The sequence below is a fragment of the Streptomyces sp. ERV7 genome, assembly GCF_001653515.1.
Classification (GTDB): domain Bacteria; phylum Actinomycetota; class Actinomycetes; order Streptomycetales; family Streptomycetaceae; genus Streptomyces.
The window spans coordinates 738,412-848,694 of record NZ_LYOY01000040.1 but is presented as its reverse complement, the minus strand read 5'-3'; the positions used below and the strand labels follow the sequence as shown (position 1 = coordinate 848,694).

Sequence of the window (110,283 nt, the reverse complement as noted above, 5' to 3'; positions counted from 1 at the left end):
GATCTCCGTCCACCGGAGGATGCTGGGGAGCATGCTCGGCTTCGCCCTGGACCAGCGCATGTGGACCCACGCCCAGACCGTCGCCCAACCACTGGACGAATACTGGCACTTGCGCGGCCTGGAAGAAGAGGCCGGAAGTTGGGCCCTGCGCATGCAGCTGGCCACGGAGGGTCCGGACGGCGTCCCACCCGGCCTGGACACTCCGGCAGGCGTCCTCTGGGCGTACGCCACCTGGGAACAGGCCAACCGGGAATTGGCGGCGGGACAGCTCGACCAGGCCGAAAGCACCTACCACTCCCATATCCAGGCCATGTTGGCCAGTCCCGAAAGCCCCACGCAGAGCAAGCGCATCGCCATCGGATACCACCAGCTCGGCATGCTCGCTCAGCAACGCGGACGGCTGGGAGAGGCTGAGGAGTGGTACCGCAAGTCCCTCACCATCAAGGAAGAACTCGGCGAACGGTCGGGGATGGCCATCGGATACCACGGACTGGGCATGGTCGCCCAGTACCGCGGGCGCCACGAGGAGGCCGTAGCGCTGTACCGCAAGTCTCTCGCCATCAGGGAGGAGCTCGGCAACCGACCCGGGATGGCAAGCGTGTACCACGAACTCGGCATCGCCCGCCAACTGCAGGGCCGGCTCACCGAAGCCGAGGAGTGGTACCACAAGTCCCTCGCCATCGAGAAGGAGCTGGGCGACCGGGGAGGGATGGCGAGCGGTTACCACCAGCTCGGTGCCCTCAGCCAACTGCAAGGCCGGCTCACCGAGGCTGAGGAGTGGTACCACAAGGCCCTCGCCATCAAGGAGGACCTCGGCGACCGTACGGGCACCGCCGCCGGGTATCAGCAGCTCGGCGCAGTCCATCACATGAAGGGCCAGCTGGCCGAGGCCGAGGAGTGGTACCACAAGTCCCTCGCCATCAAGGAGGTCCTCGGCTTCCGGGTCGGCATGGCCAACAGCTACCACGGACTGGGGATGGTCGCCCAGGAACTCGGACGGCTGACCGAGGCCGAGGAGTGGTACGGCAAGGCCCTCGCCATCAGGGAGGAGCTCGAGGACCGGGCGGGCACCGCATTCACGTGCGCGGAGCTCTGCTCGCTCGCCACGGAGCAGAACCGGCCGGACAAGGCCCTGGCATGGGCCGTCAGATGTGTGTCGCAGTTCGAGGAGATCCCGCACCCCGAGACCGGGGACAGCCCGGGGAACCTGCGGCTGCTGACCCAGTCCCTCGGCATCGCCGCCCTCGAACAGACCTGGCACTCCGTCACCGGCAACCCCCTCCCCACAGCTGTACGCCAGTACGTCCTCACACCCGAACCCGGCACCGACACCGGCACCGGCACCGACTGACCCCAGGAGGGCATCCGCACATGGCCGACCCCACCACTTCCACCCCCGTCGAACTCGGCGCCCGAGCCGCCGCCCGGCGCCTCGCCGACCGCCTCCACCCCGGGCTCCCCGACGAGGTGGAGGCCGCGCTGTACGCGCGCGGTGCCGTCGCGCGGCCCGGGCAGTACGCCGACCTCGACTCCCTCGCCACGCTCGTCGTGAGCGTCGCCACGCTGGCCTGGACCGTCTACAACGACCTGAGGACCAGGGCGGGGGCGCCCCGGCGCGAGGTGGCCGTGCGGCATGTGGAGGACCGGCTCGTCCGGGGCGACGCGCTGCCGCCGTCGCTCGCGCCCGCCGACCGGGACCGGATCATCGGCGTCACCGTCGACGAGGTCCTCGACGCGGCGGCCCGGCAGGAGGAGCAGGAGGAGGAGCAGGAGGAGAGGGAGTAGCCGGCGGCGTCTGCGGTGGCCTGATGGGCATGGCCCGCAGGGATCAGGCCACGTACACTCGGCCGCATGACCCCGCCCCCGGCCCCACTCCACCGCATCGTCGTGCTGGCGCTCGACGGCCTGCTCCCCTTCGAGCTCGGTATTCCGCAGCGGATCTTCGGGCGGGCCCGGAGCGCGGGTGAGGGGCGGGAGGCGCTGTACTCCGTCACCACCTGCTCGGTCCGGGCGCCCGGACCCGTGCAGACCGACGCCGACTTCGCCGTGCTCGTGGAGCACGGGCCCGAGGCGCTGGCCCTCGCGGACACCGTGGTCGTGCCCGCCTCGCACGAGCTGGGGCCGGTGTACGAGGAGGGGGTGCTCACGGACGAGCTCGCCCGGGCCCTCGCGTACGTACGGCCCGGTACGCGCATGGTCTCCATCTGCACCGGCAGCTATGTGCTGGCCGCCGCCGGGTACCTCGACGGGCGCCCCGCCACCACCCACTGGTGGCACGCCGAGCACTTCCAGCGGCTCTTCCCGGCCGTCGCCGTCGACCCGGACGTACTGTTCGTCGACGACGGGGACGTACTGACCTCGGCCGGGGTCGCCGCCGGGATCGACCTCTGTCTGCACCTGGTGCGGCGCGACCACGGGGCCGCGGTCGCCAACGACGTGGCCCGGCGGACGGTCGTACCGCCACACCGGGAGGGCGGGCAGGCCCAGTACATCGAACGGCCCCTGCCGCAGCCCCAGGTGGCGACCACCACCGGCGCCCGCGCCTGGGCCCTCGGCCGCCTCGACGAGCCGATCCAGCTGCGGGACATGGCGGAGCAGGAAGCCATGTCCGTACGGACGTTCACGCGCCGGTTCCGCGAGGAGACCGGGATGAGCCCCGGGCAGTGGCTCACCCAGCAGCGCGTCGAGCGGGCCCGGCACCTGCTGGAGTCGAGCGACCTGTCCGTGGACCAGATCGCCCGCGCCGCCGGATTCGGTACGGGTACCTCGCTGCGCCAGCACCTGCAGGCCGCGCTCGGGGTCCCGCCGACCGTCTACCGGCGCACCTTCCGCGCGGCCGGAGGCCACCGCGTCGGCGGCTGAGCCCGCACCCCGGTCGGGGACCGGCTCCCGCGGCACCCCGATCACCGTCAACCACCGATCACCGTCGACCACCGATCACCGTCGACCACCGGCCACCGGCCACCGCTCAGAACGTCAGCACCCCGCGTGCCACCCTCCCCTGCCGCGCGTCCTCCACCGCCTTGGCGAAGTCCTCGACCGGGTACGTCTCCGTCACCAGCTCGTCGAGGATCACCGTCGACCACCGGCCACCGGCCACCGCTCAGAACGTCAGCACCCCGCGTGCCACCCTCCCCTGCCGCGCGTCCTCCACCGCCTTGGCGAAGTCCTCGACCGGGTACGTCTCCGTCACCAGCTCGTCGAGGAGCAGGGCGCCGGTGCGGTACAGCCCGGCGTAGCGCGGGATGTCGTGCTGGGGCCGTGAACTCCCGTAGCGGCACCCCAGGATGGACTTGTCCAGGAACATCGCGGCGGGCGCGAACGTCGCCTCCGCCGTGGGCGCGGGCATCCCGAGCAGGATCGCCTGGCCGTGCCGGTCGAGCAGGTCGACGGCCTGCCGGACGAGCCCGACGTGGCCGACGCACTCGAAGACGTGGTCGGCGCCGGTCGCCAGGACCTCCCGTACGCCGTCCGCCGACGTCAGGAAGTGGGTGGCGCCGAACTGCCGGGCGGCGGCCTCCTTCGCCGGGTTGCTGTCGACGGCGACGATCGTCCGGGCACCCGCGATCCGGGCCCCTTGCAGCACATTGAGGCCGATGCCGCCGGTGCCGATGACGACGACGGTGTCGCCCCGGTCGACGCGGGCCCGGTTCAGTACGGCACCGACACCGGTCAGGACCGCGCAGCCGATGAGGGCGGCGGAGGCGAGCGGGAGGTCGGACGGGATCCGCACCGCCTGGACGGCCTTGACCACCGTGCGTTCGGCGAAGGCGGAGTTGGCGGCGAACTGGTGGACGGGCACGCCGCCGCGCGAGAACGGCCGGCCCGGCCGTCCGATCGCCTTGCGGCACATGGTGGGGCGCCCCCGGTCGCAGTCGGCGCACGCCCCGCAGTTGGCGAGGGTGGAGAGCGCCACATGGTCGCCGGGGGCGACATGGGTGACCCCCGTCCCGACGGCCTCGACGACGCCCGCGCCCTCGTGGCCGAGCACCACGGGTACGGGGAAGGGGATCGTCCCGTCGATGACGGAGAGATCGGAGTGGCAGAGCCCGGCGGCGGCGATCGCGACCCGGACCTCGCCGGGCCCCGGGTCGCGTATCTCCAGGTCGTCGACCACCTGTGCGTGCGTACCGTCGAACAGGACACCTCTCACTGGCCCCGGGCCTCCCTAGGCAGGCCGAGCACGCGCTCGGCGATGATGGTGCGCTGGATCTCGTCCGAGCCGCCGTAGACGGTGTCGGCGCGGGAGAAGAGGAACAGGCGCTGGAACGCGTCGAGCCGGTACGGCTTCTCCTCGCTCCAGTCGTCCGGGCCGACCGCGCCGGACGCGCCCCGTACGGCCATGGCGAGCTCGCCGAGGCGCTGGTGCCAGCCGCCCCAGAGGAGTTTGGCGACGCTGGGGGCGGCGGGGTCGGAGCCGCCGAGGGTGCGCAGCGCGTTCCAGCGCATGGTGCGCAGCTCGGCCCACTGACGGATGAGCCGCTCGCGGAGGAGCGGGTCCGCGTCCCCCGCCAGCCGCACGACCTCCTCCAACTCCCTCTCGAAACCGATCTGTTGGGCGAGCGTGGAGACGCCGCGCTCGGCGGCGAGCAGGTCCATGGCGACGCGCCAGCCGTTGCCCTCGCCGCCGACGAGGTGGTCGGGGTGGGCGCGGGCGCCGTCGAAGAAGACCTCGTTGAACTCGCTGGTCCCGGTGAGCTGCCGGATCGGCCGCACCTCGACGCTGCCGTCCGCCTGGTCCATGGGGACGAGGAGAAGGGAGAGGCCGTGGTGGCGGTGCGAGCCGGGTTCGGTACGGGCGAGCACGAAGCACCAGTCGGCCTCGTGGGCGTGCGAGGTCCAGATCTTCTGTCCGGTGACGCGGTACGCGCCGGTGGGATCGCCGGGGTCGCGGGTGGCGGCGGTGCGGACGGCCGCGAGGTCGGAGCCGGCGCCGGGTTCGCTGTAGCCCTGGCACCAGATGGCCTCGCCCCGGGCGACGGGGGGCAGGAAGCGGTCCTTCTGGGCGGGGGTGCCGGCCCCTACGCCGAGCGGCTGCTCGCACAGTGGGGCGAGCCGCACCGCAAGTACCACACCACCCGCCACCTCACCGCCGTGCTGCGGCACATCGACACCCTCGCCGACCACGCCGACGCCCCCGAACTCGTACGCCTCGCCGCCTGGTTCCACGACGCCGTCTACCGCCCGGACCGCTCCGAGAACGAGGAGCGCAGCGCGGCGCAGGCCGAACGCGCGCTCCCCGAGGCCGGGTTGAGCCAGGAGGCGACGGCCGAGGTCGCCCGGCTCGTACGCCTCACCGTCACCCACGACCCCCACGAGGGGGACACCAACGGCGAGGTCCTGTGCGACGCGGACCTGGCGGTGCTGGCCGGGGACCCGGAGGCGTACGCCGCGTACGCCGCCGCCGTCCGCGAGGAGTACGCCTTCGTCCCCGACGAGGCCTTCCGCACCGGCCGCGCCCAGGTCCTGCGCCAGCTCCTCGCCCTGCCCAGGCTGTTCCGCACCCCGTACGGCGGCAAGGAGTGGGAGGCCCGCGCCCGCGAGAACCTGACGACGGAACTGGAGCTGCTCACCGGCTGAGTCGTCACCGCACTGACCGGAGGGCTACGCCGGCCGCCCCTTCGGCCGTCGCAGCCCCGCGCCCGTGAGGCGCCGCACCAGTTCCTTGGAGCCGATCTCCACCGCCCCGGCCCGCACCGCGTCCGCGTACCGCGCCTCGGGCACGTCGTAGTGGTCGCGCTCGAACGCCCGCGGCGGGCAGCCGATGGCGGCCGCGAAGACGTGCAGCTCCTCGTACGAGACGTCGCTCACCAGGTGCGACCACAGACGGCCGTGGCCCGGCCAGGTCGGCGGGTCTATGTAGACCGTCATGCGAGCGGGCCCGCGTCCAGGCCGCCGACCGGGGCCACCGTCACGCCCGCCTTGCCGCACACCCAGTGCGGATCGGGGCCGAGCTCGGGCTCCACGTCCAGCGCGTGCGGGTCCCCCGCGTCGCAGACCGGGCAGATGGGCCAGCGGCCGTACTTCTCCAGGAGCGCGTCCTGTACGTCCTGCGCGACCAGACCGGCGACGTACTCCACGCCGTCCGGCCACTGCTCCACCCACCAGCGGCGATGCGTCACCGCGTCCTCGACCAGCGAGACCACATCGGCCTGGGCCACGTCGCGCGCGGCCAGATCCGCCAGCACCAGGGCGCGTGCGGCGTGCAGGGACTGCTCCAGGGGGTCGACGTCGTCCATGCAGCCATTGTCACCCCATCCGTCACTCGCCCCCGTCCGGGGCCAAGGGGTTGACCCGGTCCCAGCTGCGAAAATATCTTTCAGGGGTGACCCATGACGTGAAGGGAATTTTCACCGGCGACACGGCTCCCCCCGCCCCCGCCGCCCTCGCGGCCAAGGTGCGCACGCTGGCACCCTCCATGACCCGCTCGATGCAGCGCGTCGCCGAGGCCGTCGCCGGGGACCCGGCCGGCTGCGCCGCACTCACCGTCACCGGCCTCGCCGAGCTCACCGGCACCAGCGAGGCCACCGTGGTCCGCACCGCCCGCCTTCTCGGCTACCCCGGCTACCGCGACCTGCGCCTCGCGCTCGCCGGGCTCGCCGCCCAGCAGCAGTCGGGACGCGCCCCGGCCGTCACCGCCGACATCGCCGTGGACGACCCGATCGCCGATGTCGTCGCCAAGCTCGCCTACGACGAGCAGCAGACGCTGGCCGACACCGCCGCGGCCCTCGACACCGTCCAGCTCGGCGCCGCCGTCGCCGCCCTCGCCCAGGCCCGCCGCATCGACGTCTACGGCGTCGGCGCCTCCTCGCTCGTCGGCCAGGACCTCGCCCAGAAGCTGCTCAGGATCGGCCTGATCGCGCACGCCCACACCGACCCGCACCTCGCCGTCACCAACGCCGTGCAGCTGCGGTCGGGGGACGCCGCCGTCGCCATCACCCACTCCGGCGCGACCGGCGACGTCATCGAGCCGCTGCGCGTCGCCTTCGACCGGGGCGCCACCACCATCGCCGTCACCGGCCGCCCCGACGGCCCCGTCTCCCAGTACGCCGACCACATACTGACCACCTCGACGGCCCGCGAGAGCGAGCTGCGCCCGGCCGCGATGTCGTCCCGGACCAGCCAACTCCTCGTCGTGGACTGCCTGTTCATCGGGGTGGCCCAGCGCACGTACGAGACGGCCGCCCCCGCGCTCGCCGCCTCCTACGAGGCACTCGCCCACCGCCACAGCCCGCGCACCCGCTGACCCCGGGTGCCCTCGCACACGTACGGAAAGAGCAGCGCTGCCATGACTTCCACGTACGGGGAACTCCGCGCCCAGCTGGCCGCACTGACCACCGAGGCGTTCCGGCCCGAGCTCGCCGACATCGACCGGCTGCCGACCGCCGAGATCGCCCGGATCATGAACGGCGAGGACGCCACCGTCCCGGCCGCCGTCGCCGCGCAGCTGCCGCGGATCGCCGCCGCCATCGACGCCACCGCCGAGCGGATGGGCCGGGGCGGGCGGCTGGTGTACGCGGGCGCGGGCACCGCCGGGCGGCTCGGCATCCTGGACGCCAGCGAGTGCCCGCCGACCTTCAACACCGACCCCGCCCAGGTCGTCGGGCTGATCGCGGGCGGCCCGACGGCCATCGCCACCTCCGTCGAGGACGCCGAGGACTCCAAGGAGCTGGCGGCCGCCGCTCTGGACGGGCTCGGGCTGACCGCGCTCGACACCGTCGTCGGCATCTCCGCCTCCGGCCGCACCCCGTACGCGGTGGGCGCCGTGGAACACGCCCGTGCGCGCGGGGCGTTGACGATCGGCCTGGCCTGCAACACCGGCTCGCCGCTCGCCGCCGCCGCCGAGCACGGCATCGAGGTGGTGGTGGGCCCGGAGCTGCTGACCGGCTCGACCCGGCTGAAGTCGGGCACCGCCCAGAAGCTCGTCCTCAACATGATCTCGACGATCACGATGATCCGGCTGGGCAAGACGTACGGAAATCTCATGGTCGACGTCCAGGCCTCCAACGAGAAGCTGCGCGCCCGCTCCCGCCGGATCGTGGCGCTGGCCACGGACGCGGGCGACGACGCCGTCGAGGCGGCCCTCACCGCCGCCGGCGGCGAGGTGAAGACGGCGATCCTGATGCTCCTGGCGGACGTGGACGCGGCCACGGCGACGCGCCGGCTTGAGCGGGCCCGCGGCCGGCTGCGCGCGGCGCTGGCGTAGCCCTCCGTCCGCACCCGCACGCACGCCGAAGGGCGGCACCCCGAGTGGGGTGCCGCCCTCCGTACGTAACCGGGCTACCGATCCTCGGAAGAGGATCAGAAGTCCATGTCACCGCCCGGCATGCCGCCCGGAGCGGCCGCGGCGGCCTTCTCCGGCTTGTCGGCGATGACGGCCTCGGTGGTGAGGAACAGCGCGGCGATCGACGCGGCGTTCTGCAGCGCGGAGCGCGTGACCTTCGCCGGGTCGATGATGCCCTCGGCGATCATGTCGACGTACTCGCCGGTCGCGGCGTTCAGACCGTGGCCGACGGCCAGGTTGCGCACCTTCTCGACGACGACGCCACCCTCGAGACCACCGTTGACGGCGATCTGCTTCAGCGGGGCCTCCAGGGCGAGCTTCACGGCGTTGGCGCCGGTCGCCTCGTCACCCGACAGGTCCAGCTTCTCGAAGACCGAGGAGGCCTGGAGCAGGGCCACGCCACCGCCGGCGACGATGCCCTCCTCGACGGCCGCCTTCGCGTTGCGAACGGCGTCCTCGATGCGGTGCTTGCGCTCCTTGAGCTCCACCTCGGTGGCGGCGCCGGCCTTGATGACGGCCACGCCGCCGGCCAGCTTCGCCAGACGCTCCTGGAGCTTCTCGCGGTCGTAGTCCGAGTCCGAGTTCTCGATCTCGGCGCGGATCTGGTTCACGCGACCGGCGACCTGCTCGCTGTCACCGGCACCGTCGACGATGGTGGTCTCGTCCTTGGTGATGACGACCTTGCGGGCGCGGCCCAGCAGGTCGAGGCCCGCGTTCTCCAGCTTGAGGCCGACCTCCTCGGAGATGACCGTGCCGCCGGTGAGGATGGCGATGTCGTTCAGCATCGCCTTGCGGCGGTCGCCGAAGCCCGGGGCCTTGACGGCGACGGACTTGAAGGTGCCGCGGATCTTGTTCACGACCAGGGTCGACAGGGCCTCGCCCTCGACGTCCTCGGCGATGATCAGGAGCGGCTTGCCCGACTGCATGACCTTCTCGAGGAGCGGCAGCAGGTCCTTGACCGAGCCGATCTTCGAGTTGACGATCAGGATGTACGGGTCGTCGAGCGCGGCTTCCATGCGCTCCATGTCGGTCGCGAAGTACGCCGAGATGTAGCCCTTGTCGAAGCGCATGCCCTCGGTGAGCTCAAGCTCCAGACCGAAGGTCTGCGACTCCTCGACCGTGATGACGCCTTCCTTGCCGACCTTGTCCATCGCCTCGGCGATGAGCTCGCCGATCTGGGTGTCGGCGGCGGAGATGGAGGCCGTCGAAGCGATCTGCTCCTTGGTCTCGACATCCTTCGCCTGCTCCAGGAGCGCACCGGAGACGGCCTCGACGGCCTTCTCGATGCCGCGCTTCAGAGCCATCGGGTTGGCGCCGGCGGCGACGTTGCGCAGACCCTCGCGGACGAGCGCCTGGGCGAGGACGGTCGCGGTGGTCGTACCGTCACCGGCGACGTCGTCCGTCTTCTTGGCGACTTCCTTGACCAGCTCGGCGCCGATCTTCTCGTACGGGTCCTCGAGCTCGATCTCCTTGGCGATGGAAACACCATCGTTGGTGATCGTGGGGGCGCCCCACTTCTTCTCGAGGACGACGTTGCGGCCCTTGGGGCCAAGGGTGACCTTGACGGCGTCGGCGAGCTGGTTCATCCCGCGCTCGAGACCGCGCCGTGCCTCCTCGTCGAACGCGATGATCTTGGCCATGTGAAGTGGTCCTCCCGGACAGGGGTGGCGTTCTTCGTGGACCGTGACGGTGCCCGCGACGGACGGCCTGCAGCCCTTGTGGTTCCTTGCCCCACCCGGTCTGCGGGCCTCACTGACCCGATCCAAGTTCTGTCACTCTCACTGGGAGAGTGCTAAGCCCAATGATTAGCACTCGACCCAGGAGAGTGCAAGGCCGTCCCATCGTCCCGGCCGGGTCCCGGACACGTCCGCGCCGGCCCCCGGGGGCCCGGACACACACGTGGGGCCCGCATCCATTTACAGAGGATGCGGGCCCCACGGGCCTGTATGCGTCGGTGGCCGATCGCGCCGAGATCAGACGGCGAGCTTGACCATGTCCGCCTGCGGACCCTTCTGGCCCTGCGAGATCTCGAACTCGACTCGCTGACCTTCTTCAAGGGTGCGGTAGCCGTCCATCTGGATCGCGCTGTAGTGGACGAAAACATCCGCACCACCGTCGACCGCGATGAAGCCGTACCCCTTCTCCGCGTTGAACCACTTGACGGTGCCCTGAGCCATGCCTAACTCCCCTATTACTGGCCCTTGCACGGGACCGCACTTCGCGGACCCGGGTCAGACCTCCACCCTCCGACAGGAGAGGGTGTGCGCCGTAACGCGTCGACCGCGGCTGAATGTATCTGCCCAACTGCCCTCTGCAACAGGTCAATCGGACGAGAATTCCGGGCAGGGGTGAAGAGCGGAATGCCGCGAAATTCAGCATTCCGGGGCAAGTCGGGCCGGGCAAAGCGCACTTAAGGAGCAATATGCTCGAACACTTTGACTGCTTCTCGACGCCGGTTCGTCGCGTTCTCATATGCACGTGGCACGCGCAACGAAGGGGACTTCCCCACTGTACCGCGCTCAACCACACTGAATTGCCCCCTCCGCTTAGCTTGCGGAGGGGGCAATTCAGGTAACTGTGCGTGTGACGCGCCTATGTTCAGCAACCGCCCGCGACGGCCGGAATGATCGAGACGCCCGCGCCGTCCGGCGTCGCCGTCTCCAGGCCCTGCTCGAAGCGGACGTCGTCGTCGTTGACGTACACGTTGACGAAACGGCGCAGCTTGCCCTGGTCGTCCAGGACCCGGGCGGCGATCCCGGTGTGGTTCTTCTCCAGGTCGGCGATGACCTCGGCGAGGGTGGTGCCCTCGGCCGCGACCTCGGCCTTGCCGCCGGTGTACGTACGGAGGATGGTGGGGATGCGGACGTTGACGCTCATGGGGCTTCCTGCCTTCCGTCGTGCCTAAGCGAGGTGGGTCAGCCGGCCAGGCCGGCGGCGCGGAACGCGTCCAGGCTCGGGCGGATGGTCGCGGTCGGTCCAGTGGTCGGCGCCACCGCGTCCAGGGTCTTGAGGCCGTCACCCGTGTTGAGGACGACAGTAGTCAGGGTCGGGTCCAGGAGCCCGTTCTCGATGAGCTTCCGTGTGACGCCGACCGTCACGCCGCCCGCCGTCTCGGCGAAGATGCCCTCGGTCCGGGCCAGCAGCTTGATCGCGTCGACGACCTGCTCGTCGTTCACGTCCTCCACCGCGCCGCCGGTGCGCCGGGCGATGTCCAGGACGTACGGGCCGTCCGCCGGGTTGCCGATGGCCAGCGACTTGGCGATGGTGTCCGGCTTCTGCGGGCGTACGACGTCGTGGCCCGCCTTGAAGGCGGTCGAGACCGGCGAGCAGCCCTCGGCCTGAGCACCGAAGATCTTGTACGGCTTGTCCTCGACGAGGCCCAGCTTGATGAGCTCCTGGAGACCCTTGTCGATCTTCGTGAGCTGCGATCCCGACGCGATCGGGATGACGATCTGGTCGGGCAGCCGCCAGCCGAGCTGCTCGCAGATCTCGTACGCCAGCGTCTTGGAGCCCTCGCCGTAGTACGGGCGCAGGTTCACGTTCACGAAGCCCCAGCCCTCGCCGAGCGGGTCGCCGATGAGCTCCGAGCAGAAGCGGTTGACGTCGTCGTAGTTGCCCTCGATGCCGACCAGCTCGCCGCCGTACACCGCGGCCATGACGACCTTGCCCTGCTCCAGGTCGTGACGTCGTCGTAGTTGCCCTCGATGCCGACCAGCTCGCCGCCGTACACCGCGGCCATGACGACCTTGCCCTGCTCCAGGTCGTGCGGGATGAACACACAGGAGCGGAAACCGGCCCGGGCCGCGGCCGCGCCGACCGCGCCTGCGAGGTTGCCGGTGGAGGAGCAGGAGAGCGTGCTGAAGCCGAAGGCGCGGGCGGCCTCGACGGCGATCGCGACGACGCGGTCCTTGAAGGAGTGCGTCGGGTTGCCGGAGTCGTCCTTCACGTACAGACCGCCGGTGACGCCCAGCTCACGGGCGAGATTTTCGGCCTTGACGAGCTTGGTGAATCCGGGATTCAGGTTGGGCTTTTCAGCCACATTGGCCGGAACAGGCAGCAGGGGCGCATAGCGCCAGATGTTGTCGGGCCCCGCTTCGATCTGCTTGCGGAGCGCCTCGGGGTCACCCGTCGGAAGGTCGTACGCGACTTCGAGCGGACCGAAACACAGGGCGCAGGCGAAGATCGGGCCGAGGTCGAACCGCTCGCCGCATTCCCGGCAGGAAAGCGCGACGGCGGGACCGAGGTTCACAGTGGTGGCGGCATTGGCGGCGTTGGCGGTGTTGTCAGCGTTCGCGGTGTTCGCGGTGTTCTCAACGGGATGCACAGCCATGATGGCGAGGCCCTTTCTCCTCATCTTCCCCATGGCGCATTTCGCCATGAGACGGAATTGGCACCTTCCCCACCGTGACCTCGCGGTCGGCAGGGGGGTTGCCGGGACTTCAACGGGCCGTTCCCTCAGTCCCTCTGGATGAGCGCTGTGGCACTGGGTCCAGGACCCAGGCATTTGTCCGCGCGGCGACCCCGACATGCGATGGCCATCCGCGTTGTTCAAGACTGTAACCGAAGGCCCGGACGGTTGAGATAGTCGTCCGAACCGCGAGATGGATCACACGCGGCGCCCGCGCCGTCACTCACATCGTCACTCACAGAGGGGTCACCGATCGTGCTGGAAGAGGTGGAACGCTGGCTGAGCAGGCGTTCCTGGTCGGCGGCCGACCGCCCGCTGGACGCGATCACGGCCGCCAAGCGCCGCACCGGAACCACCGTGAGCGTGGTCCTGCCGGCGCTGAACGAGGAGGCCACGGTCGGCCAGATCGTCGCCGCGGTCCGGCGCGAGCTGATGACCGCCGCCGTGCCGCTGGTGGACGAGCTGGTGGTGGTCGACTCCGGCTCCACCGACCGTACGGCCGAGGTCGCGGCCGCCGCGGGCGCCCGGGTGGTGCACCGGGACGCGATCCTGCCCCGGATAGCCGCGCTGCCCGGCAAGGGCGAGGTCCTCTGGCGCTCTCTGCTGGTCACCACGGGTGACGTCGTCTGCTTCATCGACGCGGACCTGAAGGACTTCGACCCCGGCTTCGTCTCCGGGATCGTCGGCCCGCTCCTGACCGATCCGGACGTGGAGTTCGTCAAGGCGATGTACGACCGGCCGTTCGGCGACTCCCCAGGTCAGGGCGGTCGCGTCACCGAGCTCGTGGCCCGGCCGCTGCTCAATCTGCACTGGCCGCAGCTGGCCGGCTTCGTCCAGCCGCTGGGCGGCGAGTACGCGGCCCGGCGCTCGCTCCTGGAGCGGCTGCCGTTCCCCGTCGGTTACGGAGTGGAGCTGGGGCTGCTCGTCGACGCGCTGCACACGGTGGGCCTGGACGCGCTCGCCCAGGTCGACGTGGGCGTACGCAAGCACCGCCATCAGGACGGGCAGGCGCTCGGCCGGATGGCGGCGGCGATCTACCGCACCGCCCAACTACGGCTCTCCCGGGCCCACTTGGTGCGCCCGTCCCTGACGCAGTTCGAGCGGGGCGAGGACGGCTTCGTCCCGCGTACGTACGCGGTGGACACCGAGGAGCGGCCGCCGATGAGGGAAATCTCGGAGTACGCGGTGCACCGGGCGGCGTAACGGCGGGCGACGGCCCGGGGGACGGGCCCCCGCCAGCACCTCCCGAAGCCCCCGGCGCACCCCGCGCCGGGGGCTTCGGCGCGCCCACGGCCAAGTGCACGGCCAACCCGGCGCCCCAACCCGCGACCGACCCCACGGCCGAACCCGAATCACCGCCCGCCCGCACCCGTGGACGACCCCCGCCCAAAGGGCGCCCCGCATCGCTTACCGGACACCCCGCACCCCCTGACGGACACATTCCAGTCAAATACTTGTCGGTACCCTGTCAAAAAGTAGTCATCGGCTGGCACGCTCCCCCCACGCACCACACGCAGATGCGCCCCACGCACCTGCACCCCAACTCCTGTACGGGCACGGCTCGAACAGGCATCACCCGTACGGGCACCACCCACTCGCACCACCCCCCACCGCGCACCCCCACCGCGCAACGGATCGAGTGAAGGAGACCCCTCAGTGAGAAATTCCCTGCGTGCCGCCGCTCTTGCCGCCTCCGCCGCCATGGTCGTCGTAGGCGTCCAGTCGGGCACCAGTGCCGGCGCCGCCGACCGCGAGGCGGGCGCGAGCGCCCGCGTGCTCGGTGTGGCCGAGCGCGCCGACGCCCTCCAGGCCGCCCAGGCCTCCGCGCCCGCCGCCGCCCGGCAGATCGGGCTCGGCACCAAGGAGGCGCTCGTCGTACGCGACGTCATCAAGGACGTGGACGGCACCGTCCACACCCGCTACGAGCGCACCTACGACGGCCTGCCCGTCCTCGGCGGCGACCTCGTCGTCCACGCCAAGAAGGACGGCAGCCTCCAGGGGGTCAGCAAGAGCACCGACGCCCGTATATCCGTCGCCACTTCGGGCGTCTCGCTCAAGGCCGCCCCCGCCCACGCCCGCAAGGTCGTCTGGGCCGCGAGCGGCAAGCCCGTCCTCGCGTACGAGGCCGTCCTCACCGGGACCCAGCGCGACGGCACCCCCAGCGAGCGTCACGTCATCACCGACGCCGCGACCGGGGCCGAGCTCTACTCGTACGAGGCCATCGACACCGGGACCGGCACCAGCGAGTACTCGGGCAAGGTGACCCTCGGCACGACCAAGTCCGGCTCCACGTACAGCCTCACGGACGGCGGGCGCGGCGGCCACAAGACGTACGACCTCAAGCACGGCTCCTCGGGCACCGGCACGCTCTTCACCAAGGCCACCGACGTCTGGGGCGACGGCACCCCGCAGAACCGCGAGACCGCCGGCGTCGACGCGCACTACGGCGCCGCCGTGACCTGGGACTTCTACAAGGCCGAGCTCAACCGCAACGGCATCGCGGGCAACGGCAAGGCCGCGTACTCCCGGGTCCACTACGGCAACGCGTACGTCAACGCCTTCTGGGACGACAGCTGCTTCTGCATGACGTACGGCGACGGCGCGAACAACCTCAAGCCGCTCACCGCGCTCGACGTCGCGGGCCACGAGATGAGCCACGGCCTCACCGCCGCCACCGCCAAGCTCAACTACAGCAAGGAGTCCGGCGGTCTGAACGAGGGCACCAGCGACATCTTCGGCACGTCGGTGGAGTTCTTCGCGAACAACGCCAACGACGTCGGTGACTACCTCATCGGCGAGAAGATCGACATCCGGGGCAACGGCACGCCGCTGCGCTACATGGACAAGCCGAGCAAGGACGGCCAGTCGGCCGACTACTGGTCGAGCACGGTCGGCAACAAGGACGTGCACTACTCGTCCGGCGTCGCCAACCACTTCTTCTACCTGCTGTCCGAGGGCAGCGGCGCGAAGGTCATCAACGGTGTCAGCTACAACTCCCCGACCTCCGACGGCTCCAAGGTCACCGGCATCGGGCGGAGCAAGGCCTACAAGATCTGGTACAAGGCCCTGTCCACGTACATGACGTCGACGACCAACTACGCGAAGGCGCGCACCACGACCCTCCAGGCCGCGTCCGCCCTTTACGGGGCGAGCAGCACCGAGTACAAGACGGTGGCGGCCGCCTGGACCGCCGTCAACGTGAAGTAACCCAGGAGGGAACGACAGAACAACTCGCCTGGCTCTACGGGGACTTGGGCTTGCCGTCTCCGTAGAGCCAGGTGTCCCACAGGTCCGTCAGGTCCTTGCCGGAGCGCTCCTCCACGAACCGGGTGAAGTCCTCGGTGGAGGCGTTCGCGTGCCGGTACTCCTTCGTCCAGCCCCGCACGATGTCGTAGAACGCGTCGTCCCCGACGGCCTTGCGGATCCGATGGACCACCATCGCACCGCGCTGGTACACCGGCTCGGCCGAGATCTGCGCCGCGGACGGCGGCTCGGCGGGCGGGAAGGCCCACACATCGTCGTCGGCCCCCTTCGCGTACTGCTCGTCGAAGTGCGCCTGGGCCGGCTTCCCGCCGTGGTCCTCGCTCCAGAGCCACTCCGCGTACGTCGCGAAGCCCTCGTTGAGCCACATGTCCTTCCACCGCTTCGGCGTGACCGAGTCGCCGAACCACTGGTGGGCGAGCTCGTGGACGAGGGTCTCGGTGTCGAACTGGTCGGCGGGGACGACCGGCCGGTTCTGGGTCTCCAGGGCGTACTCGGCCGAGCCCTCGGGAGCGACGATCACCCCGGTGGAGGAGAAGGGGTACGGCCCGAAGTTCTCCTTCCCCCACTCGACGATCGCCGGGAGCTCGCCGACCACGTCGGCGGCCTCCTTGTCCGCCCCCGCCGTCTTGTCAACTGCCGTGTAGACAGGCATTCCTGACGAAGTCCTGGATTCCTTCACGTCGTACGCGCCGATCGCCACCGTCGCCACATAGCTCGCCATCGGCTCGCCGGTGTGCCAGGTGAAGGTGGTCCGCCCGCCCGCCGTGACCGTCGACTTCAGCTCGCCGTTGGAGACCGCCGTCAGCCCCTTGGGCACGGTGACCTTCACGTCGTACGTGGCCTTGTCGGCGGGGTGGTTGTTGGAGGGGAACCACGTCATCGACCCGGTGGGCTCGCCGAGCGCGAGCGCGCCGTCGTCCGTGCGCAGCCAGCCCTCGTGCGAGTCGTCCTGGTCGGTGAGGGTCTTCGGAGTCCCGGAGTAGGCCACGCTCGTACGGAACCGCTCGCCCTTGTCGATCTCGTCCGCCGGGCGCAGGGTCAGCTCGGAGCCCGCGCGGTTGGCGTCCGCGCGCTCGCCGTCTACGGTCGCGGACTTCACGTCCAGCCCCGCGAAGTCGAGGTTGAAGGCGCTCAGGTCGCGGGTGGCGCGGGCGGTGAGGGTGACGCTGCCGGTGAGGTGGTTGCGGGCCGGGTCGTAGTCGAGGGCGACGCTGTAGTGCTCCACGTCGTAGCCGCCGTTGCCCAGCTTGGGGAAGAGCCCGTCCCGCAGCCCCGCGGCACCCGGCTTGCCCTCCACCCCGCCGGTGCAGCCGCCGAGGGCGAGCAGGACGGCGCCGGGGAGGGCGAGTCGGCGTATCGCGCTGCGATGATCCACAGGGCGATCCTACGGGTAGGGCGTGCGGGGAACTCGGGGTGGCGGGCGCGCGGACGGTTTCGCGCCAGGCCCGCGCGCTGGGTCTGTCCACCGGGTCTGTCGACCGGGTCCGCGCGCGGGCCCTTCGCGCCGGGGGCGGCTACTTGGTCAGCGCGGCCACGCCCGCCTGGGCGAACTTCTCGTCGAGGTCGCCGCTCGGGGCGCCGGCGACGCCGATGCCCGCGATCGGGGCGCCCTGGGCCTGCACGGGCGCGCCGCCCGCGAGGAAGAGGGTGCCGGGGATGTCCTTGAGGTTGGGTGCCTGGGCGAGGCGGCCGGCCAGCACCGAGGTGGTGGCGTTCCAGGAGACGGCGGTGTACGCCTTGCGCTCGGCCGACTCGTACGACTGCGGGCCCGCGCCGTCGCCGCGCAGGGTGACCACGGTGTTGCCGTTGCGGTCCACGACGGCCACCGAGACGCGCTGGTTCTCCTTGGCGGCGGCGTCCAGGGCGGCGGTGGCGGCCTTGGTCGCGGCGGCGACGGTGAGGTGGGTGGAGTGGGTGAGGTTGCGGTCGGTGGCGTCCGCACGCGTGGCGGCGGGCGTCTTGGCGGCGGGGGCGGCCGCGTTGGCGCCGACCGCGCCGAAGGTGCCGGCGGCGAGGGCGGCCGCGGCGACGGCGCCGACGACGATCTTCTTGGTGCGACGGGTGGCCTGCGGGCGACGGGTGCTCGTGTTCGTGTCCATGCTTCGATCGTGGGCCCGGGCGGGCCGCCGCACGGTCGGCGCACCGGCTGCTCCCCGCTCGCGGACCGGTGGACCCGGCCGTCATCCGATCGGCTGATGCGGGGGTGGCCGTACCGGGTGAGGATGAGTACGGATACGAACGTACGCGCAGGTCAGGAGCCCGACAGTGGAGGCAGGGGCAGAGCGGCCCGCCGATCGGCCGGACGATCGGCCCAGGACCGACGAGCGGTGGCTGCCCGCCGTGATGCACGCCGCCTTCTTCCTGCTGCTCGGCGCCTCGCTCGCGCGGTTCCTGATCCGCCACCCCGGCGACGGCCGCACCCCGTGGATCGTCGCGCTCTCGGCCGCCCTCGCCGCGCTGTACGTCCTCGGCCCCGCCCTGGGATCCCGGCCCACGCCCCGGCGGCTCGGCTGGCTCTCCGTGGTGGTGGCGGTGTGGATGGTGCTGGTGCTGCTCGCGCCGAGCTTCGCTTGGTGCGCGGTGCCGCTGTTCTACACCGGGCTGCGGACACTGCCGACGCGGGCCGCGCTGGTGCTGGTGGCCCTGCTGACCGCGTTCGTGGTGGCCGCGCAGCTGATGCTGGCCGAGGGGGTCGACCCGAACCTGGTGGTCGCGCCACCCGCCGTCGCGGCCGTCGCCACCGCCGTGTTCGTCCATATGCAGCGCCAGGGCGACCGGCAGCGGCAGCTCATCGAAGACCTGATCCGCACCCGGCGCGAACTGGCCGCCACCGAGCGGCGCGAGGGCACGCTCGCGGAGCGCCAGCGCCTCTCCATGGAGATCCACGACACGCTCGCCCAGGGCCTGTCCAGCCAGCAGATGCTGCTCCAGGCGTCCGAGCGGGTGTGGGAGTCCGACCCGGCGGCGGCCCGCCGCCACGTCCGTACGGCCGAGTCGATCGCCGAGCGCAATCTGGCCGAGGCCCGCCGCTTCGTCCACGACCTCGCGCCCGCCGAGCTGGCGGCGGGCGGCAGCCTGCCGGGGGCGCTGCGGGGAACCCGGCGGTGGGGGCGAGGGCGGCCGTCAGGAGATTCCGGCGTCCTTGAGGACCTTCGCGAAGGCGGCCGCGTCGAGGATGGCCGAGCCGTCGCCCGCCGGGCGCTCGCCGTCGATCAGGACGGTCGGGCTGGAGTTCACACCGGACTTCTCGAAGGCCTTCTCGGCGGAGGCGACCCAGCTCTTGTACGTGTTCTCGCGCACCGCCTTGTCGAAGGCGGCGCCGCGCAGGCCCGGCACCTTGTCGGCGATCTTGAGGAGGTTGTCGGCGGTGTAGCCGTCGTCGGCCTCGTCCTCGGGCTGGCTGGCGAAGAGCGCCGCGTGGTACTCGGCGAATCCGCCCGCGTCCACCGACGCCCGCAGCGCGCCCGCCGCCCGCGCCGAACCGCCGCCGCCGAGGTTGCGGTCCAGGAAGGAGGCGAGGGTGTAGCGGATCTTGACCTTGCCCTGGGCGGCGAGCTCGGCGAGCGGCACCGCGCCGGACGCCTCGAACTTGGCGCAGTACGGGCAGCGCGGGTCCTCGTACACGGTCACGGTGTGCGCGGCCGACGGGCTGCCCACGACGATTTCCGCACCCTCCGCCTTCGCCGGGAGCTTGGCGAGGGTCGAGGCGTGCGGGGCGGCCCTGACGACCAGGTCCGCCGGTTCGGAGGAGCTCGAAGCGGACCCCGAGGAGCACGCGGCCACCGAGACGCCGAGCGCCCCGGCCAGCGCGAGTGCCACCGCCGCGCGGCGGGCCTTGCGTGCGGACGTACGTCCCGTCATACGAGTCAGCTCTCCCAAGATGTCACATCAATTCTGCTCATACTGACGCTAATTGCCCCGCCGGGCGGACCGGCCCGCCGAAGGTCCCCTCCCGCAGGGACGAAGGTCCCGTGCGGCCCGCCGCGGATTCCGTAGCTGCGGATTCCGCATCTGGACAGGCCCGACCGGGCGGTGTACCAACAAGCCCCATGAGTACGAGGACGATCAACGGCGGTATCTCCTTCTGGTACGCGCAGGACGGCATACCCGTCCCCCGCGAGCCCCTGACCGGCGACGCGACGGCGGACGTCGTCATCGTGGGCGGTGGCTACACGGGGCTGTGGACGGCGTACTACCTCAAGAAGGCCGTCCCCTTCCTCAACATCACCGTCCTGGAGGCCCGCTTCTGCGGCTACGGCGCCTCCGGCCGCAACGGCGGATGGCTCTACAACGGCATCGCGGGCCGCGACCGGTACGCGAAGCTGCACGGGCACGAGGCCGCCGTACGCCTCCAGCGGGCCATGAACGACACGGTCGGGGAGGTCGTACGCGTCGCCGCCGAGGAGTCGATCGACGCCGACGTCCATCAGGGCGGGGTGCTCGAAGTGGCGTACACACCCGCCCAGTTGGGCCGTCTCAAGGCCTTCCACGAGGCGGAGCTCGCCTTCGGTGAGAAGGACCGGCTGCTGCTGGGGGCCCGTGAGAGTGCCGAGCGGATCCGGGTCGCCGGGGCCGTCGGCTCCGCCTGGACCCCGCACGGCGCCCGCATCCACCCCGTCAAGCTGGTCAAGGGCCTGGCGGCGGCCGTGGAGGCGCTGGGGGTGACCGTCCACGAGTCGACCCCGGTGACGGAGATCCGCCCCAAGCACGCGGTCACTCCGTACGGCACGGTCCGCGCCCCGTACATCCTGCGCTGCACCGAGGGGTTCACCGCGTCGCTGAAGGGCCAGCGCCGGACCTGGCTGCCGATGAACTCGTCCATGATCGCCACCGAGCCGCTGCCGGACGGGCTGTGGGAGACGATCGGCTGGGAGGGCCGCGAGACCCTGGGCGACATGGCGCACGCGTACATGTACGCGCAGCGCACCGCCGACGGCCGGATCGCGCTCGGCGGGCGCGGGGTGCCGTACCGCTTCGGCTCCCGCACCGACAACGACGGCCGTACGCAGCCGGAGACGATCGAGGCCCTGCGCGACATCCTGCTGCGCTTCTTCCCCCAGCTCGCCGGGGTCGACGTCACGCACGCCTGGTCGGGGGTGCTCGGGGTGCCGCGCGACTGGTGCGCCACCGTCACCCTCGACCGCTCTACGGGTCTGGGCTGGGCGGGCGGCTATGTCGGCTCCGGCGTGGCCACCGCCAACCTCGCCGCCCGCACCCTGCGCGACCTGGTCCAGCAGGACTCCGGCCAGGGCGGCCCCACCGAACTGACCGCCCTGCCCTGGGTCGGCCACAAGGTCCGCCGCTGGGAGCCGGAGCCCTTCCGGTGGCTGGGTGTGCAGGGCATGTACGCGGCGTACCGGGAGGCGGACCGCCGTGAGCTGTCCGCCCACTCGGCGGCCACGCACCGGATCGCGGCGCTGGCGGACCGGGTTTCCGGGCGGGGCTGAGGAGTGCGCCCCTTTTGGGCCCGGACTTCGCCTGCGGGCCGGTGGGTGGCTGGTCGCGCAGTTCCCCGCGCCCCTGGCCCCGTGTTTGCCCGCAGGCCGGTGAGGGGCTTGTCGCGCAGTTCCCCGCGCCCCTGAAGGGGCCGTCTTTTGTCTGCGGATCGTGGGTGGTTCTCGCGCAGTTCCCCGCGCCCCTGAAAGCCTGTGGCTGAGCTGGGTTCTCCGGGCGCCGGTCACCCCCTAGGGGCGCGGGGAACTGCGCGGCCAGCCCCCGCCGGGCCGCAGACGAGGAACCCGCATCCCCGGAGGGGCCCGCATCCCCGGAGGGGCCCGCATCCCCGGAGGGGCGGGGCGGAGCCCTGCGCAGCCGTGGGACCATCGACGCGTGCTCGACATCGGCTACTCCCTCTCCAACCGCTTCCCCGACCCCCCGCAGACCGACTACCGCCGCGCGGACGTCCACGCCCTGCGCCACGACCTCTTCTGCGGAGACGTCTACCTCGCCGACACCAAGGCGGACCGCGAAGTGTCCACAGCCTGGGGATGGGTGCCGGTGCTCGACTTCGCGTGGGCGCTCTGCGACACCGTGGAGGCGCTCGACCGCGACCCCCGCGGCAGCCGCTCCTCCCGGAGCCAGTACGCCGAGATCGACTTCACCGAGTCCCCCGACCGTATGCTCTTCGAGCGCCGCTTCGGCTGGGTGGACGTCGAGGCCGACTGGATGTCCGGCGACGAGCCTCCGATCACCTTCAGCCACCGGCTGCTGCGCCGCGAGGCCCGCGACTTCCTGCACGACCTGATCGCCGACCTCAGCGACATGCACGACGAGCTCGCCGAGAACCCCGTCATCTGGACCCTCCAGTCCCGCTTTCCCCGGATCACCGACTAGGCCCTGCGCCGCCCTACGCCACCACCCGCACCCCCACCTGCGCCGCGAACGCCGGTGCCAGGTCCACCAGCTGGGACGGCGTGATCACCGCGCCCGCCAGGCGGTCCACGCCCCGGGCGATGTCCAGGAGCGCGGCGCCCCGCAGGTCGACGTCCTTCATCCGGGCCCCCGTGAAGTCGGCGCCCCGCAGCTCGCAGCCCGCGAAGTCCACCCGGTCGAGCCGGGCCATCGCGAAGTCCGGCTCGGCCAGGACGCAGTTCTCGAAGACCACGTCCCGCAGGTCCGTGTCGCGCAGATTCAGGTAGTCGATCTTGCCGCCGCGGATCAGGACCCGCTCAAGCACCGAGCCCTGGAACTGCACGCCGCCCATCCGCACGTCGTGGATCTCCACGTCGCGCAGGGACGCGCGCGACAGGTCCGTCCCCACGCCCCGTACGTCCGAGAGCACCGTGTCGATGAAACGGGCGCCGGGCAGCCGGGTCTCGTCGAGCGCGCAGCCGAACACCCCGCAGTCCATGAACCGGGCGCCGGTGCCCTCCTGCCCCGACAGATCCAGGTTCCGGAACTCCAGGCCGTCGTAGTCGCCCTCCGGTTCCAGTTCCGCCGGTCCGTGTGGTGCCAGCGGGGGCAGCCGCACCTCCGGACGCCGCACCGCCGTCACTTCCCTCGCCCTCTTCGCCATGACTCCATGCTGGACCACGCCACTGACAACCGCCCCACCCCTACCTGTCACATTCCACCCTCCCTCCTCCGTCTCTAACGATGAGTGCCCGTACAGCGACAGGAGAGCAGCATGGACCGGATCACCGTCATCGGCGGCGGCCTCGCCGGGCTCACCGCGGCCATCACCGCCGCCGAGTCCGGCGCCCGGGTGAACCTGTACGAGTCGCACCACACCCTGGGCGGACGCGCGCGTACCGCCGAGGGCCCGTATCTCACCAACGACGGTCCGCACGTCCTCTACAACGGCGGCCCGCACTGGGCCTGGCTCAAACGCCGGGGGCTGCTGGGGCCGGTCGCGTCCGCGGCGCCGCTGGAAGCCGCCAGGTTCCGCTTCCACTGGGACGGCTCGCTGCGCCACACTCCGCCTCTGGCCCTGCTGAAGCTGGCCCGGCAGAGTCCGGAAACCGCCCCCGTGGACAGTGACTTCGCCTCCTGGGCCGCCGGAGTCGTCGGCGCCAAGGCGGCCCGCGCCGCCGCCAACTACGCGGCCGTCGCGCTCTTCCACCACGACCCCGGCTCGCTCTCGGCCGCGTTCGTCCAGGAGCGGCTGCACCGCGCCCTCGCGCTGCCGCCCGAGGCGCGCTATCCGGTGGGCGGCTGGGGCACGCTGGTCGACCGGATGGCCACGCGCGCGTGGGAGCTGGGGGTGCACGTGGAGACCACCGCGCGCGTGGACGCGCTCCCCGACGACCACGGTCCTGTCGTCGTCGCCACCTCCCTGGACGCCGCCCGCAGGCTGCTCGGCGACGACTCGCTGCGCTGGACCAGCGGCCGCACCGCCCTGCTCGACCTGGGCCTGACCACCCGCCGGGGCGACCCGTTCGTCGTCTCCGACCTGGAGACCCCGGGCTGGATCGAACGCTTCACCGCCGCCGGCCGCACCCTCGCCCCGGCCGGCCACCAGCTGCTCCAGGCCCAGTTCCCCCTCGCCCCGCACGAGTCGAAGGCGGACGGCGTGGCGCGCGGCGAGCGGCTCCTGGACGCCGCGTTCGCGGGCTGGCGCCGACGCCTCACCTGGCGCCGCGACGCGCTGGCGGCCGGGCGTACGGGCGCGGTGGACCTGCCCGGCACCACCTGGCGCGACCGCCCGGCGATCGACCGCGGCCACGGCGTGTTCCTCGCGGGCGACCAGGTGGCGGCCCCGGGCGTCCTGTCGGAGGTCGCGTTCACCAGCGGGATCGAGGCGGCGTCGCTGGCGGTCCGGAGCCTGCGGCTGGCGGCGGCGTGAGGGGGCGGACGGCCCGCGCGGCGGTGGACCTCCCGGCCGCCCGGTGATGCTGTCCCGGGCGGCCGGTCCCGACCCGCCGCGCACCGGGCGCTGGAGACCCGGGGGACTGCGGGGAAGGCGGTACTGGTGCCGTGAACCTTCCCGGGGCTCCGCCCCCGTCCCCTTCTCCGGGGCTGCGCCCCGGGCCCCTTCGTCCGTCCGCAGGTCAATGAGGAGCTCGGGGCTCGGGGCGCAGCCCCGAAGGGGGGCCGGGGTGACCCCGGGAAGGGTCACGACAACAGGCGGCGTTCCCACCAGCGTCCCCGAGGGCCCCCGCTGCCCCGGCACCGCACCCTCCGGCCGGCCCGGCCGCTCTCCCAGCCTGCCCCGCAGCCCGCACGCGTGCAGCAGGTCCACCAGTTCCGCCCCGGACACCAGGGTCAGCGGCTTGCCCTGGGCGAAGGCGTACGAGCCGGGGCCGAAGCCCGAGGTCGTCACCAGGACGCCCTTGTTGGCCCCGGCGCCCTGGACCGTGCCGTACAGGTCCCGGACGGCCGTCGGCGGGACCGTGTTGCGGTAGCGCTTGACCTGGACGATGATCCGGCCGCCGCTGATCGGGTCGGGGTCCACCGCCTCCACGTCCACCCCGCCGTCGTTGGAACGCTGGGTGGTCACCGCGTCCATCCCCCGCGCCCGGAACAACTCCGCCACCAGGGACTCGAATTCGATCGGGTCCATCAGGAAGAGGTCCGGTTCGGTGGACGAGTCCGCGCCGTGGGTGATCACGCCGGTGCCCACCTCGGTCGGGCGGCGCACCGGGCGTACCGCCGCCCGCTGGTCGGGGCGGGCCGACAGCTGGCCCCGTACCGCCTCCACCAGGCAGTCCACCGCGCTCACTTGCCGAAGATCCAGGCGCTGGAAGGAGGGACGGTCCACCATCACCGAGGCCAGGACGATCTCCGCCCGGCGGCCCGTCGCCGGGTCGACGTCGTCCACGAAGCCGTTGAGCGCCACCGACTCCAGTACGCCGAACTCGTCCGCCGCGAACAGGTCCCGCACCACGAGCAGCACGCTCTGCGCCAGCGCGTCCCGGTACAGCGCGCGCCGCTGGGACACCGGGCGGGCCGACTCGCGCTCCTCGTCCGTACTGGCCACGTACCGTACGGACTTGGCCGCCGGGACCACGTCGAAGGCGGGCAGCTCCCAGTCGAGCACCAGTTGCCGGGCGCCCCGGTCGTACGCGCAGGACAGCCGGCGGGGGAAGCCCTCGGGCCACGCGGAGGCCGCGTACAGGGCCGCCGAGAAGTACTCGACGACCGCGTCGGGCTCGCCCGCCCGCAGGCCGCTCACCAGGTCGGACACGCCCGCGTTGTGCCCCCTGGCCGCCGCGAGCCGCTCCTGCGCCCAGCTCTCGTACCGCGCCCGGTAGTCGGCCAGTTGGCGGCGGCGCGCGGTCTCCGCGAGCTGCGCCGCGTCCCAGTCCCGCTGGTAGGCGGCCTGCGCCTCCTGCTGGGCGCGGCGGCCCGCCGTCCAGCCGTCCTGGGCCTGGTAGCGCGCCGGGTCCGGCATCGCCACCGGCCGCGCCAGCTCCCCCGGCGCGAACGGCTCGACGCTCTCCTCGCGCAGCAGCCCCGCCGTACGGAACGCGGGCTCCGCGCACCCCGCCGCCAGCAGCCCGGTCAGCACCTCCACGCGCGCGTCCAGCTCCTGCGAGCGCTGCCGGGCGTCCGCCTCGCGGCTCTGCCGGTAGGCGGCCTGCTGTTCGCGGTGGACCCGGGCGGCGTCCCGCTCGTACTCCCGCTGCTGCCGCTCGCGCTGGCGCTGCTGCTGGAGGGCCGCCCGGTGCTGGGCCTCCTGCTGGCGCTGCTGCTGCCGCTGCGCCTCCGCCCACACCCCGACCAGCCCGCTGGAACGACGACTCATACGGCTCCCCGGCCCCTTTCCCACACCCCTTGAGGCACACCCCTTGAAACACAATTGTCCCGGACCAGGAAGGTCCGGGACACGGTGTTACGCGGTGTTTCGGTGGAGCCGCCTGTCGGAATCGAACCGACGACCTCAAGATTACAAGTCAAGCGCTCTAGCCAACTGAGCTAAGGCGGCAGCGCGTGCGATCAGCACCCGCACGCGAGGGCGCCCTCCACTTCCCCGAGGGCTCCCTCACTCTACACAGAGCACGATCGGGGGCTCCAGGAAGTTCCCCTCTCCCACCTGCTGACAGATCGGACATCGCCGGGTAGCGTCTCGTGCAGCCCACCCAGGTGGACTACACCACTTCTCCCTCTACTCGGATCGTCCGGCACGTTCCTGCCGGTGAAGGGACAGGTCTCCCATGGCCACTGTCACGTTCGACAAGGCGACCCGGATCTACCCGGGCTCCACCAAGCCCGCGGTCGACGGGCTCGAGATCGAGATCGAGGACGGCGAGTTCCTCGTCCTCGTCGGCCCCTCGGGCTGCGGCAAGTCCACCTCCCTGCGGATGCTCGCGGGCCTGGAGGACGTCAACGGCGGCGCCATCCGCATCGGTGACCGCGACGTCACCCACCTCCCGCCGAAGGACCGGGACATCGCCATGGTGTTCCAGAACTACGCGCTGTACCCGCACATGACCGTCGCCGACAACATGGGCTTCGCCCTGAAGATCGCCGGGGTCAACAAGGCGGAGATCCGCAAGAAGGTCGAGGAGGCGGCGAAGATCCTCGACCTCACCGAGTACCTGGACCGCAAGCCCAAGGCGCTCTCCGGCGGTCAGCGCCAGCGAGTGGCGATGGGCCGCGCGATCGTCCGCGAGCCGCAGGTCTTCCTCATGGACGAGCCGCTCTCCAACCTCGACGCCAAGCTCCGCGTCTCCACCCGTACGCAGATCGCCTCGCTCCAGCGCCGCCTGGGCATCACCACGGTGTACGTCACCCACGACCAGGTCGAGGCCATGACGATGGGCGACCGCGTGGCGGTCCTCAAGGACGGTCTGCTCCAGCAGGTCGACTCGCCGCGCAACATGTACGACCGCCCGGCCAACCTCTTCGTCGCCGGCTTCATCGGCTCCCCCGCCATGAACCTCGTCGAGGTCCCGATCACCGACGGCGGTGTGAAGTTCGGCAACAGCGTGGTCCCGGTGAGCCGTGAGGCACTGTCCGCGGCCGCCGACCGGGGCGACCGCACGGTGACGGTCGGCGTGCGCCCCGAGCACTTCGACATCGTCGAGCACAACGGCGGCGCGGCGAAGTCCCTCTCCAAGGACAGCGACGCCGAGCCCGCGGGCCTCGCCGTCACGGTCAACGTGGTGGAGGAGCTCGGCGCCGACGGCTACGTGTACGGCACGGCCGAGGTCGGCGGCGAGCAGAAGGACCTCGTGGTCCGCGTGAACGGCCGCTCGGTCCCGGAGAAGGGCACCCAGCTCCACGTGGTCCCGCGGCCCGGCGAGACGCATGTCTTCTCGACCTCGACGGGCGAGCGCCTCAGCGACTGACGTACGGCGGCACGTCAGCCGGCCCCGCACCCCCCTACCGGGGTGCGGGGCTCTCCCTTTTTGGGGCGCTCCGTTTCCGAAGGGTCGAGGCGCTCCGTTTCCGAAGGCCGAGGAGCCCACCGACAAATACCCCGGCAGACCGGCCATTTCGAACTGCGTTCGTCAACACGGGATTCGAAACGCCGCCTCGAACCATCCCCCGACCGGGTGACTAAATGTCGCCAAATCATTACCCCCCGCTACGCTCGCCTCCGTGACGCACACAGCCCGCCGAATCGGCCGCACCCTAGCTCTCGTCCTGCCCGTCGTCCTCGTCCTCTCCGGGACGCTCGCGGTCACCCGGGTCAACTGGGCCGGGACCAGCGACTCGCAGCTGCTGACGGCCTCCTCCGAGGACGTCTCCGTACGCGCGAAGCCGCGCACTCCGCAGGACCTCCTGCGCGACGCGCTCCTGGCCGAGCTCCAGGAGAAGGACCCCGGGACCGCCCTCACCCACCTCCAGCGCGAGGTCGAGCGGCGCCCCTCGCTCGCCAAGCACTGCATGACGATCGCGCGGGCGCTGGGCCAGGCCGCCGTGAAGCAGTACGGTCCGGCGAAGGCCCAGTCGTTCTCGCGCCCCGTCTGCGACACGTCCTTCGCGTCGGGCGTGGCCCAGGAGTCCTGAACCCGGCAGCCGGGGCCGTCCCGCACACGGTCCACGGCATAGGGTTCACCGCATGACTGCGAGCACGACTTCGACCTTCCCGACGCAGGCCGTGGTCCTGGCGGGCGGCCAGGGCTCACGACTGCGTCCGTACACCGACGACCGCCCCAAGCCGATGGTCGAGATCCCCGGGACCGGGACCCCGATCATCGGCCATCAGCTCGCCTGGCTGGCCGCGGAGGGCGTCACCGACGCCGTGATCTCCTGCGGCCATCTCGCCGGTGTGCTCCAGGAGTGGCTGGACTCGGCGGATCTGCCGCTGCGCGTCACGACGGTCGGTGCCCCGTCGTCCCCTGGGACGTCTGGCTCGGGACACCCCCGACCGTCCCGGACTCCCGCACCGCCTTGGACGGCCGCTTGGACACCTTCGCGGACGGCTTGGCCGAACCGCTCACGGACGGCTTCGGGGAGCCGGGGCGGCGCACCACCGGCGCGTGCGGCGCGGGCGCCAGCGGCGTGCCCGGCAGGTAGTTGGTGGGGTCGGAGTTCGGCCCGGGGACCGTCACCATCTCGGTGGACCGGACGGCGCCGCCGAGGAGCGAGCCGATCAGCAGCGTCAGACCGACCACCACCGTCGCCATCACCGAGCCCCGCCGCAGCACCCGCCGCCGCAGCTCCCACAGCGTGGAGCGCGGGCCGAGACGGCGCCAGGCCTCGCCGGAGAGGCGGGCGTCCAGCGAGTACACCGGGCCTGATGGGGGAGGAGCAGGGCGAAGGAGGACGCCGCGAGCTGGATGCGCGGGAGGCCGCGGGCGGTGCCGAGGCGGCGGGTCGACGACGAGCAGCAGCATTCGCTTTGGCCTCATGACGACCGCGTCCGGCGCCGACCGGCTCGGGGGACGCGGTCCTGCACCGCGCCGCCTCCTTCCTGCCCGCCTCCTTCCTGCCCGGCTGCATGGTGCCCTCGGCCGTCGTCCGCGGGGTTGCTCAGACGTCGGCGCCGAACGCCGCCGACTCCGCGAGCGAGGCCTGCCACTGCGGGCTGTCGAAGTAGTGGTTGTCGTACGTCAGCGAGCTGTCCCGGATGTCCTGCACGGTGGCCTCACCCCGGTACACGCGTTCCAGCAGCCGGTAGTAGTCGAAGCGGTGCAGGCCCGGCGTGAACACGACGAGCAGCTCGGCCGTGCTGCCCGGCGCGGGCGCGAAGGCGTGCGGCACCGTGGGCGGCACGCTGAGGAAGTCGCCCTTGCCCAGGGTGTGCACCTCGTCCTGGACGAGGATGCGCATCGTGCCGTCGAGCACGAAGAACAGCTCCGTGGCCTTGGTGTGGAAGTGCGCGGGGGCGCCCGGCGACCCCTTCTCGAACGTGGCGCGGTTGGCGGTGAGCGCACCGCCCGTGTCACCCGCGTCGGCCAGCAGGGTGATCAGGCTGGTGGCGCCGTCCTGCAGGGACTCGGCCTGCTCGGCGCGGACCAGGACGGGACGCTGCGGCTGGGGGTTGGCGGTCATCAGGGTTCTCCTCGTGGTGCGGGTGTGGTGCGGGCGTGGTGCGGCCGTGACGCGTAACTGCCGCGAGGCGAGGCGAGCCGAGGGGTCGGCGGCAGCGGCCCATTTAGTTGCTGTGCGGAATATCCTCGCGGCAGACAACTTTCTACAAGCAAGATCGTCCGCACGTCAACTATCCGCACGGCAAATACTTACGGCTAGGATCACGGCATGGATGATCACGGCATGGATGATGGGGACCCGGACGCCGGTCTCTTCGGCGACACCCGTCTGACCGCGACCGGCCTGTTCTTCGAGGCCCACGACGGACTGGTCGCGAAGCTCGCGCCGACCATGGACAGAGCGGGACTCTCCCCCCTGGACTTCGGCGCGCTGATGCGACTGACCCGTTCACCCGGAGGGCGGTTGCGGATGACCGATCTGGCGGCTCAACTGTTCCTGTCCACCAGCGGCGTCACACGGGTCGTCGACCGTCTGCAACGCGGCGGCCTGGTGCGCCGTGAATCGAGCGCCGACGACCGGCGCAGCACGTACGCCGTCCTCACCGCCGACGGCACGGACCGGCTGCGCGGGGTACTGGCCGACCACCTCGACGACATCGAGCGCTGGTTCACGGGCCTCTACACCGCACAGGACCTAGGCGACCTGATCACCGCCCTGCGGACGCTCCGCGACGCCGTCCACCCGAACGCGGCGAAGAACACCGCTCCGCCGTCGACCGCCTCGGAGAGTGCCGTCGAACCCTCCGGCCCCACCGGCACGTGACCACTCGGGACTCGGCCCGGCGGCCCGCGGTGCGCTCTCGACGCCGGTGGCGACGAGTGGGGTTCCACGGTCCGGCGGACCGCTGGTCTCACTGACCGGGGTTCACCGGCCGGGCATCGGCGTGGGCTGGTGTGCCGCGGCCGCCGGGCCGCCTTCGCCCAGGTCCTCCTCGGCGGGCCGCGCCCTCCGCCGTACGGGGGAGAAGGCCTGCCGCGACGGACGATGTGAGGCCGGCACGTCCCTGGCCAGGATGTACGTCATGACGACAGCGACCGCCCCGCTCCACGCTCCTGCCCCCGCGCCCGTCTGGGCCCGCCGTGCCGCCCACGCCATCGCCCTGTGCGCCGTCCCGTCCGGCCTGTGGCGCATCGCCATGGCGTCCGGCGTCTACGTCGGCTACAGCGACCAGGTCCTGCGCGACGCCTTCGGCATCCCGGGGTGGGGCATCGCGTACGTCGTCGGGCTCTCCGTCATCACCGAACTGGCCGCCCTGTTCCCGCTGTTGCTCGTCAGCGACCGCTGGCGGCCACTGCGCCCCCGAACCCTCGCCGCGCTGGCCTGGAGCGCCTCGGCGGTCCTGGTCCTCGTGGCGCTGTGGCAACTCGTGGTCGCCTTCACCGTCGAGAGCCGGACATACATGTCAAGCAGCACGGCACACACCGTCTGGGCCTTCACCTTCGCCCCGCTGTCCGCCATCCCGGCCCTGATGACCGCGGTGACCTGGTCGTACACCCAGCGGCAACGGCAACGGGGCCGGGTGTGACCCCTGGCTAGGTGGACCAGAGGATCCATGGAGTGTCAGGGCGGCGGGGCGGATGTCTTGTTCACGTACGCGCCGGGGTCTTGGCCGACCAGAAGTCGTCGTGGAGGTAGGGGCGGGGGAAAAACTTGCCGCCCTCGTAGGCCGGAGTGTTGGTGTCCACGTTGGAGGGGGTGGTCGGCCGCTGGACGGGGGAGTCGGTGAGGCAGGGGGTGGTGACGGAGAAGCGGAACTGGCCTTCGCCGCCGACGGCCACATGTACCTGGAAATTCTCGGGCGTGAAGGCCGTGATGGACGGGAGTTCCTTACTCGCGTTCACCCGGGTGATCTTGTATCCGCTCGCCTTCCAGTTGCGTTCGACGACTCCGAGCAGAGCACCCCGTCGCTCGGGGGAGACGATCGTCATGACCATGACTCCGCGAATGACCGAACTCGTGCCGGTGCCTGCGTTCTTCCAGTCCGAGCAGCTGATGTCCTCCGAAGAATCATGGACCCAGCGGAGCCCCGGGGTGATGCCGGCAAGGGTCTTCTGGAGGATGACATCGGCCTTCTCGGCACCTTGCTGCATGTTCATGGTCGGGTGGTTCCTTCCAGCGGTACCTGAGCCAGGGAGGGAGCCGCAGCCGGCGACCGTCGTGAGGAGCAGGAGGGAGACGGCATGGCGGAGGGCTTTCATCGGGGCTCCTGGGTGCTGATTTGGCTGGCTCGCCCTGTCACGATCATGGCGATGTTGTCGGCGGAGTCCGTGTCCTTTTCGGGGTCGAAGTAGTTCGAGTGGGCCCCGAGGTCACCGAAGGAGAGATGCTCGGCGTCCACGACCGGTGGGCCGTCGGCCACGGCGAAGCGCTTGGCGCCGAATTCCGCGCTGGCGGGGTCGGTGCCGAAGTAGATCTGGCTCTCGTCCGTGACGGCGTCGCCGACTTCGTGGCCGGTGAAGGCTCCGAGCAGGCCCGAGGCCAGGCCGGGGACGATCCCCTGGGCGGACCCGGACCGGAAACCGGCCTTGAAGCCTTCCATGGCGGTGGCGCCTTCGACCTGGTTCGGCAGCTTGGTGACGATGTCGTTCTTGGCCGCGCCGACGTAGACGTGGTCCTTGCCGACGCCCAGTTGGTCGGCGGTGTGGGCCCCGGTGCCCGGGCTGCCGACGAGGATGATGTCATCGGCGCCCGGGATGCCACCCGTCCGCTGGGCCGCCTGGCCGACGGTGAGGGAGCCGTAGGAGTGGCCGATGGCGGTGATGTGGGGGTCGGCGTTCTCGTTCGTCGCCGCGATGCCCGCCATGAACTGGTTGTAGGCGGGGGCACCCACGACCGCGTCCCGCGGGGACATCACGCCGAGGTTGTCGGCGATCCGCTCCGCCGGGAGCTGAGGCGCGTCGTAGCCGAGCCACACGATCGAGGCACTGGACTTGTCGTAGAACCCCGCCCCCTTGGCGGTCATACGGGCCCGCTTGATGTCACCGCGGGCGAAGTCCGCGTCGAGTGAGGTGCCCAGGCCCGGGACGTAGGCGGAGACGTTGCGGGAGGTGTCCGGGTCGCCGAAGGAGACGATGGCCCGGCCGTTTCCCTGGTCGCCGATGCCGAGCAGGTACATCGGCGGTACGTTCGGTTCCGGATCGGCCCGCAGCTGCTGCTGGATGGACAGGAGGCCGCCCAGTTTCGCCTGTGCCGGAGCGCTGTCGTCGCCCGACAGCCTGCCGATGAGCAACTGGAGGTTTTCCCGGTTCGCTTCGTCCCTGACCAGGGACGGAATGCCGTCCAGATTGCCGATGACGTCCGGGTAGGTGGTGAGGAACTCCTCGCGCTGCTCCTGGGTGAGGTATGTCCACCATGCCTTGCGCTGGGCCGGGGACTTGTCCAGCGGAATGTCGTTTTTCAGGTACTCGCGGGCGACCTCACGGACCGCCGCCGCGTCGGCCGCCGCGTCCTCCCAGGTGGAAGTGCCCATGCTCAGGCCGTCCGGCGCCTTCAGCTTCTCCAGCGTGGTGCTGAAGCGTGCGTCGATCTCGCGCGCGTCGCGTACCGCCGCCAGGATCTGATCCGCGATCGCCTGCGCCTTGGCGTGGTTCGGGTTGGCAGTGGTCAGGCCGGGCTGGAGCCCGGTCAGGGACGGCGGACGGGCGAGCAGCGCGGAGCCGCCGGTCGCGCTGCCGCCGGGAACCGGCTGCTTCGAGATCAGGTTCTCGCCACCGGCGGGGTAGCTCACGGAGCCGTCCTCGCCCACGGTGAAACGCAGAGCTGCCGCGTCATCGAGCGCGTCCTTGAGCTTTCTCTGCGGACCGGCGAGCTCGTACGCGAGAGAATTCACCGTCGTACGGACCAGGCCGCACTCGGTGTGGAGGTAGTCGTAGTTGCGGTCGAGGCGCTTGAGGCGGTCGGCCGCCGAGCCTGCCGCCTCGCCCTTCTGCGTCTTCTCGATGGCGTTGACCATCTCGTTGCTGATCCGGTCCCGTGCGGCGTCGGCGAGGTTGCTGACGGCCCCCCAGCCGTCGGCGGCCTCCTGGAGCTCGGCCAGCTTGAGGTCGCGCAGCTGCCGCCAGGTGAGCACCCCCGTCACCGGCCCTTGCCGGCCGGCGCGGAGTACTGGGCCAGCGCCGACTTCACGCCCGCGTCCACCTCGCCCTGTGCCCACGCCGTCTCGCGCAGGGCCGGTTCCAGGGACCCGCACTCGGTGTGAACGGCCGTCAGGCGCTTGTCCCACGAGGCGAGTACGGACTTGAGTGCGGCCATGCTCGCGAGTCCGGCCGTGCCCGCCTCGGCGCCGGCGTGGGCCGTGGTCAGGGTGCCTTTCACCTTGGCGGTGTCCGTCCCGAGCGCGTGGGCCGTGCCCGCCGCGTCCGACCACGGCTTGGCGCTGTGCTTCAGCTCGCCGGAGGGCCCGGAGTTCGCCGGTCCCGCCGACGCCGGCGACATCGCCCCCGGCTGCCCCGCCTGGTCCAGCAGCCGCTGCCAGCTCTGCGCGTACACGTACTCCACCGTGATCCCTGTAGTCCCGTGCGACCCTTCCGTCGCCCCGAAACGACGTTAAAGGCGCAGGTGGGGGCAGGCGCAAGCGCCCACAGGAGGGTGGCCGGAAAAAGCCGGAAAAAGATCGTCCGCGCATAACACCCTGGTTGGGGCGCGCGCAAGAGTGATCGCGCTCAGGCGGCCCGAGCCCGCGCCGTCAACTTCCGTGGCGCGGCGTCTGAGTGCTCACCGGACGCCCGCGCCGCACGGCGAATCGCCCTCGCGCAGCCAGTCCGGCGCGAGGGCGAGGGCGAGGGAGACGGCGAGGAAGGAGGCCGTCCCGGCCGGGCGACCCCTCGCCGGGCCCTCAGCGCGTCCTCAGTGCGTCCTCAGTGCGTCCGCCCCGCGCTCCGGCGGATCGCGTCGAGCAGCGCGGCCTGCTCCAGTACGGTCTCGTCGGACGGGGCGCCGCCCTGGCGTACGGCGGTCGCGAACGCGGTGACCGCGGCCGCCACCTGGTCCTCGGGTGCGAGGGCGATCTCCTCGACGCGGGACCCGCGTTCCACCCGCAGTACGGGGCGGTGGTCGGCCGGGGGAGTGAAGGCCCGGTCCACGGTGATCCGGCCCTCGGTGCCCCGCAGTTCGTACTCCGAGCGGTAGGCGTGGCCGATCCCGAACGTCAGCTGGGCCACGGTGCCCGCCCCGTCGCGCAGGAGCGCGGCACCCGACGTGTCGACCTCGCGGCCGGCGTCGGCCGTCAGGACCGCCCCGAGGACCGTGAGGCCGGAGCCGAGCAGGTGCAGGGCCGCCCGTACCGGATAGACGCCGACGTCCCACAGGGCGCCGCCGCCCAGCGCGGCCCGGTAGCGGATGTCCTCGTCGGGCCGGGCCGGGACGGCGAACGCGGCGTGCAGCGAGCGCGGCTCGCCGATCGCGCCGTCCCTCAGCAGCGCGCGCACCGCGGCGTGCTGTCCGTGGTGGACGAACAGGACGTTCTCCACGAGCGCGAGTCCGCGTGCCCGCGCGAGTCGGAGCAGCTCCGCCGTACGCTCCTGACGGGTCGTCAACGGCTTCTCCGCGAGCACGTGCTTGCCCGCCCGCAGGGCCGCCTCCACCCATACGTCGTGGAGCGCGGCGGGCAGCGGCACGTACACGGCGTCCACGTCCTCGCGTGCCAGCAACGCCTCGTATCCGTGCACGGCCGCGCACCCGAAGCGCCGCGCGGTCCCCTCCGCCCTGGCGGCGTCCCGGCTGGCGACGGCGACCAGTTCCACGTCCGCGCAGGCCGCCATGGCGGGGAGCATCCTGCGCACCGCGATGTCCGCGCAGCCGAGGACGGCGACCCGTACGGGGGAGTTCACGGGCATGCGTGCCTTTCTTCTTGGCCTTACCAGCCTTCTCGGACTGGCTTTCCCGGCCTTCTCGGAGGGGAGGGTGGCCGGTCGTCAGCCGCGGTTCGCGATGAACTCCTTCACCGTGGAGACGACGTAGTCGATCATCTCGTCGGTGAGGGCGGGGTAGACGCCGATCCAGAAGGTCTGGTCGGTGATGATGTCGCTGTTGGTCAGGTCCCCGACGACGCGGTGGTTCTGGTCCTGGTAGGCCGGGTGGCGGGTCAGGTTGCCGGCGAACAGCCGCCGGGTGCCGATCTTGCTCGCCTCCAGGTGGTCGACGAACTCGGCGCGGCTGAACGGCGCCTCGCGGTCGACGGTGATGGCGAAGCCGAACCAGCTCGGGTCGCTGCGGTCGGTGGCCTCGGGGAGCAGCAGGTGCGGAACGCCGTCCAGGCCCTCCCGCAGCCGGCGCCAGTTGCGGCGTCGCGCACTGCAGAAGTCGTCCAGCTTGGCCAGCTGGGTCAGGCCCAGCGCCGCCTGGATGTCGGTCGCCTTCAGGTTGTAGCCGACGTGGGAGAAGATGTACTTGTGGTCGTAGCCCTCGGGCAGGCTGCCCATCTGGTACTTGAAGCGCTTGAGGCACTTGTCGTTCTCGCCCGGCTCGCACCAGCAGTCCCGGCCCCAGTCGCGCAGCGACTCCACGATCCGGGCCAGCGCCAGGTTCGAGGTGAGGACACAGCCGCCCTCGCCCATCGTGAGGTGGTGCGCGGGGTAGAAGCTGACCGTGGTCAGGTCGCCGAAGGTGCCGGTCAGCTGGCCGTCGTACGTCGAGCCGACCGCGTCGCAGTTGTCCTCGATGAGGAACAGCCCGTGGTCGGCGGCCAGCTGGGCTATCTCGGCGACCTCGAAGGGGTTGCCGAGCGCGTGCGCGATGATGATGGCCCGGGTCCGCGGGCCGATCGCCTGCTCCACCCGTGCCGCGGTGGTGTTGTACGTGCCGAGCTCGACGTCGACGAAGACCGGGACCAGGCCGTTCTGCAGGATCGGGTTGACGGTGGTGGGGAAGCCGGCGGCGACCGTGATGACCTCGTCGCCGGGCCGCAGCCGTTCGTCCTCCAGCACGTGCGACGTCAGCGCGGACACCGCCAGCAGGTTCGCCGAGGACCCCGAGTTCGTCAGATGTGCCTTGCGGCGCTTGAGCTTGCGGGCGAAGGCCGACTCGAACTTGCGGGAGCTCACCCCCGCGGCGATCCGCATCTCCAGCGCCGCCTCGACCAGCGCTACCCGGTCCTCCTCCTCCAGGACCGCGCCGGACGGCCAGATCTCGGTCACGCCGGGAACGAAGCCGCCCTGCGGCTGGCTGTCCTGGTGGAACTTGCGGACCTCGTCGAGGACGAGGTTCTTGTGAGCGCTCACGTGCGCGTCCTTTCTTGCTCCGGCAGCCGAACGGCCGTGAGCAGATCTGCCAGTGATGTGTCCAGGTCCACGGCGGGCCGCCAGCCGAGCAGGCGCCGCGCACGCGAGATGTCCAGTTGCTGCCACTCCAGGTCCGCGCGCAGCACGCGGGCGTCCGGGCCCGGCCCGGTCGGGACGGGAGCCGGCAGCGGTTCGTGCTCGGTCAGCCGTACGGGCCGGTCCGCGAGGGCGATGAGCCGTTCGACCACCCGGCGCACCGCAACGGCCTCGCCCCGGGCGATGTTGATGACGCGGCCGGTGACCTCGTGGGCCGGGGCGGTCGCCGCGAGCACGGCGGCGGCCGCCACGTCCCGGGTCCAGATCGGGGTCGGTGTCGGCGAGTGCCGCCAGTTCGTCGTAGGGATTGCGGGGACGGGGCGGCATGCGTGTGGGAGGTCGCATCACCTCATCCCATCACACCTGCAATCTCCGTACGTATGTGAGATCGGCGATACGGACATCCCGGCGGCGTAAAGCCGTGCGGGGGCGGCCAGTTGCCCGGCCGCCCCCGCACGTACGCCTACCTGCTCACTTCCAGTGGATGCCCTCACCCATGGTGAACGGGTCGCCCCAGTACTCCGCCGACGCGACCTTCGTCGTGGCCGAGGGGGCGAGGGCGATGGCGCAGCCCTTCTGGGTCTTGCCGTTGGTGAAGTCCTTGGGCAGGGACTCGTTGGGGCACTTGTCGAAGCTGCCGATGATCATCAGGTTCTGCGCCTCGGTGCCGTCGCCGAGGTGGCCCTTCATATGGCTGACGGAGGCGTACGCCAGGTCCGTCGTGCCGACGTTCTTGACCGTGTAGCGGATGTAGTACGGGACCTTCCCGCTGACCTTGTCGCCGAGCTTGAGCGGCGCGAGGTCGGCGGGGGCGCCCTTCTCTATCGCGTCGACGGTCAGGGCGATCTCGCCCTTCGTCTTGGTCCCGTAGGCGAACGGGAACTGCGCGGCCTGGCCGATCTTGAACGTCTCGCCGCCCTTGGCGTGACGGCCGCCGCCGCCCTCGGGCGCGGAGGGCTGCGTGGACGGCTGGGTGGACGGTGCCGAGGACGAAGGGGCGGAGGGCGTGGGCGTCGCCCCGCCGACCGGGCCGTTCGCGTCGTCGTCGCCGTTGCACGCGCTCAGCGCCAGCGAACCGACGACCACCAGACCGACCGACGCCAGCTTGACCCGGCCGCCTCGGCGCATGACAGACCTGCTCATGTTCGTACTCCCCCGTTGAAGCGGTGATAGCGGTGATAGCGGTGTTGCTGTGGACCGCCTTTGCGATCTCTGCGAACAGAGTTCCTCACGCAAAACCGCGACGCCGCCACTCCGATGACCGAATTGCCTGCGCCCGTGGCCGATTCATGACTCGCTCAGTACGAAAGTGCTACGCGCGGCGGGCGTCGCGGCCGCCGTCCGCCGCGTCGTCAGCGCCGCCAGGGCGACCGCCAGCAGCATCAGCAATGTTGAGGTGAACGGGAACCAGCGCTCGCCGAGCACCGCGATCGCCGCGCTGCCGGTGACGCCCCCGCCCGCCACGCCGAGATACAGCGCGCTGCTGTTCAGGGAGAGCAGCAGCGGCGCGGAGGGCGGGTCGAGGGCGACCAGCCGGGCCGGCAGGGCGACCGCCATCGCCCAGCCCGCCAGGGGGTTCAGGGCGGAGGCGATCAGGGCCGTCGTCATCGACCGCATCAGCCACGGCAGGGCCAGCGACACGGCCGCCGCCACCGTGCCCGCCGTCAGGAGCACCACCCTGGGGCCCCAGCGGTCCACCACCCGGCCGCCGAGCGAGCTGCCCGCCACCGAGAACACGCCCGACACCAGGAGCAGCAGCGTCAGCTTCGACTGGTCGCCGCCGGTCGCGGGCGCCGCCGCCACCGTGTAGTAGATGAAGACCGTCTGGACGGCCAGGAAGACCAGGAAGGTCGTCGTCGCCGCCCCGAGCACCCGGCGGTCGCCCAGCGGGGCGAGGCGGGCCCGCAGGCCCGGCGACGGCTTCGGTGCGGGCAGGCCCCGCAGCAGCAGCCCGACCCCGGCGAACGCGGCCGCGCCGAGGGCCGTGACCAGCCACATCGTCAGTCGCCAGTCGCTGCGGCCGATCCAGGTGCCCAGCGGCACCCCGAGCGCCGTGGCGACGGTGAGGCCGCCCATCACCGTGGCGATGGCCCGGCCGCGCCGCTCCGGCGGCACCAGGGCGGTGGCCACGGCGTTGGCGGTGGGGGTGTAGAGGGCCGCGCCGACCGCCGCGAGGACGCGGGTGGCGAGCAGCAGGCCGAAGGTGGGCGCCAGCGCCGAGAGCGCGTTGGCCACCGTGAAGACCGTCAGGGCCGTCAGCAGGGTGCGCAGCCTCGGCCACTTCGCCGTCACCGTGGCCAGGACCGGGGCGAGCACCGCGTACGCGAGCGCGAACACGGTGATCATCTGGCCCGCCGTCGAGACGGACACGCCCAGGTCGTCGGAGACGAGCGGCAGGATTCCGGCGATCACCATGCCGTCCGTACCGACGGCGAAGGTGCCGAGAGCGAGCAGGAGCAGGCGTAGGCGCATCAGTTCCCCCGTATCGTTTGATGTGCATCAAACGATCGCGGAATAGTTTGATGTTTGTCAAACGATTCTTGAGGGAGGGAGAGTGCCGGGATGGGTGAAGAACAGGTCGGAGAGTGGCTGCCGCAGCTCGATGTCGCGGACATCGAGCTGGTCAAGGTGCTGCACGCGCTCGGCGATCCCGTACGGCTGACGCTGCTCAAGGTGTACGCGGACGGCGAGGAGTACAGCTGCGCGCCCGGCACGCTCGGGCTCGACCACCTCCACAAGTCGACCGTCTCGCACCACCTGCGGATCATGCGTGAGGCCGGGGTCACCTCGACCCGGGTGGTCGGGCGCAGCCGCTATGTACGGCTGCGCCGCGACGACCTGGACGCCCGCTTCCCCGGCCTCCTCGACGCGCTGGTCAAGTCCCTGCCGAACTAGCCGAGTCGCTCCGGCAGCGGAGCCGCGTGGCAGACGGTGAGGCCCGACACCGCCCGGGTCAGCGCCACGTACAGACGGCGCAGACCGGTGCGCTCGTCCGGTTCGCCGTCGACCACCGCCGAGGGCTCGTCCAGGACCACGTAGTCGTACTCCAGGCCCTTCGCCAGAGAGGCGGGGACCAGGGTGAGGCGGGACTCGGCCGTCGTCTCCTCGCCGGGGTCGAGGAACGCCAGGCCCGCCGCCGTCAGGGCGTCGGCGAGCACCGGGATCCGCGCGTCCGCCGCGATCAGGCCGATCGAGCCCTCGTGCCCAAGCGCCTCACGGCAGGCGGCCAGCACATCCGCGTCCAGGTCGGCCGGGTCCGAGGCGCGCACGGCCAGCGAGCCCGGCGTCTCACGCACCGACTCCACCGGCGCCAGGCCCGGCGAGATCGACGGGAGCAGCCGCGAGGCGTACGCGATCACCTCGCGCGGCACACGGAAGCCCGCCGTCAGCTCCTCCACCACCGCGTCCGCCTTGCCCAGATGCCGCAGCGCCTCGTCCCAACTCGCCGTCGCCCAGGGCGTGGTGCCCTGCGCCAGATCGCCCAGGACCGTCGCCGAGCCGGTCGAGCAGCGCCGGCCGACCGCCCGGTACTGCATGGGGGAGAGGTCCTGCGCCTCGTCGATCACCACATGGCCGAGCGAGTGGGTGCGCGCCACCAGGTCGTTCGCCTCGTCGATCAGCACCGCGTCCGCCGCCGACCACTTGGCGCCCTTCACGCTCCGCGCGGGCCTGGCCCACAGGATCGTCTTCTGCTCGTCGGCGCTGAGCAGCCCCTCCGCGTGGACGGCGAGGAAGTCGGCGTCCGAGAGCAGCCGCAGTACCAGCTTGGCCGGGTCGACCGGGGGCCAGAGCTCCTTCACGGCCGCCTTCACCGCCGCGTTGCGGGCCACCGCGTCCTGCACCCGGTCGTCGGGCGCCTCGCCCGCCTGCTCCATCCGTACGAGCACGGCGTGGGCGATGCGCTGCGGCAGGGCGTCCCGGGCGGCGCCGTAGCGGATGTCGCGCTCCTGCAGCTCCCGGACGATCTCCTCAAGCTCGTAGGCCGGGATCCGCCACCGGCGCGAGCCGCGCACCACCATCAGCGGCTCGGTCGGCAGCGTGACGTGCGAGCGGACCGCGCGGCGCAGCACCTCGGCCATCCGGGCGTCGCCCTTGACGGTCGCGGCGGCCGCCTCGTCGGCGCCCTTCACCTCGACGTGCGCCACCAGGTCGTCGACGGTCGCCTGTCTGACCTCCAACTCGCCCAGCGCGGGCAGCACTTGCTCGATGTAGTGGAGGAAGGACGCGTTCGGCCCGATGACCAGCGTGCCGGTGCGGGCGAGGCGTTCGCGGTGCGCGTAGAGGAGGTACGCCACCCGGTGCAGGCCGACGGCCGTCTTGCCGGTGCCGGGGCCGCCCTGGACGCAGACGGATCCGGTCAGCCCCGACCGGACGATCTCGTCCTGCTCGGGCTGGATCGTCGCCACGATGTCGCGCATCGGGCCGACGCGCGGACGCTCGATCTCCGCCTGGAGCAGCTTGCTGGTGGTGGCCGCCTCGGCGGGGTCGGTGAGGTGCTCGTCCTCGTACGCCGTGAGGTCGCCGCCCGTGTAGCCGAAGCGGCGGCGCAGCCCGATGTCCTGCGGGTCCTTCTTGGAGGCGCGGTAGAACGGCTGGGACACCGGCGCACGCCAGTCGATCACCATCGGGTCGCCCTCGGCGTCGTGCACATGGCGGCGCCCGATGTAGAACCGCTCGCCCTGCGCCCCCTCGGCCAACTCGGCGCCCGGCGCGTGCAGATAGTCGAGGCGGCCGAAGAAGAGCGGGGTGTGCGAGAGGTCCGCCAGGGCCTTGATGCGGTCGTCGATCTGGCGCTGCAGGACCGCCGCGTTCACCCAGTTCGCGGTGACGTCCTTGATGTCGAGGTTCTCCACGTCCTCGCGCATCGCGCGCAGGGCCGCGCGCGACTCGGTGAGGTGGGCGCGCTCACGGCTGAGGGGGTCTTCGGGGTCGTGCGGGGACACGGGGTTCCTCCGGGCGGCTGATCGGGCGGCTGGTCGGGGCTGCGGATCGCCTTGCGGCTTCGGCGGCCGGCCGGTTTCCGTCCGGGCGGCGGCGCTCCTCGGAGGGAGGCGGGGGAAGGGGCGATTGTAGGGCCTGTGGACGGCCCGCCGCTCGCCGGAGCGCTGGGGCGTCCTGGCCACCGCCTTCACGGCGCTGCTCGTCTCCCCGGTCAGCTGGTCGCACCACTGGGTGTGGTGCGTCCCGCTGCTCGCGGTGCTCGTGGCCGAGGGCCGGGTCCGTACCGCCGTCGCCGTCGCGGTGGTCTTCACCGCCCGCACCTTGTGGCTGGTGCCGCACTCGGGCGACCTGGACCTCCGACTGCCGTGGTGGCAGCAGCCGTTGGCCTCGCCCTACCCGCTGCTCGGGCTCGCGGTGCTCGGCGCGGCGGCCTGGCGGGCCGGGCCCCGGGCCCGGCCCATGGATCAGCCCACGTCCCCCGCGAGCAGATCGTCCGCGTCCACGATCCGGTACGCGTAGCCCTGCTCGGCCAGGAAGCGCTGGCGGTGGGCCGCGAAGTCCTGGTCGAGGGTGTCGCGGGCCACCACCGAGTAGAAGTGCGCCTGGTGGCCGTCCGCCTTCGGGCGCAGCACCCGGCCCAGGCGCTGGGCCTCCTCCTGGCGCGAACCGAAGGTGCCGGACACCTGGATGGCGACCGTCGCCTCCGGCAGGTCGATCGAGAAGTTGGCGACCTTGGAGACCACGAGCACGGAGATCTCGCCCTGCCGGAAGGACTCGAAGAGCTTCTCGCGCTGGGCGTTGGGCGTCTCGCCCTTGATCACCGGCGCGTTCAGATGCTCGCCCAGCTCGTCGAGCTGGTCGATGTACTGCCCGATGACCAGGATCTGCTGGCCCGCGAACTTCCGCACCAGCGCCTCGGTGACCTTCCGCTTGGTGGCGGTGGTCGCGCAGAACCGGTACTTCTCCTCGGTCTCGGCCGTCGCGTACGCGAGCCGCTCGGAGTCGGTCAGATTGACCCGCACCTCCACGCAGTCGGCGGGCGCGATATAGCCCTGCGCCTCGATCTCCTTCCACGGCGCGTCGAACCGCTTCGGCCCGATCAGCGAGAAGACGTCCGACTCGCGTCCGTCCTCGCGCACCAGGGTCGCCGTGAGGCCCAGGCGCCGCCGGGCCTGGAGGTCGGCGGTGAACTTGAAGACGGGCGCGGGCAGCAGATGCACCTCGTCGTAGACGATCAGCCCCCAGTCACGGGAGTCGAAGAGCTCCAGATGCGGATAGACGCCCTTACGGCGGGTGGTGAGCACCTGGTACGTGGCGATGGTGACGGGCCGGATCTCCTTGCGGGTCCCGCTGTACTCGCCGATCTCGTCCTCGGTCAGCGAGGTGCGCTTGACCAGCTCGTGCTTCCACTGCCGGGCCGAGACCGTGTTGGTGACGAGGATCAGCGTGGTGGCCTTGGCCTGCGCCATGGCGCCCGCCCCCACCAGCGTCTTCCCGGCGCCGCAGGGCAGCACGACCACCCCGCTGCCGCCGTGCCAGAACCCCTCGACGGCCTGCTTCTGGTACGGCCGCAGCGCCCAGCCGTCCTCCGCGAGCTCGATGGGGTGCGCCTCGCCGTCCACGTACCCCGCGAGGTCCTCGGCGGGCCAGCCGAGCTTCAGCAGGGTCTGCTTGATCTGGCCGCGCTCGGAGGGGTGCACCGCGACCGTGTCCGCGTCGAGCCGGGCGCCGACCAGCGGGACGATCTTCTTGGAGCGCAGGATCTCTTCGAGCACCGGACGGTCGGTGCTGGTCAGCACCAGGCCGTGGACGGGGTGCTTGCTCAGGGTGAGCCGTCCGTAGCGCGCCATCGTCTCCGCGACGTCGACGAGCAGGGCGTGCGGCACGGGGTAGCGCGAGAACTCGACGAGCGCGTCCACCACCTGCTCGGCGTCGTGCCCGGCCGCGCGCGCGTTCCACAGCCCGAGCGGGGTCAGCCGGTAGGTGTGGATGTGCTCCGGCGCCCGCTCCAGCTCCGCGAACGGCGCGATGGCCCGGCGGCAGGCGTCGGCCTGCTCGTGGTCGACTTCCAGGAGCAGGGTCTTGTCCGACTGGACGATCAGTGGCCCGTTCACGCGGTGCACCCTCATTCCGTACGTACGTGGAGGCGGCGAAACCTCCAGTGTGCCTCAGCGGGGCGCGATGGGGGGCGGTCCGGCTCGGTCCTGCCCCGGCCGGGACCCTAGGCGGGGTCGTCCGCCAGCTCCGCGACGCCGGTGATCCGGTGCAGCGGATAGGTGCGGACCTCGTCGGCCGTGTGGTCGTACGCCGTCACGAACCCGCCCTCCACCCGCACCGGCGCGATCACCCGCTGGCTGGCGGCGCCGTCCGCGTTGACATAGCCGATCCACAGCGCCGAGCCGGTCATCACCGCGGCCTGGACGGTGGCGAGCGTCTCGGCGGCCGTGGTGCGCGGCAGCCCGCCCGGCTCGGCGGGGGCGGTGCGCGGCGCCTCCTTGCGGACGACCGTGGCGGCCTCGTCGCCCGCCCGGATCGCCCGGACCGCCGCGCCGAGCAGCGTCTCGTCGGGCAGCGGCGGGCCCTCCGGCACGGGCGCGGGCGCGCTGCGGGGCGGGGTACGGCGGGTGTCGGCGCGGGTGATCACCACATCGCCCTCGGCGGACTCGGCTGCCGGGGCGTACCCCATCGCGCGCAGACCGTCGAGGAGCGTCGCGGGGTCGGCCTGTGCGGCGAGCACGGTCGGGGCGAGGCGGCGCAGCCGCAGCCCGGCCGACCGCTTGTCCGCGACGATCTCGTCGAGCAGCGCGTCGTCGTCGCAGCGCACATACGCCGAGGCGGCGCCGACCCGCAGATGCCCGTGGCGGCGGGCCACGTCGTCGATGAGGTAGCTGAGCGGCTGCGGTACGGGCGTGGCGCTGTGGGCGGCCAGGAACGCGTGCAGATCGGATGCGGCCTGCCCGGCGTCCAGGGCGCGCCGGACCGAGGCGGGCGTGAACCGGTACACCGTCGCGCCGCCCTTCGACTCGATGTCCGCCAGCACGTTCAGCGTCGCGGCGAGCGGGCGCCGCAGCGGGCCCGGCGCGACGGCGGTGAGGTCGGCCTGGAGCAGTACGTGGTCGACGGGCTCGGGCAGGTGCGGCGCGAGCGCGGCGGCGGCCGAGAGTCCGAGCGGCGGGGCCGTCGTGGCGCTCGGGCGGTGGCCCTTCGGGGTGTCGCCGTCGCCCCCGGCGGCGAGCAGCGCCCGCCCGTGCGCGGCCAGCGCGCCCCGGCCCGTCACGCCCAGCCACTCGGCCTCGGCCAGCGTCCACCCGGCCAGCCGGGGCCGCAGATCGTCCGGGCCGGTACGGGTCGGGTGCTCCCAGCGCAGCCGGGCGAGCAGCGTCTCCGGGTCGGGCGCGGTCCCCTCGGGCAGCCGCCCGAGCAGGGCCAGTACGCGGTGGCGGACCTCCGGGGCGGGCGAGCGGTCCAGATCGGGGCCGAGGGCCGCCAGGGTGCGGGCCCGGGCGTCCTGATCGCCGACCAGACCCGGCGTACGGGTCGCGGCGAGCCAGCCGGCGACCAGCCGCGACCAGCGCTCGGCGGGCGGCAGGTCCAGCCAGCCGTCGTACGCGGGCGTCGGCGCGTACCGCTCGTCCGCCTCGCCGTCGGACGCCAACAGCCCGGCCGCGTAGGCGAGTTCGAGCCAGAAGGCGGCGGCCTGCTCGGTGGTGTCCAGGGCGGCGGCCGTCCGCTTCAGGTCGCGCACGCTCAGCCCGCCCGCCCGCAGCACGGCGGGCCCGCCCTCGTTCCACTCGGCGAGCAGGTCCTCGACCATGGTCAGCGCGGTCAGCGCCTGGCCCGCCGCCGCGGAGTCCACCACCTGGGGCTTGTACTCCTTGGCCGGCGCGACGGCGGGCGCCACCGGCTCGGGCGCCCGGTGTGCGCGCCCGGCGCGCAGATGCAGGGCGACCTCGCGCGGCAGGACGACCGTGCGCGCCGAGGTCGGCAGCAGCAGCCCGTGGTCGCGCAGCCAGCGCACCGGCGGCGCCGGATCCGCCGACACCTCTCCGTACGGCGGCCCCCACACCAGCCGGTCGAGCACCGCGAGCGCCTCCGGCGGGGCGGTGTCCAGGAGCGCCGACATCCGCGTCCGGTCGGTGAAGAGCGAGGTCAGCGCGGCGACGGCGGAGACCGGATCGTGGGTGGCGGGCAGCCCCGCGACCTGGAGGATCTCCTGCACACGCCCCGGCGACATCCCGGCCGTGGCCTCGGCGACAGTCGGGCCCAGACCCGTGGGGGAGGGGCCCCCGCCACCGCCCGCTGCTTCGGCGCCGCCGTCCCCGTCCAGCACGTGCCCCGGCGGGACAGCAGCCGCCGCAGCCACAGCTCCGTGGAGATCAGGTCCGCCAGGCCGTCCAGCGGGAGGCGTTCGCCCGAGGCCGCCGAGCGCAGGGCGCGGCGGACCGTACGCGCCTCGATCAGGCCCGCGTCCGCGAGCAGCGGCGCCTCGAAGAGCGCGATCAGGGGGTCGATCGAGCGGCGCAGGCCCGCCCGGACCGCCGCCGTGGACGAGGCGTGGGACGTCGCGCCCCAGCCGGAGGGCAGATCGCGCACCCCGGACCCCGCCAGCACCGTCCGCAGGATCGCCGCCCGCGCCCCCGGCTGCACCCGCAGCGCCTCGGGCAGCGCGCGGCACGCCCGTACCACCTGGTTGTCCAGGAAGGGCGCGTGCAGGCGCTGGCTGCGGATCTCGGCGGCCTGCTCCAGGACGCGGTGGTCGGCCGCGTAGCGGGCCAGCGCCGCCCGGGCCCGCGCCTCGCCGGGCCGCAGCACCGTCGCCGGGCGCGTCGCCGAGGCCATCAGCCGGATCGATACTTCAGCCAGCGCCTCCCCGGTGAGCCAGCGCGCCGCAGGACCGGGCCGCGTCCAGGCCAGCGACGCGAGCGAGGCGTCCAGCGGGGTCTCGGCCGCCGCGTCGACGACGTCCGCGTCCCGCCGCAGCCGTTCCGCCGCCGACTCGATGCCCGTCCGGTACGGCGTACGCGCCAGCTTCCGCGCCGCCCGGTACACCGTCAGCGGGACGAAGAGGGAGTGGGCGGAGGGGCCGCCCGCCTTGGCGAGCGCCGCCGCCGGGCGGAGGAAGTGACGACGCTGACGGTCCATCAGGAGGTCGGCCAGGCGCGCCGGATGGGCGTCCAGGACCTGGCGCGCCCCGCTGCCGGTGAAGTGGTCCGCGCTGCCCGCCGCGAGCCGCCGCCGGTGGCGCTCCGCCGTCACCAGCGAGGGGCCCGGCTCGTCGGTGAGCGGTCCGGCCAGCTCCGCGTACGGCAGGGCCTCCTCGTCGCCGGCCACCACCACGTGGTGCAGCCGGGGGTTGGCCGCGATCGCCCCGGCCCGCTCCAGCTCGGCCTCGCTCCTGCGGCCGGGCACGGCGAGGTCGTTGAAGGTGACCGCGAGGAGCCGTTCGCCCGCGCCGGTGCCGTGGCCCAGCACCGTGCCGGGGTTGCCGGGCAGCCCGGCGGCGAGCAGGGCGAGGGTGGCCGAGGCCGGGCCGCCCGAGAGGTCGGCGCCGATGCCGGGCGCCGGGCCCCCGCGCGCGGCGCGCCGCTCGGCGGGGCCCATACCGGGGACCGGCCCCGGGTCCTGCGGCAGCGTCTCGGGGGCGTGCCGCGGCGCGGTGAGCCGGGCCCGTACGGCCGCGACCAGCGCCTCCCGTACACCGTTCACCGCGCTCTCCTCGTCGACCTGGGCGGCGGCGACGGCGAGCGAGGCGACCGGCTCGTACCCGGTGATCTCCCGTGAGCCCTCCCGCAGCACCAGCGCGTGGCCGGGCGGGATGCGCCGGACCCCCGCGTAGGGGGTGGAGTCGCCGAGCGCCTCGGGTACGTCCGGGCAGGCGAGCAGCGCCGCCAAGTGGCCGATGTCCAGCTGGGCTTCGATGAGGTCGGCGAGCGGCAGGGCGGCCGTGGCGTAGGCGGTGCCGGTCGCCCAGGGCGTGTAGAAGACGGGGCGGGCGCCGGCCAGGTCGCCGACGACAGTGACCCTGCGTCCGACCTGGGCAACCGCCGTATAGCTGCCCGGCCACGCGGACAGGTGCCGCAGTGCGCCCCCGCGTGCCGCGAACAGCCCTACCCGCAGCTCCTCGTCACTGGCGGCGCAGCAGCCCAGGACCGCGAGCCGGGTGTCCGCCCCCACGCTGACCACGCGGATCTCGTCGGGCCGCCAGTCGCCGACCGCCCAGAGCGGGTCGGGATCGCCCCACAGCAGCTGGGAGCCGACCGGGTGCACCGTGCGCCCCTCCTCGGGCGCGCCCAGGGCGCCGGCCGTCCCCACGGCACCGAACCTCGCGGCGACACTGCTCCAGCCCACCAGCCACCGCATCGCCGCCTCCACAGCCTGTGGACAACCCGTCGCCCGCGCCGACAGAACCGGAACCGGCCCCGCGCGGACGTACGGCGGGGCGGGTGCGTTGCGGTTCTGTGGTCGCTCGGGACCATGCTGCCATGACAATGGCGTGCGGGAGGGGCCTCGGGGTAGCGCGCGCAAAAAGTGAACGCGCCCCCGTGGATGGCCGATTGACTGCTCTTCGGTCGATCGGAAACGGCGATTCGGGGTGACACGGGACCGTCGGTTTTCGGCCAACTTCACCCCGGGCGTGCGTGGCGGACGCCCCCGGGCGGGCATGAAACCGACAGCGAAGCCGGCACGGAAGACCCACAGTCCGGGAGGCGCTGTCCGCCTCCCGGACCGGTCCGCCGCCCGCGGGGATTGAGGCGGCGGTGTCCCCCAGCCCACTGGATCCAGTTCAGCGGGCCGACCCACGCACCTGACATGGAAGCGCTCCCCGCTCCGCGCGGGCCAGAGCGCACGCACCGCGCACGGCCACACACCCGGAGCACACGGCCGCCGGCCCAACTCGTCCGTACGGAAAACAATCTCGCCATCCGAAACACTGCCTCTTAACGGTCGGGATGCGGCGAACTACGCTGGGTGTACTGCTGTTCTCCGCGGGCGGCATATTCCTGGGGGCACGGCCACACGATTGTGCGGCCGGACGGTCCCGGGGCGCGGCCCCGGGGGACGCCGTCTGTGTCGAGGGGTGGCGCATGTCCAGGGAGCAACGCGGGCCGAACGAGAAGCTCGGCACCGTTCTCGCCCTCGCGGGAATCAGCAACGCCGGACTGGCCAGAAGGGTCAACGACCTCGGTGCGCAACGCGGTCTGACGCTTCGTTACGACAAGACCTCGGTGGCCCGCTGGGTCTCCAAGGGAATGGTCCCCCAGGGCGCCGCGCCCCATCTGATCGCGGCGGCCATCGGCGCCAAGCTGGGCCGCCCGGTGCCGCTGCACGAGATCGGGCTCGCCGACGCCGATCCGGCGCCCGAGGTCGGTCTGGCGTTCCCGCGCGACGTGGGCGAGGCGGTCCGCTCCGCCACCGAGCTCTACCGGCTCGACCTGGCCGGACGGCGGGCGGGCGGCGGCATCTGGCAGTCGCTGGCCGGATCCTTCGCGGTCACCGCGTACGCGACCCCCGCCTCCCGCTGGCTCATAACCCCCGCCGACTCGTCGGTCGCACGCGACCACGACGGGGCGGCCGGGACACCGCTGAAGGTCGGCCACAGCGATGTGGCCAAACTGCGCGAGGCGGCGGAGGACGCCCGCCGCTGGGACTCCAAGTACGGGGGCGGGGACTGGCGTTCGTCGATGGTTCCCGAGTGCTTACGGGTGGACGCGGCCCCGCTGCTGCTCGGCTCGTACTCGGACGAGGTCGGCCGGGGCCTGTTCGGGGCGACCGCGGAGCTGACCAGACTGGCCGGCTGGATGGCCTTCGACACCGGCCAGCAGGAGGCCGCCCAGCGCTACTACATCCAGGCCCTGCGCCTGGCGCGCGCGGCGGCCGACGTGCCGCTCGGCGGCTATGTGCTCGCCTCCATGTCGCTCCAGGCCACCTACCGGGGCTTCGCCGACGAGGGGGTGGACCTGGCGCAGGCCGCCGTCGAGCGCAACCGGGGCCTGGCGACCGCCCGCACCATGAGCTTCTTCCGGCTCGTCGAGGCACGCGCGCACGCGAAGGCGGGCGACGCGCTCGCGGCCGGCGCCGCCCTGAAGGCCGCCGAGTCGTGGCTGGAGCGCTCCCGGGACGGCGACGCGGACCCGTCCTGGCTGGGCTTCTACTCGTACGACCGCTTCGCGGCGGACGCGGCCGAGTGCTACCGCGATCTGAAGGCCCCGCGCCAGGTGCGCCGCTTCACCGAGCAGGCGCTGTCGCGCCCCACCGAGGAGTTCGTGCGCTCGCACGGCCTGCGGCTCGTGGTGTCGGCGGTGGCCGAGCTGGAGTCGGGCAACCTCGACGCGGCGTGCGCGGCCGGCACGCGCGCGGTGGAGGTCGCCGGACGGATCTCGTCGGCCCGGACCACCGAGTACGTGAGGGACCTGCTGCACCGCCTGGAGCCGTACGGGGACGAGCCACGCGTGGTGGAGCTGCGCGAGCGGGCACGGCCGCTCCTGGTCGCTCCGGCGTAGATCACTTCCCCCACGGGTTTACGCGCATTGTCAGTGGGCCAGTGCACTATCTGGGGTGGGAGGTGTGGTGGTGACCGCGTACGACTGTGACGTGCTGGTGATCGGCGGCGGGATCGTCGGTCTGTCGACGGCGTATGCCCTCGTACAGGCCTCGCCCGGGACCCGCGTGACGGTCCTGGAGAAGGAGGACGGCCCGGCCCGCCACCAGACGGGGCGCAACAGCGGGGTGATCCACAGCGGGATCTACTACCGCCCGGGCTCCCTCAAGGCGCGGTTCGGGGTGCGGGGCGCGGCCGAGATGGTGGCGTTCTGCGCCGAGCAGGGCATCGCGCACGAGGTCACCGGCAAGCTGATCGTGGCGACCGAGCGCAGCGAGCTGACGAGGCTGCACGCCCTGGTCCAGCGCGGCCGGGAGAACGGGATCCCGGTGCGCGAGCTGGGCCCCGCGCAGATCGCGGAGTACGAGCCGGAGGTCCGGGGCCTCGCCGCGATCCACGTCGGCACGACCGGCGTGTGCGACTTCCCGGCGGTCGCGGCGCGCCTGGCGGAGCTGTCGGGGGCGGAGATCCGGTACGGGACGGAAGCGGTCCGGATATCCCGCCGCCCCGAGGCGGGCGTGGCGGTGCTCACCTCGACCGGCGCGGTGATCCGGGCGCGGGCGCTGGTGAACTGCGCGGGGCTGCACTGCGACCGGGTGGCCCGCCTGGCCGGGGACGACCCGGGCGTACGGATCGTGCCGTTCCGCGGGGAGTACTACGAGCTGGCCCGGCCCGGCCTGGTCAAGGGGCTGGTGTATCCGGTCCCGGACCCGGCGTTCCCCTTCCTCGGGGTGCATCTGACCCGGGGCGTCGACGGCGGCGTCCACGTGGGGCCGAACGCGGTCCCGGCGGCCGCCCGCGAGGGCTACGACTGGCGCACGGTCCGCCCCGCCGAGCTGGCCGCCACCCTGAGCTGGCCCGGCACCTGGCGCATAGCCGCCCGCCACTGGCGGTACGGGGCGGGCGAGATCCACCGCTCGCTGTCCCGCCGCGCCTTCACCGAGGCGGTCCGCCGGCTGCTCCCCGCCGTCCGGGACGAGGACCTGCGCCCGGCCCCGTCGGGCGTCCGCGCCCAGGCGGTGCTGCGCGACGGCACCCTGGTCGACGACTTCCTCATCCGCGAGGCCCCGCGCACGATCCATGTGCTGAACGCCCCCTCCCCGGCGGCCACGGCGTCCCTGCCGATCGGCCGCGAGGTGGCCCGGCGGGCCCTGGAGGTGCTGGGGGCGGCACGGGTGTAGACGCGGGTGCGGGGCCCGCCCGGCGGATCCTGCCCGCACGCCGTGGCGCGGGCCCGCGCCGGGCGGGGCACGTAGAATCCGGTAATTGTGTCTGAGCAGCCCTCCGCCCCCGCCCGTCGCCCCAAGGGCGAGCCCCGGTTTCCCGGGGGTCCCGTCGCCGATCCCGCCGGGTCGCACCACGAGCGGCGGATCCGCAGTTTCCAGCCGCGCCGCAGCCGGGTGACCACCGGCCAGGGCGAGTACCTGGAGCGGCTGTGGCCCCAGTGGGGCCTCGACATCGACGGGCAGGGCACCCTCGACCTCGACGCGATGTTCGACGGGCTGCCCGTCGTCCTGGAGATCGGCTTCGGGATGGGCGAGGCGACCGCCGAGATGGCCGCCGCCGACCCCGGCACCGGCATCCTCGCCGTCGATGTCCACACCCCCGGCCAGGGCAACCTCCTCGGCCTCGCCGAGCGCGGCGGCCTCACCAACGTCCGCGTCGCCAACGGCGACGCGATCATCCTGCTGCGCGAGATGCTGCCGCCCCAGTCGCTGGACGGGCTGCGCGTCTACTTCCCGGACCCCTGGCCCAAGGCGCGCCACCACAAGCGCCGCATCATCCAGCCCGACTTCCTCACCCTGGCCGCGCCCCGGCTGAAGCCCGGCGCCGTGCTGCACTGCGCCACCGACTGGGAGCCGTACGCCGAGCAGATGCTGGAGGTGCTGAACGCGCACCCCGCGTTCGAGAACACCCAGGCGGACGGCGGCTACGCCCCGAGGCCCGGGTTCCGGCCACTCACGCGCTTCGAGGGGCAGGGCCTCGACAAGGGCCATGTGGTCCACGACCTGCTCTTCACCCGCGTCGCCGAGCTGCCCGCCGCCTGACGGCGTCCACAGGCACCGTCGCGGATTGTCCGTACCCCTCGTTAGGGTCGTCTGGTGTCGTCCGAGTCGCTTCCGCAACGCCAGCCGCCGGGCCCGCTCCAGCCGGTCCCGGAGCGCGGCGCCGAGCCGCGGTTCGACGCCGTGCCGGAGCGCGCCAAGTGGCGCTACCGGCCGCGGCGCGACTTCTGGCGCTCCAAGGCGGTCCGGGCCGGCGCGCTGATCACGCTGCTCGCGCTGTGCGGTCTGGTCATCCTCGCGATCGTGCGGGAGCAGACCGGCACCGAGGGGTTCCTGGTCGGCCTGGCGCTCGCCGTGCTGCCCGTGCCGCTGCTGGCCACCGCGTTCCGCTGGCTCGACCGGGTGGACCCGGGCCCCTGGCGCAATCTGCTGTTCGCCTTCGCCTGGGGCGCGTGCGCCGCCGCCCTGGTGGCGATCATCGCCAACTCGTTCGCGACCAAGTGGATAGCCACCGCCACCGCCGACCCGTCCTCCGCCGACCACCTGGGCGCGACCGTCATCGCGCCGGTCGTCGAGGAGAGCGCCAAGGCGGTGGCCGTGCTGATGCTCTTCCTGTTCCGCAGACGGGACTTCAAGGGCATAGTCGACGGCGTCGTCGTCGCGGGCTTCACCGCGACCGGCTTCGCCTTCACCGAGAACATCCTCTATCTCGGCAACGCCTTCGGCGAGGACCAGGTCAGCCACACCGCGGGCCTCTCCTCGACGACCGCGGCGACGTTCTTCGTACGGATCGTGATGTCGCCGTTCGCGCACCCGCTGTTCACGGTGTGCACCGGCATCGGCTTCGGGGCGGCCGCGCTCGCCGTGCCGGGCAGCCGGTGGCGCCGTATCGGCCTGCCGGTGCTCGGGCTGCTGTCCGCGATGGGGATGCACGCGCTGTGGAACGGCTCGTCGTCGTTCGGGACGTACGGCTTCTACCTCGTCTATGCCGCGTTCATGGTGCCGGTCTTCGCGCTGCTCACCTGGCTGGCGATCTGGAGCCGCCAGCGGGAGCTGCGCACGGTCGCGGCCGAGCTGCCCGCGTACGCGGCGGCGGGCTGGCTGGGCCCCGCCGAACCGCTCGCGCTCTCCTCGATGCGGGCCCGCTCGATGGCCCGCGACTTCGCCCACCGCACCTTCGGCGGCAAGCGGGCGGCGCGGACGGTCGCGGAGTACGAGGCGTTCGCGACGGCCCTGGCGTTCCTGCGCCGCCGGGCCCGCCGCGCCCAGGCGGGCCCGGACTTCACGGCCCGCGAGCAGGAGCTGCTGCACCACCTGTGGGCGCGCAGGGAGGTGGCCGGGCCCGCGCTGCTCTACGCGGCGGGCGCGGCGGGGGTGGGGGATCGCCCCACAATGGGGGCATGGCCTCTCGTACCGTCGGGTTCGACCTCGACATGACCCTCATCGACTCCCGCCCCGGCATCCACGCCTGCTACCAGCGCCTCGCCGCGGACACCGGCACCCCCATAGACGCCGACGCCGCCGTCAGCCGCCTGGGCCCGCCGCTGGAGTGGGAGCTGAGCCACTGGTTCCCCGAGGACCGCGTCCCGGAGATGGCCGCGCGCTACCGCGCGCTGTACCCCACGTACGCCATCGAGCCCACCACCGCCCTCCCCGGCGCCGCCGACGCGATCCGCGCCGTCCAGGAGCTCGGCGGCCGTGCCATCGTCGTCACCGCCAAGAACCGGCCGCAGGCCGCCCTGCACCTGACCCATCTCGGCCTGGAGCCGGACGAGCTGATCGGCGGGCTGTGGGCCGAGGCCAAGGCGGAGGCGCTGCGCGCGCACGGCGCCTCGGTGTACGTCGGCGACCACACCGGCGACATCCGCGGCGCCCACACCGCGGGCGCCCTCTCGGTCGCCGTACCCACCGGCCCGATCGGCGCGGAGGAGCTGCGCGAGGCGGGCGCGGACGTCGTCCTCGCCGACCTCACGGAGTTCCGCCCGTGGTGGAAGGCGTACACCGGCACGGCGGAGCGGTCCTAGCCCGACCCCCCGCCCCCCCCGACCGCACCACACCCGCCCCGGCCATCAGGAAGCCGACGCCCATCAGCATGCAGACCGCGTACGCGACCGGCGGGAACGGTGTCGTGTGCAGGAACAGCGGCGCCACTGTGACCAGCGTGGCGAGCGCGCCGAAGAAGAAGACGATGACACCGGCGCGAACCAGCCGGTCCCCGGTGTTCGACTCGTCCCTGGCCGAATTCGCTTGGGTTTCGTTACTCACTCGGTCAGGGTAGTTCCCTGCCCGTAAGGACCTGCCGGGACGTCTTGTCAGCAGCCTCTGGACCATTAGCCTTGGTGTCGGCGGGTCCGAAGGCGACCCGCTGCAGTGCTATCCAGAGCCGTTTTCCGCGGCGACCCGCGCACCCAACGACGAGTACGAGGACGAGGACAGACGTGCCTACCGGCAAGGTCAAATGGTTCAACAGCGAGAAGGGCTTCGGCTTTCTCTCCCGCGACGACGGCGGCGACGTCTTCGTGCACTCGTCAGTGCTCCCCTCCGGAGTGGAGACACTCAAGCCCGGCCAGCGCGTCGAGTTCGGCGTCGTGGCGGGCCAGCGCGGTGACCAGGCTCTCTCGGTGACCGTCCTCGACCCGGCCCCCTCCGTCGCCGCGGCCCAGCGCCGCAAGCCCGACGAACTGGCCTCCATCGTCCAGGACCTGACGACACTGCTGGAGAACATCACGCCGATGCTGGAGCGCGGCCGCTACCCCGACAAGGCCGCGGGCAAGAAGATCGCCGGACTGCTGCGGGCGGTGGCGGACCAGCTCGACGTCTAGTCCACGAACCTGAGCGCGTCGCGGCCGAGCGGAGGCACCAGCCCCTCGGCCGCGGCCCGTGTCAGCAGCCCGCGCACCGCCGCGTAGCCGTCCTCGCCCAGATCGTGCGTGAACTCGTTGACGTAGAGCCCGATGTGCTGGTCGGCCACCGCCGGGTCCATCTCCTGGGCGTGCTCCCGTACGTACGGCCGGGAAGCCTCCGGGTCGTTCCAGGCCATGCGGACGGACGTACGGATGACCTCGGCCAGCTCCCGCAGCCGCGCCTCGCCGAGCGAGCGGCGGGCGATGATCGCGCCGAGCGGGATGGGCAGCCCGGTGGTGGACTCCCAGTGCTCGCCCATGTCGGCGAGCGAGTGCAGCCCGTACTCCTGGTAGGTGAACCGGGCCTCGTGGATGACGAGTCCGGCGTCGACCTTGCCGTCGCGCACGGCGGGCATGATCTCGTGGAACGGCATCACGACGACCTTGCCGACCCCGCCGGGCACCACGTCGGCCGCCCAGAGCCGGAAGAGGAGATACGCCGTCGAGCGCTCGCTCGGGACAGCGACGGTCCTGCCCGTGAGGTCGACACCGGCCTCACGCGTCAGCACCAGCGGGCCGCAGCCGCGGCCGAGCGCCCCGCCGCAGGGCAGCAGGGCGTAGTCGTCGAGGACCCACGGCAGTACGGCGTACGACACCTTCAGGACGTCGAAGTCGTTCTCGGCCGGACCGCGTTCGGCGACGCCGTTGGTGATGTCGATGTCCGCGAAGGTGACGTCGATGTCCGGCGCGCCGGGGACGCGGCCGTGCGCCCAGGCGTCGAAGACGAACGTGTCGTTGGGGCAGGGCGAGTAGGCGATGCGCAGCGGCTCAGTCATGACCGTTCCAACTCTCCAGTACGGGCGGGAGCTTCCCGAAAGCGTCGGTGAGTGCGCCGAGCGCGTCCCCGATCCGCCAGGCGGAGCGGTCGCGCGGCCCCACGGCGTTGGAGACGGCCCGGATCTCCAGGACGGGCACCCCCTGCTGGGCCGCGGCCTCCGCGACCCCGAACCCCTCCATCGCCTCGGCGGCGGCCCCGGGATGCCGGGCGGCGAGCTCGGCGGCGCGGGCGGCGGTGCCGGTGACGGTGGAGACGGTGAGGACGGGCCCGTACACGGCCCCGGTGGCCTCCGCGATCGCCCGCGCCGTCCGCTCGGGCGGCAGATGGGCGGAGCGCCCGAACCCGAGCGCCTCGACATCCAGATATCCCTCGGGCGTGTCGGCCCCGAGGTCGGCGGCGACGATCCGGGACGCGACGACGAGCGCGCCGACGGGCGCGGTGGGCTGGAACCCGCCCCCGATCCCGGCGGAGACGACCAGGTCGTACGGGGTACGGGACAGGGCGGCACCCGTCGCCGCCGCGGCCGCGGCGGGGCCCACCCCTCCCACGAGGACGTCGAGGGCGGCCGGGCACGCCCGTGTGACCGCGTCCCGCTCGGCGGGTACCGCGGTCACGACCAGGACGCGCATGCCGGCCGTCGTCTCAGCTGTCGTCGCGCTTGAGCGTGAAGCTCCACACCGACTTGGGCTTGTTGTCGTCGTTGACCTGAATGATGTTGATCTTCTTGGTCTTGGGCGCGGCGCCCTGCCCGCCCGTCGCGAAGACGTCCGCGTTGGGGAACGAGCGGTAGGTCTTGTTGGACGGCTCGGTGATCGGGTTGCCGTCGAGGACCGCGACCCACTTGTCGCCGTGCTCCACGACCTCCGGGTCGACGCCCAGGCGCAGGGTCGAGCCCGGCGAGTACTTGATCGTCTTGGACGTCTTCACATTGCTCAGGCAGGTGGTGAGCTTTTCGTCCGACAGCGCCTTGCCGTCGTTGCGGCAGGCGGCCTCGGCGGTCACCGAAGTCGTCCCGACCGTCACGGTCGCGAGGGGCGTCGGCTTGTCGCAGGCGGAGAGGACGAGGAGGCCGACGGAGACAGCGCCCAGGGCGATGCCGGCCCGGCGGGCCTTACCAGAGGTGAACGAGGCGGTCATGAGCCGAAGGCTATCGGTCCCCCGGGATCACGCCACGCGCGGGTGTGGCGTGCCGCGCCGCCCGGAGCTCAGCAGCCCCCGTACGGACGTGGCCGCGCCCACCGCCAGCAGCCCCGCCGCGACCGACATCCCGAGCACGCCGTTGAGCGGCAGCACGATCCCTATGGCGCCGCCGAGCACCCACGACATCTGGAGCGCGGTCTCCGAGCGGGCGAACGCGGAGGTGCGCACCTCCTCGGGCACATCGCGCTGGAGCATCGCGTCCAGGGACAGCTTCGCCAGCGCCTGGGTGAACCCGGCGGTCGCGCCGAGCACCGCCATCAGCAGCCCGCTGAAGAACGCCGCCGCGCACACCGCCGCGCCGAGCGCGGCGAGCAGCGCCATCACGATGATGACCTCCGGGCCCCGGGAGCGCAGCAGCGAGCCCGCCGCCGTGCCCAGCGCGTTGCCGACGCCCGCCGAGACGCCGACCACGGCGAGCGAGACGGCGGCGCTCTGCCCGGCCAGCGGGTGCTCGCGCAGCAGGAACGCCAGGAAGAAGATCAGGAAGCCGGAGAGGGAGCGCAGGGCGGCGTTGGCGATCAGCCCGTTCAGCACGGAGGAGCCGACCGTGCGCAGACCGGGCTTGCGCGCGCCGTGGTCGACCAGCTGGGCCTTGCGCTCGCCCTTGGCCGAGTCCACCTTGTGGTCCAGCGTGAACGCCAGGAAGGTGCCCGCCACGAAGACGCAGAACGCCCCGTAGAGCGGCCACTCGGGCCCGACGTGCTGGAGCCCCGCGCCGATCGGGGCCGCCGCGGCCGTCGCGAGCAGCCCGGCGAGTGTGACCCGGGAATTAGCTTTGACCAGCGAGAACCGTGGTGGCAGCAGCCGTGGCACGACCGCGCTGCGCACCACTCCGTACGCCTTGGACGCCACCAGGACGCCCAGCGCCGCCGGGTACAGCTCCAGGCCGCCGGTGGCGACCGCGCCCGACATGGTGAGCGCGAGGAGCGCCCGCGCCAGCATGGCGCCCGCCATCGCGGCGCGCCGGCCGTGGGACATCCGGTCCAGCAGGGGGCCGATCACGGGGGCCAGGAGGGTGAACGGGGCCATCGTGATCGCCAGATACAGCGCGACCCGGCCGCGGGCCTGGTCGGTCGGGACGGAGAAGAAGACGGTGGAGGCGAGGGCCACGGTGATCATCACGTCGCCGGCGCCGTTCACGGCGTGCAGCTCGATGAGTTTGCCCAGGCCCGACTCACCGGCGCCGTGCGCGTGGGTCGCCTTTCGGATGGAACGGGCGGTGCCCGTGATGGGCAGGTGCAGGGCTCGGCCGACCGTCCGCCCCGCCCTGCGGAGGGGACCGGTCTCGTCGGTGGACCTCGCGGTAGCCACTCAGTCATAGTGCCCCAACCCTGTCTGACCATGACGTACCGACGGGGATTCGGACCGGCAGGTGGGCCACGGGCCGTGAAGGGGGTAGCGTGACAGGCGCGCCGCCCGCGGCTGCTCATGGCCGCGCGCCTCTCCGCGATCCCGCAGAATGGATGGCGAAAGGCGCGCCCCTGACAGCTCACGGCCCGGGCGCGGACGTCGACGCGGCCCCCTGGTCCGCTCCGTCCGCGACTCGCCCGTACGCGGTCCCCGGCGCACCCGTGAGACGGCGTAGGAGAGAAGCGAGACCTGTGAGTGCTGCGACGACGCGAAGCCGTACCCCCGACCGCCTGTGCGCCGAAGCGGTCGACCTCGCCCGGGAGGCGGCCGAAGAGGCCGCTGCGCCCGGGGTGGTCGGAGAGCACGTATCGGCGGTGGCCGAGGGTGACCGGGTCGTCACGCACTTCTTCGAGTGCAAGGAGCCGGGGTACCGGGGCTGGCGCTGGGCGGTGACCGTCGCGCGGGCCTCCCGCGCGAAGCTGGTCACCCTCGACGAGACGGTCCTGCTGCCCGGTCCCGACGCGCTCCAGGCGCCCGAATGGGTGCCGTGGAGCGAGCGGCTGCGTCCGGGTGACATGGGGCCCGGCGATCTGCTGCCCACCGAGGCGGACGATCTGCGCCTGGAGCCCGGCTACTCGGACGAGGACGCGCCGCCGCCCAACTCCGTGGTCTCCGTCTCCGGGGAGCTGGCCGAGCGGGTCGAGGCCGAGGACGCGGAGCTGGTGTCCCGGCCGGACGCGTCGCGCGGCTCCATCGCGTCGCTGGCCGAGGAGCTCGGTATGCGCCGGGCGCGGGTCCTGTCCCGCTACGGCCTGCACGCGGCGGCGGACCGCTGGGACGAGTCCTTCGGCGCGAAGACCCCGATGGCCCAGGCGGCCCCCGCGTCCTGCGTGTCGTGCGCCTTCCTGGTCCCGCTGGCCGGGTCCCTGCGGCAGGCCTTCGGCATCTGCGCGAACGAATTCGGTCCGGCGGACGGGCGTGTCGTGTCCCTGTCCTACGGCTGCGGCGGCCACTCGGAGGCGGCCGTCATGCCGAAGCCGCCGCGGCCGTCGCCGCCGGTCCTGGACACGCTGGGCGCGGACGCGCTGCCGCTGCGGCCCGCGGCGGACAGCGGCTCGGTGGAGGCGGCGGGCGACGAGTCGGCGGAGGACCTGGGCCACTCGTAGCCCACCGGGGGTTCGGCCCCACCCCTGCCTCTACCGTCCGCCCCCGCCGCCCGCTCCTGTCGCGCCTAGAGCTTCTCGGCCTCGGCCGGCCCCGCCGCCGCGTGCCGCTTGAGGGCCGCGTCGCGCCCTCGTACGTACCAGATGCCGATCAGGCCGAGACCGCCGCCGGCCAGACACGTCCACACCCACCACAGGTGCCCGTGGTCGTCGAACCAGCCGTAGAACGGCAGCTGGACGAGGAAGAGGACGAACCAGAGGATCGTGCCGCCGGTGATGGTGGCGACGACGGGCCCTTCCAGGGGCTCCGGCGCCTCGTGCTTCGGGGTCCACTTCTCCATGCGATCAGTGTAGGGGGACGCTTCCGGCGGCCCAGCGGCCCTCTCGGAGGTCCTCGGAGCCCGGGCGCCCCTTGTGTCTACGCGCGGAGATAGCGATCTTTGCCTTATGTATTCATACTGAAACGGCTTACGGCTGACTCGTTTTGTTCGTTGAAACGTCCAAAGAGGTTCGGGTCAGGGTCGCTTTTTCGTATCTCCCTGCTCTCCGCTCCCCGCCCCGTCTCAAAACTGAGGTTCCGCATGTCCCCCTCGGCCACCGCCAAGGTCGACGCCACCCAGCCTGCCCCGAAGCCGCCGGCCAACGCGGTGGACCGCTACTTCAAGATCTCCGAGCGGGGTTCCACCCTCGGCCGGGAGATCCGCGGCGGCTTCGCCACCTTCTTCGCGATGGCCTACATCATCGTGCTGAACCCGATCATCCTCGGCAGCGCGAAGGACATGTACGGTCACCAGCTCGACGGCGGCCAGCTGGTCACCGCCACCGTGCTGACCGCCGCCTTCACCACGCTCCTGATGGGCGTCATCGGCAATGTGCCGATCGCGCTGGCCGCCGGGCTCGGCGTCAACACCGTGGTCGCCCTCCAGCTGGCGCCCCGGATGAGCTGGCCCGACGCGATGGGCATGGTCGTCCTCGCGGGCTTCGTGGTGATGATCCTGGTCGCCACCGGGCTGCGCGAGCGGGTGATGAACGCGGTCCCGCTGGGGCTGCGCAAGGGCATCGCGATCGGCATCGGCCTGTTCATCATGCTGATCGGCCTGGTCGACTCGGGCTTCGTCTCCCGTATCCCGGACGCCGCCCACACCAGCGTCCCGCTCCAGCTCGGCGGCAACGGGCATCTGCTCGGCTGGCCGGTCCTGGTCTTCATCCTCGGCGTCCTGCTGACCCTCGCACTGCTCGTCCGCAAGACGCCGGGCGCCATCCTCATCTCCATCGTGGCGATGACCGGGCTCGCGATGATCCTCGACGCGGTCGCCACCGTCCCGTCCTGGGGCCTGACCACCCCGAAGTGGCCCGGCAACCCGGTCGCCGGCCCCGACTTCGGCCTGGTCGGCGAGGTCAGCCTGTTCGGCGGCTTCGACAAGGTCGGCGTGCTGACCGGCGTCCTGTTCGTCTTCACCGTGCTGCTGTCGTGCTTCTTCGACGCCATGGGCACGATCATGGGCATCAGCGACGAGGCCGGGCTGACCGACGCCGAGGGCAACATGCCCGGCATCAACCGGGTGCTCTTCGTGGACGGCATCGCGGTCGCGGCGGGCGGCGCCTCGTCCTCCTCCGCCACCACCTGTTTCGTGGAGTCCACGGCGGGCGTCGGCGAGGGGGCGCGCACCGGCTTCGCCAACGTGGTCACCGGCGGACTGTTCACGGTCGCGCTGTTCCTGACCCCGCTCGCCACCATGGTCCCGTCCCAGGCCGCCACCCCGGCGCTGCTCGCGGTGGGCTTCCTGATCCTGTCCGGCTCGATCCGGCAGATCGACTGGGACGACTGGACGATCGCGATCCCGGCGTTCGTGACGATGGTGATGATGCCGTTCACGTACTCCATCACCAACGGCATCGGCATGGGCTTCCTCACCTTCACGCTGCTCCGCCTGGTGGCGGGCCGCGGCCGCGAGGTGCCGGTGGCGATGTACGTCGTGTCGGCGGTGTTCGCCTTCTACTACCTGATGCCGGCCGTGGGCCTGACGTAGCCGGCCCCTGGGCGGGGCGGTGCTAGGCCGCCCCGTAGAACTTCTCCGTCTCATCGACCGCGGCGTTGAACCGCTCGTCGAAGTCGTCGCGAATGAGCGTCCGGACCACATAGTCCTGGACGCTCATTCCGCGTTTGGCGGCATGCTGCCGGAGCCGTTCGAGCAGCTCACCGTCTATCCGCAGGCTGAGCACGCTGGTCCCCATGGGACGAGGGTCGCCGCAGGCCCCGCCCCGGTGCGTCACTTTTCCGATAGCTCTCACTCATTCGGGTGATGTGTGTAGTGGTGTGTGGCGGCCGTTACGGCGCGCCGGTGGTACTCGGGCTGGTATTTAGCCAGAGTAATGAGTTATTCTAACGAACATGTCTGACCTGCCCCACGACAGTGACGCCGACGTCGCCGCCGTGAACTCCCTCCGCTCCGCGGTTATGCGCCTGAGCCGACGCCTGAAGCACCAGCGCGTCGACGAGTCGCTGAGCCCCACCGAGATGTCGGTGCTCGGCACCCTCTTCCGCTGCGGCTCGGCCACCCCCGGTGAGCTGGCCCGCAAGGAGCACGTCCAGCCGCCGTCGATGACCCGCATCGTCGCGTTGCTGGAGGCGAAGGGCCTGGTCAGGCTGGAGCCGCACCCCGACGACCGCCGCCAGAAGGTGGTCAGCCAGACCGAAGAGGCCGAGGCGATGCTCGAAGAGAGCCGCCGAAAGCGCAACGCCTGGCTGGCTTCCCTCGCGGAAGGCCTGGACGAGGACGAGTGGGCGAAGCTGCGCGCCGCCGCACCCGTACTGGAGAAGCTCGCACACCTGTGAACTGACCGCGCAGAATAGGAGGCGAACCCCTTTGAGTACGGGATCCGGAGCAGACTCCGCCCCCGCACCGAAATCCACCCACGACACCGCTGCCGCCGGCAGCACCCGACGGGGGACCTTCTCCTCCCTCGCGATCCGCAACTACCGGCTGTTCTTCTCCGGTGCCATCGTCTCCAACATCGGCACCTGGATGGCGCGGATCACCCAGGACTGGCTGGTCCTCCAGATCACCGGCTCCTCGGTGGCGGTGGGCATCACCACCGCCATGCAGTTCCTGCCGATGCTGCTCTTCGGGCTGTACGGCGGCGTCATCGCCGACCGCTTCGCCAAGCGGAGCATCCTCTTCGTGACCCAGAGCGCGATGGGCCTCGGCGGTCTCTTCCTGGCGGCCATGACGCTCTCCGGCCACGTCCAGGTCTGGCACGTCTATGTGACCGCGTTCTTCACCGGCCTGGTGACGGTCGTCGACAACCCGACCCGCCAGTCCTTCGTCTCCGAGATGGTCGGCCCCGACCAGGTCCGCAACGCGGTCAGCCTCAACTCGGCCAACTTCCAGTCGGCCCGGCTCGTGGGCCCCGCGGTCGCGGGTGGAGTGATGGCGGCGGTCGGCCCCGGCTGGGCGTTCCTCGCCAACGGCCTCTCCTTCCTGGCACCGCTGGCCGGCCTCGCCCTGATGCGTACGGCCGAACTGCGGCCCACCAAGCTCGCGCCGCGCGGCAAGGGCCAGCTCCGCGAGGGCCTGGACTACGTCTCCAAGCGCCCGGAGCTGATCTGGCCGATCGTCCTGGTCGGGTTCGTCGGCACCTTCGGCTTCAACTTCCCGATCTGGCTCAGCGCCTTCGCCCATGACGTCTTCCACGGCGGCTCCGGGATGTACGGCCTGTTCAACAGCCTGATGGCGATCGGCTCCCTGATCGGCGCGCTGCTCGCGGCCCGCCGGGGCACCACGCGTCTGCGGCTGCTGGCGGGGGCGGCAGGACTGTTCGCGATCATCGAGGTCGCGGCGGCGATGGCGCCCGGCATGGTGCTCTTCGTCGCGCTCCTGCTCCCGATCGGCGTCCTCGGCCTGACGGTGAACGTCACGGCCAACGCCTCCGTCCAGATGGCCACCGACCCGGAGATGCGCGGCCGGGTGATGAGCCTGTTCATGATGGTCTTCACCGGCGGCACCCCGCTGGGCGGCCCGCTCTTCGGCTGGCTCACGGACGAGTACGGCGTACGGGTCAGCCTCGCCCTGGGCGGACTGATCTGCGCGGTCGCGTCGCTCGGTGTCGGTCTGATGCTGGCCCGTGCGGCGAACCTGCGGCTCAAGGTCGATCTGCGGCGCGGCCGCCGGCACCTGGAGTTCGTCCCGAGGGAGCAGCTGGCCACGGCGGCGTGACGAGTCCTTCCCCCGGGGCAAGACTGGTCCCATGAGACTCTTCGTGGCCGTGCTGCCCCCGCCGCCCCGGCTGGCCGAACTCGGCGTGTCGGTGGACGAGTTGCACGCCCTGCCCGGCGCGGACCGGCTGCGCTGGGCGGGCCGCGACGACTGGCACCTCACGCTGGCGTTCCTGGGCGAGGTGGACGAGGCGCTGCTGCCGGACCTCCACGCCCGCCTGGCCCGGGCCGCCCACCGCACCCCGCCCTTCGAGCTGCGGCTGCACGGGGGCGGCCGGTTCGGGGACAAGGTGCTGTGGGCGGGCGTCGCGGGCGCGATCGACGCGCTGCGTCTCTTGGCCGAACGGTCGGACGCGGCGGCCCGCCGCGCGGGCATCCCGATGGACGAACACCGCCGCTACCACCCCCACCTCACCCTGGCCCGCAGCCGGGCGGGGTCCGACCTGCACCCGTACGTCGACGCGCTGACGCCCTTCGAGGGCACGGCATGGCAGACGGAGGAGCTGGTCCTGGTCCGCAGCCGGCTGCCGGTCACCGGGGTGGTGGGGGAGCCGCCCCGGTACGAGGTGGTGGGGGTGGCGGCCCACCTGCGCTGAAAGGTCAGCGTGGCCAGGGACGCTCGGCCACGTCCTCCCCTTCGGAGTGATCCGCACCGCTCGGCCGGCCCGAGCAGGTTCGGGCCGGGCACTCCCGGCAGGCCGCCCGGTGGTTCGCGTTGCGGCGCGGGCGGCGCCGGGCCCAGTGACGCATCACCGGGCGTTCCACACCGATATACAGCAGCCAGGACAGGAGTAGCGCGATCGCGAACAGCGGTGCCAGTACGACCACTTGGTCCACCAGGGCCAGACCGCTGAAGTGCGGGATGCCGAGCAGCTTGGTGCCGTAGTCGATGACCGGCTTGTGCACCAGATACAGGGCGAACGAGATCTCACCGAGCCGTACGAGGTAGGGGTGGCGCAGCGGGGAAGGGCGCCCCTCGACGTCCGCGACCGCGCCCGCGCAGATGAGCATGCCGATCGGGATGACCGTGGCGGCGGCGAAGGAGTACAGGCCGGATCCCATCGACAGCCAGTAGCCCAGTACGAACAGGACCGTGGCGGGCGCCATGCCGAGCTGTATCCACTTTCCCGCGGCGACGATGCGCGCCAGGACCATGCCGAGGGCGAACTCGAAGGCCCTCGCGAGCGGGAAGAATCCTACGAACCAGGCGTCGTTGTCGAGGTAGGGGAGCAGCGGGGACATCGGCTTGCCGTTGGGGACGAAGTGGTCGGCGACGACCGGCAGGGCGAAGATCACCGCGATCAGTGCCGCGGCCGCCCACCACAGGTATCTCGGGGGTACGCGGCGGAGTTGTGTCAGCAGCAGCGGAAAGGCGAGGTAGAAGAACATCTCGCAGGAGAGGGTCCAGCTCACGGGGCTGATGGCCGTCGTGAGGTTGAATCCGGGAATCCACGACTGGGTGAGTGTCGCCGTGGGGAGGATCTGGGCGGTGACGATCGCTTTCCCTGTCAGCAGCATGAGACCCGCATGGGCCGCTCCGACAAGGAGGTGGTTGGGGAAGATCTTCACCGCCCGCGCGCGCCAGACGGCCCGGGCAGGGGTGCCGGGCCTGGCCGACCAGGTGAGGACGAAGCCGCTGAGGACGAAGAAGAACGAGACGCCGACCTGGCCGAGGTTGCGCCAGAAGTCCGGGTTCCCCCGGATGTAGAGGGAGAAGTGGCACAGCACGACGGCGGCCGCGGCCACGAACCGCATTCCGGTGAGTGTGGGAAGCCTGTGCGCGGGGCGTTCAGGCGCCGCTGGAGCTGTGCTGTGCGGGGTGAGTTCCTGGGGGACGGGCATGAGGGGTTCCTCCGTCTCGGGAGTGGGTTGGTTGGTCCGTTGGCTGGTGGGGTGTTTTTTGAGGGGTGGGGGTTTGAGGTGGTGCTCCAGCCCGGTCCCGTGCGATGCGTACGGTCGCGGCACGGGACGGGAGGTCATAGGGGGACCTGAGGACGCCAGGTTCTTCCGCCGGGGCGGGGTGCTGTGGCCCACTGGCTGTTCTGCGCCGTGATCGCCTCCTGGACGGTGGTGGCCAGTCCGGTAGGTGTGTGCGCGGGGCCGTCGGCGCCGAGATGCCGCCGCAGGGTCCGCCGCAGCTCCGCCGCCGCGTCGCGGGACCCGCCCGCCGGGCGGGTCGGCAGGCGCAGTTCGTGGCCGACGGCCGCGGCCAGCCCAGGGGTGTCGTCACACACCACGTACTGGACGGATGCGAGGTTGAGGCCGTGGGCGTGCAGCCCGCTCAGCAGGCGGGACCAGGCGAGGGAACTGTCGGCGCCCGCCACTTCGAATCCGATGACCTCGCGGCGCCCGCGCGCGGCGACCCTGGTCGCGGTGAGGATCTGAACGGCCTGGTAGCCGTGGTGTTCCTGGACGACGGCGGGCAGAGTGTCGAGCCGTACCCACGCCGTACGGCGTGGGTGCAGGGGCCGCCGGCTGCGTGCGGGAGCGAGCGTCGCGGCGGCGACGGCGGCGAGGAACAGGACGCCGGATGTCAGGAGCGTAGTGGTGTGCAGGGCGGCGGCGTAGTCGACCGCCCGGCTTGCCCCGCCGGTGGGCCCCGGGTCGGCCGACTCCTGTGCGGCCGAGGCTGTCTGACGGCTGATCAGCGCACCGACGGCGGCGCCGCCGAGGATGCCGCCGACCTGACGGCTGGTGTTGAGGAGGCCGGACGCCGGGCCCGCGTGCCGGCTGTCGACCGCGTCCATGGCGATTTTGGTGAGCGGGGCGAGGGCGGCGCCGATGCCGAGATCCGCCAGGAGCATCGCCGGGAGCAGCTCCCAGGGGTCCATCCCCGGGCGGGCCTGCGAACCCACCACGGCGAGCCCGTACGCGTAGGTCAGCAGGCCGCCGATGACCAGGGGTTTGCCGCCGATGCGGTCGGCGAGGCGGCCGGAGACGTGCGCGGCCGCGGCGGCGGCGAGCGGGGTGGGCGCGGTGAGGAGGGCGGACTGCAGCGCGGTGAGGTGCAACTGCTGTTGCAGGAGGAGCGCGATCGGGGTGGCGCTGCCGATGACCGCGAAGTGGACGGCCGCGCCGATGCCGTTGGCCACGGCGAAGTCACGCCGGGCGAACAGTGCGCGCGGCAGAAGGGGGGAGCGGGTGTTGCAGCGTTGCTGTACGAGGAACAGGACCAGGCAGGCGACTCCCGCGCACAGGGCCTGTCCGCGCAACGGGCGTCCGCTGCCCAGCAGTGCGAAGGTGAGGGTGGTGAGCCCGATCGTCACCAGGGCCAGACCGAGCGGGTCCGTGCCCCGGCGCTCGTCGGGGGTCGGCGCGGGGAGCAGGGCGAGGGACAGGAGGAGCACCGCGACGCCGACGGGCACGTTGACCATGAAGATCCACTGCCAGCCGACGCGGGTGACCAGGAGTCCGCCGAGGAGGGGGCCCGCGACGATCGACAGTCCCATGACACTGGTGAGTGCGCCGAAAGCGGCTCCGCGTCGGCGGGCGGGGAAGAGCACGGCGACGAAGGCGCCGATCTGCGGCGTCACCAGGGCCGCACCGAGCCCCTGGAGGGCGCGCCAGGCCAGGAGTTGGCCGATGCTTCCGGCGCAGCCGCACAGGGCGGAGGCGGTGGTGAACAGGGCGAGTCCGGTGAGGTGGATCCGCCGGGGGCCGTAGCGTGTGCCGAGGCGTCCGGCCGGGATCATGAAGACCGCGTAACTGATCAGATAGGCGTTGACGACCCAGAGAACCTGGTCCAGGTCCGCGGCCATCCCCCGCATCATCGCCGGGATGGCCACGTGCACGATCGTGGTGTCCAGCATGATCATGAAGAAGCCTGTGCACAGGACGCCCAACGCGACCCAGGGCGCCCGGCCGTGGTCCTCGTCCATCACGACTCCTCGCGTAAGAGCGTCACAGGGCGGTGAAGCCGCCGTCGACGACGATTTCGGTACCGGTGATGAAGGAGGCGGTGTCACAGACCAGGAATCGCACAGCCGCCGCCACTTCGTCCGGGTGCGCCGGGCGGCGCAGGGGGGTGCGTGCGGTGACGTCGCTGAGGAACTCCCGGGGCACGGTCGCCGTCATGGGGGTGGCGACCATGCCGGGGGAGACGCTGTTGACCCGGATGCCGGAGGGGGCCAGTTCGACGGCGGCCGCGCGGCTCATGGCCCGCACGGCGCCCTTGGCGGCGTGGTAGGCGAAGGCGGCGCCCGATCCGACCATTCCGTAGATGGAGCTCACGTTGACGATGGAGCCGCCCCCGGCGGACCTCAGACACGGGGCGGCGGCCCGCATCCCCAGCCAGGTGCCGCGCTGGCAGGTGTCCACCACGCGGTCCCACTCCTGGTCGGTGCAGCTCTCCAGTCCGTGGATGCCGAGTGTGCCTGCGTTGTTGACGAGGACGTCGAGGTGGCCGAAGCGGCGGCGGGCGAACCGGGTCGCCCGCTGCCAGGAGTCGGGGTCGGTCACATCGAGGGGGTGGCCGACCGCGTTGCCCGTGGTGCGGCCGCTGTTGAGTTCGCTCGCCGCCGCCCGGCAGGCGTCCCCGTCGAGGTCGGTGACCACGACGCCCATGCCCTGGTCGAGCAGGGCTCGGGTCACGGCCCCTCCGATGCCGCCGAGTGCCCCGGTGATCAGAGCGATCCGGCGGTACGGCTGTGGCGCGTGCATCACCGCTCCCCACCGGCCGGGAACCAGGCGAGGGCCGCCGCGTACCCGCGAGCGTGCGTCAGCGAGATGCGGGGGTTGGCCAGGCCGTGGTCGGCCATCCACTGCGCGAGCGCACCGCGTACGCGCAGGGTGGGTGCCTCGTCCGAGGCGCGCCGGATCTCCATGTCCTGCCAGGGCGGCGGCCCCGGCCAGCCCAGGAGCCGCGCGGCCGCCTCCTTGGCAGCCTTGCGGGCGGACAGGTGCTCCTCGGCACGGGCCAGGGAGTGCGCGTAGGCGCGTTCGGTGTCGGTCAGCCAGTCGGTCCAGCGGGGGTCGTCCCGCTCCGGGCACTGCTGCGGCGGGCTGATGCGGACGACCGGGCCCGCGGTGGTGTGGTGGTTCATGCCGCCTCCTCGGACGCGGCGCTCTCCTGCCAGGGGGCGAGGACCAGGGAGACGTAGGTCCCTCCCCAGTTGGCGGCGGTCACCACACACGCCTTGCCGACGGCCTCGGCAGCGGAGTCGAGATACGGGCGCAGCCCGTCAAGAGGCTCTGAGAGGCCCGGGATCCGCGGGCTCCAGCCGGTGCGCAGGGTCTCGGTGGCGCAGACGGCCGACATCAGTGCCGAGGTGCTGGGCACGTGTCCCGTGTACGGGCTGAGGTTGCTCAGCCGGACCGTGCCCGGCTCCCACACCTGGGTGACCGCGGCGGCTTCGGCGCGGTCGATCGCGGCGGTGCCGCGGGCGTCGCCGAAGACCGTGCCCACGTCCGAGGCCGGTACACCGCCGTCGGCCAGGGCCCGCCGGAAGCTCTCCGCCCAGGCCTCGCCCGAGGGGTCGTTGCCCGCCACGCGATGGGCGTCGCTGGTGATGGCGTGTCCCTTCACCTCGGCGAGGATGGTGGCTCCGCGTGCCAGCGCGTGCTCCAGTGACTCGACGACCAGCGCCGTGCTGCCCGCCCCGAGGGCCGCGCCGGTGGGGGTGGCGCTGTAGGGGCGTCCGACGGGGACTTCCCGCCCCCCGCGACGGCGACCCGCGCCACCGGACTCCGCTCCCCCTCGCTCCCGAAGAGCAGCGCCTTCCCGTCCGGGGTGTACGTGACGGACTCGGCCTGGCGCATCAGCGGGGCCGAGACACCGTGCCGCGTCCCCAGCTTCCCGCCCTTCCAGTCGTACTCGGCCGCCCAGAAGTACCCGCGCAGCGCCAGCTTCGTGCCGTCCGGGGAGAAGGCGCCGTCGGTGACCCACGGCACGTCGTCGATCCGCCGGAAGACGTTCGTCCCGGCCGTGGAGAGCCGCTCCGGGCCCTCGTACAGCCCGCCGCCGCCCTCCTTCTTGGAGGCGATGTAGAGGCGGCCCGTCTTGGGGTGGACCATCAGCGCCTCGGCGTTGCGCGGCCCGTCGGCGTACTTCACCACGTACTGCGTCGCCTTGACCGTCGCGTCCTTCAGCCGGGCGGGCTCGGGGAACTTGTAGATCCAGACGTTCTTCCAGGTGCCGCCGAGATTGTCCCCGATGTCGCCGACGTACACGTTCCCGTCCGAGCCGACCGAGATCGCCTCGACGTCGCGCGGGCGCCCGACGCCGGTCATGGTGATCCTGGCGACGGTCTCGCCGGTCTTCGAGTCGATGGCGTAGACGTACGGCCCGTCGTCGCTGTCGTTGTGCGTCCAGTAGATCCCAGGGTGGGTCCGGCTGGCGGCGAGGCCGCTGGACTCCTTGATCCGGGGATCCTTGATCGTGAAGTCACCGTCGTCGGCGGCGGCCGCGGCGGCCCCCAGCACGACGAGCCCGGCGGCCGTGGCGGCGGACAGAAGCGAACGCATCGGGAAACGCATGGCACCAAGTGTCCATCGTCACGTGGCAGCCCGTCGAAGCCGCCCAGGTGATCCGCCATCATGGCCCCATGCGTTTCATGTTCGTCGGCGACTCCATGACCATCGGACGCGCCGGCGACATCACCTGGCGCTACCGGATGTGGCAGCACCTGAGCACGTCCTTCGACGGCCCCTTCGAGATCGTGGGGCCGCGCACCGAGCTGTTCGACACGGAGGCCGGGGCGCCGCTGTCGTACGCGTACGGCGCGGAGGACTTCCCCGCACCGGCCCGGCGCCACCTCTCGGGCTGGGGCGAGGGCTGGCTGCACATGGCCCCGCTGATCGCCGGGGCGGCGACCGAGGCGCGGGCGGACGTCCTGCTGGTCTCCCTCGGCCTCATCGACCTCGGCTTCTACACGGACAGCGACCAGACGGCGGCCAACGTCCGCGCCTTCGTGACGGCGGCGCGCACGGCGAACCCGGCCGTCCGTATGGTCCTGCTGCCGGTCATCCCGAACATACGGGCCGAGTCGGACACCCCCTTCGCGGCCGAGGTCACCCGCTTCAACGAACTCCTCGCGAAGGCGGTGGCGGACCTGGACCAGCCCGCCTCGCCGCTGCTGCTCGCCTCGCACCCGCCGGCGTACGACATCCACGAGGACACCTACGACGGCACCCACCCCTCGGCCTCCGGCGAGCACAAACTGGCGGCGGCGTTCGCGGACGCGATGCACCAGGGGTGGGGGCTGGGGGGCGCGTACGCCGCGCCTGTGGCGGCCGCCTAGTGTGACGCGCCCGTCAGCCGGTTGGCGAACGTCGACACGGTGTACGTGCCGATGCCCAGGACGACCTCCAGGGCGTTCTGGCGGGTGTACCCCTGGGCCAGGAACGCGTCCAGGCCGGCGTCCGGGACCGCGCCCGAGGTGGCGTACACGGCGAGCGTGAACTCCCGTACGGCGTCGAGGCGTTCGTCGGTCAACGGCTTCCCCTCCCGAAGCTCTCCGATCAGCTCGTCCGGCGCGCCGAGCCGGCGCAGCCGGGCGGTGTGCATGTTCACGCACAGGGCGCAGTCGTTACGGGTGGCGACGGTCATGATCACCACTTCGCGGGCGACCGGTTCCAGCGTGGTGCGCTCGAAGAGGGCGCTCATCTTCAGGAAGCCCTCCAGTGTGTGCGGCGAGGTGGCCAGCCGGGCCACGGCCGGGGAGAGGTGGCCGAGGTGCTTGACCGTTCCCTCCATCGCGCGGCGCGACTCGACGGGGGCGGACTCCAGGGTGTGCTCGATGAATGCCATACGCGTGCTCCTGCACCCCTAAGATGGACAACGTGGTTGACGATAAGAAGGTAAACCAGGTTGTCGATTCGCGCAACGGAGAAACTGCCGGGACCGGGAGCGGTGGCACCCCCGGCTACGAGCTCCCCCTGCTCCTCCTCGCCGGTTTCCGCTCCCTCATCGACCGCCTCCACGCCGAGCTGGCCGAGCAGGGCCACCCGGACCTGCGGCCCGCGCACGGCTTCGCGCTCCAGGCCATCGGCGCCGCCGGGGCGACCGCGAGCGAGATCGGCCGGCGCCTCGGCGTCTCCAAGCAGGCGGCCGGCAAGACCGTCGACCGCCTGGAGTCACTGGGCTACGCCGAACGAGCCGACGACCCCACCGACGCCCGCCGCAAGATCGTCCGCATCACCCCGCACGGCCTGGACGCACTGTCCCGCTCGGCGGCCGTCTTCGACGAACTGCGCGCCGACTGGGTCCGCACACTGGGCCCCGGCCCGGTACGGGAGATGGAGACGTCGCTGCGCACGGTGGTACCACCGGAGGCGTTCCGCCTGGACGCGTCGAGCTGGTTCGCGGGATCCTGACCGCTTTCCGCGACGGAACCCCCCTTGCTTCGAGCGCACTTCAACAGCTTCGCTGGTGCCTCATGGAGTACACGCAGCTCGGACGCACCGGACTCAAGGTCAGCCGCCTCGTCCTCGGCACCATGAACTTCGGCTCGCTCACGGCCGAGGCCGACAGTCACGCGATCATGGATGCCGCCCAGGACGCCGGCATCAACTTCTTCGACACCGCCAACATCTACGGCGTCGCCGAACACAAGGGACTCACCGAGGAGATCGTCGGGTCCTGGTTCGCGAAGGGCGGCGGTCGCCGGGACAAGACCGTCCTGGCCACCAAGGGGTACGGGAACATGACCCCGGACGGCAGCCCCTGGAACACCAGCGACTGGCCCAATGACAACAAGCTCTCCGCGCTCAACATCCGGCGCTCGGTGGAGGCCAGCCTGAAGCGGCTCGGCACCGACTACATCGACCTCTACCAGTTCCACCACGTCGACCGTCAGACCCCCTTCGAGGAGATCTGGCAGGCCATGGACGTCCTCGTACAGCAGGGCAAGGTGCTGTACGTCGGCACCTCCAACTTCCCCGGCTACGTGGCTGGTCCAGCCACGCGCCGGGCGACTAACCTCGGCCGCCATGAACCATCGCCGGCGCAAGAAGCTGTCTGACCGTCTCTTCGGGGCGATCGCGGTGGGTGATGCGGCCCGTGTCAGGGCGGTTCTGCGGGCTGGGGCCGATGCGGAGGGCGCGGACAGGGAGGGCACGACTCCTCTGTACGAGGCGGCGGTGAACGGGCGGGCCGAGATCGCCCGCGTACTACTGACGGCCGGGGCCGCCCCCGACGCGGAGAGCGGCGGCCCCGGCGCGGAGGGCACGCCGCTGTGTGCGGCGGCGTGCTGGGCGCACGTCGAGACGGTACGGGTCCTGCTGACGCACGGCGCCGATCCGAGCCTGCGGGAGGACGGCGGGACGGGTTGGTCGCCACTGGAGTGGGCGCTGCACGGGTCGCACGCGGAGACGGCGGCGCTGCTGGGGAGTGCGGGTGCGCGGCGGGGACGGGGCGGTCAGGCGGTGTAGCCGCCGTCCACGGCGAGGGCGGTGCCGGTGACGTAACGCCCGCCGGGCCCCGCCAGGTAGGCGACGGCGGCGGCGATGTCGTCGGCGTTGCCGTAGCTCCCCAGGGCGGTGAGGGAACGCTGGAAGTCGGCGGTCTCCCCGGCGGCGGGGTTCATGTCGGTGTCGATCGGTCCCGGGTCGACGAGGGTGGCGGTGATCCCACGCGGCCCGAGCTCCCGGGCGAGTCCCTTGGTCAGCCCGACGAGCGCGGTCTTGGCCATGGCCTGGAGGACGAAGTTCGCCCCGGGAACGCGCCCGTTGAAGCACGACCCGATGCTGATGATCCGCCCGCCGTCGCCCATGTGCCGGGCGGCGGCCTGCGCGGCGAGGAACACGGACCGGACATCGACGGCGAGGACGCGGTCGAGTTCGTCGACGGATACGTCGTCGAGTGGGCCATAGGTGAGGAAGCCGGCGTTGTTGACGAGGATGTCGATGCGGCCGAGCGCCCGTACGGTCCGCTCGACGGCGTCGGCGGCGGCGGTCGGCTGCGTGAGATCGGCCTGGATGACGAGGGCCCGGCCCCCATCCGCCTCGATGTCCTTGGCCACGGCCCGGGCCTGGTCCACGGCCTGTACGTAGGTGAGCGCGACGGCGGCCCCTGCGGCGGCGAGGCGCTTGGCTATGGCGGCGCCGATGCCACGGCTGCCGCCGGTGACGAGGGCTACTTTGCCGGTCAGGTCACTCATTTGGTGTGCCTCCTAGTACGCGACGGGCTTGCGGTGTGACGTTTTGCGATGCCGGGATCGTAGGAGTTGACACGGGTGTCAGGTTCAAGTCGTGGCGTGGCGGTCGGGGGTGGTCACTGTCGCAGCGATGAGTTTGCGCGGGCCGGACAGTCACACCGTCATCGACAACCCTGGAGGGAACACGTGACTCAGCTACTGAGGGTCCAGAACTTCAACGTCTCAAGCGACGGTATCGGCGCGGGTGCCGCCGAGGACCAGAGCCTGGAGAGCCCGTTCGGCCTGCCCAATGCGGGCGAGTTGTTCGGCTGGGCGGGGGCGACGGCGAGCTGGCCGATGCGTACCGATGCCGGGGGCGGCCGGGGCCTGGACGACTACTTCACGCGGGACTTCGCACGCAACATCGGTGCGGAGATCATGGGCCGCAACAAGTTCGGGCCGCAGCGGGGGCCGTGGGAGAACGAGGAGTGGCGGGGCTGGTGGGGCGACGAACCGCCGTTCCACACACCGGTGTTCGTGATGACGCACCACAAACGGCCGTCGTTCACGTTGTCCGACACGACGTTCCATTTCGTGGATGGTGACCCGGCGGCGGTGCTGGCGCAGGCGCGGGAGGCGGCGCGGGGCCAGGATGTCCGCCTGGGTGGCGGGGTGACGACGATCCGGCAGTTCCTCGATGCGGATTTGGTCGACACGATGCATGTGGCGGTGTCGCCGCAACTTCGGCTGGGGTCGGGTATCCGGCTGTGGGAGTCCCCGGATGAGCTGCGGGACCGCTTCCATCTGGAGGTGGTGCCGAGTGCGAGTGGGGTGGTGCATCACTTGTTCTGGCGGAGGTGAGGCGGGGGCTCGCGCGCTCTTGATGATCGACCGACGGACGACTTCCGTGTGGGAAAAGGGGGAGTAAAGTCGGGTGTGAGTGAGGTCCTGCGGCATCCCCCGAACGCAGGACCTCACTCCTCTTTCCTGGGCCTGGGCGGACGTAGGTATGGACGTGGTCCCTCCGCCACGAATGGCCCCCAGAAGCCCGACATCCCGTCCCTGCCCCTGTGGACCACTATCCCAGCCGCCTTCGTCGTGACCTTCGTCCTAGGCGAGCACTACGGCTTCGTGTGATGGCAGCGGTTTGCCGCCATGACCGCAATCGGCCTCGGCCTCGAAGCGACCAACCAAGCAGTACGGTGCACGATCTGCAACAAGTAGGGCGTCAGCTGCAACTGTTCCACCAGGGCTTCGTCGTCACGTGACAGGGCAATGGCCGGTACTGGCTCACCAATGTCGGGGAACGAGCCCAGGACAACGTCGATCGCCAGGGCGTTGCCCGGCTCGTCGTACAGTGCTACTGGCCAGCGGCGGTTCCCGTCAGAGACGCGCCGTTTCCACTCAGCGTGCTGCCACTCGGGCACGGTGACAGGCATCTCGGGTGGGGGAATGAACTGCATCGAGTTGAGTGAACTCCGATGGGCCGGGCGGGTGTTCTGTGGCATCGTGGCATCCGGAGAGGTGCAGCCGTCAGGGTTGTCGAATCATCGGCCGTCCGGATGGGTCGCCTTCCGCTCGCCCTTCACGGTTCGCCAACTGAAAGAAGATACGTGGGATGACTGTCGGCATCTCCTGGATTCTTGAGCCCTACGCGGTAGATTGCCTCACGTTTGTTCGCGGGATCGGATTAACCGATCTAGCCAATCGGTTACACCCTGGGGCCGGGGGTCGACTGCCTCTGATGAGTACGGAAGAGGCCAGGGAATTGATCGAATCATCACAGACTCAGCGCATCGCCCTGCTCGGGCAGTCCGGCGGGTGGGCGTTCGCCGTGGAGTATGGCGATGCTGTGGCCTCAGCACCTCATGGGATGGAACAGCTGTCCGCAGGGGGTGTGGAGGCGGTGAGCTTTCACCTGATGCCGTGGGAGCCGCCGTCAGTTTTCACCTACTATAAAAACGGGGTGAAAGTGTGCCAGTTCGGGCTTGGCGAGGAATCGCGTCGATGGGGAGTTAATCCAGACCTATTGGTTGATCGACTCTCAGCGGCCGGCGTACTCCATTCCGGGGGCAGCAGCACACAAGAACTGGGGGGCGATCAGCACGCGACCACGAGCCTGCAGGTCATCACAGATTTCTTCGAGATCAGCCTCCGGCGTAGCCAGCTGGAAGAGAGCAGGCTCAGCGCGGTTGACTATCGGCAGTAACTTTCCTCACGGTGCCGCAGGGGCCACATCCATGTTCCCGATACGCTAAGAGGAACACAAATGGTAGACGTTTCACCACGGTCATCCCATACTCAACCTTCATGCGAAAATTCGCGACCGCAGAAGAGGCTGACGGGTTCGCGTGAATTCCGTCAGCCTCTCCTGATTCATCTACCTGGCGTCACTGGGACGGAATGTGCAGCTGTCCGCATTATATACGCAGTGCTCGAATCCCGAGAGACCGAGCCAGAAAGGCTCGTTGTCCAGTAACCTCTTCGAGGGCACGAAGCCACCGTTTCGACCGAATGGCGCCATCGCCCCTGTATTCTGGTCGAGGGGTATGCTCGCCCGCCCGCACTTTGCCTTCCAGATTGCGGGATCATCCGCATCCACCTCGGGCGCATCAGCAGTGTCACGGTCATCTAGGCGGATAGTCCACTGGTTTTGTGACTGATCGGGTGGCGCCGCGTGCAGTTGGACGCATTCATCCCCTGAGTCCACTTTGTTGGCCCCTCCCGTGAGGCCGCCGCTCTCGTAGGTGGTGGCGAAGGCATATTCGTCACAGCTGCCTGACGGCGTCGAGGGATGCGCATCCCAGTTGGTGGGGCAGATGACATCGCGGTTTCCCCTCTGGCCGTCTGCGAGATAGTGCAGCGGCTTCTTCCTCTCCTTGCTCCCCGGGTGGCTGGCCAGCTTCTCGCGCATAAGCCAGTAGTAGGCTCCTGCGGCGGGATACCGCTTGGTGGGAATGGGATACGTGGGGATGTACGTGGAGAAGACACATCCAGGGCTTACCGTGCCCTTGGTGATGTTGTCGCACCGAACGGTGAGGTCGCCCAAGGTGCCCCCGAGGTCATGGTTCGCGATGAGGGGGGTGACGGACGCGCGGCCGGTCAGCATCCACCCGAGGTCGAACTTCTCCTCACCCGTTCCGCCCCACTTGGTCTGGTAGAGGCCCTTGGCTGTGTGGAGGTCCTTGGTATTCCAGCTGGGTTCGCCCGTCCAGACCTTGGGCGACTGTGGGCAGTCTGCCCCGCAGGTGTTTGTCGTGTCCCACGAGACGGTTACCTGTCCGAGTGTCGGGTCGACCCGGGTAGGAACGATGTTGATGTACTGGTCGAACTCGTTGAGGTTTGGGTGCAGTTTAATCTGCATCTCCATCACGAAGTCGGCCCAGCCCAGCTCTTTCCCGTTCTCCATCCAGAAGAGGGAGACATTGGAGATCTTCCGCAAGCAGGCTTCAGTTCGAGTGTAGTAGTCGTTTCCCGGGGACATTGGGGCGCACCAGGACACGATGTCCCCTGCCGCAGACGGACTTTTACTGCCAACTCGTTTCTGCGGGGCACTCTTTTTGTCGGAACTGAGCCGCATGCAGAGTGTGCGTCCCTTGGCGTCGCGCGGCGAGCAACGGTCACCAAGACCGGGTACGGCTCCCCGTGCGGCGCTCGTTCCGGTGTTTCGGTTCGCGCGAATGGGCTGGTCATCGAAACCGGGCAGATCGGCCTGTGGTTCGCCATCGGGGATCGAGACGAGGGGCATGATGCCGAGATCCTGTGGATCGCCGGGCTCGAACGCGACAGCGTCGAAGGCGATGTCGTCGTCACCCGTTCCGTTGGAGGTGATCGTGGTCAACGCCATCTCGGGTATGGCGGCGTTGAAGCGGTATGAACCGAGGGATACCCAACGGTTCGCTGCTCCCTTCTGGTTGATCGTCTTTTTCTTGATGCCGTTGACGGTCTTGATCTCGTACTGCGCGTAGGCGGTCTGTGCTCCGTGGTCGGGAAGGTGAACCCACACCCTCGCCATGGCCTTGGGCAGTCGGTTCTTCAACTTCCATGTGCCGGTGATCTTCAGGCGTTGTCCCTTGGCATCGTTCTGGCGTGTGTGGCCGTAGTAGAAGTGGCCGCCGAAGCCTGCGCCGAGCTGGTGGAGGTCGACCTTGGAGGGGTAGACCGATTCGGTGCCGTTGTTGCCGAAGGCGAAGGCAAAGCTGCCGGAGTTTGTCCAGGTGTTGGTGCAGCCGGGCCGGGGGACGGGGGTGCCGGTGGGGACGTCGTCGACGATGAGGGCGTTGGAGGGCAGGCCGCTGGTGGTGCAGTTGGGCGGGTAGGCGGTGCCGTCGGCTTCCTCGGGGTAGGTGTTGTTGAAGCGCATGAACTCATACCCGCAGGTGGTGACGCAGTCCGTCTTCCAGGTGGCGGGCTTGCTCCACCAGCATTTGAAGTCCGCACGCCCGCAGGGGCCGCTGGTGGCAGAGTCGTTGGTGGCGGAGTCGGAGATCCGGCTCGGGTTGCAGGTGTTCGAGGTGTCGCAGAACAGGTCCTCGGGTGCCTTCACGTGAGCGCGGTTGTACTTGGCGCTGCCCTTGGTGGTGACGCCGTCGTTAGTGCCGTTCCAGGAGGCGGCGCGGAAGGCGGGCACCATCTTGCCGGGGGATTCCAGGAAGGCCGGTGGATGGGCGGCGAAGCCGAGGACCTTCTCCTGGTAGGGCCAGTTCTGCGGGCGGGCGGCGGCGCTGGCGTCGTCGTCGCCGTTGGCGTTCTCCATGAACGGCAGGCGTCCGGCGTCCCATTCGGGGTTGGCGGGGTTGTTGGCCCAGCCCAGGCCCCAGGGGGACCCGTCGCTGGTCTTGGGGTGGAAGCCGGAGTTGTAGGCCCACAGGGCGAAGTACCAGTTCTCCGGGCGGGCGGAAGTGCCGTGGTTGGCGATGAGGCCGGCGGCGCGGGTCTCGTTCCACTTGGAGATCAGGGTCTGCAGTCCGGCGGAGATGTTGGCGGTGTAGTCCAGGGCCGCGGCGCGCTGCTTCTGGTAGTCCCAGGCGGTACCACCGTGGCCGTCCTCACGGCCGGCCATGCGCATGTGGTCGGTGATCTGGGTGATGCCGTAACCGCAGTCGGCGTTGGCGAAGTTGACGTCCCAGTCGTTGCCGGAGTCGCCGTCGTAGAGGTTGATGCCGTAGTAGTTGCCGATCAGCGGGTTGGCGGTGACGCCGGGCACGGCCTCGCGGCCGGCCTGCCACATGTTGGATTCCTGTGTGGCCACCCCGAGCATGACCTGCGCGATCGCCCTGTCCCCGCCCTCGACGACGGGGTTGAGGAAGAGGCTCTGCGGTGCGTATTCGGGCATGCCGAGGTTCTTCCAGTTTGCTGGTCGTTTCACCAACGTGTTCAGGTTGCCGGTGACCGCCTGGTCCACGGCCCACTCCACCTGCCGCGGCTTGGGCTGCATCGCCTGGTTGCGGGGATCGTTACGCGGCACGGAGCAGGTGCGCTCGGCCTCGACCGGATCGGTGGGCGAACTGGCCGCCGCGGCGCCTTTCGCCTTCGCGGTGGCGGGGCGGTGGGTGTGGCTGGTCAGGGCCGGGGATGCCGCGCGCCCCTGGGCCGGGTGGGAGGTGGTGCGGTGGGTCGGGTCGACGGTGAACGCGGCCTGCCGGCCGGTGGTGGCCATGGTGAGGGCGAGTTTCACCGGGCGGGCCCTGTCGGCATCACCAGGAGGCAGGAGCGTCCCCTTGCCATCGGCCCACTCGGGCGGTTGCAGGAAGCCGTCACCCTTGGTCGTGACCAGGACGTCCTTGCGGGCGCCGACGAGCTGGGCCACGGCGGTCGGCAGTGCCGTCTTCGGGGCGAGGCGAGTATTGCCTGCGATGTACACCGTGCTGGCGCTGCGCACCAGGCCCGTCTCGGCTGCCAGGCCCTCGGCGAGCAGGGTCGGCTGGGTGCGGCGGGCATCGGGGTGTGTCACGGCGGCTGCGGTGATCCGTTTGACGGTGCTGGTGGTGCCCTTCTTGTCCAGGAACACGACGCCGCCGTCACCATCTGGCGTCAGCCGGTAGGGCACGCCCACGGTCCGGGCGAGCGCCGTTCGGCGGCCTTGGCCGTCGACCTGGATGAGCTCGGCGCCGGACGCAGCAACGATTCTGCCGTCGGCGGCCGGGATGGCGGAGGTGACCTGCCCCTTGGTTTCGATCGGCGCGGTGAGTTTCCCGGCGGTGGTATCCAGCTGGATCAGCCGGGTACCGGGCCTGTCCTCACCGCCGGACTGGGTCAGCACCACACTCTCACCGGTCCCGCAGCCCGGGTTGTAGTACGACAGCGACGCCAGCAGATCCAGCTTATTGACCTGGCCCGTGTCGAGGTCAACGATCGCAGTAAACCCTCCGCGGGCCATCAGCTGCGGCTTATTGGTGAATGTACGCGGCGCATACACCACCACCGCCCGCTTACCCGAGCCGGTGACACACGTGTTGCCGATCCAGGCATCCGCATCGAACCCGGGCTCGGACAAGGTGGCCGCCGTCTTCCAGGCGTATCCATCTTTTTGATCGGCGGTCAGGATGTGGAAGCCATCGGCGTCCCCGCTGGTGGTCCAAGCCCGGTCCCCCGACCGGCTCCACTCCTTGCCAAGCAGCTGCGCGCGCTCGCCCGGCGGGACCACAGCCGGGTCGGCCACCGGTCCGGTCCGCTCAGACGCTGCCTGGTTTGTGGGGGCGGCGACCGACGATATCTGGGTCAGGCTGGTGAGTACCGCTGTTGCGGCCAACACCGCTAAGCAGGTTTGTTTTCTCCTTGTGCGTTTCAACGCCATCTCCTCATGGGTGACTTATGACGTGACGGGAAGGCGCGGGCGCATCAGTGGTAGACGTCGATGACGAGCCGGTTGGGCGAGGTCAAGGTGAAGACCCGGTAGCGCGAGTAGTCCCCCAGGGACAGCGCGGCGGTGAGGTGGCCTTCCCACTCCCCCATCAGCTCGACTCCCGTGAGCGACGGCAGAGCAAAGCTCTGTGACGGAGGACCGGTGAAGGTAGGCGTGCCGCGATCGTCCACGGTGTGTGCGGGCTGGATATCCAGGTACAGGTAGGACTTGCCTGGAATCTGAACATGCTTGGACTCGCCGCTCGCCCCGACATAAGCATCTGGGCTGTCGGACGCGGTCTCCCGTATGCGCACTGATCCGTCCGTCAGATCGAAGACAAGACGGTCGAAATCTGGGTGCGCTCCTGCCCGGACGGCAAGCAAACAGGCGGAGTGGGCACAGACCGGCGCAGACGAGGCTGTGTGCGCCCAGGCAGGTCCTGAACCGATGGCGGTCAGGCAGACCAGCGCGGCCACTGCTGTCGCGGACCGGCGGATGAGATGGCTTTTGGGCATGGCTCTCCTGATGAGGTTGAGTGTGTGCGCTCCACGGGCAGCACTCGGCGAATGAGTGCTGCACTATCCATGGGGCTATCGAGCGGGGACAGCGGTGGGCGCCCACGGAGGCCTGTGGCTGACCCCAGACGTGGCGCGAGGCGGCTACACGCCTTGGGCATACGTGGCAGGCTCGTGAATTCGGGGGACAGCGGGCTGCCCCTATCGCCTGTCCATCGGAGCCGGTGCCGAGACCGCAGGGGGTGTCCGCGTCATGCGCGGACACCCCCGTGGTGTCGCTGTGTTAGCGGCGTGCGGTGGCAAAGGACTTCGCCTTTGCCACCGTCTCCTCGTTGGCGGTCTTTACGAACGCCAGTGCGGACTGGTTCGCCTTGATTGCCTTGGTCTGCAGCGCCGACTCGGCGTCAAACCAGGTCTTTTCCACGTGGTTCTGTGTACGGCAGGCAATGTCCGCCTTGGCTGTGGCGATCTCCAAGTCCGTTACTGTGTAAGGGTCGTTGAAGCGCGGGTCGTCGCCGGCGTCCATCGGCTTGCTGTAGGAGTAGCCCTTCGCTTTCATGCACGAGGACCACTGGGCGAACGCGGCGACCACCTGGGGTTCTTTGACGGACTCCTTGAAGGAATCTGCCTTGATCTTCTGGACGAGGTCCGACGCGACGACCGCGGGGACCGTGCCGCTCGCGGACAGGGCGCAACTCTCCTCCGCCTTGGGGTCGGCCCCGGACTTGTCCACGGCCCCGGCCATCATGGCCTTGTCGTATGCGATCTGCTCGGCGGCATCGGGGTGATATCCGCGTTTGGCGGCCAGCGCGGCATCGTGGATGCCGTACCGCCAGTCCGTCTCGGTCTTTCCCCCCAGGGCAGGCAGGTCGGGTGCCGGAGTCCACTGGGGGAAGCCCGCCCGCTCCATGCATACGTCGATCACCTGGTCGCGGCTGACGCCCACCAGGCGCGCGTCCGCCTTGCTGACCATGTACGCCTCAACGGGCAGATGCCACGTGGCGGGATTGCCAGGATCCGAAGGCGCGACTGCCGCGTTGGCCAAGCTTTTCTGATGTGCGGGCGGCTGCTTCGCGCCGTCTTTCGATGAAGAATTCGCCGATAAACCCGCGACCGCGACTGCGCCCACCGCCAGCGCCGCAACAATCGGCACTGCGACCTTGCCGACCGTACGTGTAGAGCTCATTCCTGCATCCTTCCCTTTATCGTGACCACAGATGCTCTTGGTCGGCTAATTGTAGGTCCACTGAAAGGATGCATTCTCGTTGTAGACCTTTCGGAACTGCCCTGTGCTCTGGTATGGGGCCAGGGCATCCTGATTGCCCTTGTATCCGCTGTTGTAGTACACCCGCGACCAGTACTTGTAGTGGCTGTTCTCTGCCGCCGCCGCATTGTTCTTGATGCGCTCCCCAGACCCCTTTGGAGGCGAGCTCGCGCCACCGCTGCAGAATCTGAGCGGATGCGAATGACCGTCACCGGGGCGCAGCGCGTCAAAGTCGTACACGCTGTAGCCGATGTTCCTCCAAGCCCCGCTGGGGCCGGAGTTGTAGAAGATGGAGAATTTGTACGATGAATCACCCGGAGAGCTGCACAGGACGTCCCAACTCGCTCCGAGGTTCAGGGTGTCCGCGTCGGGGCCTTGAGGCACTGGGTCATCAGCAAGGGCCGGGGCTGCTGCAAGAAATACAGCAGCCGCACTTATCGCGATTGCAGCTATTTTGTGCATGATTCCCTTCCGTAAGGCAACGGCGCCCCCTTGCAGGGCGACTCCGAAGCGTTGAATTTCGGCCACTCATCCACCCCCAGGCGCCGAATGAAAGTGTTGCTGGATTCTCGCGGGAGACATAAGTCGACTGTAACGTCCTGACGTCAGCCGCGGGCGGCATCGAACAAATGTATGGGGTGGACCGTTCGGTATTGGCCGATGCCGATCAGGCCATTCTGTACTTATATACTGCTGCTGAGCTGCGGCGATTCTTCACGGTGTTCGCGTAGAGTGATCGAACAGGCCATTCCGCTCGCTGCGGTGCGTCTCATTCCGTGCGGCTATGGGCCGCAACGTGCATGGCGATTCGGCCGTTCCTCGACGCCTTTCGGTACCGCCTGCTCCGATGACGGCTGACAGGTCGGTTCCATCCTCACACCCGTTCTGGACCTCTCCGTCGTGCGCGATGTGTTGGTGGCGGGGTCCTTCAGCCTGGGTGAAAAGGAAGCGGTATTCCTCCAGGCCCGTGATGGGGTAGACCTTGCCCATCAGCTCCTCGAACCTCGCGGCGGACGTGTCGCCGCCCTTCCGCCACACACGCAGCACGTACCTGGCGTCGGGCCGGAGGTTGATGCGCATCCGCATCTCCGGGCCGTCGATAGTGGCGAGGATGACGTGGCCGCTGGCGCTGACGTAGGGCCACCCGCCGAGTTGGTCGAGGTCCGGTCCCGGAGACCACAGAGGCCCGTCCTGCAGAGTCAACTCGACCGTGGTCTCGTGCGACTGAGCGTTGCTGAGGATGCGGACGGCACCAGGTTCGACGATGACCGGCTCATCGGACCATGGGAGCTCCAGCCACGAAGGACGCGGCGGTTCATCTGGGCGGAGTTGCTCGCCCAGGCCGAAGACTGAGCGATCGATGTACACGGCTCCCCTCGCCTTGGAGACAGCACCACTGCTCATGAAGTCACGCTATCCGTTCGGCGGTAGAGGGCATGAGGGTCATCTAGACCCGGACCGACGGGACCCTGGGAACCTGCGAGCGGCCCGCTCATGCCCGGTGGCAATTACCTGCGTGCGTTGCTGAAGGATGACCGCCGTCTCGCGGTGAGACATGTCGAAAGAGTGATTCCCGCCGTCGGGACGGTACCGAGCCACGGCGAAGGCGGGCTCAATGCCATGGCCGCCGACTTCCTTTCCTGAGCAGGGAGGTGAGCTGACAGTCACGTCCGTAAGGGTGTGAGACAGCTCGCCGCGGAGAACCATCGAGTCGCACGCCCAGCAATGGTCATGGGTATCAGCATCACTGCTGTCCACCTGCCAGACATGCAGGAAAAGCCTGGTGGAGCCATCGGGCGTCCGCGCGACAGGGAGTTTGACGAACCCGTTGGGGTGAACGATGGCTCGTGCGTCGCCTGGAGGTAGAAGCACACCAGTCAAACGACCCTCAAGCGCCACCGAAAGCGCCTCAGCAGCCAACTCGCCGCTCATGCGTGGCGTAGCACTTGGACGCGCTAGCGCATCGCCGCCCGTGATGCCCTCTGGGGCGAGTTGCGGTCCAGCGGCGTCATTGGTCAACATCCGTCCCATGGACTCCCCTTGAACACGCGTGGTGTCAGTTCAGCGGCCCGACAGGCCTCGACTCTGAGGGACGAGGCGCAGACCGCTCATGACCTGGCGGTGCATCGCGTGGCACCCGCCCGCGGGGGACTCGCTCTCACGTGTGTCCGCTCAGGTCCTGCAGCCCGCCCGACCTGCCGCAAGAGAGACCCAGCGAAACGATCAACAGCTTCACACGCATACAAGCCGTTTTGGGGACATACCCGCTCCATTCGAGGCGAGCAATAGTTCACTTATCTGCCACCTGAACATGCAGATCGGGTCCAGTGTTCTGCGCGCAGGCGGGATCCATCCCTGCTGCGCGGTGCGCTGCCTCGACGTCTGGCCCCTCTCGCATGCGGGATTGGTTCTTCGAAGCGGTAGCCTTCGGGGTCCCTGCATGCACGGAGGTGGTCGCCGTCGAAGACTTCCGTTCCAGATCAGTGGCCGTGGAACCGCGCGACATGCCCTTCCAGCACCGAGACGATCTGCTGCAGATCCCCGCCGGACGGCACCGCCCACTCCGTCGCGTCCCCGCCCTCCAGCGCCCGTTCACTACTGAAGCGCACCAGACCCGGGGTCGGCACCATGCTTGTACGCAGCCACAAGGCAAACTGTGCGGCCTCCGAAGCAGAGACCCCGACCAGGGTGATGACGGCACTGCCCTCGACCGGCGTGTTCGCGACACCCTCGACCCACACCCCAGGACCGACCTCAACCTCGAAATCGACCACCGTCTTGTCCCGCAGGTGACTGGCACGGTACTTCGTAAACGCCTCCGAAAACGAGGTGGTGAGGACGTGAACGAAGCCTTCCACCGTCATCTGCCAAGAAGCCGCGTCGCCCACGGGCGGATGAAACAGGAACGTCGTCCTGATATCGGGCGGCGTACCCAATTCCTGACTGCCCCTCATGGCGCGTAACGCGCGACTCGGTCCCGCTCCGCATAATGCCGAGCCGCCCGCACCCGATTACCGCAGCGATCCGAGCACCAGCGCCGCGCCGCGTGGGAGCGGATGAACAGGCGGGGGCAGCCCGCGCGCCGCAGGCCGAGAGTTTGGTCGCCGATGACCCCGTCAGTAGCGCCGCTCCGTCCTCGGCCAGCTGCGTCAGCGCCGCCTCCAGTCGCGTTCCCGGCCTCTCCCCCACTGCCAGGCGCGGGCCCGTCGCGCTCCAGGCCAGCTCACGTACGCCCGGCGCCGCCGCCAACGCCTCGTTGAAGCATTCCAGGGCTTGTTCCGCCGGGCGTTCGCCCTCGATGTGCGCGCTGAAGACCGTTCTCGTGGCTTCGCGCAGCAGGCGGAGCTGCCGCAGTTCCGCCTGGGTCATCGCCCCCACGGGGCCAAGCCCCCGCTCCCGCAGCCACCGACCCGCAGCCGCCGCGTCCGGCAGCCCCTCGTAAGGGCCGCCCGGTAGTTCGAACTCGGTGTTGACCAGGGCCAGCGAGTGGTGCTCGGCCTCGCCGGGGGCTGGGCCTTGTGCTGAGGGAGATCGTTCGGCGGCGTCCACAGCCATAACGGTATCAGTTGAGATTTGCCGTGACTCCGCGTACGGTCACGCTGGCTTACAACGGCAAATAGCACTCTTCTCCGTTAGAGCGAACGCTCGCGGTGAGGGCACCTACCTAGGAACAACCCATGACACCAACCGACAAGCACAAGCGCCTCAACCTCCGTTTCATCGCGCTCGCCATCGGCATGTTCGCCATCGGCACCGACAGCTTCGTGGTCGCCGGCATCCTGCCGAGCGTCGCCGAGGACCTGAACGTCGGCGTTCCCACCAGCGCCGAACTCATCACCGCCTACGCCCTCGCCTACGCGATCCTGTCGCCGCTCGTGGCCTCGGTCGCCGGGCGCGCCTCCCGCAAGCTGCTGCTCATCGGCGGGCTCGCCGTCTTCGTCGTCGGCAACGTCGGCACCGGGCTCGCCCCCACCTTCGAAGCAGCCATGGCCTTCCGCGTCGTCGCGGCGCTCGGCGGCGCCATGTTCACCCCCACCGCCGCAGGCGCCGTCGTCGCCCTGGCCGGGCCCGAGAAGCGGGCCACCGCCCTGTCGATCCTCTTCGGCGGGCTCAGCGCCGCCACCGCCCTCGGCTCCCCCATCGGCACCGCCATCAGCGGAATCACCGACTGGCGCGGCACCATGATGTTCGTCGCCGCCGTCGGCGCGCTCGCCGCCGTCGCCGGTGGAGCGTCGGCCACCAGATCGCTCATCTCGCCTGGACCGACCGCGCCGCCCTGCTCGCCGTGACCGACCCCGACGCCTTCGCCGCCGAGGTCGAGAAGGCCGCCGCCGCCCCGGACACGTTCGTGGACGAGGGTGCGGAGGCGGGGGCCCGGCTCCCGGCCGACGAGCTGCTGCGGCGCTGGCGGGACGGCCGCGCCCGGCTCCAGCACGCCCTGCGCACCGCCCCGCCCGGCGCCCGCTTCCCGTGGTACGGCCCGCCCATGTCCACCGCCTCCATGGCCACCGGCCGGCTCATGGAGACCTGGGCGCACGGCCAGGACGTGTGGGACGCCCTCGGCCGCACCCGGCAGCCCACCGACCGGCTGCGCCATGTCGCCCGGATCGGCATCCGAGCCCGGGACTTCGCCTTCGCCGTGCGCGGACTCGCCGCGCCCGCAGAGGAGTTCCGGGTCGAGCTGACGAGCCCCGATGGCCGGCGGACCTGGGCGTACGGCCCCGACACCGCCCCCCAGCGCGTCACCGGCCCCGCCCTCGACTTCTGCCTCCTCGTCACCCAGCGCGTCCACCGCTCCGACACCGCCGTACGCGCCGAAGGAGCCGACGCCGACCGCTGGCTCGACATCGCCCAGGCCTTCGCCGGGCCCGCCGGTCCCGGACGCGCGCCCAAGGGGGCCTGATGCGCCGGCCCCTGCGCATCGGCAACGCCTCCGGCTTCTACGGCGACCGCTTCGACGCCCTGCGCGAGATGCTCACCGGCGGCCCGCTCGACGTGCTCACCGGGGACTACCTAGCCGAGCTCACCATGCTCATCCTGGGCCGCGACCGGCTCAAGGACGCCCGCCTCGGCTATGCCAAGACCTTCCTGCGGCAGCTGGAGGAGTGTCTGGCGATCGCCCATGAAGGTGGGGTGCGGATCGTCGCCAACGCGGGCGGGCTCAACCCCGCCGGGCTCGCGGACGCCATCCGGGAGCTGGCCGCCCGCGTCGGTGTACCGAGCCGAGTCGCGTACGTCGAAGGCGACGGCCTGCCCCTTCCGCCCGGCGCCCTCACCGCCAACGCCTACCTCGGCGGCACCGGCATCACCGCCTGCCTCGAAGCCGGGGCCGATGTCGTCGTCACCGGGCGGGTGACGGACGCGGCCCTGGTCACCGGCCCGGCCGCCTGGTGGCACGGGTGGGGGCCCGAGGAGTACGACGCCCTCGCCGGAGCCGTCGTCGCCGGGCACGTCCTGGAGTGCGGGACCCAGGCGACCGGCGGCAACTACTCCTTCTTCGGCGACCACGACCTGCGCCGCCCCGGCTTCCCCCTCGCCGAGATCCACGCCGACGGCAGCAGTGTCATCGGCAAACATCCCGGTACGGGTGGCGTCGTCGACATCGGGACCGTCACCGCGCAGCTCCTGTACGAGACCGGCGGCGCCCGGTACGCCGGGCCCGACGTCACCGCCCGCCTCGACACCGTACGGCTGGAGCGGGAAGGCCCGGACCGGGTGCGGATCAGCGGGGTGCGCGGGGAGGCCCCGCCTCCCACCCTCAAGGCCGGCCGCACCCGCATCGGCGGCTGGCGCAACGAGGTCGTCTTCGTGCTCACCGGGCTCGATGTCGAGGCCAAGGCCGCCCTCGTCCGTGCGCAGGTGGAGGAGGCTTTCGGGCGTGCCAAGTCCCGGCCCCGGCACGTGAAGTGGGAGCTCGCGCGCACCGATCGGGCGGACGCCGGCACCGAAGAGACCGCCAGCGCCCTCCTGCGGCTCGTCGTCCGCGACCCCGACCCGGACGCCGTCGGCCGTACCGTCAGCGCCGCCGCCATCGAGCTCGCCCTCGGCAGCTATCCGGGCTTCCACGTCACGGCCCCGCCCGCCAAGGGCACGCCGTACGGGGTGTTCGAGGCCCACCACATCCCGGCGGCCGAGGTCGTGCACACCGCCGTGCTGCCCGACGGTGTACGGCAGGTGCTGGCCCATCCCGTACGGACGCGGGTCCTTGAGGCCGTTCCCCCGCCCCCGCTGCCCGACCCGCTGCCGGCCGGTCCCACCCGACGCGTCCCCCTCGGCCTCGTCGTCGGCGCCCGCAGCGGTGACAAGGGCGGTGACGCGAACGTCGGCGTCTGGGCGCGCTCGGACGCCGCCTGGGCCTGGCTCGCCCACACCCTCACCACGGACCGGGTGCGCGAACTGCTCCCGGAGTGCGCCGGGTTGGACGTCGAGCGGCACGTCTTCCCCCGTCTTCGCGCCCTCAACTTCACCGTCCACGGCCTCCTCGGCGAGGGCGTCGCCTCGCAGGCCCGTTTCGACCCCCAGGCCAAGGCGCTCGGCGAGTGGCTGCGCTCGCGCCATCTGGACATACCGGAGGCTCTGCTGTGATCCCGGAGGTACTGCTGTGACCCTCCTGCCCACCGCGCTCGACACCGCAGGGGCCGAGTACGCCGCCCACCGCGACGCCATGCTCGCCAAGCTGGCCGAGCTCGACGCCGAGCACGCCAAGGCGCTCGCGGGCGGCGGCGCCAAGTACACCGAACGCCACCACCGGCGCGGCAAGCTGCTCGCCCGCGAGCGCATCGAGCTGCTCGTCGACCCGGACACCCCGTTCCTGGAGCTGTCGCCGCTGGCCGCCTGGGGGAGCGCGTACCCCGTCGGCGCCTCGATGGTCACCGGGATCGGGGTCGTCGAGGGGGTGGAGTGCCTGATCACCGCCAACGACCCGACCGTGCGCGGCGGGGCCTCCAACCCGTGGACGCTGAAGAAGGCGCTGCGGGCCAATGAGATCGCGTACGCCAACCGGCTGCCCTGCATCAGCCTCGTCGAGTCCGGCGGCGCCGATCTGCCCTCCCAGAAGGAGATCTTCATCCCGGGCGGGGCGCTCTTCCGCGACATCACCCGGCTCTCCGCCGCCGGGATCCCGACCATCGCGGTGGTGTTCGGCAACTCGACCGCCGGTGGCGCGTACGTACCCGGGATGTCCGACCACACCGTCATGATCAAGGAGCGGTCGAAGGTCTTCCTCGGCGGGCCGCCGCTGGTCAAGATGGCCACCGGCGAGGAGAGCGACGACGAGTCGCTCGGCGGCGCCGAGATGCACGCCCGCACCTCCGGCCTCGCCGACCACTACGCGGTGGACGAGCAGGACGCCCTGCGCCAGGCCCGGCGCATCGTCGCCCGCCTCAACCACCGCAAGGCGCACCCGGACCCGGGCCCTGTCCACGAGCCGCCCAAGTACGCCGAGGACGAGCTGCTCGGGATCGTGCCCGGGGACCTCAAGACGCCCTTCGACCCGCGCGAGGTGATCGCCCGGCTCGTCGACGGCTCCGACTTCGACGAGTTCAAGCCGCTCTACGGGCCGAGCCTGGTCACCGGCTGGGCCCGGCTGCACGGCTATCCCGTCGGCATCCTCGCCAACGCCCAGGGCGTGCTGTTCTCCGCCGAGTCGCAGAAGGCCGCCCAGTTCATCCAGCTAGCCAACCAGCGCGACATCCCGCTGCTCTTCCTCCACAACACCACCGGCTACATGGTCGGCAAGGAGTACGAGCAGGGCGGGATCATCAAGCACGGCGCCATGATGATCAACGCGGTCAGCAACTCGAAGGTGCCGCATCTGTCGGTGCTCATGGGCGCCTCCTACGGCGCCGGGCACTACGGCATGTGCGGGCGCGCCTACGACCCCCGCTTCCTCTTCGCCTGGCCCGGCGCCAAGTCCGCCGTCATGGGGCCGCAGCAGCTCGCGGGCGTGCTGTCGATCGTCGCCCGCGCCTCCGCGCAGGCCAAGGGGCAGCCCTACGACGACGAGGCGGACGCCGGGCTGCGCGCCATGGTCGAGCAGCAGATCGAGGCCGAGTCCCTGCCGACGTTCCTGTCCGGGCGGCTGTACGACGACGGGGTCATCGACCCCCGCGACACCCGCACCGTCCTCGGCATCTGTCTGTCCGCCGTCCACACGGCCCCGGTCGAAGGCGCGCGCGGCGGCTTCGGCATCTTCAGGATGTGAGGCGCTGATGATCCAGTCCGTTCTTGTCGCCAACCGGGCCGAGATAGCCTCCCGGGTCTTTCGCACCTGCCGTGACCTGGGGATCTCCACGGTCGCCGTGTACTCCGACCCGGACGCGTCGCTGCCGTACGTCCAGGAGGCCGACGCGGCCGTGCGGCTGCCGGGGGCCGCGCCCGCCGAGACGTATCTGCGCGGCGACCTGATCGTGAAGGCGGCCCTCGCCGCCGGTGCGGACGCCGTGCACCCCGGGTACGGGTTCCTCTCCGAGAGCGCCGGTTTCGCGCAGGCGGTCGTCGACGCCGGGCTGACCTGGATCCTCCGGCACCCTCACCGCGCTCCACGCCGCCCCCGGCCGCCAGGTCGAGGTCGGCGCCCTGCTCGCCGTCGTCCAGGACGCACCCGAAGCACAGGAGGACCAGCCGTCATGACCGCACCACGAAGCAGCGCCATGGAGAGCCAGGAACTCAAGGACCTGCGGGCCGCGGTGGCGGCCCTGGGGCAGCGGCACGGCCGCGGGCACGACCGGGAGGCGCTGTGGGCCGACGCCGCCAAGCTCGGCTACCTCGGGGTGAACCTGCCCGAGGAGTACGGCGGCGGAGGCGGCGGCATGGCCGAACTCTCCATCGTCCTTGAGGAGTTGGGCGCCGCCGGGTGTCCGCTGCTCATGATGGTGGTCTCGCCCGCGATCTGCGGCACGGTCATCGCCCGGTTCGGCACCGAGGAGCAGAAGCGCGCCTGGCTGCCGGGGCTCGCGGACGGCTCGCGGACCATGGCGTTCGGCATCACCGAGCCCGACGCCGGCTCCAACTCGCACCGCATCACCACCACCGCCCGGCGCGACGAGGAGACCGGCGGCTGGATCCTCACCGGACGCAAGGTCTTCATCTCCGGCGTGGACATCGCGGACGCCACCTTGATCGTCGGCCGCACCGAGGACGCCCGGACGGGAAGTCTGAAGCCGTGCCTGTTCATCGTCCCGCGCGACACCCCGGGCTTCGGGCGCACGCGGATCGACATGGAACTCCAGGCCCAGGAGAAGCAGTTCGAGCTGGTCCTCGACGAGGTGCGGCTGCCCGCCGAGTCGCTCGTCGGCGACGAGGACGCCGGGCTGCTCCAGCTCTTCGCCGGGCTCAACCCCGAACGGATCATGACGGCCGCCTTCGCGATCGGCATGGGCCGCTACGCGCTGGCGCGGGCGATCACGTACGCGAGCGAGCGGCAGGTGTGGAAGACGCCCATAGGCGCCCACCAGGCCATCGCCCATCCGCTCGCCCAGGCGCACATCGAGCTGGAGCTGGCCCGGCTGATGATGCAGAAGGCGGCCGCGCTCTACGACGCGGGCGACGACATGGGCGCGGGGGAGGCCGCCAACATGGCCAAGTACGCGGCGGCCGAGGCCTGTGTCAAGGCCGTCGACCAGGCCGTGCACACCCTCGGCGGCAACGGCCTGACCCGCGAGTACGGGCTCGCGGCGCTCGTCACGGCGGCGCGCGTGGCCAGGATCGCGCCGGTCAGCCGCGAGATGATCCTCAACTATGTCTCGCATCAGACGCTGGGTCTTCCCAAGTCCTACTAGCCGTACTAGGACGTGCCCCCATGGTCTTCCACAGCGAGTACCCGGCAGTCCCCGTCGTCGACGAACCCATCCACCAGGCGGTCCTGGGGCACTCGGCGCCCCGCTACGGCGCCGCCACCGCCCTGATCGACGGCTCGGACCCGACGGGCGCCACCTCCGTCTCGTACGCCCTGCTCGACCTGTGGCACCGCCGGGTCGCCGCGGCCCTCGCCGAGGCCGGGCTGCGCAAGGGCGACGTCCTCGCCCTGCACAGCCCCAACTCGGTGCTCTTCCCCGCCGTGTTCTACGGGGCGACGCGCGCCGGGGCGTCGGTGACCACCGTCCATCCGCTCGCCACGGCCGAGGAGTTCGCCAAGCAGATCGCGGACTCCTCGGCTCGGTTCATCGTCACGATCGCGCCACTTCTGGAGACGGCCCGGCGGGCGGCCGAACTCAGCGGCTGCATAGCGGAGATCTTCGTCTGCGACCGGGCCGACGGCCACCGCTCGGTCCTCGACATGTTCGCCTCCACGGCGCCCGAGCCCGCCGTGGAGTTCGACCCCGGCGAGGACGTGGCCGCGCTGCCGTACTCCTCGGGCACCACCGGCGTCCCCAAGGGCGTGATGCTCACCCACCGCTCGATCGCCACCAACCTCGCCCAGCTCGCCCCGCTGGTCCCCATGAAGCCCGGCGACCGCATCCTCGCGGTGCTGCCCTTCTTCCACATCTACGGGCTCACTGCGCTGCTCAACGCCCCGCTGCGGCACGGCGCCACCGTGGTGGTGCTGCCCCGCTTCGACCTCGGCCAGTTCCTCGCCACCATCGAGCGCCACCGCATCACCGGCCTGTACGTGGCCCCGCCGATCGTGCTCGCCCTCGCCAAGCACCCGGCGGTCGCCCAGTACGACCTCTCCTCCGTGGAGTACGTCGTCAGCGCCGCCGCCCCGCTGGACGCCGGGCTCGCCGCCGCCTGCTCGGCCCGCCTCAAGGTCCCGCCGGTGCGCCAGGCGTACGGCATGACCGAGCTCTCGCCCGGCACCCACGCCGTCCCCCTGTCGGCACAGAACCCGCCGCCCGGCACCGTCGGCACACTCCTGCCCGGCACCGAGATGCGGCTGCTCTGCCTCGACGACCCCGGCCGCGACGCCGCCCCCGGCGAGCGGGGCGAGATCGCCATCCGGGGCCCGCAGGTCATGAAGGGCTACCTCGGCCGCCCCGAGGCCACCGCCGAGATGATCGACGCCGAGGGCTGGGTGCACACCGGCGACGTCGGCCACGTAGACGCCGACGGCTGGCTGTTCGTCGTCGACCGCGTCAAGGAGCTCATCAAGTACAAGGGCTTCCAGGTCGCCCCCGCCGAACTGGAGGCGCTGCTGCTCACCCATGACGCCGTCGCGGACGCGGCGGTGGTCGGGGTGTACGACGAGGACGGCACCGAGGTGCCGTGCGCCTATGTCGTACGGGCACCCGGCGCCCCGGACCTCACCGCCGAGGACGTCATGGCGTACGTGGCCGAACGCGTCGCCCCGTACAAGAAGATCCGCCGGGTGGAGTTCGTCGCCGGGGTGCCGCGCGCGGCCACCGGGAAGATCCTGCGGCGGGAACTGAGGGAACGTCAGAAGGGCAGCGCATGACCTACGTACGGCAGTCACAGGACCGGGGGATCCGCACGCTCGTGCTGGACTCGCCCGCCAACCGCAACGCCCTGTCGGCGGGCCTGGTCGGCGAGCTGGGCGAGGCCCTGGCGGAGTGCGCCGGGGACACGGGCGTCCGGGCCGTCCTGCTGACCCACAGCGGGGGGACGTTCTGCGCGGGCGCCGACCTCAAGTCCCCGGCGGACCCGGCCGCCTTCGTGTCCCTGATGAGGGCCGTGGTCGAGCTGCCCAAGCCGGTGGTGGCCCGGGTGACCGGACACGTCCGGGCCGGCGGGCTCGGGCTGCTCGGGGCCTGCGACATCGCGGTCGCGGGGGCGGACTCCACCTATGCCTTCACCGAGTCCCGGCTCGGGCTCGCCCCCGCCGTGATCTCCATGCCGCTGCTGCCGCGCATGGAGCCGAGGGCGGCGGCGCGCTACTTCCTGACCGGCGAGCGGTTCGGTCCGGCCGAGGCGGCCCGGGCGGGGCTGCTCTCCGAGGCGGCCGACGACGTGGACGCGGCCCTCGCCCCCGTCCTCGACGGGCTGCGCCGGGCCTCCCCGCAGGGGCTGGCCGCGTCGAAGGCGCTGGTCACGGCTACCGTGGTGGAGACGTTCGACCGCTGGACGGAAGACCTGAGCGCGCGTTCGGCAGCCCTGTTCGCCTCGGACGAGGCGAAGGAGGGCGTGGCCGCGTTCCTGGAAAGACGGGATCCCGTATGGGTGTGGTGACTTCTGCGGCCAAGAGCCCCAAGCAGGACCGCAGTCGGGCGACCCGGCAGCGCCTCCTGGAGGCAGCGGTGGCCTGCCTCGCCGAACACGGCTGGGCGGGCTCGACGGTGTCGGTCGTCGCGGAGCGGGCCGGGGTCTCGCGCGGCGCGGCCCAGCACCACTTCCCCACCCGGGAGGACCTGTTCACGGCGGCCGTGGAGTACGTGGCCGAGGAGCGCTCGACGGCTCTGCGCGCCCTGGGCCCCACCGACCGCCACACCGTGGTCGCCAGCCTCGTCGACCTCTACACGGGCCCGCTGTTCCGGGCCGCCCTGCACCTGTGGGTGGCCGCCGCCGACGAACCCCAACTGCACGCGCGGGTAAGGGAGCTGGAGGCCCGGGTGGGCCGCGAGTCGCACCGCATCGCGGTGGCGCTGCTCGGCGCGGACGAGTCGGTGCCCGGGGTGCGGGAGACGGTCCAGGGCCTGCTCGACATGGCCCGGGGCCTGGGCCTCGCCAACGTCCTCACGGACGACGGCCCACGCAGACGCCGGGTGGTGGCGCAGTGGGCGGAACTGGTGGACGGGGCACTGGGGTGAATCCCCGTTGTGGGCAGGCGTTCCGCGGGGCGGAACGGGTGGGCGCGGCGGACCGCGGTCCGCGGACGAACGGAAGACGGGCCGGGGCGCGCTGACGATCGCCCCGGCCCGTCTCGCCGGATTACGAGGCGCGGCCGTCCGCGTCCTCGCACGCCTTGGCCTTGTTGCGCAGCGCGTTGGCCTGCTGGTGCGCCTTCGCGGCGGCCTCGCGCTCGCCCAGGTGCTTCAGCTCCTCGGCCTTCCGGTCGAGCTGGGCGGCCTGCTGGCGCAGCTCGGCCGGCTTGCAGATGATCACGCCGGCCTGCGCGGCGGGCGCGACGGTCACGGCCAGGCCGCCGGCGAGCAGCGCGGCGGACAGGACCGCGGTGACGGTGCGACGCATGGGGGCACTCCAAATCCCGGACCGGAAAGGCCCGTTGTGGGGGGTCGGTACACGAAAACCCTATCGAATCAAGCCAAGAGTTGATCAAGGGGGGTCCCGGCCGGAGGCCCACACACGTGTGGCGCCGCCCCCGTCCCCGGGGCGGCGCCACACCTACGGACTCACGGGGAGCGGGCTCAGGCCCGGATGTCCCCGTACCCCTCCACCTCGCGCGGGTCACGCGGGCCCGGACCGATGTAGCGGGCCGAGGGCCGCACCAGCCGGCCCGTCCGCTTCTGCTCCAGGATGTGCGCCGACCAGCCCGCCGTACGGGCACAGGTGAACATCGACGTGAACATGTGCGCCGGGACCTCCGCGAAGTCCAGCATGATCGCCGCCCAGAACTCGACGTTCGTGGCGAGGACCCGGTCGGGGCGCCGTGCGTGCAGCTCCTCCAGGGCGGCCTTCTCCAGCGCCTCGGCGACCTCGAAGCGGGGCGCGGCCAGCTCCTTGGCGGTGCGGCGCAGCACCCGGGCGCGGGGGTCCTCGGCGCGGTAGACGCGGTGGCCGAAACCCATCAGGCGCTCGCCCTTGTCGAGGGCCTTCTTCACGTACGCCGTGGCGTCGCCGGTCCGCTCGATCTCCTCGATCATGCCGAGGACGCGGGAGGGGGCGCCGCCGTGCAGCGGGCCGGACATCGCGCCCACCGCACCGGAGAGCGCGGCGGCGACGTCGGCGCCGGTGGAGGCGATGACGCGGGCGGTGAACGTCGAGGCGTTCATGCCGTGCTCGGCGGCCGACGTCCAGTACGCGTCGACGGCCTTGACGTGCCTCGGGTCCGGCTCGCCGCGCCAGCGGATCATGAACCGCTCGACGACCGACTCGGCCTTGTCGATCTCGCGCTGCGGCACCATCGGCAGCCCCTGGCCGCGCGCCGACTGGGCGACGTAGGACAGGGCCATGACGGCGGCGCGCGCCAGGTCGTCGCGGGCGGTCCGCTCGTCGATGTCGAGCAGCGGCTTCAGGCCCCAGACCGGCGCGAGCATCGCGAGCGCGGACTGCACGTCGACGCGGATGTCCCCGGAGTGCACGGGGATGGGGAACGGCTCGGCGGGCGGCAGGCCGGGGTTGAAGGCGCCGTCGACGAGCAGCCCCCAGACGTTCCCGAACGACACATGGCCGACGAGATCCTCGATGTCGACGCCTCGGTACCGAAGAGCACCGCCTTCCTTGTCGGGTTCGGCGATCTCCGTCTCGAACGCGACGACTCCTTCAAGTCCGGGTACGAAGTCGGACATCAGGCGGCTCCTCGTGATGCGTGCGACAGCTGCGGGAATGGGTGGGACAGGGGGCGTCCCTTCCCCCGTGATGCCCCGTGCGGTGGAAAGTCACCCACCGGGTCGTAGGGAGGCCACAGTGGCCCAGCGGAGAGTTTGGCGGGTTCGACGGGTGCGGGGAAGCGTGACATCCGGCACACTGCCCCATTTGCCGCGCGGAGGGTTGGCGACCCTCCGTGCCGGGAAAACTGACACGCCGTGCCATCCGGGGCGGTGGGCCGGGCGCGCCCGTGCCCCACTGCGGCAGGATGACGCCGTGACCGATCACGACCCGGCCGCCATGCGGCGCCAGTACCGCACCACGCTCCTGGACGAGGCGGACCTCGCCGCCACCCCCATGGCCCAGTTCGCGCGCTGGTTCAAGGACGCCGTCACCGGCGGTCTGCACGAGCCGAACGCCATGGTCGTCGCCACCGCGACCCCCGACGGCCGCCCGTCGACGCGCACGGTCCTGCTGAAGGCCTACGACGACCGGGGCTTCGTCTTCTACACGAACTACGCCTCCCGCAAGGCCCGCGAACTCGCGGCGAACCCGCAGGTCTCGGTGCTCTTCCCCTGGCACCAGATCTCCCGCCAGGTCATCGTGACGGGCACGGCCGCGCGCGTCCCGCGGGAGGAGACCGAGGCGTACTTCCGCACCCGCCCCCACGGCTCCCGGCTGGGCGCCTGGGCGAGCCCCCAGTCGGCCCCGATCGCCTCCCGCGAGGAACTGACGACCCGTTACGAGGAGCTGGCGGCCCGCTATCCCGAGGGCACCGAGGTCCCGCTGCCGCCGGAGTGGGGCGGGTTCCGGGTCGTCCCGGAGACGGTGGAGTTCTGGCAGGGCCACGAGAACCGGCTGCACGACCGGCTGCGCTATGCGACCGCGGGCCCGGACCTCTGGCGGGTGGAACGCCTGGCGCCGTGAGGCGGCGTACGGCTGCGGCATCCGGCGTACAGCCGCGACATGCAGAAACCCGCGGGCTCGGGTTCCTCCGGAGAGGAGCCGGCCGGACGTACCGGCGAGCCCGCGGGTCGGTGACTGCTGGGAATTGCGGCCGGCGTCGTGCCGGCACCACACAAAGTGTGCGACTGGCAGGCGCTAGCCCGCAGTCACCTCACGCGTCCGGTATCCATACATCTGCCGAACCACCTCCCTTCTCGTGTGCACCACACATTAGGAAGCCGCGCGGGGCGCGACAACCGAATTATTCGGCCCGTTCCCCGGCCGACCGCTCGACGCAGAACTCGTTGCCCTCCACGTCCGCGAGCGTCACCCAGCCCCTGCCGTCGGGGAGGCGGTGGTCGCCGACCACGGTGGCGCCGAGGGCGAGCAGACGGTCCACCTCCTCGTCGCGGGTGCGGTCCTGGGGCTGGAGGTCGAGGTGGACGCGGTTCTTCACCGTCTTGGCGTCGGCGACCGTCACGAACAGGAGCGTGGCGCCCTCGGCGGTCACCAGGGCCTCCGGGTCGCCGGGGAAGTCCTCGTCGGAGATCTTGCCGTCGAGGGCCGCCGCCCAGAAGGTGGCCAGCGTGTAGGCGTCGGTGCAGTCGAACGTCGTATGACGTACAAGTGAGGTCATGGGCGTCACTATGTTCGAAGAGGGCGGGGCGGGAAAGGCGTTTCCGCGCGCGTGGGCGATGTCCGGCGCACGGATCGGCCTGGAGCCCCTGCGGGTCGGCCACGCCGAGGAGATGGCGGACGTGCTCGGCGACCCCGCGCTGCACCGGTTCACCGGCGGCGCCCCGGACACCGTCGAGGCGCTGCGCGCGCGGTACGCGCGGATGGCGGCCGGCTCGCCCGACCCGGCCGTCCACTGGCTCAACTGGGTCATCCGGCTGCGCGAGGAACACCTTCCGGTGGGTACGGTCCAGGCCACTGTCGAGGACGGTACGGCGGAGATCGCCTGGGTCGTGGGGACGCCCTGGCAGGGGCGGGGGCTCGCCGGGGGCCGCCGGGGATAACGCCGACGGTCGCGGCGCCGCCGAAGCGGTGTGCGCGGCGACGGCGGGCAGCGCGAGAGCAAGAGCGAGCACGACGGCCGTGGCCGTCCGGTTGCGTCCGATCATGCTGTCGACGGTAGGGCGCGGGACGGGACGGGCGCGTCGTCCTTGGGTCGCTATTCACCGGCCGCCGCGTCCACCCGTGGGCTGCCCCTCGTCTCCACCTGGAGGTGGGCCCGCGGGGCCGCGCGGCCTCCCGGCCGGTTGCGGCGGGCCGCCGGACAGCGGATGGTGATGCGGGTGCCGCTTACACCGGGGTGCCCGAGCCGGGAGAGCCGGACGAGACGCCCGCCTCGCGTGCGTCCGCAGCCGCCGGGCCCCTCGTGGCACGGTCGGATCCGGCTCCGATACGGTGAGCGGCACCATACGCAGCGTAGCCACTACACTGCGTAACGGCACACCACTGAAGCGGCTGGGTGCGGGGTGCCCGTTTTGCGGGAAAATGGTGACGCAGGAAGCCGCCAAGCGAGAGCGATCGGCATCAGCGATGGACAGGACAACCACGGTCCCGGATTCCAAGGCCTCGTCGAGTGCGGCGGTGCTCGGGGCGCCGTGCTGGGTGAGCCTCATGGCGCGCGAGCTCGAACCCGCGCTCCAGTTCTACGGGGCCGTCTTCGGCTGGACGTTCCGCACCGGGCGGCTCGGCGAGCAGTTCCGGGTGGCGCTCGACGGCGGCGAGCCCGTCGCCGGGATAGGAGCCCTGGCGCCCGCGCTCCAGGTGGCGGTGGCCTGGACGCCGTACTTCGCGGTCGAGGACGCCGACAAGACCTCCGCGCGCATCCGCGAGCGCAGCGCCACGGTCGCCGTGGGTCCGGTCGCGTTCCAGACGGGGCGCGGCGCGCTCGCCGCCGACCGGGACGGCGCGGTCTTCGGCATCTGGCAGGGCAAGCTCGTCGACGACTGGGAGTCCTGGCGCGACCGCGAGCCGGCCTGGCTGCGGCTGCGCACCCGCAACGCCTTCGAGGCGGCGATCTTCTACGGCGAGGTCCTCGACTGGGCGGCCGAGCAGCCCGGCTGCTGCGACGTCCAGTACGAGGCGGAGGAGGTCGTCCTGCGGCACGGCGGCCACGTCGTGGCGCGCCTCAGCTCCGGCGCCCTGGAGGCGGCCCCGGACCCCACCATCCGGCCGCACTGGGAAGTCCACTTCGTCACCACGGACGTGCCCGCCAAGACGGCCACCGCCCGCGCCCACGGCGGCATGGTCATCGCCCAGGGCACGGCCGCCGCCGGCCCCTGGGCGACGATCCGCGACCCCGACGGCGCCACGTTCACCATCAACACGCGCGCGGTGGCGCGACAGAAGCCCTGAGAGCCTGTCTTGGCACCCCCCGTCTGCGCCCCGACGCCCGGCCGGGCTCGTCGGCGCCGGCGTCACTGCGCGTCGTGGAAGACGAGCCCCAGGGTGTGCCGCCGCCCGGAGCGGACCGTGCTCACCCCGTGCCGCATGGGCGCCGCCGACCAGCCGCGCCGCGAGCGCACCGGGCGCTCCCGCGTGGTGAAGACGAGCCCGTGGCCCTGCGGCAGGGTGGCGGCCGACCCCCTCGACTGTGCGCGGGGCCGCTGCTCGGTCATGAGGAACTCCCCGCCGGTGAAGTCGGTTCCGGGCGAGTTGAGGCCGATGACGACCTGGAGCGGGAAGACGGCGTCGCCGAACACGTCGCGGTGCAGGGCGTTCCAGTCGCCGGGCCCGTAACGCAGCAGGATCTGGGCGGACTTGGCCTGTCCGGTGTCGTGGCACATCCGCAGCCACTCCCCCAGCGTGTCGGGCCACGGCGCCGGGCGCCCCAGCCTGGCGGCCCACTCGCGCGCGATGGGCAGCAGCCGCGGATAGAACGCGGCGCGCAGCTCGGCGACCACCTCGGGCAGGTCGTGGGTGAAGTAGCGGTACTGGCCGGAGCCGAAGCGGTGCCGGGCCATGTCGACCGTCGTACGGAAGTACTCGCCCTCGTCGTACAGCGCGGCGATCTCCTCGCACGCGTCGGGCGTGAGCAGGGGGCCGGTGGGCGCGCTGCCGTGCTCGTCGAGCTCTTCGGCCAGCGCGGCCCAGGCCACCGCCGCGACACGGTCCGCCGGGCGGCCGGTCGGGTGCGTGGCGTCGTTGGTGTTCATGGGGCGAGCGTGACGCTTCACGGTCCGGGCTGCTGGCGATATTCGGACGCGGCGGTGTCCGCCATGAAGGCGTCACCTACTCACCTAATTGTCTAATGAAGAAAGTGATAGCTTGGCGCGATGGCACTGCGCAACGCCGTTCTCGCCGCGCTCCTGGAGGGCGAGGCTTCCGGGTACGACCTGGCCAAGGGATTCGACGCGTCCGTCGCCAACTTCTGGATGGCCACACCGCAGCAGCTCTACCGGGAGCTGGAGCGGATGGAGTCCGAGGGCCTGGTCGAGGCGAGGCTCGTCCACCAGGAACGCAGACCCAACAAGCGGCTGTTCTCCCTGACCGAAGCGGGCCGTGCGGCCCTGTTCTCCTTCACCGCCGAGCCTCCCCGCCCCAGCGCGATCCGCGACGAGCTCCTGGTCAAGGTGCAGGCCGTGGACGCGGGCGACGCCGAGGCCGTACGAGGAGCGGTCGCGGAACGGCTGGAGTGGGCCAGGGCCAAGCTGGCCCGCTACGAACGGCTGCGGGACCGTCTGCTCGACGGGCGCACCGAGGACGAGCATCTGGCCCGCGCCGAACGCGTCGGCCCCTATCTGACCCTGATGAGGGGCCTCGCGTTCGAGGAGGAGAACATCCGCTGGGCGCAGCGGACGCTCGCGGTCCTGGACGGGCGCGCGGCGGTGGCCAAGCACCCCTGAACGTGAGGCAGTTGAGCACCGCCCCTGCCCTCACCTGGAGGAAGTCCTGGACCGGCGACGGAAGTTGATCATCCGGATCGAGGTGCGGCCACCAGTTGCCCACGATTTCAAGGCCTTCTCGCCAGTCCCCGGGCTGCGGCACCACGGCGGGGCTGTAGCCGTGCAGCACCGGCCAGGCCGCGGCCTCCTGTCTGCGGCGGACATCGCCGGGCGTGGCGGGCGGGAGGCCGAGGCGCGTCCTCAAGGATCGTGCCGATCTCGTCGAGGGCGCCTCACATGGCGTGAGGGTCAAGCCGCCGCTGCCCGCGCCCCTCGTCAACCATCCGGAGAGGCCGTGTGACGTGGGCGTATGCTGGAACCATGACACCCATGTGAGGGTCGCGGCAGGATGGCGGGCCACGGGATCCGGGAGTGACGGGATGCGGATCGGAGAGCTGTCGGAGCGCACCGGCACACCGCGCCGGCTGCTGCGCTACTACGAGGAGCAGGGCCTGATCGCGGCCGAGCGCACACCGAACGGCTATCGCGAGTACGACGACGTCAACGTGGCCCGGGTCATGCAGATCAGAGGGCTGCTCGACGCCGGTCTTCCGACCAGGATCATCAAGCAGATCCTGCCGTGCCTGGACGAGCCCCGGATCATCCACCTCTCCGACGCGACGCCGGAGATGATCACCACCCTTGAGCTCCAGCGCGACCGGATGACCGCCCGCATCAACTGCCTCACCCGCAACAGGGACGCGGTGGCCGAGTACCTCGACGCGGTACGCGCCAGGAGCGGGGACGCGGCCGACCGCGGTCAGTCCACCCGGTAACCCGGCACCGAGGGCCAGCGGACCGTCAGGACGACGGACTCCTCCTCCGCGTACCAGGAGTGGTCCACCCCCTTGCCCCACACGACGTAGTCGCCCTGCTCGGCCAACGTCACGGTGCGGCCCGGAAGTTCCACCCGGAAGCGGCCGCTGATCAGGACGAGCAGGGCCGTGCGCTCCTCGCCGGTCACCCACCGCGCCCGCTCGTCCCCACGGGGGTGGACGCCCCACTTGATCTCCACGGCCTCGCTGTGCCGCGGGTCCCCGGCGTCCTTGAAGTGGCCGAGCAGCCACCCCCGGTCCAGCGCGGCGTCCTGGCCCGCGTTGCCCGTGCACACCCCGTCGTACACCGCGTCAGCGAGCTCACCACCAGCGGAAATGCCGTCCACATCGTCGTTCATGATGTCGAACCCTAACCGCCGCCTCACAGGAGCGTACGGCCGCCGTCCAGGGGCAGGAACGTGCCCGTGACCTTCCTCGACAGGTCGCTGGCCAGCACCACGACCGCGTCCGCCACGTCCTGCGCCTCGATCGCCTCGGGCAGCGGTGTGCCGGCCGCGACATGGGCGATCAGGGACGCCTGGCCGGGGCCCGCGTTGGCGTCGGTGGGGACGAAGCCGGGGGCGACGGTGTTCACGCGGATGTTGTCGGGGGCCAACTCCCGCGCCAGCGCCCGGCCGACCGCGTCCTGGGCGCTCTTGGCCGCCGTGATCTCGACGGGCACGGGGTAGGGGTTGTGCGTGGCCGAGGCGCCGATCAGGACGATCGAGCCGCCGCCGTGGCGGCGCATCGCGGGGACGACGGCGTGGCAGCAGGCGAGCGTCACGTCCAGCTGGGAGGCGACCGCGTCCCGGACAGCGGCGATGCCCTGCGGGGTGTCGACGAAGCTCCCGGCCGCCCCCGCCCTGGCGGCGACGGCTTCGGTGCCGACCATCACGTTGCAGACCAGGACGTCCGGCGCGCCCAGCGCCGCCGTGCTCGCCGCCACCACGGCCCGTACCTGCTCCAGGTCGCTCATGTCCCCCGCCACCGCCACGGCCCGCCCGCCGGACCGCTCGATGTCGGCGACCACCCCGGCCGCGGCCTCGGCGTTGCGCAGATAGTTCACGGCCACGGCCGCCCCGTGCGCACCCAGCGCGCGGGCGACGGCGGCACCGATCCCCCGGCTCGCCCCCGTGACCAGGGCCACCCGCCCGTCCAGTAATGCCGACGACATCGCCCACTCCCCTTCGTGCGTCCCGTTCGTCTCTCCGGCGCGCCCCGGCCTCCGGCAGTCCGGCGTCACGCCCGCCAGTCGAATGACACTTTTGTGTACTTTCAGATGGATCTGAGGGGACTTCTCCCCCAGGTCTGGAATGATCCACCACGGCTGTCCGGCAGCCCGCCCGACCCCCGTCACGAGACCGGGCGCCGTCTACCCCCAGGATGTTCCGCCCATGGCCGTCTTGTGCCGACCTGCCGTCGCCGTGCCCGAGCACGTGATCACCTCGGAGCAGACCCTCGACCTGGTACGCACCGTTCACGCCGACCATCCCCAGCTCGCCCTCGCGCTACGCCTGATCGAGAACACCGGAGTGGCCAAACGGCACATCGTCCAGCCTCTTGAGGACACCCTGCGCCACCCGGGCTTCGAGGTGCGGAACACGCTGTACGAGGCGGAGGCCAAGGCACGGGTGCCGCAGGTGGTGCGGCAGGCGCTGGAGACCGCCGAGCTGTCGCCGCGTGACATCGATCTGATCGTCTATGTCTCGTGCACGGGGTTCATGATGCCTTCTCTGACGGCCTGGTTGATCAACACCATGGGTTTTCGGCCAGAGACCCGCCAGATCCCGATCGCCCAACTCGGCTGCGCGGCGGGCGGCAGCGCGATCAACCGCGCACACGACTTCTGCACCGCCTATCCCGGGGCCAACGTACTGATCGTGGCCTGCGAGTTCTGCTCGCTCAGCTACCAGCCGACCGACCTGGGCGTCGGCACCCTGCTGTCCAACGGGCTGTTCGGCGACGCCGTGGCCGCGGCGGTCGTCCGGGGCTCGGGCGGCACCGGGATCCGGCTGGAGCGCAACGGCTCCTACCTCGTCCCGGAGACCGAGGACTGGATCGCCTACGCGGTGCGCGAGACCGGATTCCACTTCCTGCTCGACAAGCGGGTCCCGGGCACCATGGAGGCCCTGGCGCCCGTCCTCGGCAGACTCGCCGACCAACATGGCTGGAACGCCTCCAACCTGGACTTCTACATCGTCCATGCGGGCGGGCCGCGCATCCTGGACGACCTCTGCAAGTACCTCGGCGTGCCGCCGGAGGCGTTCCGGTTCAGCCGCGCCACGCTCACCGAGTACGGGAACATCGCCAGCGCCGTCGTCCTCGACGCGCTCGGGCGGCTGTTCGACGAAGGCGGCGTCGAGGACCGGGCCAAGGGCCTGATCGCCGGGTTCGGCCCGGGCATCACCGCCGAGGTGGCACTGGGGCACTGGGCCGCCCCCGCCCCGTCCAGGAAGGCCGAAGCGCCCAGGGAATCCGCCGTACCGAAGACAGCCGTGCCGGAGCCGGCGGTCTGACCCCGCACCACCGAGACAGGAGACCAGTACGCCATGGCCGCATCGCAGATCCACTTCTGGGCGCCGCCGGACCTGCCCGGCCTCGCCTTCGACCCGCTGCTCGCGCGGCTGCTGCACGAGGAGCCGGTCGCCCGGGTGAAGATGCCCAACGGCGAGGGCCACGCCTGGCTGGCGACCCGCTACGACGACGTCCGGTTCGTCTCGGTCGACCCCCGCTTCAGCCGCCAGGCCGTGATGGGGCGTCAGGTCACCAGACTGGCCCCGCACTTCATCCCGATGGACGGGGCCGTCGGGTTCGCGGACCCGCCGGACCACACCCGGATGCGCCGCGTGGTCGCCAGCGCCTTCACCGCCCGGTCCATGCGCCGACTGCACGAGCACGCCCAGCAGGTGGTCGACCGGCTGCTCGACCGGATGGAGGGCACAGGCGGACCGCTCGACCTGATGGCCCACCTCAACCGGCCCTTCCCGCTCGCCATGGTGTGCGCGCTGATGGGGGTGCCGGACGAGGACCAGTCGAAGATGGCGCACTGGTCGGACACCATCATCTCCGCCGCGCGCGGCCGCGAGGCCAGTGAGCAGGCCAAGGCGGAGATGGCCGCGTACTTCCGCGAACTCGTCGAGCGGCGCAGGGCGGAGCCCGAGGAGGATCTGGCGGGTGTCCTCGCGGCCGCCATGGACAACGACCTGCTCGACCAGGACGAGGCCGTGGGCCTCGCCGTGCTGATCCAGATCGGCGGCGCGCACGCGGTCCGCAACAACAGCGCGAACATGGTGTACGCGCTGCTCACCCGGCCCGGACACCTGGCCCGGCTGCGCGCCGAGCCGGAGCTCGTCCCGCAGGCCGTGGAGGAGCTGCTGCGCTACATCCCGCACCGCAACGCGGTCGGCCTCTCACGGATCGCCCTGGAGGACGTCGAGGTGGGCGGGGTGCTGATCCCGGCGGGCGACCCCGTCTACGTCTCGTACCTCACGGCCAACCGCGACCCGCGGGTGTTCGCCGATCCGGAGCAGCTCGACTTCGACCGGACCCACAACCCGCACGTCGCCTTCGGGCACGGCCCGCACTACTGCCCCGGCGCCACGCTGGCCCGGATGGAGTCCGAGATCCTGCTGCGCTCGCTGTGGGACCGCTTCCCCGGCCTGCGGCTCGCGGTGCCGGACGAGGAGCTGGTGTGGGAGCGCGGGGCGCTGATCCGCGGGCCCAGGGAACTGCCGGTGCAGTGGTGACGGGACGTCAGGAACCGTACCGAGAGGAGAGAGCCGTGGACGACCTCGACCCCCGCACCCGTCCCACCGACGGACTGGTGATCCCGCCCGGCGGCGGCCGGACCGTCAGGACCGCCGCCCAGCAGGTGACCTTCAAGGTCACCGGCGCGCACTCGACGGTCGCCTCCACCTTCGAGGTGGTGGTGCCGCCCGGCTTCGACGTCGGCGCGCACGCCCACAGCCGCAGCGAGGAGCTGTTCTACCTGCTGGAGGGCGAGCTGGACGTGATGGCCTTCGAGCCGAAGGTCCGCACCCTCGACGACTGGCGGGAGTGGGAGTCGCCGTCCGGTCAGCGCCATCTGCGGGCGACGGCGGGGACGATGATCCTGGTGCCGCCCGGCTGCCCGCACGCCTTCGCGAACCCGACCGGCCGCCCCGCCAGGATGCTGTTCCAGGCCTCTCCTCCCCCGGACCACGAGCGGTACTTCGAGGAACTGCTCGAACTGCTCAACAGCGGCGACGGGATCGACCCGGCGGCCGTCCAGGAGCTGCGCGTCCGCTACGACATCGAGCAGCTCACCCCGCTGCGGCACTCGCCTCCCGTACAGGCCCCGACGGCGGACGCGCGGGTGACGTCATGAGCGAGGACGTACGCACCGACGAGCTGCGCCGGCGCACCTCCGGCGAGGCCACCGAGCACTTCTGGCCGGTGGAGCACCTGGACGCGCTGGAGTTCGACCCGCTCCTCCACCGGCTGCTGCGCGAGGAGCCGGTCGCGCTGGTGCGGATGCGGTTCGGGGACGGCCACGCCTGGCTGGTGACCCGGTACCAGGACATCAAGGAGGTCACCTCGGATCCGCGGTTCAGCCGGGCGCTGACCGTCGACCGGCCGGTGACCAGCATGACCCCGCACGTCGTGGCCCCCGTCGGAGGCATCGGCCGCACCGATCCGCCCGACCACACCCGGCTGCGGCGGCTCCTCGCCCAGACCTTCAACCGCAAGCGGGTCGCGGTCCTCAAGGTCGAGACGGAGGCGATCGCGGAGCGGCTCGTCGGGGAGATGCTGGCGCAGGGGCCGCCCGCCGACCTCACCGAATACGTGACCGGCCCGCTGCCGGAGCAGGTGATCGGGAAGCTGCTCGGCGTGCCGGAGTCCGACCTCGGCCGGCTCCAGGCCTGGCGGGGCGTCATCCTCTCCAGCGACCACTCCCTTGAGGAGAGCAACGCGGTCAAGGCCGAGATCGCCGGGTACTTCAGGGCGCTCGCGGACCACCGCCTGGAGCACCCGGGCGACGACCTGTTCAGCGAGCTCTCCCAGGCGCAGGCCGAGGGGGCGCTCAGCCGCCCCGAGCTGATCTCGCTGGCCGTGATGATCGTCCTCAACGCCCTGGACCAGGTCCGCAACCAGTGCTCCACGATGGTGTACACACTGCTCACGCACCCCGAGCAGCTGGCGCGGCTGCGGGCGGACCCGGAGCTGCTGCCCACGGCCGTCGAGGAGTTGCTGCGGTTCGTCCCGCAGCGCAACGGCGTGGGGCTGCCCCGGATCGCCACCGAGGACGTGCCGGTGGGCGATGTGCTCATCCGCGCCGGGGAGGCCGTGTACGTCTCGTATCTGGCCGCCAACCGCGACCCGGAAGTCTTCACCGAGCCGGACCGCTTCGAGATGACCCGGGACGAGTCCCCCAACCTCGCCTTCGGGCACGGCGCGCACTACTGCCTCGGGGCGGCGCTGACCCGGATGCAGTTGGAGGTGATCCTCTCCACGCTGCTGCGCACGGCCCCGGACCTGCGGCTCGCGATCGGGCCCGAGCAGGTGCGCTGGCGCCGGGGCTCGATCAACCGCGGCCCGGAGACCCTGCCGCTTGCCTGGTGAGGGCCGGGGGCGGGATCGTACGGACATGACCTCTGCGCGGCACGACTTCCTGGCCCTGGCGGGCTCCGTCCCGGACCTGCTGCGCGACCCGGCCGTCGGCGCCGCGTGGCCGGGGCCGAGCGCGCTGGCCGGGTTCACCGTGGGCGGTCTGGCGGGCCATCTCGCCTACCAGGTCCTGTCGATCCCGCCCACGCTGGCCGCACCCGTGCCGTCCGAGCCGGTGGTCCCGCTGCTCGGGCACTACGAGCGGGTGGAGTGGATCGGGGCGGGCCCCGAGGAGGAGATCAACGTACGGATCCGGCAGGGCGGCGAGAGCGAGGCCGCCGAGGGGGCCGGGGCACTGGCCGACCGGGTGGCCGCGGCCGTCGCCGAGCTGACGGGCACGCTGGCCTCGGCGGAGAACCGGCCGGTCCGCATCCCGCTCTGGGGCCCGTGGTCACTCCTGCTCGACGACTTCCTGACCACCCGGATGATGGAGATCGCGGTGCACGGCGACGACCTCGCGGTGAGCGCGGGCATCGCCACTCCCCGCTTCGCCCCGAGCGCCGTGGACACCGTCGTCGATCTGCTCTCGCGCCTGTCCGTGCGCCGCCACGGCCCGACGGCGGTCCTGCGGGCGCTCAGCCGTGCGGAGCGGGCGCCCTTCACGATCGCCGCGTTCTGAGGGCCTGTCTTCGAACCCCCGCCCGCGCCCCGCCACCGTGCGAGCGGTCCCGTCCGTACGGACTTCTTCACCGGCTCGGTCCCCCTTCGTCCCGGTTCGGTGACCGCGCCCCTCACGTCCGGTGTGTGGCGGTACGGTCACTGTGCGTACCAGAGCTCCGGGGGGAATCCATGCGCAAGACCCTGCTCGCCGCCGCCACCGCGACCGCCGTCGGCTGCCTCGCCCTGACGGCCTGCCAGAACGACTCCGGCGCCGAGTCGCCGTCCGGCCGGGCGCCCACCACACAGGCACCCACCACACAGCCGCCCGCGGCCCCCTCCGCCGACGGGCCCGGAGGCGGCGTCGGCAGCGACCCCTCTACGGGCACGGTGGCGCAGGCCCTGGGCGAGCCGTCGCGGACGGTGGGCGCCAACACCGTCGGCATCCTGGAGATCACGCCGATGACCGTGGTGTACCTGAAGGAGGCGGGCGGGCAGACCTCGCGGTACGGCACCTTCGCCGTGGTGACCATGGACGAGAAGTCGCTCACCGCCAACCCCGCCGCCGAGACAGCGCTCGCCAAGGGCGGCGGCTGGCACTGGATCGCGCCGAACGGCACGCTGATCGCGGAGGGCGCGGGCCACGCCGCCGAGGTCGCCCTCGGCACGTACCAGCACTCCGGCGCCATCGAGCCCGGCGCCCACCAACTGCGCGCCAAGGTCTTCGACCTCACCCCCGCCCAGGCCCGGGGCGGCAAGCTGATCTACACCGACGGAACGGACTCCTCCGACCGCTGGAGCATTCCCGCCCAGGACACCGGCCCCCAAGTCGCGGACGTCCGGGCCCAGTTGAATCACTGAGCGTCTGACACGGCGTCCGTTCCCCGGATACCTTGTGCGGGCGAACACATGGGCGGTCCGGGACGGGGTGCGATGGCGGGACGTGGGGGACGCGGTCGTCTCTGGCTGATCGGTGGCGCGGGGGCGGCGGCGCTCGGCG

General features: G+C 71.5%; 106 protein-coding genes, 1 tRNA gene, 11 pseudogenes and 1 riboswitch (1 of these 119 only partly in view). Of the genes and pseudogenes, 58 read left to right on the top strand and 60 right to left on the bottom strand.

What is annotated here, in order from left to right:
* From A8W25_RS18425 to A8W25_RS18415, 3 genes are all read left to right on the top strand, one after another.
* Nucleotides 1-1,351 carry the 3' end of a CHAT domain-containing tetratricopeptide repeat protein gene (locus A8W25_RS18425; RefSeq protein WP_067162860.1) on the top strand. The gene continues 2,468 nt to the left of window position 1, outside the view, so only the last 1,351 of its 3,819 coding nucleotides appear in the window; its start codon lies off the left edge, out of view; it ends in the stop codon at nt 1,349-1,351.
* A gap of 20 nt (nt 1,352-1,371) precedes the next feature.
* On the top strand, nt 1,372-1,785 hold the full coding sequence (locus A8W25_RS18420) for a hypothetical protein (protein ID WP_067162858.1): 414 nt from the start codon (nt 1,372-1,374) through the stop codon (nt 1,783-1,785).
* Nucleotides 1,786-1,851: 66 nt separating this feature from the next.
* Complete coding sequence (locus A8W25_RS18415; RefSeq protein ID WP_067162856.1) at nt 1,852-2,862, top strand: GlxA family transcriptional regulator; 1,011 nt, start codon at nt 1,852-1,854, stop codon at nt 2,860-2,862.
* 106 nt (nt 2,863-2,968) lie between these two features.
* Here A8W25_RS18415 and A8W25_RS33505 read toward each other — a convergent pair whose 3' ends face one another.
* From A8W25_RS33505 to A8W25_RS18405, 3 genes are read right to left on the bottom strand one after another with little or no spacing between them, the layout of a single operon-like run.
* Nucleotides 2,969-3,100 (bottom strand): hypothetical protein, encoded by a 132-nt coding sequence (locus A8W25_RS33505; RefSeq protein ID WP_420708479.1) that lies wholly within the window; start codon nt 3,098-3,100, stop codon nt 2,969-2,971.
* 3 nt (nt 3,101-3,103) lie between these two features.
* Nucleotides 3,104-4,153, bottom strand: a complete 1,050-nt coding sequence (locus A8W25_RS18410) for a Zn-dependent alcohol dehydrogenase (protein WP_067162854.1) — start codon at nt 4,151-4,153, stop codon at nt 3,104-3,106.
* The gene (locus A8W25_RS18405) at nt 4,150-5,073 is read right to left on the bottom strand and encodes an acyl-CoA dehydrogenase family protein (RefSeq protein ID WP_420708478.1); all 924 of its coding nucleotides are present in this window, start codon (nt 5,071-5,073) and stop codon (nt 4,150-4,152) included. Before A8W25_RS18405 ends, A8W25_RS18410 begins: the two co-directional genes overlap by 4 nt.
* On the opposite strand from A8W25_RS18405, the gene A8W25_RS18400 reads away from it, so the two are divergent.
* A complete protein-coding gene (locus A8W25_RS18400; protein WP_420708503.1) occupies nt 5,002-5,580 on the top strand; it encodes a hypothetical protein in 579 nt (192 codons plus the stop codon). The two genes, A8W25_RS18405 and A8W25_RS18400, sit on opposite strands and share 72 nt — an antisense overlap.
* A 24-nt stretch (nt 5,581-5,604) precedes the next feature.
* Here the strand turns inward: A8W25_RS18400 and A8W25_RS18395 are convergent, their stop codons facing one another.
* Together A8W25_RS18395 and A8W25_RS18390 are read right to left on the bottom strand one after the other, a co-directional pair.
* Nucleotides 5,605-5,871: a DUF4031 domain-containing protein gene (locus tag A8W25_RS18395; protein WP_067162852.1), complete on the bottom strand. Its 267-nt coding sequence runs from the start codon at nt 5,869-5,871 to the stop codon at nt 5,605-5,607.
* Nucleotides 5,868-6,239, bottom strand: a complete 372-nt coding sequence (locus A8W25_RS18390) for a hypothetical protein (protein WP_067162850.1) — start codon at nt 6,237-6,239, stop codon at nt 5,868-5,870. The genes A8W25_RS18395 and A8W25_RS18390 overlap by 4 nt, the downstream gene beginning before the upstream one ends.
* A gap of 86 nt (nt 6,240-6,325) precedes the next feature.
* On the opposite strand from A8W25_RS18390, the gene A8W25_RS18385 reads away from it, so the two are divergent.
* Nucleotides 6,326-7,246 (top strand): MurR/RpiR family transcriptional regulator, encoded by a 921-nt coding sequence (locus tag A8W25_RS18385; protein ID WP_067162848.1) that lies wholly within the window; start codon nt 6,326-6,328, stop codon nt 7,244-7,246.
* A 42-nt stretch (nt 7,247-7,288) separates the two neighbouring features.
* On the top strand, nt 7,289-8,206 hold the full coding sequence (gene murQ / locus A8W25_RS18380; protein WP_067162847.1) for an N-acetylmuramic acid 6-phosphate etherase: 918 nt from the start codon (nt 7,289-7,291) through the stop codon (nt 8,204-8,206).
* 95 nt (nt 8,207-8,301) lie between these two features.
* Here the strand turns inward: murQ and groL are convergent, their stop codons facing one another.
* The 4 genes and pseudogenes from groL to A8W25_RS18360 form a co-directional block, all read right to left on the bottom strand.
* Nucleotides 8,302-9,924: a chaperonin GroEL gene (gene groL, locus A8W25_RS18375; RefSeq protein WP_067162842.1), complete on the bottom strand. Its 1,623-nt coding sequence runs from the start codon at nt 9,922-9,924 to the stop codon at nt 8,302-8,304.
* A 333-nt stretch (nt 9,925-10,257) separates the two neighbouring features.
* A complete protein-coding gene (locus tag A8W25_RS18370) occupies nt 10,258-10,461 on the bottom strand; it encodes a cold-shock protein (protein WP_005315736.1) in 204 nt (67 codons plus the stop codon).
* Nucleotides 10,462-10,882: 421 nt separating this feature from the next.
* Nucleotides 10,883-11,161 (bottom strand): MoaD/ThiS family protein, encoded by a 279-nt coding sequence (locus A8W25_RS18365; RefSeq protein ID WP_067162840.1) that lies wholly within the window; start codon nt 11,159-11,161, stop codon nt 10,883-10,885.
* A 38-nt stretch (nt 11,162-11,199) separates the two neighbouring features.
* Nucleotides 11,200-12,638: pseudogene (locus tag A8W25_RS18360) on the bottom strand (threonine synthase).
* A riboswitch (SAM riboswitch) is annotated at nt 12,632-12,759 on the bottom strand. Its footprint overlaps the pseudogene before it by 7 nt.
* Before the next feature lie 188 nt (nt 12,760-12,947).
* On the opposite strand from A8W25_RS18360, the gene A8W25_RS18355 reads away from it, so the two are divergent.
* Both A8W25_RS18355 and A8W25_RS18350 read left to right on the top strand, forming a co-directional pair.
* Entirely contained in the window at nt 12,948-13,895 is a 948-nt protein-coding gene (locus A8W25_RS18355; RefSeq protein ID WP_067162838.1) for a glucosyl-3-phosphoglycerate synthase, read from the top strand.
* Between the two features lie 498 nt (nt 13,896-14,393).
* Complete coding sequence (locus A8W25_RS18350; RefSeq protein WP_079126276.1) at nt 14,394-15,899, top strand: M4 family metallopeptidase; 1,506 nt, start codon at nt 14,394-14,396, stop codon at nt 15,897-15,899.
* A gap of 34 nt (nt 15,900-15,933) precedes the next feature.
* Here A8W25_RS18350 and A8W25_RS18345 read toward each other — a convergent pair whose 3' ends face one another.
* Complete coding sequence (locus tag A8W25_RS18345) at nt 15,934-17,331, bottom strand: M1 family metallopeptidase (protein ID WP_067162834.1); 1,398 nt, start codon at nt 17,329-17,331, stop codon at nt 15,934-15,936.
* A 139-nt stretch (nt 17,332-17,470) separates the two neighbouring features.
* Entirely contained in the window at nt 17,471-18,055 is a 585-nt protein-coding gene (locus A8W25_RS18340; protein ID WP_067162833.1) for a GlcG/HbpS family heme-binding protein, read from the bottom strand.
* 244 nt (nt 18,056-18,299) lie between these two features.
* Here A8W25_RS18340 and A8W25_RS32560 point away from each other — a divergent pair.
* Nucleotides 18,300-19,046 (top strand): annotated as a pseudogene (locus A8W25_RS32560) (sensor histidine kinase); the annotation flags it as partial.
* A gap of 33 nt (nt 19,047-19,079) precedes the next feature.
* On the opposite strand, the gene A8W25_RS18330 reads toward A8W25_RS32560, so the two are convergent.
* Entirely contained in the window at nt 19,080-19,817 is a 738-nt protein-coding gene (locus tag A8W25_RS18330) for a DsbA family protein (protein ID WP_067162828.1), read from the bottom strand.
* Nucleotides 19,818-20,005: 188 nt separating this feature from the next.
* Here A8W25_RS18330 and A8W25_RS18325 point away from each other — a divergent pair, with 188 nt between their 5' ends.
* Nucleotides 20,006-21,403 (top strand): NAD(P)/FAD-dependent oxidoreductase, encoded by a 1,398-nt coding sequence (locus A8W25_RS18325; RefSeq protein WP_067162827.1) that lies wholly within the window; start codon nt 20,006-20,008, stop codon nt 21,401-21,403.
* A 382-nt stretch (nt 21,404-21,785) separates the two neighbouring features.
* Nucleotides 21,786-22,289: a hypothetical protein gene (locus tag A8W25_RS18320; protein ID WP_067162826.1), complete on the top strand. Its 504-nt coding sequence runs from the start codon at nt 21,786-21,788 to the stop codon at nt 22,287-22,289.
* Between the two features lie 13 nt (nt 22,290-22,302).
* Here the strand turns inward: A8W25_RS18320 and A8W25_RS18315 are convergent, their stop codons facing one another.
* A complete protein-coding gene (locus tag A8W25_RS18315; RefSeq protein WP_079126275.1) occupies nt 22,303-22,971 on the bottom strand; it encodes a pentapeptide repeat-containing protein in 669 nt (222 codons plus the stop codon).
* 111 nt (nt 22,972-23,082) lie between these two features.
* Between A8W25_RS18315 and A8W25_RS18310 the strand changes: the two genes are divergently transcribed.
* A complete protein-coding gene (locus tag A8W25_RS18310) occupies nt 23,083-24,240 on the top strand; it encodes an NAD(P)-binding protein (RefSeq protein ID WP_067162823.1) in 1,158 nt (385 codons plus the stop codon).
* Between the two features lie 444 nt (nt 24,241-24,684).
* Here A8W25_RS18310 and A8W25_RS35760 read toward each other — a convergent pair.
* Nucleotides 24,685-24,903, bottom strand: a pseudogene (locus A8W25_RS35760) (restriction endonuclease); the annotation flags it as partial.
* Here A8W25_RS35760 and A8W25_RS35755 point away from each other — a divergent pair.
* Together A8W25_RS35755 and A8W25_RS35750 are read left to right on the top strand one after the other, a co-directional pair.
* The gene (locus A8W25_RS35755; RefSeq protein ID WP_420708512.1) at nt 24,803-25,648 is read left to right on the top strand and encodes a hypothetical protein; all 846 of its coding nucleotides are present in this window, start codon (nt 24,803-24,805) and stop codon (nt 25,646-25,648) included. The pseudogene A8W25_RS35760 and the gene A8W25_RS35755 overlap by 101 nt on opposite strands.
* Entirely contained in the window at nt 25,591-26,175 is a 585-nt protein-coding gene (locus A8W25_RS35750; RefSeq protein WP_420708511.1) for a hypothetical protein, read from the top strand. Before A8W25_RS35755 ends, A8W25_RS35750 begins: the two co-directional genes overlap by 58 nt.
* Nucleotides 26,176-26,245: 70 nt before the next feature.
* On the opposite strand, the gene A8W25_RS18295 is transcribed toward A8W25_RS35750, so the two are convergent.
* Nucleotides 26,246-26,322: transfer RNA gene (locus A8W25_RS18295), tRNA-Thr, on the bottom strand.
* Nucleotides 26,323-26,551: 229 nt separating this feature from the next.
* Between A8W25_RS18295 and A8W25_RS18290 the strand changes: the two genes are divergently transcribed.
* The 3 genes and pseudogenes from A8W25_RS18290 to A8W25_RS32550 form a co-directional block, all read left to right on the top strand.
* A complete protein-coding gene (locus A8W25_RS18290; RefSeq protein ID WP_067162817.1) occupies nt 26,552-27,688 on the top strand; it encodes an ABC transporter ATP-binding protein in 1,137 nt (378 codons plus the stop codon).
* A 253-nt stretch (nt 27,689-27,941) separates the two neighbouring features.
* Nucleotides 27,942-28,352, top strand: a complete 411-nt coding sequence (locus tag A8W25_RS18285; protein WP_067162814.1) for a hypothetical protein — start codon at nt 27,942-27,944, stop codon at nt 28,350-28,352.
* Nucleotides 28,353-28,404: 52 nt separating this feature from the next.
* Nucleotides 28,405-28,755, top strand: a pseudogene (locus A8W25_RS32550) (nucleotidyltransferase family protein); the annotation flags it as partial.
* Nucleotides 28,756-28,840: 85 nt separating this feature from the next.
* Here A8W25_RS32550 and A8W25_RS35745 read toward each other — a convergent pair.
* Both A8W25_RS35745 and A8W25_RS18275 read right to left on the bottom strand, forming a co-directional pair.
* Nucleotides 28,841-29,080 (bottom strand): annotated as a pseudogene (locus A8W25_RS35745) (hypothetical protein); the annotation flags it as partial.
* Nucleotides 29,081-29,318: 238 nt separating this feature from the next.
* Complete coding sequence (locus A8W25_RS18275) at nt 29,319-29,840, bottom strand: cupin domain-containing protein (RefSeq protein WP_067162808.1); 522 nt, start codon at nt 29,838-29,840, stop codon at nt 29,319-29,321.
* A gap of 222 nt (nt 29,841-30,062) precedes the next feature.
* Between A8W25_RS18275 and A8W25_RS18270 the strand changes: the two genes are divergently transcribed.
* On the top strand, nt 30,063-30,602 hold the full coding sequence (locus A8W25_RS18270) for a MarR family winged helix-turn-helix transcriptional regulator (RefSeq protein WP_067162803.1): 540 nt from the start codon (nt 30,063-30,065) through the stop codon (nt 30,600-30,602).
* Nucleotides 30,603-30,704: 102 nt separating this feature from the next.
* Here the strand turns inward: A8W25_RS18270 and A8W25_RS34435 are convergent, their stop codons facing one another.
* Nucleotides 30,705-30,863 carry a hypothetical protein gene (locus A8W25_RS34435; protein ID WP_199831808.1) on the bottom strand — a complete coding sequence of 53 codons (159 nt, stop codon included), beginning with the start codon at nt 30,861-30,863 and terminating at the stop codon, nt 30,705-30,707.
* On the opposite strand from A8W25_RS34435, the gene A8W25_RS18265 reads away from it, so the two are divergent.
* Complete coding sequence (locus A8W25_RS18265) at nt 30,853-31,365, top strand: hypothetical protein (RefSeq protein WP_067162802.1); 513 nt, start codon at nt 30,853-30,855, stop codon at nt 31,363-31,365. The genes A8W25_RS34435 and A8W25_RS18265 overlap by 11 nt on opposite strands.
* A 61-nt stretch (nt 31,366-31,426) precedes the next feature.
* Here the strand turns inward: A8W25_RS18265 and A8W25_RS18260 are convergent, their stop codons facing one another.
* The 8 genes from A8W25_RS18260 to A8W25_RS18225 all read right to left on the bottom strand — a co-directional run bounded on the left by A8W25_RS18260 (nt 31,427) and on the right by A8W25_RS18225 (nt 39,625).
* Nucleotides 31,427-31,936, bottom strand: a complete 510-nt coding sequence (locus A8W25_RS18260; protein ID WP_067162801.1) for a hypothetical protein — start codon at nt 31,934-31,936, stop codon at nt 31,427-31,429.
* 98 nt (nt 31,937-32,034) lie between these two features.
* A complete protein-coding gene (locus A8W25_RS18255; RefSeq protein ID WP_067162799.1) occupies nt 32,035-33,918 on the bottom strand; it encodes an alpha/beta hydrolase in 1,884 nt (627 codons plus the stop codon).
* Nucleotides 33,915-34,337, bottom strand: coding sequence for a hypothetical protein (locus tag A8W25_RS35015; protein ID WP_234386496.1), 423 nt, complete (start codon nt 34,335-34,337; stop codon nt 33,915-33,917). The genes A8W25_RS18255 and A8W25_RS35015 overlap by 4 nt, the downstream gene beginning before the upstream one ends.
* Before the next feature lie 359 nt (nt 34,338-34,696).
* The gene (locus A8W25_RS18245; RefSeq protein ID WP_067162797.1) at nt 34,697-35,674 is read right to left on the bottom strand and encodes a Gfo/Idh/MocA family protein; all 978 of its coding nucleotides are present in this window, start codon (nt 35,672-35,674) and stop codon (nt 34,697-34,699) included.
* 78 nt (nt 35,675-35,752) lie between these two features.
* Nucleotides 35,753-37,057: a lipopolysaccharide biosynthesis protein RfbH gene (gene rfbH / locus A8W25_RS18240; protein ID WP_067162795.1), complete on the bottom strand. Its 1,305-nt coding sequence runs from the start codon at nt 37,055-37,057 to the stop codon at nt 35,753-35,755.
* A complete protein-coding gene (locus A8W25_RS18235; RefSeq protein WP_067162793.1) occupies nt 37,054-37,404 on the bottom strand; it encodes a hypothetical protein in 351 nt (116 codons plus the stop codon). Before A8W25_RS18235 ends, rfbH begins: the two co-directional genes overlap by 4 nt.
* A 220-nt stretch (nt 37,405-37,624) precedes the next feature.
* Nucleotides 37,625-38,296: a hypothetical protein gene (locus A8W25_RS18230; protein WP_158942607.1), complete on the bottom strand. Its 672-nt coding sequence runs from the start codon at nt 38,294-38,296 to the stop codon at nt 37,625-37,627.
* A gap of 144 nt (nt 38,297-38,440) precedes the next feature.
* A complete protein-coding gene (locus A8W25_RS18225) occupies nt 38,441-39,625 on the bottom strand; it encodes an MFS transporter (RefSeq protein ID WP_067162788.1) in 1,185 nt (394 codons plus the stop codon).
* A 90-nt stretch (nt 39,626-39,715) separates the two neighbouring features.
* Between A8W25_RS18225 and A8W25_RS18220 the strand changes: the two genes are divergently transcribed.
* Complete coding sequence (locus A8W25_RS18220) at nt 39,716-40,048, top strand: ArsR/SmtB family transcription factor (protein WP_067162786.1); 333 nt, start codon at nt 39,716-39,718, stop codon at nt 40,046-40,048.
* Here A8W25_RS18220 and A8W25_RS18215 read toward each other — a convergent pair.
* Nucleotides 40,045-42,096, bottom strand: a complete 2,052-nt coding sequence (locus A8W25_RS18215) for a HelD family protein (RefSeq protein ID WP_067162784.1) — start codon at nt 42,094-42,096, stop codon at nt 40,045-40,047. The genes A8W25_RS18220 and A8W25_RS18215 overlap by 4 nt on opposite strands.
* A gap of 130 nt (nt 42,097-42,226) precedes the next feature.
* Here A8W25_RS18215 and A8W25_RS18210 point away from each other — a divergent pair.
* Nucleotides 42,227-42,613: pseudogene (locus A8W25_RS18210) on the top strand (transferase); the annotation flags it as partial.
* Here the strand turns inward: A8W25_RS18210 and A8W25_RS18205 are convergent.
* From A8W25_RS18205 to A8W25_RS33500, 3 genes are all read right to left on the bottom strand, one after another.
* Nucleotides 42,559-44,208 (bottom strand): DNA repair helicase XPB, encoded by a 1,650-nt coding sequence (locus A8W25_RS18205; RefSeq protein WP_067162780.1) that lies wholly within the window; start codon nt 44,206-44,208, stop codon nt 42,559-42,561. The pseudogene A8W25_RS18210 and the gene A8W25_RS18205 overlap by 55 nt on opposite strands.
* A 107-nt stretch (nt 44,209-44,315) precedes the next feature.
* Nucleotides 44,316-46,328 (bottom strand): helicase C-terminal domain-containing protein, encoded by a 2,013-nt coding sequence (locus A8W25_RS18200; RefSeq protein WP_067162778.1) that lies wholly within the window; start codon nt 46,326-46,328, stop codon nt 44,316-44,318.
* Entirely contained in the window at nt 46,244-48,454 is a 2,211-nt protein-coding gene (locus A8W25_RS33500; RefSeq protein ID WP_234386495.1) for an asparagine synthase-related protein, read from the bottom strand. Before A8W25_RS33500 ends, A8W25_RS18200 begins: the two co-directional genes overlap by 85 nt.
* A gap of 725 nt (nt 48,455-49,179) precedes the next feature.
* On the opposite strand from A8W25_RS33500, the gene A8W25_RS18190 reads away from it, so the two are divergent.
* The 5 genes from A8W25_RS18190 to A8W25_RS18170 all read left to right on the top strand — a co-directional run bounded on the left by A8W25_RS18190 (nt 49,180) and on the right by A8W25_RS18170 (nt 54,723).
* Nucleotides 49,180-50,595, top strand: a complete 1,416-nt coding sequence (locus A8W25_RS18190) for an MFS transporter (RefSeq protein WP_067162776.1) — start codon at nt 49,180-49,182, stop codon at nt 50,593-50,595.
* A gap of 70 nt (nt 50,596-50,665) precedes the next feature.
* The gene (gene lhgO, locus A8W25_RS18185) at nt 50,666-51,874 is read left to right on the top strand and encodes an L-2-hydroxyglutarate oxidase (RefSeq protein ID WP_234386494.1); all 1,209 of its coding nucleotides are present in this window, start codon (nt 50,666-50,668) and stop codon (nt 51,872-51,874) included.
* Between the two features lie 84 nt (nt 51,875-51,958).
* Nucleotides 51,959-52,741, top strand: a complete 783-nt coding sequence (gene trmB / locus A8W25_RS18180; protein ID WP_067162772.1) for a tRNA (guanosine(46)-N7)-methyltransferase TrmB — start codon at nt 51,959-51,961, stop codon at nt 52,739-52,741.
* Nucleotides 52,742-52,795: 54 nt separating this feature from the next.
* Complete coding sequence (locus A8W25_RS18175; RefSeq protein ID WP_079126163.1) at nt 52,796-54,136, top strand: PrsW family intramembrane metalloprotease; 1,341 nt, start codon at nt 52,796-52,798, stop codon at nt 54,134-54,136.
* On the top strand, nt 54,100-54,723 hold the full coding sequence (locus A8W25_RS18170; protein ID WP_067162770.1) for an HAD family hydrolase: 624 nt from the start codon (nt 54,100-54,102) through the stop codon (nt 54,721-54,723). The genes A8W25_RS18175 and A8W25_RS18170 overlap by 37 nt, the downstream gene beginning before the upstream one ends.
* On the opposite strand, the gene A8W25_RS35010 is transcribed toward A8W25_RS18170, so the two are convergent.
* On the bottom strand, nt 54,668-54,964 hold the full coding sequence (locus tag A8W25_RS35010; RefSeq protein ID WP_079126162.1) for a hypothetical protein: 297 nt from the start codon (nt 54,962-54,964) through the stop codon (nt 54,668-54,670). The two genes, A8W25_RS18170 and A8W25_RS35010, sit on opposite strands and share 56 nt — an antisense overlap.
* A gap of 173 nt (nt 54,965-55,137) precedes the next feature.
* Here A8W25_RS35010 and A8W25_RS35590 point away from each other — a divergent pair, with 173 nt between their 5' ends.
* Entirely contained in the window at nt 55,138-55,521 is a 384-nt protein-coding gene (locus A8W25_RS35590; protein ID WP_067162767.1) for a cold-shock protein, read from the top strand.
* On the opposite strand, the gene A8W25_RS18160 is transcribed toward A8W25_RS35590, so the two are convergent.
* From A8W25_RS18160 to A8W25_RS18145, 4 genes are read right to left on the bottom strand one after another with little or no spacing between them, the layout of a single operon-like run.
* On the bottom strand, nt 55,518-56,378 hold the full coding sequence (locus A8W25_RS18160) for a 1,4-dihydroxy-6-naphthoate synthase (protein WP_067162765.1): 861 nt from the start codon (nt 56,376-56,378) through the stop codon (nt 55,518-55,520). The two genes, A8W25_RS35590 and A8W25_RS18160, sit on opposite strands and share 4 nt — an antisense overlap.
* A complete protein-coding gene (locus A8W25_RS18155) occupies nt 56,371-57,009 on the bottom strand; it encodes a futalosine hydrolase (RefSeq protein ID WP_067162763.1) in 639 nt (212 codons plus the stop codon). Before A8W25_RS18155 ends, A8W25_RS18160 begins: the two co-directional genes overlap by 8 nt.
* 13 nt (nt 57,010-57,022) lie before the next feature.
* The gene (locus tag A8W25_RS18150) at nt 57,023-57,517 is read right to left on the bottom strand and encodes a hypothetical protein (protein ID WP_067162761.1); all 495 of its coding nucleotides are present in this window, start codon (nt 57,515-57,517) and stop codon (nt 57,023-57,025) included.
* Between the two features lie 27 nt (nt 57,518-57,544).
* On the bottom strand, nt 57,545-58,891 hold the full coding sequence (locus A8W25_RS18145) for an MFS transporter (protein WP_067162758.1): 1,347 nt from the start codon (nt 58,889-58,891) through the stop codon (nt 57,545-57,547).
* Between the two features lie 290 nt (nt 58,892-59,181).
* Between A8W25_RS18145 and A8W25_RS18140 the strand changes: the two genes are divergently transcribed.
* A complete protein-coding gene (locus A8W25_RS18140; protein WP_079126161.1) occupies nt 59,182-60,096 on the top strand; it encodes a DUF3027 domain-containing protein in 915 nt (304 codons plus the stop codon).
* Between the two features lie 65 nt (nt 60,097-60,161).
* Here A8W25_RS18140 and A8W25_RS18135 read toward each other — a convergent pair whose 3' ends face one another.
* Entirely contained in the window at nt 60,162-60,434 is a 273-nt protein-coding gene (locus tag A8W25_RS18135; RefSeq protein WP_067162754.1) for a DUF2530 domain-containing protein, read from the bottom strand.
* Nucleotides 60,435-60,674: 240 nt separating this feature from the next.
* Between A8W25_RS18135 and A8W25_RS18130 the strand changes: the two genes are divergently transcribed.
* Nucleotides 60,675-62,123 carry an NCS2 family permease gene (locus tag A8W25_RS18130; protein WP_067162752.1) on the top strand — a complete coding sequence of 483 codons (1,449 nt, stop codon included), beginning with the start codon at nt 60,675-60,677 and terminating at the stop codon, nt 62,121-62,123.
* Between the two features lie 22 nt (nt 62,124-62,145).
* Here A8W25_RS18130 and A8W25_RS18125 read toward each other — a convergent pair whose 3' ends face one another.
* On the bottom strand, nt 62,146-62,328 hold the full coding sequence (locus A8W25_RS18125; RefSeq protein ID WP_067164194.1) for a ribbon-helix-helix protein, CopG family: 183 nt from the start codon (nt 62,326-62,328) through the stop codon (nt 62,146-62,148).
* Between the two features lie 157 nt (nt 62,329-62,485).
* On the opposite strand from A8W25_RS18125, the gene A8W25_RS18120 reads away from it, so the two are divergent.
* The 3 genes from A8W25_RS18120 to thpR are packed head-to-tail and all read left to right on the top strand — an operon-like array spanning nt 62,486 to nt 64,905.
* Nucleotides 62,486-62,929, top strand: coding sequence for a MarR family winged helix-turn-helix transcriptional regulator (locus A8W25_RS18120; RefSeq protein ID WP_067162750.1), 444 nt, complete (start codon nt 62,486-62,488; stop codon nt 62,927-62,929).
* Between the two features lie 31 nt (nt 62,930-62,960).
* The gene (locus A8W25_RS18115; RefSeq protein WP_067162748.1) at nt 62,961-64,310 is read left to right on the top strand and encodes an MFS transporter; all 1,350 of its coding nucleotides are present in this window, start codon (nt 62,961-62,963) and stop codon (nt 64,308-64,310) included.
* Between the two features lie 31 nt (nt 64,311-64,341).
* Nucleotides 64,342-64,905 carry an RNA 2',3'-cyclic phosphodiesterase gene (gene thpR, locus A8W25_RS18110; protein ID WP_067162746.1) on the top strand — a complete coding sequence of 188 codons (564 nt, stop codon included), beginning with the start codon at nt 64,342-64,344 and terminating at the stop codon, nt 64,903-64,905.
* Nucleotides 64,906-64,909: 4 nt separating this feature from the next.
* Here thpR and A8W25_RS18105 read toward each other — a convergent pair whose 3' ends face one another.
* The 6 genes from A8W25_RS18105 to A8W25_RS34425 form a co-directional block, all read right to left on the bottom strand.
* A complete protein-coding gene (locus tag A8W25_RS18105; protein ID WP_067162744.1) occupies nt 64,910-66,064 on the bottom strand; it encodes an acyltransferase family protein in 1,155 nt (384 codons plus the stop codon).
* 221 nt (nt 66,065-66,285) lie between these two features.
* On the bottom strand, nt 66,286-68,187 hold the full coding sequence (locus tag A8W25_RS18100; protein WP_067162742.1) for an MFS transporter: 1,902 nt from the start codon (nt 68,185-68,187) through the stop codon (nt 66,286-66,288).
* Between the two features lie 22 nt (nt 68,188-68,209).
* On the bottom strand, nt 68,210-68,968 hold the full coding sequence (locus A8W25_RS18095) for an SDR family NAD(P)-dependent oxidoreductase (protein ID WP_067162740.1): 759 nt from the start codon (nt 68,966-68,968) through the stop codon (nt 68,210-68,212).
* On the bottom strand, nt 68,968-69,351 hold the full coding sequence (locus tag A8W25_RS18090) for a hypothetical protein (protein ID WP_067162738.1): 384 nt from the start codon (nt 69,349-69,351) through the stop codon (nt 68,968-68,970). Before A8W25_RS18090 ends, A8W25_RS18095 begins: the two co-directional genes overlap by 1 nt.
* Entirely contained in the window at nt 69,348-69,833 is a 486-nt protein-coding gene (locus A8W25_RS34430; protein WP_067162736.1) for a hypothetical protein, read from the bottom strand. The genes A8W25_RS18090 and A8W25_RS34430 overlap by 4 nt, the downstream gene beginning before the upstream one ends.
* The gene (locus A8W25_RS34425) at nt 69,830-70,783 is read right to left on the bottom strand and encodes a WD40 repeat domain-containing protein (protein WP_234386493.1); all 954 of its coding nucleotides are present in this window, start codon (nt 70,781-70,783) and stop codon (nt 69,830-69,832) included. The genes A8W25_RS34430 and A8W25_RS34425 overlap by 4 nt, the downstream gene beginning before the upstream one ends.
* 68 nt (nt 70,784-70,851) lie before the next feature.
* On the opposite strand from A8W25_RS34425, the gene A8W25_RS18075 reads away from it, so the two are divergent.
* On the top strand, nt 70,852-71,547 hold the full coding sequence (locus A8W25_RS18075; protein WP_067164193.1) for a GDSL-type esterase/lipase family protein: 696 nt from the start codon (nt 70,852-70,854) through the stop codon (nt 71,545-71,547).
* On the opposite strand, the gene A8W25_RS18070 is transcribed toward A8W25_RS18075, so the two are convergent.
* Nucleotides 71,544-72,056: a carboxymuconolactone decarboxylase family protein gene (locus tag A8W25_RS18070; protein WP_067162734.1), complete on the bottom strand. Its 513-nt coding sequence runs from the start codon at nt 72,054-72,056 to the stop codon at nt 71,544-71,546. The genes A8W25_RS18075 and A8W25_RS18070 overlap by 4 nt on opposite strands.
* 23 nt (nt 72,057-72,079) lie before the next feature.
* On the opposite strand from A8W25_RS18070, the gene A8W25_RS18065 reads away from it, so the two are divergent.
* From A8W25_RS18065 to A8W25_RS18055, 3 genes and pseudogenes are all read left to right on the top strand, one after another.
* On the top strand, nt 72,080-72,622 hold the full coding sequence (locus tag A8W25_RS18065; protein ID WP_067162732.1) for a MarR family winged helix-turn-helix transcriptional regulator: 543 nt from the start codon (nt 72,080-72,082) through the stop codon (nt 72,620-72,622).
* Nucleotides 72,623-72,684: 62 nt separating this feature from the next.
* Nucleotides 72,685-73,233 (top strand): annotated as a pseudogene (locus tag A8W25_RS18060) (aldo/keto reductase); the annotation flags it as partial.
* 4 nt (nt 73,234-73,237) lie between these two features.
* Nucleotides 73,238-73,678, top strand: coding sequence for an ankyrin repeat domain-containing protein (locus A8W25_RS18055; protein WP_067162729.1), 441 nt, complete (start codon nt 73,238-73,240; stop codon nt 73,676-73,678).
* Here A8W25_RS18055 and A8W25_RS18050 read toward each other — a convergent pair.
* The gene (locus A8W25_RS18050; RefSeq protein WP_067162727.1) at nt 73,666-74,406 is read right to left on the bottom strand and encodes an SDR family NAD(P)-dependent oxidoreductase; all 741 of its coding nucleotides are present in this window, start codon (nt 74,404-74,406) and stop codon (nt 73,666-73,668) included. The genes A8W25_RS18055 and A8W25_RS18050 overlap by 13 nt on opposite strands.
* 183 nt (nt 74,407-74,589) lie before the next feature.
* Here A8W25_RS18050 and A8W25_RS18045 point away from each other — a divergent pair, with 183 nt between their 5' ends.
* Nucleotides 74,590-75,243 carry a dihydrofolate reductase family protein gene (locus A8W25_RS18045; protein WP_067162726.1) on the top strand — a complete coding sequence of 218 codons (654 nt, stop codon included), beginning with the start codon at nt 74,590-74,592 and terminating at the stop codon, nt 75,241-75,243.
* 260 nt (nt 75,244-75,503) lie between these two features.
* Here A8W25_RS18045 and A8W25_RS18040 read toward each other — a convergent pair whose 3' ends face one another.
* Nucleotides 75,504-75,845, bottom strand: a complete 342-nt coding sequence (locus A8W25_RS18040) for a hypothetical protein (RefSeq protein ID WP_067162724.1) — start codon at nt 75,843-75,845, stop codon at nt 75,504-75,506.
* Nucleotides 75,846-76,000: 155 nt separating this feature from the next.
* Between A8W25_RS18040 and A8W25_RS18035 the strand changes: the two genes are divergently transcribed.
* A complete protein-coding gene (locus tag A8W25_RS18035) occupies nt 76,001-76,591 on the top strand; it encodes a DUF6461 domain-containing protein (RefSeq protein WP_234386492.1) in 591 nt (196 codons plus the stop codon).
* A gap of 171 nt (nt 76,592-76,762) precedes the next feature.
* Here the strand turns inward: A8W25_RS18035 and A8W25_RS18030 are convergent, their stop codons facing one another.
* The 8 genes and pseudogenes from A8W25_RS18030 to A8W25_RS35730 form a co-directional block, all read right to left on the bottom strand.
* Nucleotides 76,763-81,178 carry a hypothetical protein gene (locus A8W25_RS18030; protein ID WP_067162721.1) on the bottom strand — a complete coding sequence of 1,472 codons (4,416 nt, stop codon included), beginning with the start codon at nt 81,176-81,178 and terminating at the stop codon, nt 76,763-76,765.
* Nucleotides 81,179-81,222: 44 nt separating this feature from the next.
* Nucleotides 81,223-81,741, bottom strand: a complete 519-nt coding sequence (locus A8W25_RS35740) for an AMIN-like domain-containing (lipo)protein (RefSeq protein WP_420708476.1) — start codon at nt 81,739-81,741, stop codon at nt 81,223-81,225.
* 283 nt (nt 81,742-82,024) lie between these two features.
* Nucleotides 82,025-82,927 (bottom strand): hypothetical protein, encoded by a 903-nt coding sequence (locus tag A8W25_RS18020; RefSeq protein ID WP_158942605.1) that lies wholly within the window; start codon nt 82,925-82,927, stop codon nt 82,025-82,027.
* 45 nt (nt 82,928-82,972) lie between these two features.
* Nucleotides 82,973-83,467, bottom strand: coding sequence for a hypothetical protein (locus tag A8W25_RS34040; protein WP_158942603.1), 495 nt, complete (start codon nt 83,465-83,467; stop codon nt 82,973-82,975).
* A gap of 252 nt (nt 83,468-83,719) precedes the next feature.
* Nucleotides 83,720-84,373: a hypothetical protein gene (locus tag A8W25_RS18015; RefSeq protein ID WP_067162715.1), complete on the bottom strand. Its 654-nt coding sequence runs from the start codon at nt 84,371-84,373 to the stop codon at nt 83,720-83,722.
* A gap of 1,112 nt (nt 84,374-85,485) precedes the next feature.
* A complete protein-coding gene (locus A8W25_RS34995; RefSeq protein ID WP_234386490.1) occupies nt 85,486-85,941 on the bottom strand; it encodes a hypothetical protein in 456 nt (151 codons plus the stop codon).
* Nucleotides 85,942-85,955: 14 nt separating this feature from the next.
* A complete protein-coding gene (locus tag A8W25_RS35735; RefSeq protein WP_420708502.1) occupies nt 85,956-86,063 on the bottom strand; it encodes a CGNR zinc finger domain-containing protein in 108 nt (35 codons plus the stop codon).
* Between the two features lie 113 nt (nt 86,064-86,176).
* Nucleotides 86,177-86,560 (bottom strand): annotated as a pseudogene (locus tag A8W25_RS35730) (ABATE domain-containing protein); the annotation flags it as partial.
* Between the two features lie 122 nt (nt 86,561-86,682).
* On the opposite strand from A8W25_RS35730, the gene A8W25_RS34990 reads away from it, so the two are divergent.
* From A8W25_RS34990 to A8W25_RS17975, 9 genes and pseudogenes are all read left to right on the top strand, one after another.
* The gene (locus A8W25_RS34990) at nt 86,683-87,294 is read left to right on the top strand and encodes an MFS transporter (protein WP_079126156.1); all 612 of its coding nucleotides are present in this window, start codon (nt 86,683-86,685) and stop codon (nt 87,292-87,294) included.
* Nucleotides 87,231-87,908 (top strand): annotated as a pseudogene (locus tag A8W25_RS18005) (TIGR03084 family metal-binding protein); the annotation flags it as partial. The gene A8W25_RS34990 and the pseudogene A8W25_RS18005, both read left to right, overlap by 64 nt.
* Nucleotides 87,908-89,590 carry an acyclic terpene utilization AtuA family protein gene (locus A8W25_RS18000; protein WP_067162710.1) on the top strand — a complete coding sequence of 561 codons (1,683 nt, stop codon included), beginning with the start codon at nt 87,908-87,910 and terminating at the stop codon, nt 89,588-89,590. The pseudogene A8W25_RS18005 and the gene A8W25_RS18000, both read left to right, overlap by 1 nt.
* A 16-nt stretch (nt 89,591-89,606) precedes the next feature.
* Nucleotides 89,607-91,208 carry an acyl-CoA carboxylase subunit beta gene (locus tag A8W25_RS17995; protein ID WP_067162708.1) on the top strand — a complete coding sequence of 534 codons (1,602 nt, stop codon included), beginning with the start codon at nt 89,607-89,609 and terminating at the stop codon, nt 91,206-91,208.
* A gap of 7 nt (nt 91,209-91,215) precedes the next feature.
* Nucleotides 91,216-91,524: pseudogene (locus A8W25_RS35585) on the top strand (biotin carboxylase N-terminal domain-containing protein); the annotation flags it as partial.
* A gap of 108 nt (nt 91,525-91,632) precedes the next feature.
* Nucleotides 91,633-92,784 (top strand): acyl-CoA dehydrogenase family protein, encoded by a 1,152-nt coding sequence (locus tag A8W25_RS17990; protein ID WP_324616274.1) that lies wholly within the window; start codon nt 91,633-91,635, stop codon nt 92,782-92,784.
* Nucleotides 92,785-92,804: 20 nt separating this feature from the next.
* Nucleotides 92,805-94,397 carry an AMP-binding protein gene (locus tag A8W25_RS17985; protein ID WP_067162706.1) on the top strand — a complete coding sequence of 531 codons (1,593 nt, stop codon included), beginning with the start codon at nt 92,805-92,807 and terminating at the stop codon, nt 94,395-94,397.
* Nucleotides 94,394-95,128, top strand: a complete 735-nt coding sequence (locus A8W25_RS17980) for an enoyl-CoA hydratase family protein (protein WP_067162704.1) — start codon at nt 94,394-94,396, stop codon at nt 95,126-95,128. The genes A8W25_RS17985 and A8W25_RS17980 overlap by 4 nt, the downstream gene beginning before the upstream one ends.
* On the top strand, nt 95,116-95,706 hold the full coding sequence (locus A8W25_RS17975; protein ID WP_067162702.1) for a TetR/AcrR family transcriptional regulator: 591 nt from the start codon (nt 95,116-95,118) through the stop codon (nt 95,704-95,706). Before A8W25_RS17980 ends, A8W25_RS17975 begins: the two co-directional genes overlap by 13 nt.
* A 121-nt stretch (nt 95,707-95,827) precedes the next feature.
* Here A8W25_RS17975 and A8W25_RS17970 read toward each other — a convergent pair whose 3' ends face one another.
* Entirely contained in the window at nt 95,828-96,088 is a 261-nt protein-coding gene (locus A8W25_RS17970; RefSeq protein WP_067162700.1) for a hypothetical protein, read from the bottom strand.
* A gap of 176 nt (nt 96,089-96,264) precedes the next feature.
* The gene (locus tag A8W25_RS17965) at nt 96,265-97,365 is read right to left on the bottom strand and encodes a citrate synthase 2 (protein ID WP_067162695.1); all 1,101 of its coding nucleotides are present in this window, start codon (nt 97,363-97,365) and stop codon (nt 96,265-96,267) included.
* Between the two features lie 319 nt (nt 97,366-97,684).
* On the opposite strand from A8W25_RS17965, the gene pdxH reads away from it, so the two are divergent.
* Nucleotides 97,685-98,311, top strand: coding sequence for a pyridoxamine 5'-phosphate oxidase (gene pdxH / locus A8W25_RS17960; protein WP_199831795.1), 627 nt, complete (start codon nt 97,685-97,687; stop codon nt 98,309-98,311).
* Between the two features lie 280 nt (nt 98,312-98,591).
* Here pdxH and A8W25_RS17955 read toward each other — a convergent pair whose 3' ends face one another.
* Complete coding sequence (locus A8W25_RS17955; protein WP_067164185.1) at nt 98,592-98,966, bottom strand: VOC family protein; 375 nt, start codon at nt 98,964-98,966, stop codon at nt 98,592-98,594.
* A gap of 58 nt (nt 98,967-99,024) precedes the next feature.
* Here A8W25_RS17955 and A8W25_RS17950 point away from each other — a divergent pair.
* Together A8W25_RS17950 and A8W25_RS17945 are read left to right on the top strand one after the other, a co-directional pair.
* Nucleotides 99,025-99,330: pseudogene (locus tag A8W25_RS17950) on the top strand (GNAT family N-acetyltransferase); the annotation flags it as partial.
* Between the two features lie 544 nt (nt 99,331-99,874).
* Nucleotides 99,875-100,696, top strand: a complete 822-nt coding sequence (locus tag A8W25_RS17945) for a VOC family protein (protein WP_067162690.1) — start codon at nt 99,875-99,877, stop codon at nt 100,694-100,696.
* Between the two features lie 62 nt (nt 100,697-100,758).
* On the opposite strand, the gene A8W25_RS17940 is transcribed toward A8W25_RS17945, so the two are convergent.
* Entirely contained in the window at nt 100,759-101,496 is a 738-nt protein-coding gene (locus A8W25_RS17940; protein WP_067162688.1) for a 2OG-Fe(II) oxygenase, read from the bottom strand.
* A gap of 120 nt (nt 101,497-101,616) precedes the next feature.
* On the opposite strand from A8W25_RS17940, the gene A8W25_RS17935 reads away from it, so the two are divergent.
* Complete coding sequence (locus A8W25_RS17935; RefSeq protein ID WP_067162686.1) at nt 101,617-102,186, top strand: PadR family transcriptional regulator; 570 nt, start codon at nt 101,617-101,619, stop codon at nt 102,184-102,186.
* Between the two features lie 419 nt (nt 102,187-102,605).
* Nucleotides 102,606-103,001 (top strand): MerR family transcriptional regulator, encoded by a 396-nt coding sequence (locus A8W25_RS17930; RefSeq protein WP_067162684.1) that lies wholly within the window; start codon nt 102,606-102,608, stop codon nt 102,999-103,001.
* Here A8W25_RS17930 and A8W25_RS17925 read toward each other — a convergent pair.
* Nucleotides 102,986-103,399: a signal peptidase I gene (locus tag A8W25_RS17925; protein WP_234386489.1), complete on the bottom strand. Its 414-nt coding sequence runs from the start codon at nt 103,397-103,399 to the stop codon at nt 102,986-102,988. The genes A8W25_RS17930 and A8W25_RS17925 overlap by 16 nt on opposite strands.
* 23 nt (nt 103,400-103,422) lie before the next feature.
* Complete coding sequence (locus A8W25_RS17920) at nt 103,423-104,214, bottom strand: SDR family NAD(P)-dependent oxidoreductase (RefSeq protein ID WP_067162682.1); 792 nt, start codon at nt 104,212-104,214, stop codon at nt 103,423-103,425.
* Between the two features lie 220 nt (nt 104,215-104,434).
* Here A8W25_RS17920 and A8W25_RS17915 point away from each other — a divergent pair, with 220 nt between their 5' ends.
* The 6 genes from A8W25_RS17915 to A8W25_RS17890 all read left to right on the top strand — a co-directional run bounded on the left by A8W25_RS17915 (nt 104,435) and on the right by A8W25_RS17890 (nt 110,144).
* On the top strand, nt 104,435-105,556 hold the full coding sequence (locus tag A8W25_RS17915) for a type III polyketide synthase (RefSeq protein WP_067162680.1): 1,122 nt from the start codon (nt 104,435-104,437) through the stop codon (nt 105,554-105,556).
* Between the two features lie 33 nt (nt 105,557-105,589).
* Nucleotides 105,590-106,786 carry a cytochrome P450 gene (locus A8W25_RS17910; RefSeq protein WP_067162677.1) on the top strand — a complete coding sequence of 399 codons (1,197 nt, stop codon included), beginning with the start codon at nt 105,590-105,592 and terminating at the stop codon, nt 106,784-106,786.
* A gap of 35 nt (nt 106,787-106,821) precedes the next feature.
* Nucleotides 106,822-107,406 (top strand): cupin domain-containing protein, encoded by a 585-nt coding sequence (locus A8W25_RS17905; protein WP_067162675.1) that lies wholly within the window; start codon nt 106,822-106,824, stop codon nt 107,404-107,406.
* Nucleotides 107,403-108,641, top strand: a complete 1,239-nt coding sequence (locus tag A8W25_RS17900; RefSeq protein ID WP_079126154.1) for a cytochrome P450 — start codon at nt 107,403-107,405, stop codon at nt 108,639-108,641. The genes A8W25_RS17905 and A8W25_RS17900 overlap by 4 nt, the downstream gene beginning before the upstream one ends.
* A 25-nt stretch (nt 108,642-108,666) precedes the next feature.
* Nucleotides 108,667-109,305 (top strand): maleylpyruvate isomerase N-terminal domain-containing protein, encoded by a 639-nt coding sequence (locus tag A8W25_RS17895; RefSeq protein WP_067162673.1) that lies wholly within the window; start codon nt 108,667-108,669, stop codon nt 109,303-109,305.
* Between the two features lie 170 nt (nt 109,306-109,475).
* The gene (locus tag A8W25_RS17890; RefSeq protein ID WP_067162670.1) at nt 109,476-110,144 is read left to right on the top strand and encodes a hypothetical protein; all 669 of its coding nucleotides are present in this window, start codon (nt 109,476-109,478) and stop codon (nt 110,142-110,144) included.
* Nucleotides 110,145-110,283 lie beyond the last annotated feature (139 nt).

Excerpts from the sequence above, each read along its gene's own strand:
- A8W25_RS18420 (WP_067162858.1), top strand. The coding sequence starts at position 1,372 with ATGGCCGACCCCACCACTTCCACCCCCGTCGAACTCGGCGCCCGAGCC.
- A8W25_RS18415 (WP_067162856.1), top strand. The coding sequence starts at position 1,852 with ATGACCCCGCCCCCGGCCCCACTCCACCGCATCGTCGTGCTGGCGCTC.
- A8W25_RS18395 (WP_067162852.1), bottom strand. The coding sequence starts at position 5,871 with ATGACGGTCTACATAGACCCGCCGACCTGGCCGGGCCACGGCCGTCTG.
- A8W25_RS18390 (WP_067162850.1), bottom strand. The coding sequence starts at position 6,239 with ATGGACGACGTCGACCCCCTGGAGCAGTCCCTGCACGCCGCACGCGCC.
- murQ (WP_067162847.1), top strand. The coding sequence starts at position 7,289 with ATGACTTCCACGTACGGGGAACTCCGCGCCCAGCTGGCCGCACTGACC.
- groL (WP_067162842.1), bottom strand. The coding sequence starts at position 9,924 with ATGGCCAAGATCATCGCGTTCGACGAGGAGGCACGGCGCGGTCTCGAG.
- A8W25_RS18370 (WP_005315736.1), bottom strand. The coding sequence starts at position 10,461 with ATGGCTCAGGGCACCGTCAAGTGGTTCAACGCGGAGAAGGGGTACGGC.
- A8W25_RS18365 (WP_067162840.1), bottom strand. The coding sequence starts at position 11,161 with ATGAGCGTCAACGTCCGCATCCCCACCATCCTCCGTACGTACACCGGC.
- A8W25_RS18350 (WP_079126276.1), top strand. The coding sequence starts at position 14,394 with ATGGTCGTCGTAGGCGTCCAGTCGGGCACCAGTGCCGGCGCCGCCGAC.
- A8W25_RS18340 (WP_067162833.1), bottom strand. The coding sequence starts at position 18,055 with ATGGACACGAACACGAGCACCCGTCGCCCGCAGGCCACCCGTCGCACC.
- A8W25_RS18330 (WP_067162828.1), bottom strand. The coding sequence starts at position 19,817 with ATGACGGGACGTACGTCCGCACGCAAGGCCCGCCGCGCGGCGGTGGCA.
- A8W25_RS18325 (WP_067162827.1), top strand. The coding sequence starts at position 20,006 with ATGAGTACGAGGACGATCAACGGCGGTATCTCCTTCTGGTACGCGCAG.
- A8W25_RS18315 (WP_079126275.1), bottom strand. The coding sequence starts at position 22,971 with ATGGCGAAGAGGGCGAGGGAAGTGACGGCGGTGCGGCGTCCGGAGGTG.
- A8W25_RS18310 (WP_067162823.1), top strand. The coding sequence starts at position 23,083 with ATGGACCGGATCACCGTCATCGGCGGCGGCCTCGCCGGGCTCACCGCG.
- A8W25_RS18290 (WP_067162817.1), top strand. The coding sequence starts at position 26,552 with ATGGCCACTGTCACGTTCGACAAGGCGACCCGGATCTACCCGGGCTCC.
- A8W25_RS18275 (WP_067162808.1), bottom strand. The coding sequence starts at position 29,840 with ATGACCGCCAACCCCCAGCCGCAGCGTCCCGTCCTGGTCCGCGCCGAG.
- A8W25_RS18270 (WP_067162803.1), top strand. The coding sequence starts at position 30,063 with ATGGATGATGGGGACCCGGACGCCGGTCTCTTCGGCGACACCCGTCTG.
- A8W25_RS18265 (WP_067162802.1), top strand. The coding sequence starts at position 30,853 with ATGTACGTCATGACGACAGCGACCGCCCCGCTCCACGCTCCTGCCCCC.
- A8W25_RS34435 (WP_199831808.1), bottom strand. The coding sequence starts at position 30,863 with ATGACGTACATCCTGGCCAGGGACGTGCCGGCCTCACATCGTCCGTCG.
- A8W25_RS18260 (WP_067162801.1), bottom strand. The coding sequence starts at position 31,936 with ATGAACATGCAGCAAGGTGCCGAGAAGGCCGATGTCATCCTCCAGAAG.
- A8W25_RS18245 (WP_067162797.1), bottom strand. The coding sequence starts at position 35,674 with ATGCCCGTGAACTCCCCCGTACGGGTCGCCGTCCTCGGCTGCGCGGAC.
- A8W25_RS18230 (WP_158942607.1), bottom strand. The coding sequence starts at position 38,296 with ATGAGCAGGTCTGTCATGCGCCGAGGCGGCCGGGTCAAGCTGGCGTCG.
- A8W25_RS18225 (WP_067162788.1), bottom strand. The coding sequence starts at position 39,625 with ATGCGCCTACGCCTGCTCCTGCTCGCTCTCGGCACCTTCGCCGTCGGT.
- A8W25_RS18220 (WP_067162786.1), top strand. The coding sequence starts at position 39,716 with ATGGGTGAAGAACAGGTCGGAGAGTGGCTGCCGCAGCTCGATGTCGCG.
- A8W25_RS18200 (WP_067162778.1), bottom strand. The coding sequence starts at position 46,328 with ATGTCGCCGGGGCGTGTGCAGGAGATCCTCCAGGTCGCGGGGCTGCCC.
- A8W25_RS33500 (WP_234386495.1), bottom strand. The coding sequence starts at position 48,454 with ATGCGGTGGCTGGTGGGCTGGAGCAGTGTCGCCGCGAGGTTCGGTGCC.
- A8W25_RS18190 (WP_067162776.1), top strand. The coding sequence starts at position 49,180 with ATGTCCAGGGAGCAACGCGGGCCGAACGAGAAGCTCGGCACCGTTCTC.
- A8W25_RS18170 (WP_067162770.1), top strand. The coding sequence starts at position 54,100 with ATGGCCTCTCGTACCGTCGGGTTCGACCTCGACATGACCCTCATCGAC.
- A8W25_RS18160 (WP_067162765.1), bottom strand. The coding sequence starts at position 56,378 with ATGACTGAGCCGCTGCGCATCGCCTACTCGCCCTGCCCCAACGACACG.
- A8W25_RS18155 (WP_067162763.1), bottom strand. The coding sequence starts at position 57,009 with ATGCGCGTCCTGGTCGTGACCGCGGTACCCGCCGAGCGGGACGCGGTC.
- A8W25_RS18150 (WP_067162761.1), bottom strand. The coding sequence starts at position 57,517 with ATGACCGCCTCGTTCACCTCTGGTAAGGCCCGCCGGGCCGGCATCGCC.
- A8W25_RS18135 (WP_067162754.1), bottom strand. The coding sequence starts at position 60,434 with ATGGAGAAGTGGACCCCGAAGCACGAGGCGCCGGAGCCCCTGGAAGGG.
- A8W25_RS18130 (WP_067162752.1), top strand. The coding sequence starts at position 60,675 with ATGTCCCCCTCGGCCACCGCCAAGGTCGACGCCACCCAGCCTGCCCCG.
- A8W25_RS18125 (WP_067164194.1), bottom strand. The coding sequence starts at position 62,328 with ATGGGGACCAGCGTGCTCAGCCTGCGGATAGACGGTGAGCTGCTCGAA.
- A8W25_RS18120 (WP_067162750.1), top strand. The coding sequence starts at position 62,486 with ATGTCTGACCTGCCCCACGACAGTGACGCCGACGTCGCCGCCGTGAAC.
- thpR (WP_067162746.1), top strand. The coding sequence starts at position 64,342 with ATGAGACTCTTCGTGGCCGTGCTGCCCCCGCCGCCCCGGCTGGCCGAA.
- A8W25_RS18105 (WP_067162744.1), bottom strand. The coding sequence starts at position 66,064 with ATGCGGTTCGTGGCCGCGGCCGCCGTCGTGCTGTGCCACTTCTCCCTC.
- A8W25_RS18100 (WP_067162742.1), bottom strand. The coding sequence starts at position 68,187 with ATGGACGAGGACCACGGCCGGGCGCCCTGGGTCGCGTTGGGCGTCCTG.
- A8W25_RS18095 (WP_067162740.1), bottom strand. The coding sequence starts at position 68,968 with ATGCACGCGCCACAGCCGTACCGCCGGATCGCTCTGATCACCGGGGCA.
- A8W25_RS18090 (WP_067162738.1), bottom strand. The coding sequence starts at position 69,351 with ATGAACCACCACACCACCGCGGGCCCGGTCGTCCGCATCAGCCCGCCG.
- A8W25_RS34425 (WP_234386493.1), bottom strand. The coding sequence starts at position 70,783 with ATGCGTTTCCCGATGCGTTCGCTTCTGTCCGCCGCCACGGCCGCCGGG.
- A8W25_RS18075 (WP_067164193.1), top strand. The coding sequence starts at position 70,852 with ATGCGTTTCATGTTCGTCGGCGACTCCATGACCATCGGACGCGCCGGC.
- A8W25_RS18070 (WP_067162734.1), bottom strand. The coding sequence starts at position 72,056 with ATGGCATTCATCGAGCACACCCTGGAGTCCGCCCCCGTCGAGTCGCGC.
- A8W25_RS18065 (WP_067162732.1), top strand. The coding sequence starts at position 72,080 with ATGGACAACGTGGTTGACGATAAGAAGGTAAACCAGGTTGTCGATTCG.
- A8W25_RS18055 (WP_067162729.1), top strand. The coding sequence starts at position 73,238 with ATGAACCATCGCCGGCGCAAGAAGCTGTCTGACCGTCTCTTCGGGGCG.
- A8W25_RS18050 (WP_067162727.1), bottom strand. The coding sequence starts at position 74,406 with ATGAGTGACCTGACCGGCAAAGTAGCCCTCGTCACCGGCGGCAGCCGT.
- A8W25_RS18040 (WP_067162724.1), bottom strand. The coding sequence starts at position 75,845 with ATGCAGTTCATTCCCCCACCCGAGATGCCTGTCACCGTGCCCGAGTGG.
- A8W25_RS18035 (WP_234386492.1), top strand. The coding sequence starts at position 76,001 with ATGACTGTCGGCATCTCCTGGATTCTTGAGCCCTACGCGGTAGATTGC.
- A8W25_RS18030 (WP_067162721.1), bottom strand. The coding sequence starts at position 81,178 with ATGGCGTTGAAACGCACAAGGAGAAAACAAACCTGCTTAGCGGTGTTG.
- A8W25_RS35740 (WP_420708476.1), bottom strand. The coding sequence starts at position 81,741 with ATGCCCAAAAGCCATCTCATCCGCCGGTCCGCGACAGCAGTGGCCGCG.
- A8W25_RS18020 (WP_158942605.1), bottom strand. The coding sequence starts at position 82,927 with ATGAGCTCTACACGTACGGTCGGCAAGGTCGCAGTGCCGATTGTTGCG.
- A8W25_RS34040 (WP_158942603.1), bottom strand. The coding sequence starts at position 83,467 with ATGCACAAAATAGCTGCAATCGCGATAAGTGCGGCTGCTGTATTTCTT.
- A8W25_RS34990 (WP_079126156.1), top strand. The coding sequence starts at position 86,683 with ATGACACCAACCGACAAGCACAAGCGCCTCAACCTCCGTTTCATCGCG.
- A8W25_RS18000 (WP_067162710.1), top strand. The coding sequence starts at position 87,908 with ATGCGCCGGCCCCTGCGCATCGGCAACGCCTCCGGCTTCTACGGCGAC.
- A8W25_RS17990 (WP_324616274.1), top strand. The coding sequence starts at position 91,633 with ATGACCGCACCACGAAGCAGCGCCATGGAGAGCCAGGAACTCAAGGAC.
- A8W25_RS17985 (WP_067162706.1), top strand. The coding sequence starts at position 92,805 with ATGGTCTTCCACAGCGAGTACCCGGCAGTCCCCGTCGTCGACGAACCC.
- A8W25_RS17980 (WP_067162704.1), top strand. The coding sequence starts at position 94,394 with ATGACCTACGTACGGCAGTCACAGGACCGGGGGATCCGCACGCTCGTG.
- A8W25_RS17975 (WP_067162702.1), top strand. The coding sequence starts at position 95,116 with ATGGGTGTGGTGACTTCTGCGGCCAAGAGCCCCAAGCAGGACCGCAGT.
- A8W25_RS17970 (WP_067162700.1), bottom strand. The coding sequence starts at position 96,088 with ATGCGTCGCACCGTCACCGCGGTCCTGTCCGCCGCGCTGCTCGCCGGC.
- A8W25_RS17965 (WP_067162695.1), bottom strand. The coding sequence starts at position 97,365 with ATGTCCGACTTCGTACCCGGACTTGAAGGAGTCGTCGCGTTCGAGACG.
- pdxH (WP_199831795.1), top strand. The coding sequence starts at position 97,685 with ATGCGGCGCCAGTACCGCACCACGCTCCTGGACGAGGCGGACCTCGCC.
- A8W25_RS17955 (WP_067164185.1), bottom strand. The coding sequence starts at position 98,966 with ATGACCTCACTTGTACGTCATACGACGTTCGACTGCACCGACGCCTAC.
- A8W25_RS17945 (WP_067162690.1), top strand. The coding sequence starts at position 99,875 with ATGGACAGGACAACCACGGTCCCGGATTCCAAGGCCTCGTCGAGTGCG.
- A8W25_RS17940 (WP_067162688.1), bottom strand. The coding sequence starts at position 101,496 with ATGAACACCAACGACGCCACGCACCCGACCGGCCGCCCGGCGGACCGT.
- A8W25_RS17935 (WP_067162686.1), top strand. The coding sequence starts at position 101,617 with ATGGCACTGCGCAACGCCGTTCTCGCCGCGCTCCTGGAGGGCGAGGCT.
- A8W25_RS17930 (WP_067162684.1), top strand. The coding sequence starts at position 102,606 with ATGCGGATCGGAGAGCTGTCGGAGCGCACCGGCACACCGCGCCGGCTG.
- A8W25_RS17925 (WP_234386489.1), bottom strand. The coding sequence starts at position 103,399 with ATGAACGACGATGTGGACGGCATTTCCGCTGGTGGTGAGCTCGCTGAC.
- A8W25_RS17920 (WP_067162682.1), bottom strand. The coding sequence starts at position 104,214 with ATGTCGTCGGCATTACTGGACGGGCGGGTGGCCCTGGTCACGGGGGCG.
- A8W25_RS17915 (WP_067162680.1), top strand. The coding sequence starts at position 104,435 with ATGGCCGTCTTGTGCCGACCTGCCGTCGCCGTGCCCGAGCACGTGATC.
- A8W25_RS17910 (WP_067162677.1), top strand. The coding sequence starts at position 105,590 with ATGGCCGCATCGCAGATCCACTTCTGGGCGCCGCCGGACCTGCCCGGC.
- A8W25_RS17900 (WP_079126154.1), top strand. The coding sequence starts at position 107,403 with ATGAGCGAGGACGTACGCACCGACGAGCTGCGCCGGCGCACCTCCGGC.
- A8W25_RS17895 (WP_067162673.1), top strand. The coding sequence starts at position 108,667 with ATGACCTCTGCGCGGCACGACTTCCTGGCCCTGGCGGGCTCCGTCCCG.
- A8W25_RS17890 (WP_067162670.1), top strand. The coding sequence starts at position 109,476 with ATGCGCAAGACCCTGCTCGCCGCCGCCACCGCGACCGCCGTCGGCTGC.